The sequence below is a fragment of the Aliivibrio sp. S4MY1 genome (assembly GCF_028765545.1).
In the GTDB taxonomy this organism is placed as follows: domain Bacteria; phylum Pseudomonadota; class Gammaproteobacteria; order Enterobacterales; family Vibrionaceae; genus Aliivibrio.
Genome location: NZ_JARACP010000004.1, coordinates 173,014 through 276,915, shown reverse-complemented (window position 1 = coordinate 276,915; position 103,902 = coordinate 173,014). Strand labels below are relative to the sequence as shown.

Below are 103,902 nucleotides of genomic sequence, written 5' to 3'. Positions count from 1 at the left end.
CGATCGTGTTCCTTCCTAGTTATGATTCGCCCTACCGAACAGTGATAAGGCGCGCCAGAATTTGCTATTTTATGCGTCAATTGCTCTTGACGCAAGGGTATTGAGTATTTTATCCGCGTTCAGCGATGATTCTATCGGCAACATTCTTAGAAACTTCACCATATTCGGCGAATTCCATAGAGTAAGACGCTCGACCTTGAGTCGCAGAACGCAAAGATGTTGCATAACCGAACATTTCAGAAAGTGGAACTTGAGCGCGGATTATTTTTAATCCAGCAACGCCGTCGTCCATACCTTCAATCATGCCGCGGCGACGGTTTAAGTCACCAACAACATCACCCATCCAGTCTTCTGGAGTGGTTACTTCAACTTTCATCATTGGTTCAAGAATAACAGGCTGTGCTTCAAGCGCACCTTTCTTGAATGCCATTGAACCCGCGATCTTGAACGCCATTTCATTGGAGTCAACATCGTGGTATGAGCCATCAAACAGCGTCGCTTTAACGTCGAGTACAGGATAACCTGCTAACACGCCGTTATTCATTTGCTCTTCGATACCTTTCGCTACTGAGCTGATGTATTCACGAGGAACAGCACCACCAACAATTTCGTCTACAAAAACGAAACCAGCATCTGGTTCTGATGGTTCGATTTTCAGCCATACATGACCGTATTGACCGCGACCACCAGATTGACGTACGAATTTACCTTCCACTTCCGCGCTACCACGGATAGTTTCACGGTATGCCACTTGAGGCTTACCAACGTTACATTCAACACTGAATTCACGCTTCATACGGTCAACAATAATATCTAAGTGTAGCTCACCCATGCCAGAAATCAGTGTTTGACCTGATTCAACATCAGTTTCTACTTTAAAAGATGGATCCTCTGCCGCTAGCTTACCTAGTGCGATGCCCATTTTTTCTTGGTCTGCAAGTGTTCTTGGTTCTACTGCAATTTGAATTACCGGTTCTGGGAATTCCATACGCTCAAGAATCACTTTTGCATTTTGATCACACAGAGTGTCACCTGTTGTTACGTCTTTTAAGCCAATCGCTGCTGCAATATCGCCCGCACGTATTTCTTTCACTTCTTCACGCTTATTAGCATGAAGCTGAACAATACGACCAAAACGTTCACGCTTTTGTTTTACTGAGTTATAAACACCGTCACCAGTACTAACAACACCAGAATAAACACGCATAAAGGTTAGTGAGCCAACAAATGGGTCTGTCGCAATTTTAAATGCTAACGCTGAGAATGGTTCATTGTCGTCAGCGTGACGCTCAACTTCATTATCATCCTCATCTACACCTTTGATTGCAGGAACATCAATCGGTGCAGGTAAGTATTCAATCACAGCATCTAGTACTGCTTGAACACCTTTGTTTTTGAATGCAGAACCACAAGTTGCTAATACGATCTCGTTATTTAGTGTACGAGTACGTAGTGCTCCTTTAATCTCTTCTTCTGATAGCTCTTCACCTTCAAGGTATTTGTCCATCAGTTCTTCAGAGGCTTCAGCTGCTGCTTCAACTAGATTTTGACGCCATTCATCTGCAAGTTCAAGCATATCAGCAGGGATCTCTTCATAAGAGAAGGTCATACCTTGATCGGCTTCATTCCAGTTAATGGTCTTCATCTTGATAAGGTCAATAACACCTCTGAAATCATCTTCTGAACCAATATTTAATTGGATAGGAACAGGATTTGCACCAAGACGGTTTTTAATTTGGTCTACAACACGTAAGAAATCTGCACCTGCACGGTCCATCTTATTAACAAACACGATACGAGGAACGCCGTATTTGTTCGCTTGACGCCATACAGTTTCAGATTGAGGTTCAACACCTGATGATCCGCAGAACACAACAACAGCGCCATCAAGCACACGCAAAGAACGCTCTACTTCGATAGTGAAGTCAACGTGTCCAGGAGTATCGATGATGTTAATGCGGTGATCTTGGAATTGTGCATCCATACCACGCCAGAAAGTCGTAGTCGCTGCAGAGGTAATTGTGATACCACGCTCTTGCTCTTGCTCCATCCAATCCATGGTAGCAGCACCATCGTGAACTTCGCCGATTTTATGAGAAAGGCCAGTATAGAACAGAATACGCTCAGTAGTTGTAGTTTTACCTGCATCTACGTGAGCACAGATACCGATATTACGGTAGTGCTCAATAGGTGTATTTCGAGCCACGGTTGTATCCTCTTATCTTAGGGATTATTGCTATTTCCCAACGCATATGCATTGAAATAGCGATAATGGCTAAGTGTATTACTAAATGGGAAAGAAAGAAGTAAGGTGCAGCAAGGACTGCTGCACCTTCGGTATTACCAGCGGTAATGAGCGAATGCTTTGTTAGCATCAGCCATACGGTGAACGTCTTCACGTTTCTTAACCGCAGTACCTTTGTTCTCAGACGCGTCTAACATTTCGTTAGCAAGACGCTGAGCCATAGATTTTTCACCACGCTTACGCGCAGCATCAACCATCCAACGCATAGCAAGTGCGTTACGGCGAACCGGACGTACTTCTACAGGAACTTGGTAAGTTGAACCACCCACACGGCGAGATTTAACTTCCACCGATGGACGAACATTTTCAAGAGCTTCTTCGAATACAGCTAAGTGATCTTTACCAGATTTCTCAGCCATTAATTCTAGTGCACCGTAAACGATTTTTTCAGCAGTTGATTTCTTACCGTCAACCATTACGATGTTTACAAATTTTGCCAACAGCTCAGATTTGAACTTAGGATCTGGAAGGATCTTACGTTGGCCTATTACGCGACGACGTGGCATGGAATTTCTCCGTTGTTGTCTTCAGGTTATCCAAAACTTTTCAGTTTCTTCAAATTACAAATATTTAGTGTTTGGCCTTACTTAACGGATTCCATTAAGACTTAGGACGTTTCACACCGTACTTAGAACGACCTTTCTTACGGTCGTTTACGCCTGCACAGTCAAGTGCACCACGAACAGTGTGGTAACGCACACCTGGTAAATCTTTAACACGACCACCACGGATAAGAACAACTGAGTGCTCTTGAAGGTTGTGACCTTCACCGCCGATGTATGAAGTAACTTCAAAGCCGTTAGTTAGACGAACACGACATACTTTACGTAAAGCTGAGTTCGGTTTTTTTGGAGTAGTAGTATATACGCGAGTACATACACCACGTTTTTGTGGACACGCTTCTAGCGCAGGCACGTTGCTTTTAACAACTTGCTTTGCACGTGGCTTGCGTACCAACTGGTTAATAGTTGCCATTAAAATAGCTCCTGATTAGAGGTTCGAAAACTTTTGAAAAATCTATATCCCTATGGAAATAGGGACGCGAAATTCTAAGGCTGAACGTGATATGTGTCAAGAAATATACAGCACTATTAATAAACAATTTAAAAATAATTTTGCTCTCTTGCTCATAGCACCGAATTACCAAGTCACCACAGGGGAATATTCTTGGGTAAGAGAGACAAAAGATAAATAGTTAACTAATTGAATATTATCACCAATTAAGCTTTTCAAACCTCTTGCCTCCATGTCTTCTTGTAAAAAATAGCATTGCTTAAGAGGCAAGATCATTAAATGATCTTTATGATCCAACATGCCTGCATAAACGCAGTCTTGTGTTAATAAAAACACATCTTGCTCTACATTTACCGGTAATTCTTTACGATAAAGTGCTTGTAAATTATCTGTATTAGTTAAGATATGCAGCATAATTTAAAACACCATTACTTGAGCGCATTGCGCTAACTTCTCATTAATCTGTTGATTTGGAATAACATCAACATCAATATTTAGATTACTTGGCTTTAATCCACGATTTGATAACGCGGTTTGACACACAAAGATTTCTTCTAGATCGCACAACGCTAACATTTTAAATCCAGAGATATAATCACGAGATAATATTTGTTCTGGTTGCTGATTTTCAAGCAGTTGCAATACACCATCGCCAATAAAGAAAATATGAATGTCTTCACTGTATGCTGACGCTGCAAGAATGGCATCTAACCCCTCTCTGCCTTTTGCCGTAGTGTGCGGTGAACTTTGGAATACAAATCCAATTCGATTCATTACTAACCTACTCTGTTGAACGTGAAGAATTAAAATTGAATAACGCGATCAAACGTTAATAACGCTGTTGCTAATCCACCTAATCCAGCCTGTTTAAACCCAGAAGCCAAATTATGCTGCTCGACTTTATTTTGTTCCGCTTCTTCGTAACCAATTACACCACGACGCAATGCTGCTGCAACACACGTTTCTAACTCGACATTATGTGCTTTAGCCAGAGCTTGCCACGCCTTAGTAATATCGAATTCATCATTAGCAGGTAAAATCAAAGAGGAAGCGTTAAGCACACCATCTTGGTAAAAAAAGACTTTTTCTAAAATCTCACCTTGCTCGATCAAGGCTTGTGCAAACTGAAAGGCCTGTCTAGAAGCTTGAGTTCCGTACGCTGAGCCATTAACGACTAATCCATAACGTAAACTCACTTCTCGCCATCCTCTGTTTTTCTCTGACGAATATAAAGATAAACGGTATGTTTTGAGATATTTAATTGATCAGCAACACGGTTAATCGCATCTTTAATATCAAAAATACCTTTGTCATATAAATCCATAACAATCTGTTTATTCTTCGCGTTATTACCGACTTCTTTATCGGCATTAATTTCATCAATGGTGCGCTTTACCGTTTGATCGACTAACTCATCAACATCACTGGCAAAGTTTACGCTTGAAGCGGCTTCATTCGCTTCCTCACTCGGCATGAAAGAATGCAATACTTGCGAGAAAGGCGCATCAAGGTTGATATTAATACAAAGCAAACCAATAATTCGATCATCTCCATTACGGATGGCAACCGTAATCGACTTCATTAATACACCACCCTTAGCACGAGTGAAGTAAGAGCGAGAAAAATTACGCTTAGAACGCTCAATATCTTTAAGCATTTGTAGCGCTAAATCAGTGATAGGTGAACCCACTTTACGGCCTGTATTTTCTCCGTTAGCAATTCGAATCGCAGATTTATTGATGTCTTCAAGTGAATGCAGAACGATTTCGCAATAACTACCAATTAAACTCGCAATGCCATCAACAACGGCTTCGTAAGAGCGCAGAATATGATGATCAAATTCAGTAAATGACACCACCTCAGATAGACTCTCTTCTGCGATATTTTCAATATTCATAATCTACCAACGTAAAATGGTCGGCTTAACATTGCTTGTTAAGACTTACGACTTAAAATAATTACATCAAGTTTATCAGAATATTTGCATGAAAATAAAAAACCCCAGCAAGTGCCGGGGCTAATTCAGTGATCTAAAACAAAGTTTAGATTATTTAATTCTAGAGATAATTATTTTGCTGGTTTTGCAGCATCTTTAATCTCAAGTAACTCAACATCAAATACCAATGTAGAGTTTGCAGGGATCGCTTGATTACCTTGTGCGCCGTAACCTAACTCAGCAGGAATAACAAACTTGTACTTAGAACCAACATTCATAAGCTGAACACCTTCAGTCCAACCTGGGATTACCGCATTCAGAGGGAATGTCGCTGGCTGGTTACGATCGTAAGAACTATCAAACTTAGTACCGTCGATTAGAGTGCCTGAGTAGTGAACCACTACCGTATCAGTATCTTTAGGTTTAGGACCTTCAGCCGGTGTAATTACTTGATATAGAAGACCTGAATCCGTCTTCATTACACCCTCTTCTTTTGCAAATTTTTCTTGATAGTCAGTGCCGGCTTTTAAGTTTGCTTCAGACTCAGCTGCCATTTTTTGTTGTGCAATTTCAGCAACACGCTGATCTAGGTTTTGAAGCGCTACCTGAATTTCTTCGTCTGTTAGGCGTTCTTTGCCATTAAACACATCAGTAACACCAGCAAGTACATCTGCTTTCTTAAGGTCTAAACCAAGTTCTGTTTGTTTTTCTAAGTTCGAGTTTAGGTATTTAGCCAGTGATGCACCGATTGCATAACCTGCTTTTTCATCATCAGATGCAAACGTTGATGCAGTTACACCTTCTGCTGACGCTTCAATTTTTGCAGGTAAGGTAGTTGCTTCTGCTTTTGGTGCTTCTTCTTTTTGACAACCAACAACAAATGCAACAGTTGCAGCAAGTAACGATACTTTAAAGATAGATTTCATTTCAAAACTCCGATTATTTGAGGTCTTGCCTCAATTTCTTATTCAATTCTTTAGATAAAGGTGAGAAATATACTTCAGCACAATATACTAGTAGTTATAGACACATTACAAACGAGTAGTTCAATTTGATGCGCGCTATATCTCAATACATAGCAATTTTTGTCATTACGCTGACATTATCAGGCTGTTTCTTTAGCAATTCAGACCAACAGCGCTGGGAAGTTGCCACCCAAGGTACGACAAGTTTCGCGTTAAGTCGCGACGCTCGTTTCGGGCTGTTCTTCGTAAAAAAAGGCTCTAATGCCATTAATACTGACAGTGAAACGAAAAGCGGATTACACTTTTGGGACTTAGTTGACAATAAAGAGCTTACCTATTTTGGCGCTCAAGATCAGCACGATTCAACGGTTTCTCATATTACCATTTCCGATAATTCTCGTTTTGCGGTTACCGCAACACAAACCAATTTTGCGGTTTGGGATTTAGGAATGGGAATTTCTGAAGGATTATGGTCTATCTCTGATGGCATTATTCGAGATATTGACATTGCGAGTAATGGTCAACAAATCTTGCTTGGCTTATCCAATGGCAAGGCTATCTATATCGATTTAGCGACTGGCCGCCGTTTGGAGTTCCTCGCTCATAGAGAAAAGGTCAATTCTGTTGCTCTCTCAGCCAATGGGAAATTTGCTTTATCAGGTGGTAATGACCATTTTGCTTATTTTTGGGATACGACAATAGGTCAGATATTACATACCTTTGAGCATGAGAAACGCGTAAGTCGTATCGCACTACAACGGGATGGCAGATATGCCTTAACCGCAGATGGTGGAAATGAAGCCTTTATCTGGAATTTAAAAACGGGTGAGAAAATATCTAAGCTACGTACCTTTGCGCGTCAACAAGTGTTCTCTAGTGCTCGTTTCAGTGACGATGGCCATTATTTAATGACAGGCTCTCCCTCTGGTAGTGTCATGTTATGGGACACTTTATCAGGTAAGAAGCAAGAACAATGGCGCTCTGAACCATTAAAAGATGCACGCCCACCAACAGCGGTAGTGTATGATGTCGCCATTGATAAAAAACAACGAGTCATTTCTGCTACCTCAGCCGGAATAGCTCAAGCTTGGTTGATAGAATAATGACTACAGATATTAAAGAATTAGAAGATAAGATCAGTGATTTAGAGTACAAAATGGCATTCCAAGAGCAAACCATTGATGAGTTAAACGATGCCTTATCACAACAACAATTACTGATCACGAATATGCAAGTTCAAATGAAGTTCATGGTCGGTAAGATGAAGACGATGGATTCATCGAATATGGCGGATGCGTCAGAAGAGACACCACCACCGCATTACTAGAAACTAGAAACTAGAGGCTATACGCTTTGCTAACTAGACCGCTTCGCTCCTATAAAAGCAAAAGCACAGATATTGATAGTAATATTCACAACTATAAGCGTACACGCTCTTATAGTTTCTAGTAAAAAAAGACCACAGGCTCAATACCTGTGGTCTTCTCAATTCTTAAGGACGAAGACCGCCCTTTAGCATAGCGTCTTTAAGCGCAGCGATCTGAATCCTGCTCTTAAGATTACTTAGCGCAGTTGCCTTTACCACAACATACGTGCTCTTCTTCGTGCTCATGATCGTGAGAATGGCCTTCGCCACCACAACAACCGCCTTCGTGATCATGATCGTGACCACCACAGCCGCCTTCTTGGTGAATGTGACCGTGAGCCGCTTCTTCTTCAGTCGCTTCACGTAGTGCTACTACTTCAACATCAAAGTCTAGCGTTTGGCCAGCAAGCATGTGGTTACCATCAACAACCACTTCGTCGCCATCAACTTCAGTTACTTCAACAGGGATTGGGCCTTGGTCTGTATCAGCAAGGAAACGCATGCCAACTTCGATTTGATCAACACCTTGGAATACGTCAGCAGGAACACGTTGAATCATCTCATCCATGTGCTCGCCGTAAGCTTCTTCTGGAGCAACAGTGATGCTGAATTTATCGCCAGCAACTTTGCCTTCAAGTGCTTTTTCAAGACCAACAATCAGATTGTCGTGGCCGTGTAAGTAATCAAGAGGAGCTTCAACTGTTGATTGGTCAACAACTACGCCTTCTTCCGTTTTTACTTGGTAAGCAAGGCTAACTACAACGTTCTTTTCAATTTTCATTTTAACTCCGGATGCACTTGGCATTAATGGATGGTATTCATTTTCAGCTAAGATACCGTTATTCAGGTTTAAAAACACCAATAACTTCATCTTGCGCGTGTTTGGTTTGTTCTATCGACTTGGGTGCTTTACGATCCACATGGCCGCACTCCACACATTCGACATATTCAATATTACTTTCTTGCCACCAACGTAGCGTATCAGTCGTACTGCATGATGGGCAAACCGCACCTGCAATAAATCGTTTTTTCACGGTTATTATCCTTGTGCTAATGGTACCAATCTTAGTCAACGTTGGTATTAATCCCAATCATTCTGATTTGATCGTTCGCTTTCCATCTCTAAACCAAAAATCTCTTCCAACTCTATTCGAGCCGCTTTCGCTTTAGAAGCTAGCGCCTTGTCGTCTGAGTGCAATGGTAACAATTCTTTTAGCATAGCAACATCTAACTTTTTAAAATGAGATTCGGCGCGCTTTGCTTGATAAGAGTGCATACCCAAAGATGTGAGGGTTTGTCGGCCTAAATCAAGGGCTCCATAAAAAGTTTCTCGTGAAAAGTGATCCACCCCTTCATTTAACAACTCATACGCTTCAACTCGACTTCGCGCTCGCGCTAAGATTTTCAAATGAGGGAAATGCTGTTTACACAACGCCACAATCTCCATCACTTTTTGCGGATCGGTCTTACAAATCACAATCGCTTCGGCTTTTTCAGCACCCGCCGCTCGTAATAACTCCACTTGCGTGGCATCGCCGTAATACACCTTATAGCCAAACTTTCTTAATAGTCGTATTTGGCTTGGGTCACTCTCTAAAATGGTCAATTTAATTTTATTCGCAAACAGTAAACGTCCAACAATCTGTCCAAAACGACCAAAGCCCGCAATAATCACTTTTGGCTGAGTCGCATGAGTAAAATCCGATTGCGGTATTTCGTCTTCGTTATTCAGTGTTCTCGTAAACCATTTATCTTGAGCGATGAGTAATAATGGCGTCGTCATCATCGACAAGCTCACCACAACTAATAGAAATGCCGTCAATTCTCTACTTAATAACCCTTCCATTTGCGCTGCCGTAAATAACACAAATGCAAACTCACCACCTTGACTTAAAATCATCGCCATCTGACTGCGGGCTTTCGCTTGGGTACCAAATAATCGAGCTAGGCCATAAAGTAGAAAACCTTTTGATGACACCAATATCATCACAGCAACCAGTATCTCAAATGGGTATTGCAGTAATAAGCCTAAGTTAACCGACATCCCTACAGCAATAAAGAACAGCCCAAGTAATAAACCTTTAAAGGGTTCAATCGCCACTTCTAATTCATGACGAAATTCACTTTCCGCCAATAATACCCCAGCAAGAAAAGCCCCAAGCGCCATCGATAATCCCAACTGTTTCATCGCAGCAGAAACGCCAATGACCAATAATAAGGCAGCTACGGTAAATAACTCTCTAGCACCACTTTTTACAACGTAGCTAAATAGTGGTCTTAATAAGAAATGGCCTAACGTAAAAATACCGATAACACCAGCCAGTATCCACAAGCCATCCATCCAATTACCACTCGCCCCTCCTGCTAACACAGGCAACACAGCAAGCATCGGGATCACCGCAATATCTTGGAATAACAATACTGCAAAGCCCGATTGACCACTTTCTGATGCCGATAATTTTCTCTCTTCAATCACTCGCAAAGCTATCGCGGTAGAAGACAAGGCTAAGCCCATGCCTATCACCACACTCACCTGCCAAGCCAGACCGTAAAACATCATCGCGGCGGTAATAACACAAGAGGTAAGCACCACTTGGCTACCACCCAAACCAATAATGGGTTTTCGCATCTTCCATAATTTATTTGGGTTTAACTCTAAGCCAATCAAAAAGAGCAGCAACACCACGCCAAATTCTGAAAAGTGCAAAATCGCATCCACATCAGAAATTAACTGTAACCCCCACGGGCCAATGGCAATACCTGCTAACAGATACCCCAACACCGCACCCAAACCAAATCGCTGCGCTAAAGGGACCGTCACCACGGCAGCAGCTAAGAAAATCGAACTCGTATGTAACCACTCTCCTGCCATTAGATATCTCCTTTGGGGTTTTGTAACCACGCACGATAATCATCAATAAACTGCTGACGCTTTTCTACTGTGATTCTTCGAGCCCAATATTGAACAGATGGCGTCAACCATTCCATTTGACACAAGGCGGCGGTTATCTTAAAAGGAATTAAAATCTCATCCATCGTATGTTGATTATAACCCGTCTCAGAAAACGCCTCTTCAATGCCTCCTGCGGTAATCACACTGCGCCACTGTTTTCCTTTTAAAGCACTGCCATTGCCATAAGCAAACCCTTTCCCTAATACGCAATCCATCCACTCTTTTAGTAAAGCTGGACATGAGTAAAGATACAGCGGGTGCTGGAATACAATAATGTCATGTTGGGCAAGAAGCTCATGCTCATAAATAACATCAATAAAAAATTCAGGGTAATGCGCATAGAGATCATGCACGGTGACATGGGATAAATCATGATAAGCGGATAGGATCGCCTTATTGGCAACCGAGTGTTCTGGATCAGGATGAGCGAGGATCACTAATATTCTAGGTAACTGAGTCATAAATTCCTTTTTAGACGTCTCTTCTTATTATTTTAAATGGGGCTTTTACTCCATCATACAGACTATTTCTATATCGACAATCTTCACGCTTACGCCTACTATGCTCCTCGTATTCACTATTTTTCCAACAAAGAGAAGCACACCACAGCATGATTACGTTTTCAGACATTCAATTACTTCGTGGCGGAAAGCCCTTATTAGAACAAGCCTCTGCCACCATTCACCCTGGTGACAAAGTCGGGTTAGTTGGAAAAAATGGCTGTGGTAAATCCACTCTTTTTGCTCTCATCAAGGGCGAGTTAAGTGTTGATGCCGGTTCGAACCGTGTTCCTCATAACTGGGAAATGGCGTGGGTAGCTCAAGAAACACCAGCTTTAGAGCGCAAAGCGATTGATTACGTTATCGATGGTGATCGTGAGTTTCGTGGTTTAGAAGCACAACTAGCAAAAGCCGAAGAAGCAGACAACGGCACCCTAGTGGCTGAACTGCACGGAAAAATAGAAACCGTTGGTGGCTATACCATTAACTCTCGTGCGGCAGAGTTATTAAACGGTTTAGGCTTTTCACAACAACAGATGGAATGGAATCTAACTCAATTCTCTGGTGGTTGGCGTATGCGTTTAAACTTAGCGCAAGCCCTAATTTGTCGCTCAGATTTACTGCTACTCGATGAGCCTACCAACCACTTAGATTTAGACGCTGTAATGTGGCTAGAGCGTTGGCTACAAAACTACCCTGGCACCTTAATGTTGATTTCTCATGACCGTGATTTTCTTGATCCTGTTATCAACCGTATTATTCATGTTGAGAACCAACAATTAAATGAATACACAGGTAACTACTCGTCATTTGAAGTGCAACGTGCTGAGAAACTGGTACTGCAACAAGCTAAATACCAAAAGCAACAAAAGAACATGTCGCATATGCAGTCATACATTGACCGCTTCCGTTATAAAGCGTCAAAAGCGCGCCAAGCACAAAGCCGTATTAAAGCGTTAGAGAAAATGGAAAAAGTGCTACCAGCACAGTTAGACAACCCATTCAGCTTTAACTTTAGAGAGCCAGATGCACTACCAAACCCAATTCTAATGATGGATGAAGTGAGTGCAGGCTATGAAAACAACACCATTCTAGAGCAAATTCGTTTAAACCTAGTTCCGGGTAGTCGTATTGGTCTATTGGGTCGAAATGGTGCTGGTAAATCAACACTAATCAAATTACTGTCTGGCGAGTTAGCCCCACAAAGTGGCGTTTTCAACTACTCTCAAGGCGTGAAAATTGGTTACTTTGCACAGCACCAATTAGAAACACTGCACGTAGAGGAAACCCCTCTGCAACACCTTATGCAAATTGCCCCAAATCACACCGAACAACAACTGCGAGATTACTTAGGCAGCTTTGGTTTCCAAGGTGAAAAAGCATTAGAGAAGATTGGTCCGTTCTCTGGTGGTGAGAAAGCACGTTTAGTATTAGCACTTGTTGTATGGCAAAAACCAAACATGTTGCTACTCGATGAACCGACCAACCACCTTGATTTGGATATGCGTCAAGCCTTAACCATGGCACTACAAACCTTTGAAGGCGCAATGGTTATCGTCAGCCACGACAGATACCTACTTCGTGCAACCACAGATGATCTGTACTTAGTTCATGATCGCCAAGTCATCCCTTTTGATGGTGACTTAACCGATTACTATAAGTGGCTAACAGAGCAAAACAAAAACGAGCGCAAAGAGCAACTTCAACAAGATAAACAAGACAGCCCAAGCACTTCAACCAGCTTAAGCGCCGCTGATAAAAAAGAGCAGAAACGTAAAGAAGCGGAGTTCAGAAAGCAAATTGCACCATTGCGTAAAGAAGTAACTAAGCTTGAAACTCGAATGGATAAGCTCAATGAAGCATTAAGCAAAGCAGAAGAAGAGCTTGGTGACGTTTCATTATATGAAGCTGAAAACAAAAAACGCTTAACCGAAGTATTAGCTATTCAAGCCTCTGCAAAATCAGAGCTTGAAGAAGTCGAGATGGAATGGATGGATCTTCAAGAGCAAATTGAAGAAAAAGAGAATGCCGCTCAGCTGTAATACGTCTATCAGTACATCACAAAAGGCTTTACTTACCAGTGAAGCCTTTTGGTTTTTCTCGCTCTCTCACTACAAGAAACAGGGCGTACAACAAGCCGCATTAGAACTGCAAGATAAGCATCATGGTAACGTTAATCTTGCTTTGCTACTTACTTGGCTCGATTCATTTAATATCTACTTTTCACCCTCTCACTTTTCGTGTCTTGAAGTGTCGCTTAGCCAAAGTGACGAACTGCTTCAAACCTATCGGCAGTTAAGAAAAAAAATCAAAAACGCTCAAGATCCAACCCTCTATCAAGACGCATTACGGTTTGAACTTCAAATAGAAAAACAACAACAAAACGATCTCATCAGCGCGTTACTACGTATTCCATTACAAATAAAAACAACAGAGAAGTCACAGAGCTTATTAAGTGAGTATTGCTCAAGATTAAACGCAAGCTCCCTGCTTCTTTCGCTAGAAACTAACATCACGACTGAGTAACTAAAGATGATAGACAATTTCACACCAGCACAGGGCTTATCCAACGCTCATATTCAAACGCTTCTGCCACGATTGATACGCAGAAACCCACTGTTTAATGCCTATTGGCAGCGTCTTGAATTACCCGATGGGGATTTTGTTGATCTTGCATGGAGTGAAAACCCAAACAAAGCGGGGAATAAACCACTCTTCATCTTGTTTCATGGGTTAGAAGGCAGTTTCGAAAGCCCATACGCAAATGGGTTACTCGCGGCCGCTAAACAACAAGGCTGGCTTGGTGTCATGATGCACTTTCGAGGATGCAGTGATGTACCAAACCGTTTAGCCAGAGCCTATCATTCTGGTGAAACCGAAGACGCACGCTTCTTTATCCAAATGCTTGATACCCGCTTCCCTGAACGAACCAAAGTCGCAACAGGGATCTCTCTTGGTGGTAATATGTTGGTTAATTATCTCGCCAAATATCGCACTAACACCTTACTCAATGCCGCGACGGTTATCTCAGCCCCACTTGATTTAAGTGCTTGCTCGGAGCGTATTCAGCAAGGATTTTCACGAATTTATCAGAGCTACTTATTACGCTCATTGAAAACCAATAGCATAAAAAAAATCAATGGCAGCCGAAAGGCGATTGTTGGCTTAAATAAAGAGATGATCGCAGCCATTCCTGATTTACTGCAATTTGATAATTTACTCACCGCCCCAATGCACGGCTATGAAAATGCACAAGACTATTACCAACAATGCAGCGGTTTACAGTTTTTAGAAAACATCGATATCCCAACTCGGATCATTCACTCTAAAGACGATCCATTCATGACAGAAGCCGTGATCCCTACTCATCCTTTGCCTAACTGTGTACACTATCAACTGACAGAGCATGGTGGCCACGTTGGTTTTATTACTGGTTCATTAACCAAACCAAACTTCTGGTTAGAGACGACGGTAAATCAGTGGTTCCAACACGTTCTATAATTTCAACGCCACTCATGGCTATTCATTAAACGGATGAGATAAGCAGTATGATCATTCCTTGGCAAGACATTGCACCAGACACACTAGAAAATTTGATCTCCGAATTTGTACTTCGTGAAGGGACGGATTACGGTGAAATTGAGATAAGCCATCAAGAGAAAGTAGACCAAATAAAAGTATTGCTAAAAAATGGTGAAGCGATGGTGGTTTTTTCAGAATTACATGAAACGGTCGATATTCAAACCAAAGCCCGTTTTAATCCTAATCTCACCAATCATGAATTTGAATAATCATTTTCAATCAATCACAAATTTCAAACGATAACGTATCATTTAATGCAACCCTGTTATAACATCTTGGCTATTAGGCTTTGATGCCAAGAATCACAGACAGGGTTTGTCATGTCCGCAAAACATCCAATTATCGCCGTTACCGGTTCATCCGGAGCAGGCACTACAACGACTTCTGAAGCCTTTCGTAAAATGTTCAACATGATGAATATCAAAGCATCATGGCTTGAAGGAGATAGCTTTCATCGATTTACCCGTCCTGAAATGGATGTTGAGATCCGTAAAGCCAAAGAACAAGGTAAGCACATCAGCTACTTTGGGCCTCAAGCGAATGACTTTCCGGCTCTAGAACAATTCTTCCGCCAATATGGTTTAGATGGCACAGGACAATATCGCCGCTATCTTCACACCTTTGATGAAGCCGTTCCTTTTAATCAAATGCCAGGCACTTTTACTCCATGGCAAGATCTTCCAGATAATACCGATGTGCTTTTTTATGAAGGATTGCATGGTGGTGTCATGGATGGCGATATTGATGTTTCTCAACACGTCGATTTATTAATTGGCATGGTGCCGATTGTAAACTTGGAATGGATTCAAAAATTCGTTCGAGACACTCGTGATCGTGGACATTCACGAGAAGCGGTGATGGATTCAATTGTTCGCTCAATGGACGATTATCTCAACTACATCACGCCACAGTTTTCTCGTACGCATATTAACTTTCAGCGCGTTCCTACAGTTGATACTTCAAACCCACTCAACGCCAAAGGCATTCCAAGTTTAGATGAAAGTTTTGTGGTGATCCGTTTTCGAGGTATTCGCAATGTAGATTTCCCTTATCTACTTGCCATGATTGATGGATCTTTCATGTCTCGCCATAACACGCTTGTGGTTCCTGGTGGAAAGATGAGTTTTGCAATGGAATTAATCATTCGTCCTCTATTACAGCAACTCATTGATACAGGGAAAATCGGCTAACTTACCTACCCCTTATTTCCTTTTTCTCTTCAAATTTGGGGTTCTTCCAAAAATAGTGAATAATAGAGGTTCTATTCACTATTTTTGCGATGCTATGAAAAATTCTCCTTTTGCTATTTGGCTCAGTGCTGCTCGTCCAAAAACCTTACCGCTTGCGCTTGCTTCTATTATGACAGGCTCTGCATTAGCGTATTGGAACAACCACGCCTCAGCTACCATCACTCTCATGGCATTTGTTACTGCAACCTTATTACAAATCTTATCTAACCTTGCTAATGATTATGGTGATGCCGTAAAAGGCACCGATAATGATGATCGCCTTGGTCCACAACGCGCTATGCAGTCAGGTCTTGTTACTCAAGAGACGATGAAAAAAGCGATTGGTATTAATATTGTACTCACCATTATTAGTGGCCTAGTTTTAGTCTTTTCTTCGCTACATCAAGCCATGGATATCATTGGCTTTATTGCACTTGGTTTGCTTGCGATAGGCGCCGCTATTGCCTACACCATGGGTGATAAACCTTATGGCTACCGTGGTTTGGGTGATATTTCAGTATTCATTTTCTTTGGTTTATTGGGTGTTGCTGGTACTTATTATCTGCACACTGGTCATCTCTCTTCAGCTCTTTTCTTACCTGCTATCGCTTGTGGTTTATTAGCGGTCGCTGTATTAAACATCAATAACCTGCGTGACATTGAGAACGACGAAGCGTGTGGAAAAATGACCTTAGTGGTTCGTATGGGCGGTGACTGGGGACGTAAATATCACGCGGTATTAATGGCGTTAGCTTTTCTCTGCCTAGCCATTTTTAGTGCCACACAAATTCACTCACTGGTAGGTTGGTTATTTTTATTGGCAGGCCCATTCGCGCTTTATCATGTAATTTCCGTACTGCGCGCGCCTAATGGCGAAGCCATCCGACCAATGATGGGAACCGTGGTGCAATGTGCGTTATTCACTAATATCTTCTTCTCTATTGGCCTATATTTATCGATATAACGTGAACTTCAATATATTGAATGAGGTCTAGTGTCATAAAGTTCGCATAACTTGTTACCCATCATAGTAATGACTTATTAAGCACGTATATTAAGTCATTACTAAAAGCTATTAACACCAACCAAAAGGTAGGCATCATCATGGAATATAACACTTCAGCCCTTTGCGACATTTATTTAGACCTTGTAGATGTTGTTGAACCTATGTTTAGTCACTTTGGTGCAAAAACCTCTTTCTCTGGTCAAATTACGACCATCAAATGTTTTGAAGATAATGGTTTAATTAGCCGCGTTCTCGATGAAAAAGGCGAAGGCCGAGTGCTATTAGTCGATGGTGGCGGTTCATTACGTCGTGCATTGATCGATGCCGACTTAGCAGCAAAAGCCGCTCACAATGGTTGGGAAGGCTTGGTTATCTACGGTTGTATTCGTGAAGTGGATTATTTGGAAGAGATCAATATTGGTATTCAAGCCCTAGCCTCTATCCCTGTTGGTGCTGCAAAACAGAACATTGGTGAAGTGGATGTGGCTGTTAACTTTGGGAGTGTTACTTTCTTACCTGAAGATCATCTGTATGCAGATTCGACTGGGATTATTATTTCTCAAGAGCCGTTAGAAGAGATGGGTGAGGAAGAAGTGTAGAGCAGACAGCTTCGCCTTGAGAGCGCTTCGCTTAAAGCGCAACAAGTTGCTTAAGAGGCTAGAAAAGCGGAGTTCAGATCGCTGCGCTTGCAGAATTCAGAGGTGATCGCTTTAACTACCACAATCACCCCTGAACCCTGCAAGGGAGCTTGCGACCGATCTGAAACCTGAACTCTCTAAAACAAAAAAACCGCAGGTGCTTTCACACCTACGGTTTCAAATTCTTTCGCGAACCAATTCTCAATTTTTGATAAGTAAATCTTTCATCTTTAAAGCGGAGGCGCGGAGCTTATGATAATAAGTGAGCACCGACAACACAGAAGATGGAAGAGTTACAACTCAAAAAATAGAATTACTCTACTTCGTCCATCTTACCTAATAGACCACGGATACGAGCTTCAAATTGCGCTTGCTCATCACGTGCACGCTGAGCTTCTTGCTCAACTTCAGAACGACCGTTGTTTGCTTGCTCAAGATCTTGAGTTAGCGTTGCGTTCGTTTCTTTTAATTCTTCAACTTCCATTTGTAGCAGTGCGATTGTATCTACTGCCATCTGAACTTTAGCTTCTAGTTGTTCTAATATTTCTAAAGACATTCCTGCCACCTTAACTGTATTCGTCATTGAATATGCAGCGAATTAATCACTCACTACAAACATATTTTCTATTCTACTCAGCAAATGCAATTCTGCCATAGTGTTATTGCTGAAAATGCATCATTTGAACAAAAAAACGGCACATTTTACCAACATCTGACGTTATTTCTTAAGATTAAAACGAACTTCATACTAAAACTAGATTTTTCAATTCATTATTTGAGTTAAAGCACTGCTTCTCTTCTATAAATCAAACGGATGAATTCTAAAAAATCCGAATCTTTACTCGAAAAGCAAACGTTTCCCTTTTTGTTGTGATAAAATCCCCGCGATTTTTAAATTCATCGATTTATTCGGAGCATATATGAAACGCGATTTAGCAATGGCTTTTTCTCGAGTTACTGAAGGTGCCGCATTAGCGGGTTACAAATGGCTTGGCCGCGGTGATAAGAACGCGGCTGACGGTGCTGCCGTTGAAGTAATGCGTACACTTCTGAACAAGACTGACATCAGTGGTGAAATTGTTATTGGTGAAGGTGAAATCGATGATGCGCCTATGCTATACATCGGTGAAAAAGTAGGTACAGGTGGCGATGCGGTTGATATTGCGGTTGACCCAATTGAAGGTACTCGCATGACTGCGATGGGCCAATCAAACGCACTTGCTGTATTAGCTGCTGGCGAAAAAGGCAGCTTCTTAAAAGCACCTGATATGTACATGGAAAAGTTAGTTGTTGGTCCTGGTGCAAAAGGCGCTATCGATTTAGCACTTCCTCTAGAAGAGAACCTAGTAAACATTGCAAAAGCATTAGGTAAACCATTAGATACTTTAGTGGTTACTACTCTAGCTAAACCTCGCCACGACGAGGTTATCGCAAACATGCAGAAGATGGGCGTTCGTGTATTCGCTGTGCCAGATGGTGACGTTGCCGCTTCTATTTTAACTTGTATGCCTGATAGCGAAGTTGACGTAATGTACTGCATCGGTGGCGCACCTGAAGGTGTGGTTTCTGCTGCGGTTATTCGTGCGTTAGATGGTGACATGCAAGCGCGTCTTCTTCCTCGTCATGAAGTAAAAGGCGATACTGAAGAAAACCGTATTCACGGTGAAGAAGAGCTAAAACGCTGTGCAGAAATGGGCGTTAAAGCGAACGTTATCTTAAAGATGAGCGATATGGCTCGTAGTGATGATGTCGTTTTCGCAGCAACGGGCATCACTAAAGGTGACCTATTAGAAGGCATCACTCGCCAAGGTAATATAGCGACAACTGAAACACTGCTTATCCGTGGTCGTTGTCGTACGATTCGTCGTATTAAGTCGATTCACTACTTAGAGCGTAAAGACAAAGAAGTTAGAGATATTATTCTTTAATTAAAAGCGGGAAGAACGGTCCTATGGGCCTAGTTCCTGTGAAGTAAATTTGAAACCGTGGATGTGAAAGCATCTGCGGTTTTTTTTGTTTTAGAGAATTCAGGTTTCAGATCGGTCGCAAGCTCCCTTGCAGGGTTCAGGGGTGATCGTTGTGAGACTAGGTGCTATACACGCACTAGCTAGACAGTTTCGATTCTATAAGAGCAAATGCGAGTAAAAGATTCTGATGTATTCGTTGTAGTTACAGTAACCAAAGAACGGTTATTCAGATAAACCAAGATTCATCATTAACAACCCCTCCTAGCCTCCCCTTATATCAACATCACTAATCTCAAAAGTATATCTATCAAGGGGAGGAACTGTATTTCGTTCGCTGTGGTTACAACGCTCACCTCTGAACCCTTTAAGCGAAGCGATCTGAACCCTGCTCTTAATTCTCACAAACGAGACACCCCTTCAATCTCCCCCATCCCACCTTCTCAAAATCACAAAACGCCAACTAAGCTGAACTCATGGATACCAAAGCAAGGAGTCAGCCAATGCCGCATTCATATCATCACATCGACATTCCCTCATTCGATGAGCTCAAAGCATTAGCAGAGAAATCCCCTGAGCAATTGGAAGCCTTACGACATCAACTTAGTATGGAGTTTATTGAGAGCTTGCCGGAAGACCATCAAGGGCCATTGCTCGCACAACAAAGCCACATTGAACGTATTATAAAGAAAGGTAATAACCCTAATCACATCAATATATTGTTAGGGAAAGAACTTGGTAAGCAGTTTGTACGTTTTGCTAATTCATTAAACAAACCCATTAATGAGCATCAAGCCGCAGACATTATTCAATTTCCGAATGCCAATAATCACTCATCAAATAATACGAAGCATTAAAGAGAGTTTGTTTTATTTTCTATCCTACTTTTTGAAAACTCTCTTGCTCCATATCTCTCACATTGATGGTTAAGCTATCAATGTGGTTGGCTTGCTCAGCTAAAACATCCATTAATCCGCGACTTAATTCTCGCTTCTGCTCTGGCGTTCTTCCCGATAATAACTCTACCGTTATATGGATAAAATCAGCACTGTTGCCTTTATCACCCACCAACCAGGAATGAACGCGGATCGCTCGGGACTTTACATCATTAATTGAAAATAACTCTGACTCTATCGCGACCTGATGCAAATCTTCTAGTAGACCCTGCATATTTAAACGGTCTTCTGCCGAGTTTGAATATTCCATGATTAAGTGCGGCATTATTAACTTCCTTTTCATACTACGTAAATGAATGACTATTTTTCCATCATTCAGTGAAAGCGAATAAGTTACAATCTCCTCAATAGAAAAGTGCCTAATGAATCACAGTTAGGAACAATCAAAAATCTTCTCAATTCAGTTAATAATCTTTCGCACTTCGAAATAAAAGCGCTAAAATTATGCATAAAAATGATTTTAGACACTAAATCTGTCGTAAAATCTGTTATATTTTTACGCAAGTTTTTTACATTAATTTGAATTGGAGAGAATCCTATGCGTCATCCTGTAGTTATGGGTAACTGGAAACTAAACGGCAGCAAAGAAATGGTTGTTGATCTACTAAACGGTCTTAATGCTGAACTTGAAGGCGTTACAGGCGTAGACGTTGCAGTTGCTCCACCAGCACTTTTCGTTGACCTTGCTGAGCGTACACTTACTGAAGCTGGCAGCGCAATCATCCTAGGTGCTCAAAACACTGACCTAAACAACAGCGGTGCATTCACTGGCGACATGTCTCCAGCTATGCTTAAAGAGTTCGGTGCGACTCATATCATCATCGGTCACTCTGAGCGTCGTGAATACCACGCTGAATCTGACGAGTTTGTTGCTAAGAAATTCGCATTCCTAAAAGAAAACGGTCTAACTCCTGTTCTTTGCATCGGTGAATCTGAAGCACAAAACGAAGCTGGCGAAACGGTTGCAGTATGTGCACGTCAACTTGACGCTGTTATCAATACTCAAGGTGTTGAAGCTCTTGAAGGCGCGATCATCGCTTACGAACCAATCTGGGCTATCGGTACAGGTAAAGCAGCTACAGCTGAAGATGCACAACGCATCCACGCTCAAATCCGTGCTCACATCGCTGAGAAATCTGAAGAAGTTGCTAAGAACGTTGTTATCCAATACGGCGGTTCTGTTAAACCTGAAAATGCTGCAGCTTACTTCGCACAACCAGACATCGATGGTGCTCTAGTTGGCGGCGCAGCGCTTGACGCGAAAAGCTTTGCAGCTATCGCTAAAGCAGCAGCTGAAGCAAAAGCTTAATTTTTTAAATTCTCGTTTTAGAATTTAAATTGTAAAAAGGTCAACTTCGGTTGGCCTTTTTTGTATCTATTGATTGAGAAACTATACGCTGCGCTAACTAGAACGCTTCGCTCTAGAGACTATAAAAGCAGATATAGTTATTGTGGTAATAAAAGTTATCAAACTCAACGCTTTTGCTTTTATAGGAACGAAGTGATCTAGTCTCTAGTTAGCACAGCGTATAGCCTCTAGTCTCAAAGCATAAAAAAACCGAGGCACTTACGAATAAGTTAACCTCGGCTCTCAATTTGAACGCTTGTCTATTTAGACAATAGGCTCAGGGGATGATTACATCATGCCGCCCATTCCACCCATGCCGCCCATATCTGGCATAGAAGAACCTGAATCTTGTGGCTTATCAGTGATCATAGCTTCAGTTGTGATCATAAGACCCGCAACAGATGCAGCGAACTGAAGTGCAGAACGAGTTACTTTAGTTGGGTCAAGAATACCCATCTCGATCATGTCGCCGTACTCGCCAGTTGCTGCGTTGTAACCGTAGTTACCTTCACCAGCACGAACGTTGTTAGCAACAACTGAATCTTCTTCACCCGCATTCTTAGTGATTTGACGGATAGGCGCTTCCATTGCACGAAGTGCTACACGGATACCTACGTTTTGCTCTTCGTTGTCGCCTTCAAGACCAGCAACTTTAGATGCAGCGCGGATAAGTGCAACACCACCACCAGCAACAACACCCTCTTCAACCGCAGCGCGAGTTGCGTGAAGTGCATCTTCAACACGGTCTTTCTTCTCTTTCATCTCAACTTCAGTAGCAGCACCGACTTTGATTACTGCAACACCGCCAGCCAGTTTAGCTACACGCTCTTGAAGTTTTTCTTTATCGTAGTCAGATGTTGCGTCTTCGATTTGTTGACGAATTTGAGTAACACGACCAGAGATAATTGCCTCTTCACCAGCACCATCAATGATAGTCGTTGTTTCTTTAGTGATAGTTACACGCTTCGCTTGACCAAGATCTTCAAGAACTACTTTTTCAAGCTCTAGACCAATCTCTTCTGAAATTACAGAACCCGCAGTAAGAACCGCGATGTCTTGTAACATAGCTTTACGACGGTCACCAAAACCAGGAGCCTTAACAGCAGCAACTTTAACGATACCACGCATGTTGTTCACAACTAGAGTAGCAAGCGCTTCGCCTTCAACATCTTCAGCGATGATAAGAAGAGGACGAGATGCTTTAGCTACTGCTTCAAGAGCTGGAAGCAATTCACGGATATTTGATACTTTTTTATCAACAAGCAAGATGAATGGGCTATCTAGATCAACAGAACCCGCTTCTTGGTTGTTTACGAAATATGGAGATAGGTAACCGCGGTCAAACTGCATACCTTCAACAACGTCTAATTCGTCTTGAAGTGCTTGACCTTCTTCAACAGTGATAACACCGTCACGACCTACTTTTTCCATTGCTTCAGCAATAAGATTACCAACAGTAGAGTCAGAGTTTGCAGAAATAGTACCTACTTGCGCGATAGCTTTTGTATCAGCACATGGAACAGACAGCTCTTTAAGAGCTTCAACTGCAGCAACAACTGCTTTGTCGATACCACGCTTAAGATCCATTGGGTTCATACCCGCAGCAACGGCTTTTAGGCCTTCAGCAATGATAGCTTGAGCAAGAACTGTCGCAGTTGTTGTGCCGTCGCCCGCCGCGTCATTCGCTTGCGAAGCCACTTCTTTAACCATTTGTGCACCCATGTTTTGGAACTTGTCTTCAAGCTCGATTTCACGTGCAACAGAAACACCATCTTTAGTGATCGTTGGTGCGCCAAATGATTTATCTAAAACAACGTTACGGCCTTTAGGACCTAAAGTTACTTTAACCGCGTCAGCCAGAACGTTTACACCTTCTAGCATTTTGATTCGTGCGTCATTACCAAATTTAACGTCTTTAGCAGCCATCTTTATTTTCCTTTTTAAATTCTTTTCTTAATATCGTTTATTATTCAACAATCGCTAGGATGTTAAATTCAGACATGATCAGTACTTCTTTTCCTTCGATCTTCTCTGCTTTGATATTACCTTCTGCAAAGATAACTGAATCGCCAACTTTTACGTCTAATGGTTGTACAGAACCATTCTCAAGAATGCGGCCTTTGCCAACAGCTAGAACAGTACCACGCGTTGATTTTTCAGCCGCTGAGCCAGTTAGCACGATGCCACCTGCAGATTTTGATTCAACTTCTTGGCGTTCAACGATCACACGGTCATGTAAAGGACGGATATTCATTGGGCGTCTCCTGATAATTTTCCATTTAAGAATAAAGTGCCATGATTTGGCTTTGGTTTATTAATGGGGTTTTTAGGGGGGGATTGCAAGGGCTTTGGCGCTAATTTTTTAAAGGAAAGAGCAGAGTTCAGATCGGTCGCTGGCTCCCTTGCAGAATTCAGAGGTGATCGCTGAAATCTGCAAGCGAAGCGCCCTTTAATCTCAAGCAACTTGTTGCGCCTCTGCTCTTACTGCTACACTACCCACCCCACCACCACTCGAGAAAACCATGGTAGATAAACACGGGTTACTCACTCAACCTATCAGCGATGTGCTTCGTAAACTCACAACGCCTATGGTTTTTGGTATGGTTGCCATTCTGCTATTCAACTTGGTGGACACCTTCTTTATCTCACTCTTAGGGACTGACGCTCTTGCCGCGGTGAGTTTCACTTTCCCAGTTACCTTTGCGGTCAACTGCATTACCATGGGCATTGGGGTTGGTTTATCTGCCTCTATTGGGCGCTTGCTCGGACAAGGTAACAGCAAGCACGCTGCTCAATTAACGACACATGGATTAATCTTAGCCGTCATTCTTATTCTCATTGCTTGTAGCATCGGTTTTTTTACCATAGATCCCCTATTTCAATTATTAGGTGCAGAAGACAAACTGCTGCCTCTTATTCATGAATATATGTCTATTTGGTATATCACCATTCCGTTGCTAGTTATTCCAATGTCGAGCAACAGCGCCATTCGTGCCACAGGCGATACCACCACTCCGGCAAAAATCATGATGCTAGCAGGATTAATCAATGGCGTACTCGATCCATTGCTTATCTTTGGTTATGGACCTTTCCCTGAGCTGGGTATTCGAGGCGCTGCGATTGCCAGTGGCATCAGTTGGTTTGGGGCATTATGTGCGTCTTTTTATGTACTCACCCGAAAAGTAAAATTACTTGCACCACCAAAGCCATCAGATATGAAACAAGATTGGCATCAGATATTAAAAATCGGTTCACCAGCTGCGCTATCAAACGCATTAAACCCTATCTCTGGTGCTATTTTAATGATGATGCTTGCCAGCCAAGGTACGGTTGCAGTCGCCTCTTATGGAGCAGCACAACGAGTCGAGTCATTAATGTTGTTGGTGATAATGGCACTTACGTCTTCATTAAGTCCCTTTGTCGCTCAAAACCTTGGAGCTAAACAACCAGAGCGAGTCAAAGAAGCTATCTTCTTAGCGATGAAGTTCTCTGTATTATTCCAACTGTTTCTCTATATTTTAATTGTTCCATTGAGCATTCCGCTCTCTCATCTATTTAGCCAAGATGATGCCGTTCAACATGGCCTGTGGATGTACTTAATTTGTGTGCCCTTCAGTTATGGCTTCCAAGGCATTGTGATGGTGCTTGTTAGCAGCTTAAATGCGATGCAAAAACCGTTACATTCTTTCAGTTGGAGTTTCATGAGGTTGTTTGTGTTTACCCTACCCACAGCGTGGATTGGCAGTCATTTTTACGGAATGGAGGGATTGTTTGTCGGGATTGCGATTGGGAATGTGATGGGGGGGATTAGTGCGTGGCTGTTTGTGAAGCATAGTAAGTTGTTGGAGACTATACGCTTCGCTAACTAGAACGCTTCGCTCTAGAAACTATAAAATCAAAAGCTAGCACGGCGCTGCCCTTGATTTTTGCTTTTGATTTTATAGAAACGAAGTGGTCTAGTTTCTAGTTAGCGCAGCGTATAGTTTCTAGCTCTATATTACCACCCCCTCCTAACCTCCCCTTATATCAACATTACCAATCTCAACAATACATCTATCAAGGGGAGGAACTGTATTGCGTTCGCTATTACCACCACGATCACCTCTGAATTCTACAAGCGTAGCGATCTGAACTCCATGCTCTTAGCTTTTGCTTTTATAGAAGCGAAGCAGTCTAGCCTCTAGTTAGCGCAGCGTATAGTTTCTGGCCCATTTTCAAACTTTGTAGTAAAATTACACAAAGTTATTTATTCGAATTTATTAAGTTATTGACGAGGAACACCTTTATGTCAGCTAAAAAGCCTATGGCTCTAGTTATTCTTGATGGTTACGGTCACCGTGAAACTCAAGCAGATAACGCAATCACAAACGCAAACACGCCAGTTCTTGACGGCCTAATGGCTACTCAACCAAACACCCTAATTTCAGCTTCAGGTATGGACGTTGGTCTACCTGATGGTCAAATGGGTAACTCTGAAGTAGGTCACACAAACATCGGTGCTGGCCGTGTTGTATATCAAGACCTTACTCGCATCACTAAAGCAATCTCTGATGGTGAGTTCCAACAAAACGAAACACTAGTTAACGCTATCGACAAAGCAGTGAAAGCTGACAAAGCGGTTCACATCATGGGTCTTATGTCTCCAGGTGGCGTTCACTCTCATGAAGATCACATCTACGCAGCAGTAGAAATGGCAGCAGCACGTGGCGCAGAGAAAATCTACCTACACTGTTTCCTAGACGGCCGTGATACACCACCACGTTCAGCTGAAAACTCTCTGAAAAACTTCCAAGAGCTATTTGCTAAACTAGGCAAAGGCCGTGTTGCTTCTCTAATTGGTCGTTACTACGCAATGGACCGTGACAACAACTGGGATCGCGTACAAAAATCTTACGATTTAATGACAGAAGCAAAAGCAGAATTCACTTTTGCAACAGCTGTTGAAGGTCTTGAAGCTGCTTACGCTCGTGAAGAGAACGATGAGTTTGTACAAGCAACTGAAATCAAAGCAGAAGGCGAAGAATCAGCAGCTATCGTTGATGGCGATGCAGTTATCTTCATGAACTACCGTGCTGACCGTGCTCGTGAAATCACACGTGCATTCGTTCCTGATTTCGATGGTTTTGCTCGTAACGTATTCCCAGCAATCGATTTTGTTATGCTGACTCAATACGCGGCAAATATCCCTCTTCTTTGTGCATTCGCTCCTGCGTCTCTAGAAAACACATACGGTGAGTGGTTATCTAAAGAAGGTAAAACTCAACTACGTATTTCTGAAACTGAAAAATACGCACACGTTACTTTCTTCTTCAATGGCGGCATCGAAGACGAGTTTGAAGGCGAAGAGCGTCAACTAGTTGCTTCTCCAAAAGTAGCAACTTACGACCTACAACCTGAAATGAGTGCACCTGAGCTAACTGAGAAATTAGTTGCTGCTATCAAGTCTGGTAAATACGACGCTATCGTTTGTAACTTCCCTAACTGTGACATGGTTGGCCACACTGGCGTATACGATGCAGCAGTTAAAGCCGTTGAATCTCTAGATGAGTGTATCGGTAAAGTGGTTGACGCAATCAAAGAAGTGGATGGCCAAATGCTAATCACTGCTGACCACGGTAACGCTGAAATGATGATCGACCCTGAAACAGGCGGCGTTCACACAGCTCACACTAACCTTCCAGTTCCTCTTATCTACGTTGGTAGCAAAGCGGTTGAGTTTAAAGAAGGCGGTAAACTGTCTGATCTAGCTCCAACGATGCTAGCACTAACAGATACAGCGATTCCTGCTGAGATGTCTGGTGAAGTTCTTTTTAAATAGAACTATACGCTTTGCTGACTAGAAACTAGACCGCTTCGCTTCTATAAGAGCAAATGCATAATAAAATGCCCACAGGTTTGTCGCCTGTGGGCATTTTTGATTTAGAGGTAATAGAGTTCAGATCGCTTCGCTAGCAGAATTCAGAAGTGTGCGCGGAACTAACAGCACCAAAGAAAGTTCTCCCCCTTAAACGCTATAGCAATGAGATCGATAGCGTTAATACAAGGGGGAGTTAGAGGGGGTTGGTTCATCTATTAAGGGGAGGAACAATATTGTGATCGCTGAATCCACAACGATCACCTCTAAATCCTTTAAGGGAGCTTGCGACCGATCTGAACCCTGCCTTTACTTAATACCCCTTTGGATTATTCGACTGCCAGCGCCACGTATCCGCAGTCATATCATCAAGAGACAGTTTTGCTTCCCACTTCAGCTCTTCACGCGCTTTAGCAGGATCAGCCCAGCACTCTGCAATATCACCCGCACGGCGTGGCACAATTTGATAAGGTACTTTAGTACCAGACGCTTTCTCAAATGCAGCAACCATTTGAAGTACACTGTTGCCATTCCCGGTACCCAAGTTATAGATATGCAAGCCCGCTTCTTGGCCTTTATATTTTAGTGCAGCTAAGTGACCATCTGCTAAATCCACCACATGGATATAATCACGAACACCTGTACCATCCACGGTTGGGTAGTCGTCACCAAACACAGATAAAAACTCACGACGACCAACAGCCACTTGAGAGATAAATGGCATTAAGTTATTTGGAATACCTTGCGGATCTTCACCCATGGTACCTGATTTATGAGAGCCTACAGGATTGAAGTAGCGAAGCAGCGTCACACTCATCTTAGGATGTGCTTTTTGAATATCGGTTAGACACTCTTCAACCATCAACTTGCTGCGACCATAAGGGTTTGTAGCTGATGTTGGGAAATCTTCACGGATTGGAGTAGAAGCAGGATCACCATAAACCGTTGCTGATGAACTAAAGACAATACTGTTCACACCCGCTTTACGCATCGCTTCAACCAAAACCAAAGTACCCGATACATTATTATCGTAATACATAATTGGCTTTTCAACCGACTCACCTACCGCTTTTAACCCAGCAAAGTGGATTACGCTATCAATTTGGTTTTCAGCAAAGATGGTCGCTAAGATTTGAGGATCACGAATATCACCCTCATAGAATTTAGGTTTAACACCAACCAAGGCTTCAATGCGATCAAGCACCACTTCTTTACTGTTGTATAAATTATCTAGAATGATCGGCGTTAGACCCGCTTCAATCATTTGTACACATGTGTGGCTACCGATGTAACCCATTCCGCCAGTGACTAATATGTTCATTATGTATCCTAATTATTATGTTCAGAAGCGAGTACTGTCGGCTTCTAAATTCAAGATATTGCAAATCAGTGAAATAGAGTTCAGATCGCTTCGCTAGCAGAATTCAGAGGTGATCGCTGCAACAACGCTCACCTCTGAACTCTGCAAGGGAGCTTGCGACCGATCTGAATTCTGCTCTTAATACTTCCCCTCAACCACTTGAATAAACTCAGCAACGTTCTCTTTCGGCAATACATTAATTCCCGCCGCCGCCTCACGACCACCGCCGGTTTCAAACGAGCTACAGATCTCACCCGCACCTTGCTTATTGTTCAGTGGCGCACGTAGTGACACCATATAAGTGCCATCGGCATTTTGCGTTAACACCGCATGCGCAGAATCAGGAGATTGGTTTGCTAACAAGTTACCATAAACGCCGCTAATACGACGTGCCCATGCCTCATTTGGTAATTCAAATAACCCTAATTTCTCACTTTTGTGCTGCGCTTCAATCGCTAGCGCACTATCCATATCCAATTTATACGCCACTTGCAGTTGATAAAAAGGAGAGGCCTTATCGGCAATAACATCAAATGGTGAGGTGTATTTTAACAACATTTGATACAACTCGGCTGGATCAAAATGCAGATCATCCAACTTTGTCCCATAGCCATTATAGTTGATTAACGTACCCAACTCTTTAAGCTGTTTTTTTTGCTCAACAGATAAGCCCGCAACGTCTGCCAGGTCATCTGCTTTAGCAATTAAGTTATCTCCATAAGCCGCGGTAATCGCCCACTCATGGAACTGACCATTTAATAGATTATCAATAATTAATGCGGTGCAGGTATTAGCATCTAAATCGATATGAACAGATAGATTCTCGTGTTCAGGAATGTCACCCGCACGATGGTGATCCGCATAAAACACTTTAGCACCAGACTCCAAAGCAAGCTCTAGAGCCACCATGTTCTTTTCCATTGAGATGTCTAATACGGTTAGGTTATCACCCGCTTTAGTATCAACTTTAGCCACTAAGTTGATGTCACGTTTAACGCCGGTGATTAAGGTTGATTCTTGAGGAGTAGCCAGACGAAGCTGAAGAAGTGCGATGATGCCATCAGCGTCACCGTTGAAGATGTCGTAGTTCATGTTTCAATCCTTTTGAAGAACCAGAAATGCTGCCTTATGGTCCTACGGTCCTGATTGGGAGTCAAGGTTAGGTTTAATTCTTTAAAACAAAAAAGCGGACACAACCAATTAGTCATGTCCGCTCTTGCTTTTAAGTCTTTACTCGCCCCTATAGGACGAAGTCCGTCCTCGCCTCTCGCAGCGAAGCACCTTGATTTTAGTCACTACCAAATAAATCGCGAGTATAAACCTTACTCTCAACGTCTGATAACTCTTCCATCATACGGTTTGAAACAATCACATCTGACACTTGCTTAAACTCAGCCAAATCTTCAATCACACGAGAATTAAAGAAATCCGCCTCTTTTAATACTGGCTCATAAACGACAACTTCAATGCCTTTGGCTTTCAAGCGCTTCATAATGCCTTGAATCGAAGAAGCTCGGAAATTATCAGAACCCGCTTTCATGATTAAACGATAAATACCCACCACTTTTGGATTGCGCTTCATGATAGATTCAGCAACAAAATCTTTACGGGTACGGTTAGCATCCACAATCGCACCAATAATGTTATTTGGTACTTCTTGATAGTTAGCTAATAACTGCTTAGTGTCTTTTGGTAGACAGTAACCACCGTAACCAAATGATGGGTTATTGTAGTGACTACCAATACGAGGATCTAAACCCACCCCTTCAATAATTTGGCGAGCATCTAAGCCGTGCGCTTCAGCGTAAGAGTCCAACTCATTAAAGTAAGCCACACGCATTGCAAGGTAAGTGTTAGAGAACAACTTAACCGCTTCAGCTTCAGTTGAATTCGTCAGTAATACTTCAATGTTCTCTTTTATAGCCCCTTCAACCAATAAATCAGCAAACACTTGAGCGCGATCAGACTGCTCACCAACAATAATGCGTGATGGGTGTAAGTTATCAAAAAGAGCGCGACCTTCACGTAAAAACTCAGGAGAGAAGATAATATTATCACAGCTCAACTCTTGTTTAATTCGCTCGGTATACCCGACAGGAACGGTAGATTTAATTACCATTACTGCATTTGGGTTAATTGCCATTACCTCTTTAATCACCGCTTCAACTGAGCCTGTATTAAAATAGTTCGTAACAGGATCATAATCAGTTGGTGTTGCAATCACCACATACTCAGCGTTTTTATAAGCCAACTCTTTATCAAGCGTAGCTGTCAGATTTAGCTCTTTATTCACTAAGAAGTCTTCAATCTCTACATCTGAAATAGGCGATTTTTTGTTATTAATCAACTCAACCTTTTCAGCCATAATATCAACTGCAATCACTTCATTATGTTGCGCTAACAACACTGCATTCGATAGACCAACATAGCCTGTACCGGCAATGGCTATTTTCATTATTGTTATCCTTGAGGGACAATTTATCTTAAGGGATTATTAGGGAGTAGAGCAAAAGCAAGCTCAGTACTAACTGTTAATCATTCTCGCATCTCAAAGCGAAGCGTTCTGCTTTTACGCTCTTACTAAAGCCCTCGCCACTCATGTATCTTAGCACTCACCTTCCACACATTACTCAACAACAATGCGTAGACACCAAAGCAACCAATAAACAAGTAGAACATCACATACTCAGGAATATTCACCATCTCGCCGTAGATACCAAATGCAGCATAAGCTGTTGCAATACCGCAAATAATTAGCAACGTTTGAAGTGAACTAAAACCTAAGCGCTGAAAGATATGATGCAAATGCTCTCTATCGGGTTTAAATGGTGAGTCACCGCGACGTACACGACGGATCATAATAGCAGCCATATCCATTAACGGTACTGCAATTAACCATAGCGCTGTCACAGGACGGAGCGGCGCTTTTGTACCATTCTGACTTGCAAGTAATAAAAACCAAATAACTGTAAAGCCAATAAGCATGCTACCAGCATCACCCATAAAAACTTTATAACGACGAGTGAACACACCTAAGTTAAGCAATACATATGGAAGGATAATAACGATTAATACTAAACATAAATAGGCTAGGTTTGATTGTCCATCAATATAAAGGATTGAACCAAGGCCAGCAAACGTAACAATAGATAAGCCACCGAGAAGTCCGTCAATACCATCAACCATATTAAAAGCATTAATGGCACCAATCACAGCTAAAACAGTAATCACATACCCCAACCCAATAGTTGATAAGTTCATTTGACCAAAACCAAACATATTACCGAGTTGATGTAACTGGATATCCGCAATCATCATCATAGCAACAGATAGGCTAGCCTGAATAAGCAAACGTACTTTAAAACTAAGATCAATTTTATCATCAATTGCACCAACTAATGTCAATATAAAAATTGATGATAAATAAAGCCTATAACTAGGTAATAAATCGGAGTTTGATATTAAAAAGTGCATAAAAGCAATGCAGATTGATATCCCCCCGACAAGCGGAATAGCACCAGTATGATGTTTACGCTCATTGGGTTTATCAACAAGATTGATTCTTTGGGCAACCTTTCTCATCATGAATAGAATGGAAAGAGAGATAAAGAAAGTGAAGCCAAGTTCGAGTAATGAATGAGGCATGGAAGTCCTAGAAAAAATAGTACATTCTATTTAGTATCACCTATAATCTAATATGGATACTTAAACTATATATTTTCACCGAAATAAAATATCATAAACTTCTTTTATATAAAAGAACAAGCCTGAAGTTTATGCTTCAACCTCTTAAAAATTAAGCTTAGTATACTACTTACTGGAGTGTACTATTTATAAATACGTGTTCTCATATTGTTGTGAAATTTTTGTCCATGTATAACGCTTCTGAGCTATATCTTGCATAAATCCCCCCCTATCCGTTAGTTCAACCACATCACTATTTTTATTTAGTATTTCCACTAAATCATCACAATCTTTAAAGTACATTGCTTTATCTTCAGTGCTATAACGATTAAAACTGCAATCAAATGCAATAATGGGGATACCAAAATGCATCATTTCCACTAATGAAGGGTTTGTACCACCAGCTGAGTGGCCATGTATATACACAGAACAGCCACGACGAAGCTTATAGAGCGTTTCAAGATCGTAGATGGGATCTAATAACTCGATGTTTGCAAATTTAGAGTATATGCTTTTCATCCTACAGCCAAATTCACTTGCGTTCCAATTACCCACAAATTTAATTTTATATTCAGTTTTTGAGTAAGACTCAAGAATCATGTGGACATTATTTTCAGGTTCTATACGACACAGTCCTAAAGCATAGGCTTCTTGATCTTCTAATGAAAAATCCTGGAACCCTATCACTGCATGATCACCACCATAAGCAATTGTTTCTGACGCTACCCCATATTCTTCTTTTACATAATCAGTAATGGCTTGATTATCTGTAACTACAACATCTGAATATTTTACAGCCACCAATTCTGATAATTTAAGAAATCGTTTTGCCCATTTCCCCCATTTTTCGCGCTTCCACTCTAAACCATCAATATTAGTGACAATTTTTGATTTTGAAAATAGTCTAAAAACAGGAAGAAATATACAGCCAGAAACGCCCAAAATTAGCGTCACATCAGGTTTTAATCTCCAGGCTTTTATCATAGATAAAATGTCATAAGGAATACTTTGAGGGCCATTAGCTTTCAATGGTAAGTAAAACAGTTTAGCCTTATTATGTTCGCTTAATTTTTCAGTATAGTGTTTTGATGAGCAAAAAATTGAATACTGCGTTTCACAATCTCTATTTAACGTTAAATTTTCAACAAGAGATTCGAAGCCACCATAACTTGCAGGAATACCAACAGTGCCAATAACTACCACTTGTTTCATAGCAGGTTCATAACTCCATTCAATGAAGGTGCTACCATATCTTTATGAGATAATGATGGTGCATAATGATGGGTATTCACAGGCCACTCAATACCAAGAGCATCATCATTCCAAGCGATTGATATCTCAGCGCTAGGATTGTAATAATCCGTACATTTATAAACAAACTCCGCCTCTTCACTCGTCACATAAAAACCATGTGCAAAACCTTCTGGTACCCAAAGTTGGCGCTTATTCTCTGCCGACAAATACTCACCAACCCATTGACCAAACGTCGGTGAATTTTTTCTAATATCTACAGCTACATCAAACACTTCACCAGACACCACACGCACTAGTTTACCTTGCGTATTTTCCGTTTGGTAATGTAAACCACGCAAAATCCCTTTCTTCGATTTTGAATGATTATCTTGCACAAATTGGGTCGGCTTACCTGTTACAAGCTCTTCAAATTGCTTTTGATTCCAGGTCTCCATAAAGAAACCACGCTCATCACCAAAAATACTAGGCTCTATAATTTTCACATCAGGTATTCGAGTATCGATTACTTTCATTATCTTAACCTTTATATGCTTGGATATTGTTTAATGCCGCTGCCCAATCACTCGCCTTAATCGCAAAGCTCTTTGTGATTTTATCGGTACTTAATCGAGAATTACTTGGTCGCTTTGCTGGTGTTGGGTATTGGTCAGTTGTAATACTTGTTAAGCTCGGCTTATTTAAAATAACGGTTTGTTTAACCGCTGTATCAAAAATAGTTTCAGCAAATTCAAACCAACTCACATGAGGTAAACCTGAATAATGATAAACACCGTACTCAACATCACCACCTTCTGTGATTCGCTTTGCTATTTGAATTAATACATGAGCAATATCACCCGCGTATGTCGGACCACCAAATTGGTCTCCTACGATGCTGAGCTCATTCCGTGTAGCGCCTAGACGTAGCATGGTCTTCACAAAATTATTACCATTTTCACCAAAAACCCAAGCGGTACGAAGAATAATGTGTTTATCGCACGCATTGGCAACCGCAATTTCACCCGCTAATTTACTCTCGCCGTAAACACCCTGTGGGTTTGTCGTATCGGTTTCTTGATACTCGCTCACTTTGTTGCCTTCAAAGACATAATCCGTTGAAATATGCAGGATTGCAGCGCCAGTACGTTGTGCGGCTTGCGCTAAATAATTAGGTCCATCACGATTAATCGCATAAGAAAGTTCAACTTCCTCTTCCGCTTTATCTACCGCAGTATGAGCTGCAGCATTAATGATGATATTTGGCTGAAATTCAACCACGGCGGCATTTACCGCCTCTTGATTTGTAATATCAAGATTCTCTTTATCAAGTGCTAATACGGTTGTATTTTCATTACCAGCAAGCTGTTGAGTTAAACAATGTCCAACCTGTCCGTGACAACCTGTAATCAATACTCGCATTAGCTCGCGACCTTCTTCTTATTTTCATTCACTAAACGCGTTAGATACTGACCGTATTCATTTTTCATCATCGGTTTTGCAAGAGTTAATACTTGCTCGTCGCTTAACCAATTATTACGCCAAGCAATCTCTTCTAAACACGCGACTTTAAGGCCTTGTACATTTTCAATCGTTTGTACAAACGAAGAAGCTTCATGCAAACTCTCATGTGTGCCTGTATCTAACCATGCAAAGCCACGACCGAGTAATTCAACGTTCAGTGAGCCATCGTTAAGGTACATTTCATTTAGCGTAGTTATTTCAAGCTCACCACGATGCGAAGGTTTGACTTGTTTTGCCATTTCTACCACTCGATTATCATAGAAATATAAGCCTGTTACCGCATAATTTGATTTCGGTGTTTCAGGCTTTTCTTCAATCGAGACCGCTTTCATCTTTTCATCAAATTCAACCACACCAAAACGCTCAGGGTCTTTTACTTGATAACCAAACACCGTTGCTACCCCTTGAGAAGTCAACTCACATGCTCGACTTAATTGCTGACTAAATGATTGACCATAGAAAATATTATCACCAAGCACTAAACATACACTGTCATCACCAATGAATTCTTCACCTATAATAAACGCTTGCGCTAACCCATCAGGACTTGGTTGAATGGCATATTCAAGGTTAATACCAAAATCAGAGCCATCGCCCAATAAGCGTTTAAAACCGGCATTATCTTCAGGCGTTGTAATGATTAGAATATCTTTAATACCCGCAAGCATTAAAGTAGATATTGGATAAAACACCATTGGCTTATCGTAAATAGGCAAAAGCTGTTTTGATACGCCACGAGTTAGTGGGTATAAACGCGTACCAGAGCCACCAGCAAGTACAATACCTTTCATTATTTAGCCGCCTTTTCAATTTCTATAGACTTTGAAGATACGCCTAAACGCTCTCCGGCATAAGAGCCATCTAGCACGCGAGACCACCATTGTTTGTTATCTAAATACCATTCAACGGTTTTACGAATGCCTGATTCAAATGTTTCTTCTGGTTTCCAGCCTAGCTCACGCTCAATTTTCGATGCATCAATGGCGTAGCGAACATCGTGCCCAGGGCGGTCTGTTACATAGGTAATTAAATCAAGATAATGATTAACACCTTCTGGTTTATTAGGAACTAACTCTTCAAGTAATGAACAAATAGTTTTAACAACGTCAATGTTTGCTTTTTCGTTATGGCCACCAATATTGTAGGTTTCACCTACTACACCTTCCATCACCACTTTATATAAAGCACGTGCGTGGTCTTCAACAAATAACCAATCACGAATTTGCATACCATTTCCGTAAACCGGTAATGATTTACCATCGAGTGCATTTAAAATCATCAATGGAATGAGCTTTTCAGGGAAGTGATACGGACCATAATTATTTGAGCAGTTCGTTACCATCGTTGGTAATCCATAGGTACGCAGCCAAGCGCGCACCAAATGGTCAGAAGAGGCTTTTGATGCAGAATATGGTGAAGATGGCTCATACGATGTTGTTTCAGTAAACAAGTCATCCGTTCCTTCTAAGTCTCCATATACTTCATCAGTTGATATATGATGGAAACGAAAGGCTTGTTTTTTATCATCAGCTAAAGTGTTCCAATAAGAGCGTGTCGCTTCAAGTAAAGTATAAGTGCCTACAATATTGGTTTCGATAAAAGCAGCGGGGCCATCAATAGAGCGATCAACATGAGACTCAGCGGCTAGGTGCATTACCGCATCTGGCTTATGATCTAAAAATACTCGGTCTAATTCAGCTCTATCACAAATATCAACTTGTTCAAACGCATAGCGCTCATGAGAACTCACATCAGATAGTGATTCTAAATTACCCGCATAAGTCAATTTATCTAGGTTAATAACGCTATCTTGTGTATTACTGATAATGTGACGAACCACTGCTGAACCGATAAAGCCTGCGCCGCCAGTGACTAATATTTTCATTTAAAGTTTCCCCTACTAGCTTATTGATCTCGTTTTAAAAGAGATTTTGCTAACTCTTTAACTCCTAGTAAATCCAAAGTTCGTATAACATGTGGCCGCAATTTCCGGATTGGGAAGGTAACTTTATAATACGTCAACCGTGATAATACTTTCTGAAACTCTTGTTTTGATTCTGACTTATCTATCTCTGTGATTGCTCCTTTTTCGCAAATAAAACAAACACTAGTATTTGCAATTTGTTGGGACTTGATAATATTGAAGCCATATTTATTCAACAGTTTCTCTAATGTATACCCTGTAAAATAGTAAAGATGGTATAAAATAAAATACTCACCTACCAATTTAGCATAAGGTGTTTTCATATTAGGAACTTCAATGTATAACCTACCGTTATCTGACAATAAATTATGGATAGAGTAAAGCGCATCTCCAGGATTTTGCAGATGCTCTAATACATGGACTATAGAAATAAAATCAAACTTTCCTTCTTTTCCAAGGTAATATGTACCTATATCTTGATTAGAAATATTGTCTTCCGAAGCAATGCCTTCTTTTATTATATGCTTCCTATAATTATCATTCATTTCTATACCATGGATAATTGGCTTATCATCACAAAGAGTAGCAATATTCTGTAATAACGTTCCGCTGCTGCATCCAATATCCAAGATATTCCTAGAGTCCTTACTAAAGTAAGGGCGCAGAACCTTGAGTATTCTATCGGCCCTTAGTTGTTCATAACTAATAACATTTTTATCTACTGTATTTTGATTTGAATATTGATCTCTATATTTACTAGCATAGAATAAATCCAACTCTCCCTTTGTCGGAATTGGAGAAAGTTGGCAAAAAGAACATTGCTTGCATATCAATACATCATGATTGCCATTATCAATTTTACAGTACATATGCCAATCAGAAGAGTCACATATTAGACAGGTAAGTTTTTCGTTCATAGTGGTTAAAAAAACCTTTTAAAATTAAGAGTTACTTTATAAAAACAAAGTGTTAAAAAGCTGACCTGATTAAAATAACAGCTTTTTTTATACAATAGATTCAATATCCGTAATGAATTTTGAGACTTACGTAAAACATAACGTATTGAAAACCTGTGGGCCCCTTCAACATTCGAAGAATGCTGTCGATACGAAATAGTTGCTGAAGGGATGTAGCCTATCTTACCATACCTCGAAACATTTACAGCAATCCAATGGTCATGCAGCATCTCAGGGAGAGCAAACGGTAAAGATACACTAATGGCCATTCTATTTATAATAACAGTGCAGCCAGTGACAACATTAAGAGTTAACAACTTACGCCAGTCCTTTGCAACTTGGCAGTCCAGACTTTGAAACTCCCAAAAAGATTCGCAGAATACATTTCCAGAGTTATCCATCAACCTAAGATCAGAAAAGACTAAGATTGGTATTGAAGCATCTTCTTGCTCTAATTGCTTTATTTTCCTTAGAGAAATCTCAATCTTTTCAGGATCCCAAATATCATCTTGATCACACAGCATAACGTATTCTGCCGTACTCGCTCTAATCAAGGCCATGAAACTACCGGCAGCCTTCAGATTACCTTTATCCGCTGTAGACAAAAAAAACAGTTCCGGATATCGAAAAATATATTCTTCAATAATCGATATAGTTGCATCACTAGAACCATCATCACGGATGGTAACAAAAAAATCATTGCAGCTTTGGGAGACTAAAGAGTCAAGCTGTTCTTGAAGATAGGCTTCGCCATTATATGTTGATAATAATACTTCTACTGTCATACTCCCCCCCACCAAATATTGAATTGTAAGATACTCTTAACCAACCAAAAATATAAAGAAATAACAAAAAGAGCTTGTACATAAACATTATTTCTTAGGTTGAAAATTTTAAATAATTGGAATGTTAACAAAACAGATACAGGAATAAAATAAAACGTAAAACGATCGACCAAAAAAGCATCAATTCTAAATATTGTCATTATGCTAGGAATAGTCAAAAACACCAAAAATAATCGAACTTGCTTATCATTCAATCGTTCAAAAACGGATAAGAAAATGATAATAATAATCAAATATAAATAATAGATGTGCTTCAAAGTAAATACATTACTCTTATTCCAAGTTAAATACCAATATAAGCGAGCGAAAGACCAATGGTTTTCCTTAAAATGAAATACAATCTGCGCCAAACTCATATCAAGCATATAAAAAACAGCGCAGCATGCTATATATATAAATATATAGCATTTACTACGCATAAAAAACACCAACATGAATGATAATAAAAGAATAACTGCACTAGTATGAGTAAACGTAGCTAGAATGACGAACAACAGATACTTTATATAACGCTTTTCTATAAGATAGCTCAGGGCTAAAGTCCCAAATGCAATGGCAATGCCCTGTCTAAATATATTAACATTAATATTTACAAACAAGAAACTAACAGTAAAGGTTGCAAATACAACTAAGAAATCTTTCCTCTCTAATCTATAAAAAGCATATAGGATAGTAATACAAATTAACATCGAAATAGCAAAAAAGAAAAGAGCTTCCCCTCCCCCTAAAAAACCCACAACAGATGCGATTATTTTAATCATAGGGGACATATCTTGCGATAACGCAGCGGAATTATCAATTAATAAAACATAATTCCCAGCATCACTACCAATATCAGCTGTACGAAAAGAAAAGAAAATACAGTATAGTATTATTACCCCCCCCCCCACACAGCCATTTATTACTAGAATCTTGAGCATAAAAATTAATTGCTAATAATAAAACAAACAGAAAGAAATTTAATATTGAATAATAAATTAAGAAATTGTAGTTATCACTAATCACTGCATACTACACTCTCTATAAATTGTAATCTTCTATTTTCATTGTATTGTGAAGATATCAGCCACTTCTGTTCATCAGGAATAACAAAATCTTTATAATTATCAATAAATTGCTCTAAACTTTCAATATCAAGGCCGTAACGAGTATCAACAATTTTCATCCAGTGAGGTTGTTTTTCATCAATATACGCTGAGTCTTTACAACCTAATATAACAGGAAAACCACCTGCAATATATTCTCTGACCTTAAGAGAATTTGATTCATACATATCATTTCGATACATAGCTAAAGAACCGATACAGACACAGCATTCCTTCATAATGTTTTGATATTCTTTTCTTCCTAAATATCCATGATAATGTAGGTTATGCCCCCCCCGCCCCTCAATACCAATTATATGAAAATCAATTTGAGTTAAATTAGATGCTAGCTCTTCTATAAAGTCAACTCCATGCCATGGCTGATTTGGTGTACCAATAAAAAAAACACCCTTTCGATTATATCCAGGTCTTTTTATTGTAGTAAAATCATCGATATTAATACTATTAGAAATAGCTATAGACTGCTTGTTATATTTTGAAATATTTTTATTCAAAGACAATTCTTTAGTAACCGAAACAATTCCTTTGACATTATTAAAAATGGCGCCTCTAAATAAAATATAAATCATATAGCGAATAAAAGATTTAACTGTTTTTTCTTTTTTAAATAAAACATAAAATTCAGACAAGTCATTTGTATTAATTTCAGTAACTACACTGTACTTACATAGTAAAGTTCGAATAGTTTGACTATAGGTATCATAACGGAAATAAACCACATCTGGATTAAAATCAGCAACATCATTTAAAAGTGCTTTATTTGAATACAAGCGAGACTTAATATACGAATTACCCACATCATATTGATTTGCTTTAAGAATACTGTCACCTTTTGATGGCACTTGACAAAATACTTTGACATTATGCCCTTGCTTACCCCACTCACTCACCTGTGTGAGTATCTTTAAAGTAACACCATCATTCCTTGTTATATCATGAGATAGTAAATATGCAATATTCATTATTTACTCCCCCCCCCCCTTTTTTACGTTAGACTTAACTATATTCTAAAAATATAAACGAGTAACTTTGTAAGTTGGAAAAGCAACATGTCTAAGTGTTATTTATCCATAGTAATTCAGAACGGAGCGCTATGTACTAGCGAAGATTCAAATATGCACTAAATAAAACATCAAAAACATACGCGCAAAAAAAACACACTCTCGTTACAATTAATCATTAAAACCAATATCTACTTGTTTTTCTTTTTCTAATAAGAAAAACATTGTATATGACATTCTGGTTTTTAGCCATTTTAATCGATATATGTAATTACCAATTAAAGGGATTTTTCTAAATTGATTAAATAAAGGTGTACCTTCTGTTGGAATAAAATCAACCACTTTAAATCCGCAAGATGCACATAATGTAATAAAGTGCTGAATATCCCATGAGTTAATATGGTCCATACCTTTATTATAGTTATTAATTTTTTGCTGTGAACGTTTGATAATTCTTTCTTTAGACATAAAAAACTGTTCTAAAAATAAATTAAAATTACAACCGTTAGGAAGACCTATAACAAGTTTACCTTCATCTTTAAGCATCTTATTTATATTATTTAAGTATGTACCTGGATTATGAACATGTTCAATAACTTGAGAGCTAAATATTAAATCATACTCTAAACTAGGGAATTTAAAGTTTTTTAAATGAACATAGTTAATATTAGCATGATAATTCACCTTGGAAGCCAAATCTAAAGAATCCTGACATAAATCAACAGCATCTACACTAGCCCCATACTTTGTCACGAAAAGAGAGCTTACTCCACCCCAGCCACACCCATAATCTAATACCTTGGAATCTTTTAATAATTCAGGGAATATTTCTTGCATTTGATAATGTCGGCCATACTTATCAGAAAAAACTTTCTCATAGTGTTTTACTAAATCTACTTCATTCATAAGAAATCCTAACTTTAAAAACGAACCCATATATAATTGATATTTACCCTTGAATGTTAATTAAATACCATTAAATTTAACAACACTGAGGTGTATAATATATTCATAAAAATAAATACTATACTATACTATACATTTATATCCATAAAAAAATTACCCATAACAATAATAAATACTGTAGCGTAACTAATTAAAACCCACCATCCTCTCTTCTCTAAATAATATTTATTTGTGTATATCTGTAAAATAGAAGAATAAACAAACAAACCCAAAAAACTTGCCAAAGCTGCACCTATTATGCCTAATATAGGAATTAATAATATATTCAACACCAAGTTAATCATTGAAGAAAACATACTAGCTATTGGATAAATCCATATTTTTTTATGGAAATTAATTACCAATGTTGGTATTTTATACAACCCACCCATCATGAAACCAAACATTATATAAGGTATAACTTTTGAAGACTCATAGTAATTAGGATTAGATATAACCACTAATATAACGTCACTAAAGTAAGAAATACATATTGTGATAACAAATACAAATACAAAGTACTTTTTAAAAAAAATATGAATTGTTTTTAATGATGATTCATAATCAGTTTTTAGTTTTTTATACACATCAGGAAGAATAGCTTGATAAATAGCTTCGTATAAAATAGCTAGTCCTTGCCCAAGCATAAATGCAAATGAATATATACCTAACGCATTTTCTCCAATATAATACTTTATTAAGAATCGGTCCATATAGAGAAAAACCATACTTTGCACTGCTAATAACAAAGTAGGCATCGATAATAATAATGTAGATTTCAGCATGCTCATTTGAAAAGATCGTGAAATAGAAACAATTCCAATCCGATTCGCAACAATATAGTTATACAATAACGAGAGCATTGATGCTAATGTCTGGCCTAATAGCCGTCCCAAAAGCCCTAAACTTGAGCATGCTATAAAAATCACCGATAATCCATGATTAAGAGTTGTCTGTAAAATCGACTGCTTCAATAGAATTGTTGATTTTTGCTCATTATAAAGTATACGAGTAAAGAAGGTTAAAAATACAGAGAATATTGCAGCAATAATAGTAAGAATAAACATGTCTTCAGTTTCAGGGTAGATCAAGATTGAAATTTTTTCAGATAAAAACATACCTAAAATCAAGACCACACTACAAATAGTAACTAGAAACCAGAATACCGTTGATATATAAACTTTCCTTTCTTTATCTTTATAATCAAAATATAAACGACTAACACTACTTTGAACATCTAAGGAACATATTGTTATAAAGTATTTAAACACAATCAAATACAATGAGAGAATCCCAAATTGCTCAGGAGTAAAAACATGCGTATAATATTTCATCATTAGAAATGTGGCTACTGATGCAATTATAGAACCAGTAAAATATTTTGACGCATGTTTGATTATTGTTTTTATTAGATTCAATTTATTAAACCATTAATTTGATGGGTTTAAATATCAACCGATTGCAATATTTCCTTTCGTGTAATTCATAATCAATACGTTTTAAATTACCTATTTTCCAGTTTCTCAGAGCTAAATATAACTCACCTTCATCCGTTGCATAGTTAACCAATCCATCACTTGCTAAATCTCTATAGTTTTCTATACCTAACATATTAACTTGAAGGACTGGTTTTCTCATTATCAAAGCTTCGTGTAATACATTTGAAAAAACTGAAATAATTAGAGAACTACTCATTATTTCTTCTTCAATTGATACCTCTGGGCTAACGATCGTAATATTATCACATTGATACTCAGCACATATTTGTGCGTATTCATCATTGAGTCTTGTACGAATTTTTATCGTTACATCTAAATTATCTAAAACAAACTTCTTCAAAGTGAACATCATTCTTCTTGTATGCTCTTCATTAAATGGAGATGAGTATAAACCATCTATAGAAAAGTATTCACCTACAACCAAGATACTCTTATCATTTATATTTTCTGGCTTAGTTTCATTAGACATAGAACTAAATAGTACATTACCTGTTATAATCTTATCTGCTGAGTTATTATATATAACACTTTGAGCTAAACGGTTTTTGTGGTCATTACTCCAAAAAGAATAAATATTAGTTCCGTACGAAATATAATGAACTTTATATTTAAAGTTTACTCCATGTGGTATACAAGTTGTTCTTACTCCAAATTCATCATTTAAAACCTTAGTTACATAGTCGATACAAGGGTATGCATCAAAAAGCCCTAGAATATTTTCCAATGAATCAAACTTAATGGTTAAACTTTCAAAACATAATACTTGTATTTCTAGTTCAGATAAATGATGGATTAAAAGTTTTTTTAACGCGATAGGTGTACTAGTATTTAATATTGATTTACGATTTTGTCTAAATCTTTTAAACGATTTAATCATAAGTTCATGACAAACAAACTTATAATTTATAAAATAATCCTGATCATAACAAATATTCTTATAACTATTTTTCCCTGTTAGAAATGGATATGTTATGCAGTTATTGAGGTACGGTTTAGCATACTCAAAAGATATTTTACCGTCATATAAAAAAAATATCTTTTGAGTCGTATAGCTTTTGACTCTAAATCGATTAAGGCAAAAAATAGAGAGTTTTACTAATTTACCAAAAACATGTTTGATTATGCTTTTCTTTGATTTAACACTTTCAATTTTGACACCGTCAAGATCTACCTTAAGTAAATCAATAATATCTTCAAGTAAATCTCGTCTCCCTGTCTTAATTAAGATATTTTTATTTTTACTTTTATAGTATTTAACTACTTCTAATAATCTACAGCATTCAAAAAGGTCTTTATCTGCTAATTTTAGTAAGCTAATATATAGGCTAGGTTCCGTCGAACCACTAAATTTATCAAACATTACTTTATTTAGTTTTCGACATACTTTATGTGAACTCATAAAGTATTTTGATAAATCAACCGAAATATTATCTGAATCTTTCTGAATAATTTCTACTCGTTGTTTATACCCCTTAGCATCAAAAAGTTCTAGAATTACAATATCATTCATTATCATCGATCTCCCAATAATTTAATTTCTTCTATTAGATCAGAAAATAGATGTTTCATACTCCATTTATCACGAGAATTCTGCACATTCATCTTTAAGTCATCAACGAGTTCTAATCTATTTGAATAATAGCCTAACTTTTGTCTCAATTCCGAATACTTCCCCTCCTTTGCTATATAGCCAAAATTATTATCATTAACAATACTTCTTGCTTCTCCATCTGGAAGAAATCCAAATATAGGAAGGCCGATATTTATATATTCATATATTTTTGATGGTACACAAACAGAAAAGTATGGATTAGAAAGAGATACAAAACCCGCATTATGATTTTTCATTATACGTTGATATAATTCATCTCTAGTCACAGGTTTTTTGATATAAATATTATCATGCTCCCGCTTAAACGGGTCACTATTAGAGTAAACTGTTAAGCTTGTTTTCTTTAATCCTGAAAATACATCAGGATAGTAATTTGGACCTTGATATTTATTCAACGTCCCAGCATAGACTATGCTAAGTGAGTTATTGTTATTTGGTAAGTGGGAATAATCTCGATTGCTTTCGTTGCCTAAGAATCCAAAATGATTGTTTATAACTCTTCCTTGAAATTTCTCTTCAATATATTCTTTATATGAATTACAACTCGTAACAACTAAATTGGCGTTATTTAAATATTTAATTAACAAATGGTCACGATTTACGTGAAGAAATGGTGATAAGCTTTTATTATTTACCGTGGTATGAAGAACAGGATCCCTAAAATTAGCAATGTATATACAGTCAGTTTTATCCTTTACTAGACTAGCAACTTTCAAGGAAGCAAGATCTCCCCCTGTTGTAGCAAATACGATATCCTCTTTGTTTACTTTATGACGTAAATAGTTAACGCAATTATTAGCCCAGTCATCCAAGTAATCCTCTGAAAAGCCAAACCTCTGTTTCGTCCAATTTACTCTATCTGAACCTTTACCATTATCGAAAAGTGTCAAGTATTGATTATCAAGTGATATGTTATTTAACGTTTTAGAAAGAGAAATAACTTCTACTTGATAACCATGTTCACAAAATTGCTTTACTGCACCTTCTCGCATTAAGGCGCCACCACTATTAGAGTCGTGAGTATATGTTCTAGTTATATAGTATATCTTACGCTTCATTTTTGAATCTCAAATTATATTTATCAATCCATATCGACGTTGTATAAAGTCGAAAAATCATATTATAATCTACAGGATTATCATTCAAAAAATCATAAATCATCGAATCAATTGCACTTACATTGAAGAATTGATTATATTTTTTAATATTATTTACATGTTCAATAATATCTTTCTTAAGTCCTGTTCTCATATATATCTCTTGAGGTGAAACAAAACCTGCTTTATCTTTTCTATCCAAGACTTTAGGAGCTACAAGCTTATTCTTTCTAGCAATTTCTCTCAGTGGTATCTTAGCAACACCTTCTGATATTTTTAATTCAGGAGAAATGCTAAGAGCTCGCATAACAAGCCTATAATCTAAGAATGGTACTCTAGATTCAATACCTACGGCCATAGAGTTCCTATCATCATACTTGAGATATTCTGGTAACGCCGAACACATTAGATTAAACTTCAATCTATTTTGAAGAGTTCGAGGAGGGAACATCGAACGACTTTTCAATAATGTAACCTTAGGCTTTTTAGGTTTAGATAAAGCTAATGATACTATTTTTATTAATATATTTACTCTACTTAAACCACTGATTATTTTATACTCAGAGATTTCCTTCGAAAACTTAGAAAATTTGAAATTTATTAATAGATCTAAATAATAACAAATGATATGCTCATTATATCCAGAAAAGGTCTCGTCTGCACCCTGACCATTAAAGACAACTTTAATATCTGTATTTTCACTTATATATTTGTACAATTGATATTGATATATTTGAGCCATACTTCTTAACGGACTCTCTTGAATATACACTTGCTGAGCAACACTTTCTGACAATTTATCCACTTCTGGAGTTAAATACTCTACATCAAGACCTAAATATTCTTCAGTTTTTTGTATATATTTCTTCTCACAGAAACGCCCATCATCAAACACCGCTGAAAATAATTTATAATCACTATTGAACTTTTTAGTAACACCAGCAATAACAGAGGAATCTATCCCTCCACTAAGCAGCCCTCCAATTTTGACATCAGCTCTATTTCTTAACTTTATAGAATCATAAATAAGATCGCAAACAGACTCATTTTTATCTTCATATGAGTCAACATCAAAATACTTAAATTCAGTTTTCGCTCGAAGCTTATCGATAATTAAAACAGTGCTTGGTTCAACCTGATACACACTTTCATAAAGTGTGTTCTTATCAAAATCGATATAGTTTTTCTCTAAAAATAGGGCAAGAAAGTCATTATTTATAAATGAGATATCAAGAGCTTTAATTTCTGAAGAAACAAAAAAACTAGTGCCTGTATCCATATAATACAGAGGTTTTACACCGAACCTATCACGAGATAATGTTACTGTTTCACTTCCTCTGTTATAAATACATATCCCCCACATTCCATTGAATCGTCGAAAGCAATCAGTGCCCCATTCAATATATGACTTTAAAACAACTTCTGTATCAGTATCCGTAGAGAATTCATATCCAAGAAGTCTTAATTCTTCGCGAATTTCAATATAATTATATATTTCTCCATTAAATGCTAACGATAAATCACCATCTACAAATGGCTGAAGACCATCTTGGCTATGGTCTATAATGCTTAATCGGACATGAGCTAGAGCATCAGTATATAAGTATTTTAAATTTTCATCGTAAGAAGATAGCCCTTGAGGTGATCTTATTTCATGTTTTTTTTCTTTATTAAAAAAAGATATCCCCTGCCCATCTGGGCCTCTATGTTTAATTCTATCTACACGTCCTAAAAATCCATCTAACTTTGAGGGAGTAATTTTAAAAAACTCGCCGATAATGCCACACATTACCAAATTCCCTTGGTATCAATTACTATTCCAACAGGTTTAGATTGTTCTTTAAATTCTTTATGGTCAACAAGCATAATATGTATATCCGCTTCTCTTGCATCATCTAATGTAACTAACTGACAAGACAACGATTCTGGTAAGTTCGAGATATTAGGCTCCACAGTAAGTATTTTACCCGTATGTATCTTAACAATCTCCTTAACAATATTTAAAGCAGGGCTTTCCCGTAAATCATCAATATCCGGTTTAAATGCTAAGCCATAACAAGCTATTGTAATATCTTTTACCATTTTATCAGCATTCTCTTGTAGGAAGTCCGCAATAGCTATCTTTGTTTTATTAACAACCCAGCCAGGTTTGCTATCGTTTACTTTTCGCGCTGTATGAATCAATTGTGCTTCTTCGGGTGTTTTTGACACTATAAACCAAGGATCAACCGCAATGCAGTGGCCTCCTACACCAGGTCCAGGCTGTAGAATATTCACTCGTGGATGGCGGTTAGCCAGAGAAATTAGTTCCCATACGTCAATATCAAGTCTGTCGCAAATAATCGAAAGTTCATTAGCAAATGCAATTTGCACATCGCGTGAGCTATTTTCTGTTAATTTTGCCATTTCGGCTGTACGAGCATTTGTAATAATACATTCGCCCTCTACAAACGTTTTATAAAGATCAACACTTCGTTCAGAACACTTATTAGTTAACCCACCGATAACACGATCATTTTCAACAAGTTCACGAACAACATGACCTGGTAAAACACGCTCAGGACAGTGTGCAATGTTGATATCAGCATCTTCACCATGAGTTTGTGGAAAAGTGAGGTCGCTACGATCTTGAGCAAGCCAAATCGCCATTTGCTCTGTTGCACCTACTGGTGAGGTAGATTCTAAAATAACCAAATCACCCTTCTTCAATACTGGAGCAATTGCTTTACTTGCAGCTTCGATATAAGAAAGGTCAGGAGCAGGGATATCCCCCTCCTCGCACGGTAAAAATGGTGTTGGCACTGCAATTAAAAAGGCATCAGCAGGTTCTGGTTGAGTCGTTGCTTTTAAATAGCCTCCACTCACAGCTGCATGAACAATCATATCAAGATCTGGCTCTACAATATGTATTTTACCTTGATTTATTGTATCTACAGCATGTTGATTAACATCAATACCTATTACTTTCTTCTTACGCGAAGCAAACATAGCAGCTGTCGGCAAACCAATATAACCTAAACCAACAACTGCAATAGTTTCAAATGACATTCATCTATTCCTAAATAATTATTTACTTAATTCGTCTAAAATTCGTTTACAAGCTTTACCATCACCATATGGATTATGTGCATAACTCATTTCTTTATATGCATTTTCATCGGTAAGTAACTTATTTAATTCAGTTGTAATTATTTCAATATTAGTACCAACTAACTTAACTGTGCCAGCACTTACTGCCTCTGGACGCTCTGTCGTATCTCGCATCACTAACACTGGTTTTCCTAGTGAAGGTGCTTCTTCTTGAATACCTCCAGAGTCAGTTAAAATAATATCTGCACGCATCATTAAATAAATAAATGGTAAATATTGCTGCGGCTCAATCAACTTAATATTTTCAATCCCAGACAAGATACGATTTACAGGTTCACGGACATTAGGGTTTAAATGCATGGGATAAACAATCTGCACCTCAGGGTGTGCTTGTGCAGTTTGAGCTAATGATTGGCAGATACGTTCAAAGCCACCACCAAAGCTTTCTCGTCGATGACCCGTAACTAAAATTAGTTTTTTACTTTGATCCAACTGTGAAAATTGTGATGTAAGTATTTCTTTTAAAGTTACATCTGTATCAATTTTATTTTTAATCATTAATAGAGCATCAATCACTGTATTACCTGTAATTGTAATATCATCTGAATTAACGCTTTCTCGAAGAAGGTTTTCTTTAGATGTTTCTGTCGGTGCAAAATGATACTTAGTCAAAACACCTGTTAAACGACGATTTGCCTCTTCTGGCCAGGGTGAATAAATATTTCTAGTTCGTAAACCAGCCTCTACATGACCAACTTCAATTTGCTCATAATATGCCGCTAAACTTGCCGCAAATGTTGTTGCTGTATCACCATGAACTAAAACCACATCAGGTTTAAACTCTTGTAATACTGGCTTTAACTCTTGAATTATTAGGGCTGTTAGATCATTTAACGTTTGACCTACTTTCATTAAGTTAAGATCATAATCTGGTGTGATTTCAAAAAGTTCTAACACTTGGTCAAGCATTTCACGGTGTTGAGCAGTAACACAACACTTAGATTCGAACCTTTCGTCACAGGCAAGAGCATGCACTAAAGGTGCCATTTTTATAGCTTCGGGACGAGTACCAAAAACCGTGAGAACTTTTTTTCTAACCATAATAATCTCTATATATTTATTAACCACAGCACACGAACGAAAGTTTTTAAATTCAAAAAAATAACGAAAACTATCACGCCTACTAAAAATTAAATTCTCTTTGAATGAAAAAGATAATCAATTATTGAAATAATTTCACTTAATTGATTGAAACTTATCTAACTCATCCAACTGCTCCCAAGGGTAGTCACTTTGACCAACTTGGCCACGTGATGCAACATCTGCATATAGGAAAGTTTCAGCACTTGGTTTATCCAAATTAAATTTCTTAGTTATCCAATTTGGAGTCAATGAGAAATTATCAATAATAAATTGTGATAACACATCATCATCTACTTTAGTAAATGTACCTTGTGTATCAACAGATACTGATGTTGGTTTTGCTACACCAATAGCATAAGAAAGCTGAACAATACATTTAGTTGCAAGGCCTGCTGCTACTATATGTTTGGCTAACCAACGGCCTGCATATAAACCTGAACGGTCAACTTTTGTGTAATCTTTAGAAGATTGCGCACCACCACCAATAGGGGCATAACCACCAAATGAATCTACGATTAGTTTACGTCCAGTTAAACCCGAATCATGCAGTGAGCTATGATTTACATAGCGACCTGTTGGGTTAATATGAATAATCGTTTCTTGAGGGTTATAAAGTTCTGTTGGTAAACCTGTATCATCAATCAACCCTTGAATTAAAGCACGAACTTCTTCAATTGGCATATTCTCTACTGATGGCGCTGAAACAACGATGGTATGGATTTTTTGAGGTTTACCATTTTCAAAGTTTTCTTTATTACCATAATCCATCGTTACTTGAGTTTTAATATCAACACCAAGTTTATGATCATGGTTTAATGCATAATGGTATACCTTATCACTAAGCATACGAGCGTAAGAAATAGCAGAAGGCATAAAGTCAGCCGTTTCTGCAATAGCGTAGCCAAACATAATACCTTGGTCACCCGCACCAGTTTCACCATTTTCTTGGTCAACACCTTGGTTGATGTCTTGTGATTGTTGGTTTAGTAATACTTGAACATTAATATCATCAGGGTGTAAGCATTGCTCTTTTGTAAAAGCGCCTTTTCCTGTGTAGCCAATCTTAATTAATGCATCTTTTACTATTTTTTCATAATCAGCTTGTGAAAGGTTAGCCGTTGTTTTTACTTCGCCACCAATAATGATATTTTTACCTGCAACGAATACCTCACTCGCAACACGCGATTGTGAATCATGGATGATAAGCGCATCAACAATAGAGTCTGAAATGATATCAGCACACTTATCAGGATGGCCTGGGGCTACTACTTCACTGGTAAATAAGTACATTTTTAGTCCTTTTTTGTAAAATTTTGATACGCTACCGCCCATAGGTTCTAACGCATACCCAAGGCGTATAAACTATTTTAAATTTATTTAATAGAGCTGTATTTTACTCTATTTTTCACATGTGGTGTATCTTACAAAAAAATAAGGTATATAATTTAATTCCTTATCTTTCATGGTTATTCTTTTCTAAGTGCAAATCGAATTAGTACTATAGCAACTCCTAGTATCCCACCAAACAGCATACCTAGCACAATAATTAATGCTCGTTTGGGTTTGATATAGCTAGTTGCTTTCACTGGTTCTTGGATTACATGAAGTAGTTCAGTATTTGCATTTTTCAATATCGCAACTTTATAAAGCTGTTGCGCATACTTTTCTGCAAGCATATTTTTCACTTTTTCTATTTGGTTTTGCTCCAATAGAGCTTTTGTTGATGTTAGCTCAATAGCGGCTTTAACTAACTCTCTCTGCTTATAAGCTTGATTTATATATTGACTAAAAGTCAATATATTTTGATAAGTATCTTCTGCTTTTTGTCCTTGCTGAGATACAGAAATTTGACCACTTCTCTTATCTATCGAAAAAGACAACTTATTAAAATTAGAGCTACTACTATTTGCCAATTCTCCAACAGCTTCCTTCATCGACTTTCCGCTAATAAAAGGGAATTCAGCATTAGCTTTATGTACTAACTCCAAACCGACGATATAACCATTGTCTTCAATAAATCCATACGGGTCTGCATTAACAACTAACACTGCTTTTGATTCATAAATATTTGGTGATTGAATTGCAAATATTGTTGCACCGACTGCAAACAAGAGCGTTACACCAATAATCCATAACTTCCCCGCCCATAAGACTAAGAATAGTTCTTTTAAGTCAATTTCATCATTCTGAAATGATGATGCCATAGGATGTTGCTGAAACTGCTGTGGTATTTGATCGTTCATTTCGTTCCAAATTTTATTTTTTGTCCGTAAATTATATAGGAGTGTAAATAACTAGAGGTTATAAAAATAAGAACAAAGTTCAGAGGTACTAACTTTTAGTATATAAATTACAATTAATACTTCCTAACTCTGTAAAGAAGTTTACGACCGTTCTAAATTTTATAATCTATTCTGATAATGCTCTTCCAATTCCAATATCTGCTTTCTTCCCTGCTCTGTCGCCATTGGTCTTACAACATTCAGCATCTGTAACATACCTTGATAGATTACCGCTTCGGTAATTTCATTATCTGATAGTAAAGCGGTTTGATAATTTATCCAACATGATGCAACTAGATGCAGAGTTTTAGTCAGAGCTTGTAGCTCATCATCTTCGAGGGCTATTAAACCAGAATCACGGAAGTTATTCATGATCGCTATTAAGTTATTGTGTAATGCAAGCTGAGCTTTAGTGTATTTTTGCTTTAGTTTCTCATCTCTGCTCAAGATATCAGGCAAATTAGCGTAGAAGAAACGGTAGTTCCACATCAACTCAAAAATCGAATCAAGGTAACTCAACATGAGTTGCACGCTAGGCATATTCGATTGCTCTTCTTCAGCCATCGGCTTAAAGCGAGTTTTCAACTCAATCGCGTAGTTATCAAAAATACTATTAATGATCTCTTCTTTATTGCGGAAATGGTAATAAAGGTTACCAGGGCTGATCTCAAGGTGTGCAGCGATGTGGTTGGTGGTGATATTGCGCTCACCGTTTTGGTTAAAGAGGGTTAAGGCACCGAGGATTATTCTGTCTTTTGTTTTCATGGAAACGTGCGCCTTATGTTAATGGTTTGACTTGAGAGATGTCGAGGTGGAAGTATAACTGAAATGTTAATGGGGATGAAGAGTTCAGATCGCTTCGCTTGCAGAATTCAGAGGTGTTCGCTGTAGTTTTTCTGCATAATTTTTAATTTTGGTATTCCTCTACTATCGATAGAATAAAACCTTAAAGATTATAAAAAGTACAGATAACTCTGCTTACAAAACTCAGAGGTATTCGCTTTAATTCTTCAGCACTGCTTTCTTATTTTTAGACAGCTGAGAGATAATAGCTAAAATCTCTTTAGTTTCATTTATCAATTCTAAGCCTTTCTGTTTTTCTATGTATCCTATTTCTATCCCTATAAATAGCTGTGTTATTAATTCAGCGGCAGAACCTTGAGAATAATTCAAAAATCGTATTTGCTCTTTTACACCGCTTCTTTCTTCCCCCTCAGCAATATTCGATGGTACAGATAACCCAGAGCGTGTTATTTGGTCTCGAAAGCCATAGTCCTTAATACTTGAAGTTGTTTTGTAAATCTCACAAGATAATCGGCAAGCCCTCTTCCAAACTTTTAATTTCTCACAACGCATATATACCCCTAATATCATTTAAATACTTACAACAATCACCTCTGAACTCTGCAAGCGCAGCGATCTGAACTCTATTCCATCTAGCTAGCGCAGCGTATAGTTTCTAGTCTCCAGCACCCTCTCAAACTCCTCGCGCACGTTATCCTCCCCATGCACCACCACTATCTCCTTCCGTCCCTCCTCAATCCCTTCAACAAACGTAATTAAATCAGCTTGATCAGCGTGGGCGGAATAGCCTGACATCGTATGAATTTGTGCGTTTACATTTATGGGTTGATTATCTATCCACACTTTTGATTTTTGGTTTTGGAGATCTCGTCCTAAGGTGCCGTGGGCTTGGTAGCCAGCTAGAATGATGTCGGTACGTTTATCTGGCAGTAAGGCTTCTAGGTAATTCATCACTCGGCCCCCGGCACACATTCCGCTGGCAGCGACAATGATGCAGGGCTCAGCGGTGCTTTTTAGTCGGTTGACTACTTGCATGTGCTCTTTGTGGCTTTCGATAGTGATGCATTGTTCAAAGTTAAGTGGATGACGTTGATTATTGAGTTTAATTTTGGCTTCTTTACTCCACAGTTTTTTGAATCGACGATATTGCTTGGTGACTTTGTTGGCTAATGGGGAATCTAAGATGATTGGGATTTTTGAATCGATTTTGTTGTGATGGATTAAGTGTTCTATATCAAACAGCAGCTCTTGGGTTCGACCTACTGAAAATGCAGGAATGATGATTGCGCCGCCATCTTGCAGTGAGTGTTCTATTATCTGTTGCAATCTTTTGGCTCTGGTTTCTACACTGTCGTGAAGTTTATTACCGTAAGTACTTTCTATTACTAATAAGTCCGCACGTTTTGGTGAAATTGGATCAGGTAATAATGGGGTATTTGATGGGCCGATATCACCAGAGAATACGACAATTTCACTATTGGGGAGTTTAATTTCGACATAAGCGGAGCCGAGGATATGGCCTGCGGGTTGGAAACGGAGGAGCAGGTTTAAAGGTTCAGAGCGCTTAGTTTTCAGGGTAGAGCAAGATCTTTTAGAACTAGAAGGTTTGGCTATAGGGCTAAGTTTAATTTGGTGCCATTGGTTGTAAGGTATGGGTTTTATCTGTTTTCTTATTAGTTCTAATACTCTTGTTCTTTTCCCTTTATTTAAGCCTAATTGTAATTTTAAGCCATCATCTAACATTAATGGGACTAACTCGGCTGTTGCTGGTGTGCAGTATATAGGTTGCTTGAAGCCTTTTGCTAATAACCAAGGTAATCGGCCAATGTGGTCGATGTGGGTATGGGTGAGAATTAATGCTTTTAGGTGTGATATAGGGAATTCGATGTCGAGCTTTTTGTCATTGTCTTTAGCGTCTTTTCCTTGGAATAATCCACAGTCGATTAATATGCCATGATTGTTACCGTTGTTATTAATATTGAGTTCGTGGCAAGAACCGGTGACGCCGAGCTTTCCGCCGTGGTGTTTTAGGTTTATTTCAAGGTTGGTGGCTTGGGTTGAGTTTTTTGGGTGTGTTGGCATTAGATCTCCTTTTTAAATAAACTATACGCTTTACTAACTATATTCACTGCGTGACTAGGTACTATAAAAGCCAGTAATACTGATTAATCAAATACATCGCTAACCCATATATTCCAGATCTTCACTTTTATAGCTCAATTTCTATTCATTAAGCATTCGATATTTAATCAATTCGCTTCATTCATTGTACTTACAACTTGCTTTTCGGTTCATATCTCATGAAGAACTCACAGTGTATGATCTTATAGTTTCTAGTTAGCAAAGCGTATAGTCTCTATTAATGACCACTCACTAATACCTTGTCGCAAAATTACCGCTGCCTTTTACTCCTTTCTTTGTTACAATCTCACCAATTATCTTATTTAATCGTGGTATCAAAATGATCATTGTAACTGGCGGCGCTGGCATGATTGGCAGCAACATTGTTAAGTCTTTAAACGACAACGGCTTTAACGATATCTTAGTGGTTGATAACCTGAAAGATGGTAAAAAATTCAAGAACCTAGTTGATCTTGATATCACTGATTACATGGATAAAGAAGATTTCATTACGCAAATTATGGCGGGTGATGACTTTGGCCCTATCGAGGCTATTTTCCACGAAGGTGCTTGCTCTGCTACCACTGAGTGGGATGGCAAATACATCATGATGAACAACTATGAATACTCAAAAGAAGTGCTTCATTTTTGTATCGAACGTGAAATTCCATTCTTATACGCTTCATCTGCTGCTACCTATGGCGACACTGATACCTTCATTGAAGAGCGTGAATACGAAGGCGCATTAAACGTCTACGGCTATTCTAAACAACAGTTTGATAACTACGTTCGTCGCCTATGGGCTGATGCTGAAGTACACAATGAAACGCTATCTCAAATTACCGGTTTCCGTTACTTCAATGTGTATGGCCCTCGTGAGCAACACAAAGGCTCTATGGCTTCTGTCGCTTTCCATTTAAATAATCAAATGAATGCTGGCGAAGATCCTAAGTTATTTGAAGGTAGCGACGAGTTTAAACGTGATTTCGTTTACGTGGGTGATGTGGCTGCAGTTAATCTTTGGTTCTTAGAAAATGGTGTTTCTGGTATTTACAACTGTGGTACTGGCCGTGCTGAACCGTTCCGCGCGGTTGCTGATGCTGTGATTAAACACCACGGTAAAGGCGAAGTTCAAAGTATTCCATTCCCTGAGCATTTAAAAGGCGCTTACCAAGAGTTTACGCAAGCGGATTTAACTAAGCTGCGTGCTGCGGGTTGCGATGTTAAATTTAAGTCAGTGGCTGATGGTGTTGCTGAGTATATGGCACTGGTTAATAAGTAACGCTCTGAGAAGTAAAAATGATACGCTTTGCTAACTAGAGACTAGACCGCTTTGCTTCTATAAGAGCTAGGTTTCAGAAAGATCGTAAATTAAGTACAAGAGCGCTACTACTGCTCTTGTACTTCTAGTTTCTAGTTTCTAGTTTCTAGTTTCTAGTTTCTAGTTTCTAACATTATTTTGGTATATGGGTGATATGAAAGTATTTGTTGTCAGTTTAAAACGTTCGGTCGATCGTCGTGAGCGTATTCAAAAACAATTAGATGATGCTGGTATTGAGTTTGAGTTTATTGATGCTATCGATGCATCAATCCCTAACTTTACTCATAGCGAGCGTCGTAATGATCCACTAACTAAAAAACGTTTCGGTTATACATTACTTGACTCTGAAATAGCTTGCTTTGCTAGTCATTATACTGCTTGGGAAATATGCAAAAAACTTAATCAAACTATTTTAATTCTAGAAGATAATATTGATATAATTCCTGAACTCTCTATTTATCTAACTTCACTGCAAGATAATTGTAAGAAATACCGGTTTATAAAGTTATTTGCTTATTTCCCTAAAGCATATAAAACTATTGAAAAGCTCAACTCAAATATATCTATTATTCGTTACCTTAGAAGAACATGTGGAACACAAGGTTACTGTATTACGCCAGAAACTGCGCACAAATTTATTTCTAATGCTAATCAGTTCATAGAACCTGTCGACGATTATATGGAGAAGCCATATTTACATAGCGTTACCGCTTACTGTATGTCACCAGATTTAGTCTCCAGAGCTAAAATAGCATCAACCATTGGAAGTAAGCGAAAAGACAAAACCGGGGTTACCTTACTAGATAAATGCTACATTGAGTCGTTTCGTCTTTATGAGCAAATTAAAGATTACATGATTAAAGCACCCTATTAAGTTAAGCGGATAATTAAATGAAAATACTAATCATTGGCCCATCATGGGTTGGCGATATGGTGATGTCTCAAGCACTGTATATCACGCTTAAACAATTACATCCTGGCGCCACTATTGATGTGATGGCACCAGCTTGGTGCAAACCTATTCTAGAGCGTATGCCTGAAGTAAACCAAGCGATTGAAATGCCTCTTGGTCATGGTGATATTGACCTACTTGGCCGCCGCCGTTTAGGTAAACAACTTAAAACCAATAATTATACGCATGCTTATATTTGTCCTAACTCAGCAAAGTCAGCTCTTATTCCTTGGTTTGCAGGGATCCCTATTCGCACTGGTTGGAAAGGCGAGATGCGTTATGGCCTGCTTAACGATTTACGACTAAATAAAAAATCATTTCAATATATGGTTGAGCGCTATGTGGCATTGGCTCATCCAAAAGCAGAAATGCTTAACTCAAGCTCATTAGGTGGGCTAGATAATTTACCTCGACCTAAACTTGCTATTGATACCAAAATGCAGCAATCAACGCTTAGTAAGTTTTCTTTATCTACAGAAAAACCAGTGCTTGGTTTGTGTCCTGGGGCGGAGTTTGGCCCAGCAAAACAGTGGCCTGTCGAGCATTATGCAGCAGTAGCTAATGAGATGATTAACCAAGGTCACCAAGTTTGGTTATTTGGCTCTGCTAAAGATAAAGAAACCACTGAGACTATTAAGTCTTTGGTTGATTCTACTAATCAAACATCCGTATTTAATCTTGCTGGTGATACAAGCCTAATTGAAGCAGTTGATCTGCTTGCTGCTTGTAACATAGTTGTTAGTAATGACTCTGGTTTAATGCACGTTGCTGCGGCTGTGGGCTGTCATGTGGTTGGCATTTATGGTTCAACGTCACCAAAATACACACCACCATTAGCTAAGAAAGTCGATATTTTGAGTACAGATATTGAATGTCGCCCATGCTTTAAGCGTGAGTGTCCTCTTGGGCATTTGAAGTGTTTGAAAGAATTAGAACCTACAATAGTTTTAAATAAACTAATACAGTGAATACAGTGAATAAGGATATATTTATTAGATGCATTTTTTGCATTCCATTTATTTGGTGCTTTAGCGGCTTATTTTTATATGCTGATGCGAATAAAGAATTAGCATTATTAACTTTTGTTGTGTTTTTGTTCTCTATATTTAACTTAGGCCCTAAACAGATATTACAACAAATTAATGAGCGTAGAATCACTTGGTTATTTATAACTATGAGCATTATTGCTATAGTAGGAAAATTAACTAACGGGTATAGTTCTAGTGAACTTAGAGTTTTACTTTCTTTGACATTACTTTCTATCATCACCCCTAAAAACTCTTTACAATACTTGAAAAAAAACCTGTCTAGCCTATCAGTATTAGGCTGTTTAGTCTCATTTATTTACTGCTATTATGAAGCAATAACTTTAGGTACACCTCGCCCATCATGGGGCATCAACCCTATACCATATACAACATTTACTGCTTCTGTTGTGATAATGTGCTTATGGTTTTCTTTTCATGAGCATAGAAAAAAAAATCAGATACTATTATGCATTGCAAGCTTAATCGGGGCGTCCGCTATTCTGATTAGTCAAACTAGAGGAACACTACTTGCGCTAATTCTTGCATTTATATACTTAATTATATTTTCTTCTATTAAGAAAGATTTAATATTTAAGCTATTAATACCCATAATTATCATTGGCTTTACTTTTGGTTATTTCAATAATAATAAAATAGAACAACGTTACCTACAAACAAAACATGAATATACCCAAATAATGAATGGTAATTTAAACACATCTATAGGCTACCGCCTTCAAATGTGGCAAGCAGGCTATGAACTTTCTAAATCACCTACATTCTTAGGATTAGGTTCTAATCATATAGAAAAAAAACAAGAACTATATGAAGAAGGTAAAATATCATTAGGGAGCGTTAAGTGGACACATTATCACAATCAATACATTACTACTTTTATTAAAAATGGAATTATAGGTTTCCTATTATTATTATCACTAATCTCTATTCCTATTATCTATCATAAAAAACTTGTTAATTCGCGTAATGCAGACTCACATATAGGTATACTAGCTTTAATTGTGTTCCTTACCGCATCACTGACTGATATCCCATTTAGCCAACCGGTTACACTTGCATTTTATGGCATACTTATGATGATTATAACTCTAGGGGATGAGGCTACAGATATTGATTAGATTTAGTTATTCAATCATTTTAACTCTCATCTCTCCATTCCTTCTCTGTTCTCTTTATAAGAAAAAAGAGGGAAAGCCTGCTTTTGGTCGTCGATGGAAAGAGCATTTTGGTTGTACGCCATCACTCAATACAACGCAGGCTCCAATATGGATTCATGCGGTATCAGTTGGTGAAGCCATTGCTGCTGCTCCTATTATTAAAGCATTAAAGAAGCAAAACCCTGAACAACCAATTCTTGTCACGACGACAACAAGTACTGGCGCTGAGCAAATTGAAAAGTTAGGTAATTTGGTTGAGCACAGATACATGCCGATTGATTTTTGCTTTGCGGTTCGTGGGTTTTTAAAAGCGACTAAACCTGAAAAGATGCTAATTATGGAAACAGAACTGTGGCCAAATACGCTGCATACTGTTGCCAAATTTGGCATTCCTATTTCAGTATTAAATGCTCGCCTTTCTGAAAAGTCCTACTTAGGGTATAAAAAAGTACAACCAATATTTAATTTACTAGCTAAGCATTTAACTCATGTGTGTTGCCAGTATCAAGATGATGCTGATCGCTTTATTGCACTTGGTATAAATAAAGATCGAGTTCATGTTACTGGCTCTGTAAAATTTGATATAGAAATCACTGAAGGCGTTATTGAATCAGGGAAGCAACTTCGCTATACATTAGGTTCTGAACGTCCAGTCTGGATTGCAGCAAGCACTCACAAAGGTGAAGATGAACAAGTATTAGTAGCTCATCAGGAGTTACTAAAAAGTATTCCTGATACTTTGCTTATTTTGGTGCCTCGTCATCCTGAGCGTTTTAACTCTGTGTTCGAATTGTGTGAAGAATCAGGCCTTAAAGCCATAAAACGTACATCGAACTCATCAATTAGTTCAGATATTCAGGTTTACCTTGGTGACACCATGGGGGAGATGCTGACATTGATTGGCGCTTCAGATGTTTGCTTTATAGGTGGCAGCTTATTAGGTAATAAAGTGGGTGGACATAACTTACTTGAACCTGCTGCGTTGGCTAAACCCTCAATTACTGGGCCTAGCTATTATAATTTTTTAGAGATAACTGAAACCTTAATCAAAGAAGAAGCAACGAAAATGGTCACTTCTTCTGAAGAACTGTCGAGCCTATTAAAACAATTAATAACTCAACCAGAGTATGCAGAGATAATGGGAAAAAATGCACAAGACTTTATTTCAAAAAATTCTGGAGCAGTAATAAAAACCTTAAATCTGCTTTAATACCAAACTCAGAAAGTTTAATTTACCTATGGGTTAGCTCTCTAAGCTAGCCCACTCTTCTTCACCCCAATGAATATTTCGTTTACTTACTTCTTTAATGAATGAACGCTTTAGTCTATCCCAATTGCTTTTCTTCCAGTCATCGCCTTTCTGCTGATAACATTTATCAAAATCAATAATCCAAACTTTATCGTTATCATCAATCAAAATATTGTGGATATTTAAATCAGTATGGTTCACTTGAACAGCATGCATCTTACGAATTTCATTACCAATCTTTTGGTAGATATCTTTTGGTAGTGACTTTTCTTGCAAGATAGAAACAAGATCTTGTGCGTTTGGGATCTTTTGACTTAATAAATCTGCTTGGTAGCAAAACGAGCGTTTTGTAGCTCGTGCTGCTATCGGCTTTGGTACGTTTACACCAGCTTCAATTAGCGTGTTTAATAACTGAAATTCTTGGTAGCTGCGTGTTTTTTCCCAACCAGTAAAAATGTAGTGGTCTTTGATTAGTTTTCCAAACAAACCACCACGGCGATAGTGACGTAAAGCTGCATCCATTTTATCTAACGCCACAAACCATGTTGTGCCTCGCCCTCGAGCTGAACCAATCACTTTATTTTGCTGCTGCCAATATTCAGGATCGCAGCACTGTTCTGGTGAGTCAGTTAAGATTGAGTCGTCATACCAAATAGTTTGTTTTTTTGTTTGGATTTTTTGCATGTTACAGGTACTCCAATATTAAACATTAGAGACTATACGCTGCGCTAACTAGAACGCTTCGCTTCTAGAAACTATAAGGGCAAAAGCTAAGTATTCTTATAGTTTCTAGTCTCTTTCTCACTCTTTGCTATTTTACATTTATGAGCGTTAATAGCATAATTCTAACTCATTCTTTCTGGGTAAACATCTCTATGGCTTTATTCACTTCTGCCCCTAACTCACTCTGTATTCTACGCTTATCAGCGATTGGTGATGTGTGCCATGCTGTTGCTGCCGTTCAGGCAATTCAAAAAGAGTGGCCTACAACCAAAATAACTTGGATTGTGGGAAAAATAGAAGCGCAATTAATTCATGATTTGCCTGGTATTACCGTGATCCCATTTGATAAAAAGTTGGGATTAGCCGGAATGAAAGCAATTTGGGCTCAATTAAGAGATCAGAAATTTGATGCCTTAATTCATATGCAATTGGCACTGCGTGCGAGTATGTTAACCCTTGGTATAAAAGCCAAATATAAAGTAGGGTTTAACCGTAAGCGCGCGAAAGAAGGGCAATGGCTTTTTACTAATAGAAAAATTGAAGATACAGCATCGGCACATGTTCTCGACAGTTTTTACTCTTTTGTTGAGTATTTAGGTGTACCAAAGAAGAAACCGACTTGGAATATTCCATTATCTGATGCGGATTTCTCTTTTGTTTATGAAAACATCTCAGCAGACAAACCTTATGTGGTTATTTCCCCAGCGGCGAGTAAAGATGAACGTAATTGGCTAACAGAGCGTTATGCTCAGCTAGCTGATTGGTTAAATGAACATGGCTATAAAGTAGTGTTATGTGGATCGCCAAGCGAGCGTGAAAAACAGCTTGGTGAGAATATTGAATCTTTAACGCAATTACCTATTATTAATCTAATTGGTAAAACCTCGCTAAAACAATTAACTGCAGTATTAAATGAAGCACAAGTTGTGATTGCTCCTGATTCAGGCCCTGCTCATATTGCGACAACACAAAGTACTCCCGTTATTGGCTTATATGGCCACAGTAATCCTAAACGTACAGGGCCATACAATAGCTTACCCTATGTGGTGAGTGTTTATGAACAACACGTAACGGCACAACATAATAAACCGATATCAGAACTCAAATGGAGTACACGGGTCAAAGGGGATCATGTTATGCAAGATATTAGTCTTGATATGGTCACTGATGCATTTGAGCGTTTAACCATGAATCTCAATAACACCGCCAAAGAGAATATATAATGACAACACCAACAACCTCTCCAACCTTAGCGGTTGCGCTTATTGTTAAAAACGAAGAAAAACATTTAAAAGCCTGCCTTGAAAGTATTTCAGACTGGGTTGATGAAATCGTTATCATGGATTCTGGCAGCACCGATTCAACTGAGACTATTGCTCGTGAGTTTACCGACAAATTTATTGTTAATGATAAATGGCCTGGCTTTGGCCCTCAACGTCAATTAGCACAGCAACACATTACTTCTGATTATGTATTATGGCTAGATGCCGATGAGCGTGTAACACCTGAATTAAAAGCCGACATCCAAAAAGCAGTGGCATCGAATAACCCTAATACTGCCTATAAGGTAAACCGACTAAGTGATGCGTTTGGTAAATTTATTTATCACTCTGGTTGGTCTCCGGATTGGGTTGTGCGTTTATATAAAACCTCAGAAACACAATATAACTCCGCGTTGGTACATGAAAAAGTAGAAATACCTAATAAGCTAAAAGTTGAAAAGTTAGATGGTCGCTTACTTCATTACACTTATGACAACATGCACCACTATATCAATAAAACCACAGGCTATTTAAAAGCATGGGCGGATGAACGTGAAGGCAGAAAAAAATCGGGCCTTGGCACTGCACTGCTTCATGCGTTTGCTTGTTTTATTAAAATGTACATCGTCAAACTTGGCTTTTTAGACGGCAAGCATGGTTTTATTCTGGCTTGGCTTGCTACTCACTCTACTTTTGTTAAATACATCGATCTGTATCTTCGTGAAGAGGCTAAGAAAAAATGAAAACAACCTTAATTATTACTACTTATAACTGGAAAGAAGCCTTAAAATCAGTATTAGACAGTGTATTGCGTCAAACTGAATTACCTGACGAAGTCGTCATTGCTGATGATGGGTCTCGACAAGATACTATTGATATGGTGGCAGAATACCAATTCCTATTTCCAGTACCTTTAATTCATAGCTGGCATGAAGATAATGGTTTCCAGCTTTCTATGAGCCGTAATAAAGCAATAGCTAAGGCGAGTGGTGACTACCTAATCATGATTGATGGGGATATTGTTTTACCTCCTTCCTTTGTGCAGTCACATAAACAGTCGGCAAAAAAAGGGTGGTTTGTTCAAGGAGGTCGAGTACTAACTGAAGAGGGTTTTAGCAAAAAAATAATGCATGAGAATGCAGTTCCTACTATTTTTTCTTCTGGTATCCGTAATCGAAAAAACTGCATTACTAGCCCGTTTCTGTCTCGTATTTTTTCATATGAAAGAAACAATGATAAAGCAACTCGTGGCTGTAATATGGCTTTTTGGCGTGATGACGTTATTGAGGTAAATGGTTTTAACCAAGAGTTTGTTGGTTGGGGACGTGAAGATAGTGAGTTTGTTTTACGTATGCTCAATTCGAAAAAACGCCGCTTATACTTAAAGTTTGCGGGTGTGGGTTACCACCTTTATCATAAAGAAAATTCACGTGCCTCTTTATCTGAAAACGATGCTATTTTAGAACGCACCATTAAAGAAAAGCTCACTCGTTGTGATCAAGGCATCGATCAGTATTTAAAGGCAATCCATGACTAACCGAGTAATTTATCCAGGGACTTTTGACCCTGTCACTCATGGCCATTCAGATATTATTGCTCGTGCTGCAAAAATGTTTGACCATGTCGTTGTTGGCGTCGCTTTTAGTCCAAGCAAAAAAACCTTATTTAGCCTAGAAGAGCGAGTCGATATGCTTACTCAAGCCACTGCACATTTAAGTAATGTCTCAATAGTTGGTTTTTCAGGTTTATTGGTTAACTTAGCCAAAGAACAACAAACAAATATCCTAGTTCGTGGTCTGCGAACTACAATGGATTTTGAGTATGAGCTTGGACTAACAACCATGTATAAAAAACTCATGCCTACATTAGAAACGGTCTTTTTAACTCCACCAGAAGAGCACGGTTTTTTATCTTCGACTATCGTAAGAGAAACCGCAATCCACGGTGGGAAAATCGATCTGTTTGTTCATCCTTATGTTGCTAAGGCTATCTATAGCAAGGTGAATCATGAAAAACAGTAAGTTTTTTTATTATCTCAGTAATGCCCTGCGTTATTTACTTCCTGCATTTATCTCTCGCATGCAACGCTCTAGTATTCTAAAGCAAAAAGAACATTACAACACTGACGAGTTAATGCAGCGAGTTAACTATTACAATAAGATGGCTACGACTTTTAATCTGCTGGATTCTCCTTCTGTCACCAGTATTGAAAAATTTAAGAAAACCAAAGGCTGGACTTACTTTTTTGATATTCATTCTGTTGTGCGTTACTTCCCTGCTTCTCATAACTTTTCGTACCTTAATGGCGATATATGCACCGTTCCTGAACAACCTAGCTTTTTAAAAAGTCGACCAATTAATAGTAATAACCAAAACTCAGTGATTTTGAAGCTAAATAAAATACGTCACTTTAAGTTTGTGAATGACACTAAGCCATACGCTGAGAAAAAGAATATGGCAGCATGGCGTGGAGTGGGTTACCAGCCTCATCGGCTTGTCGTTATTAAACAATTTTATAGTCATCCTATGTGCAATATTGGTCAAACCAAACCCTACAATGGTGATGTATGGGAAAAAGACTTTATGAGCGTAGAAGAACAATTAGATTATAAGTTCTTACTCGCCATTGAAGGTAATGATGTTGCGACCAATTTAAAATGGGCTATGTCATCCAACTCTGTTGTTATTATGTCTAAACCTAAATATGAAACTTGGTTTATGGAGGGTCGTCTTGAAGCGGATAAGCACTATGTTGAAGTAAAAGATGACTACTCTGATCTTATTGAGAAGATGGAATATTATTTAGCTCACGAAAAAGAAGCGCTTGAAATCATTAAAAATGCAAATTTATGGACTGAGCAATTTAAAGATAAAAAAAGAGAGAAGTTACTCTCTCTTATGGTAGCGGATAAGTACTTTCATCTTTCACAGCACGATTAATCAATATAAATTTTAATCAGTACTTAACGACGTTCTGAAAACTTTTATAACGTTTTTTACTAAGATTGGTTAAAATATAACGTTGATAACCATCTCTAAAGAAGGAAGAAAATGCAGTATATCTACTTTTCTTTCTTCTACTTAGTTCACTTTCAAACGTACCATCCTTACTGCCTTGTTGTACAATTGGTGGGTCCATCCAAAATGTGTTGTATTGAAGCGTTTCTCTCATCTTAGTTTGAAAAGTATCGCTTGGCATTGCTGTTGTATTTGATTCAAAGAATTTCACAAACTTCTTCGCTACATCGAGATGGATGATATAACCACCACAACGTTTTGTATGAGATGCAAGATAACAAAGCTTTTGTTTTTTCTTATAATATAACGGCACTGAACGATTACTTTGCTCTATATTAACAATATAATTTCGCTCATTAGCCATCTCTTTTTCGATTTTCTTTAACTGCTCTAGAGCGTTATTTGTTAAAAAAGCATCATCCTCAAACACAAGTGCAGTTTCAATATTACGCGTTACCATCTCCTCATAAACACGAATATGCTTATAAGCACACGATTTTTCGGCTAAATTATTATTATTAGAAAAATATTTATTTAATATTTCTGGCGTTAAATCTTTAATATCTCCATCTAACATATACTCATATTGATGAAAGCCTTTTTCTGGTAAATGGCGATCTATGTGTTCTCGCCTCTCTTCATAACCTTCACTAACGTGAATAATAAAAATATTCTCTAAAAAACTCATTACTCATCTCACAACAAAAATTGGCATCTACCTCAATTATGCTACAGCCGAATCCAAATTAAGAGTTGTTTTGACAATTTTCACACCAAAATGTATTTCTCTGCCCTATTTTTTCTTCTTGTATGAGAGATTGGCAGGTTAAGCACGGTTTATTGGCTCTACCATAGACTTGCAATTCTTGTGCAAAGTAGCCGGGTTTACCATCAACTTGGTTAAAGTCTTTTAGGGTTGTTCCACCTTGTTTAATCGCCGTTTCTAGTACTTTTTTAATTTCAAAGACTAGTCGTTCAATTTGGACTTGCGTCAATGTACCTACTGATGTTTTGGGATGTATCTTTGCCATAAACAAAGATTCACTAGCATAGATATTTCCAACCCCAACTACGACAGCGTTGTTCATAATAAACTGTTTTACCACGAGTTTTTTATTCTTTGCTTTTTCTGCGAAATAACCCGCAGTAAATACATCAGTTAAAGGCTCTGGGCCAAGTTTGGCAAGCACGTCATGCTCTACACCAACTTCACTATATAACCAAGCACCAAACTTACGCGGATCGTTGTAACGAAGAAGTTTGCCGTTATCTAATATAAGATCGACATGATCATGTTTTACTGGAGGGATCGTCTCATCAAGTATTCGTAAACTTCCTGACATGCCAAGGTGAATAATGGCTGTGCCTTTGGGGGTGTCTATCATTAAGTATTTAGCGCGACGGCGGATAGATTGAATTCTTTGCCCTATGAGTTTTTGTAGTTCTTTTGGGATCGGCCAGCGTAGTTTATCTGTTCTGACAGTGATCGTTTTGATGGTTTGGCCTTGTAGGTAGGGGGTGATGCCTAGTCGACTGGTTTCTACTTCTGGTAGTTCTGGCATTTTTTGATCCTTTGTAAAATAAGCTTTCAGATCGGTCGCAAGCTTCCTTGCAGGGTTCAGAGGTGAACATTGTGATTTCAGCGTATGATATTTGAAACTAGCAACCCCTCCCAGCCTCCCCTTATATTGATATTATCAACCAAGTGGCTATGTCGATAAAGGGGAGGAGCTAGAAGCGAGCACACCTGAATCCAGCAAGCGCAGCGTATAGTCTCTACTACCTAAACAAATACCCTTCTTCAGAACTCACCGCTATCCATTCCCCCAGCCAATTCTGCATCATCCAAAAATTTGGGGCTTGATAGATCGTCACACGCTGTGGCTCTTCTTGATTTTCTAGCCACACTTCTACCGTGCTTGGTGCTGGTAATTTGGTTTTGAGTACTTTCACTGATGCTTCATTTAGTACGGTGCCTTCAAGAGTAAACCAACGTTCAATAAGTTTGCTATCTTGATCTGACGTATCTGAAACAACATCATAACCTGCAAAATGCATTTTTTGAATGGCATTAGCACCTTCAAATAAAGGCTGTACACCTGTTACTGTTTCTACTTGTTGTTCTGGTTCAAGTAGATAGGTTTTGATCAGCTGTGGGGCTTGTAGTACGCCAATAAAGAGTAATACAAAGATGATCAACATGTTGTTGTATTTGCGGCGTGATGGTTTTTTCATTTTAAATCCTTTTTTAAAAGCAGAGTTCAGATCGGTCGCAAGCTCCCTTAAAGGGTTCAGAGGTGATCGTTGTAATTTCAGCGTATTATATTTGAAACTAGAGACTATACGCTTCGCTAACTAGAAACTATAAAAGAAAAAGCAAGTACCTCTGAAATCTGCAAGCGTAGCGATCTGAATTCTAGCTCTTTCCCTGATTTTAACGCAAAAAAAAACCCAGCAACAAGGCTGGGTTTTCAATATTATCAAAGTTGCAATCAGTAATCGAATTACTTGATTTTAGCTTCTTTGTAAAGAACGTGCTGACGTACAACAGGATCAAATTTTTTGATCTCCATTTTGCCAGGCATGTTACGTTTGTTCTTATCTGTTGTGTAGAAGTGACCAGTGTTAGCAGTTGATACTAACTTGATTTTCTCACGTGCGCCTTTAGCCATTTTTCAGATTCCTCTTAAACGTTCTCGCCACGAGCACGCATATCTGCAAGAACGGTATCAATACCTTTCTTATCAATGATACGCATACCTTTAGCGGTAAGACGAAGTTTAACGAAGCGTTTTTCGCTTTCTACCCAGAAACGATGAGTTTGTAGGTTCGGCAGAAAACGACGCTTGGTGGCATTTTTTGCGTGTGAGCGGTTGTTACCAACTGCAGGACGCTTACCAGTTACTTGGCATACTCGGGACATTGCTGTCTTCTCCAAATCGTTTCAGCTCGATATCACCTTGGTGGCAAAAAACCACTAGATATTTCAAATGAAATAACTAATTCAAGGCTATCAAAGGTCGCGCATTATACTAACTGAATGCGCATTGCTCAAGACCCAAAGGGATCCTTTTTACTGTTTTTTGTGTTTTTTTTATTCAATCGGTAAAAAAAACACTCAAATCCAGCCTCTTTCGGCAAAAGAGACTATTTCTCCATCACCGATCACAAAATGATCAAGGACTCGGATATCTACCAATTCTACCGCATCTGAAATACGTTTTGTAATTCTTCTGTCAGCTTGACTTGGCTCGGCGACGCCGGAAGGGTGATTATGCGCTAAAATGATGGCGGCTGCATTATAATCTATCGATCTTTTTACAACTTCTCTCGGATATACTGCTGCCGCATCGATTGTTCCTTCAAATAACACCTCTCCTTTTAGCACCCGATGTTGATTATCTAAGAACAAAACATAAAACGCTTCTCTATGTCGGTCTCTTAACATTTTCGTTAGATAACGTTTTGTATGCTCAGGACTGGTGAGCGCATCTTCTTTCTCCATGGTTTCAAATAAATAGCGCTCCGTCATCTCCACAACGGCTTGCAGCTGAGCAAACTTTGCCGTGCCCAAACCTTTATGACTGCAAAACTCCCCTTCATTAGAACTGAGCAACTTTCTTAGTGAACCAAACTCTTTTAATAGTTTGTCAGCTAATTCAATCGCATTCATCCCCCGAATGCCGGTGCAAAGAAAAATGGCCAGTAACTCGGCATCCGTTAATGACTTTGGCCCTAGAGCAAGTAGTTTCTCTCTTGGACGAGATTCCTCTGGTAGATTCATTAAAGACATAAATAACTCGTTCGGTGAATACTATTTATACAGCCTACGCACAATAAATAACGACTGCCTTTTTGATTGAACGCCCTTCGACTTGGTTCAAAGCTTGATTGCAATTATGTTTTTGCTCATTTACTTACATCCAGAGATTGAAGTGCATCACTCTGAAAAAAAATTATGCTATGGTTAGCGCATTACGATGAATCACTTATTAAGGTTATTAGTGTCATGGCATCTCTCTCAGGAAAACGCATTCTTCTTGGTATCAGCGGCGGCATTGCAGCGTATAAATGTGCAGAGCTAACTCGTCGGCTTATTGAGCGAGGCGCAGAAGTACGTGTTGTCATGACAACGGCGGCTAAAGAGTTTATTACCCCATTAACAATGCAAGCGGTCTCTGGTCACCCAGTCGCAGACAGTTTATTGGACCCTGCGGCTGAAGCATCAATGGGGCACATTGAGTTAGCTAAATGGGCCGATATCGTATTACTTGCTCCAGCTACGGCAGATTTAATTGCTCGTATGGCAGCGGGAATGGGTAATGATTTATTAAGCACATTAGTATTAGCGACCGATTCTCCGATTGCGGTATCTCCTGCGATGAACCAACAAATGTACGCTAATATCGCCACACAAGAGAACATTGCGACATTAACTCGTCGTGGTATGCGTATTTGGGGACCGGCAGCTGGCCAACAAGCGTGTGGTGATGTGGGTATGGGTCGTATGCTTGAGCCGATGGAGCTAGTTCATTTATGTGAAGACTTCTTTCAAAAGGATGAAGATAAGCCGCTTTATGGTCACTCTCTGTTAATTACGGCAGGACCGACTCGTGAAGCGCTTGATCCGGTTCGCTATATCTCAAACCACAGTTCAGGAAAAATGGGGTTTGCGATTGCACAAGCAGCAGCGCAATTAGGTGCTGATGTGACGTTAGTAAGCGGCCCTGTGAACCTTGCGACACCCGATAACGTGAAACGCATTGATATTGAAAGTGCCGAGCAAATGCACTCAGCGGTAATGAATAATGCGGCGTCTCACTCTATTTTTGTTGCCTGTGCTGCGGTGGCTGATTTCAGACCAAGTCAAATGGCAACTCAAAAAATGAAGAAAACTGCCGATGAAGATGGCATGACTATCTCTATGGTGAAAAATCCTGATATCGTGGCTTCTGTGGCTGCTATGATTGAGCAGCGCCCATTTACGGTTGGCTTTGCTGCAGAAACACAAGATGTAGAGAAGTATGCTCGTGGTAAATTGGAGCGTAAAAATCTAGATATGATCTGCGCGAACGATGTATCAATTCAAGGACAAGGCTTTAATAGTAATGACAATGCCCTTCATCTATATTGGAAAGGCGGCGATAAAGCTTTACCGTTGAGTTCGAAGACAGAGTTGGGTAAGGCGATTATGTTGGAAATAGTTGAAAGACTAGAGGCTATACGCTGCGCTAACTAGAGACTATAAAAGCAGAATTCAGATCGGTCGCAAGCTCCCTTGCAGAGTTCAGAAATGATCGCTGTAATAGCAACGTTCTCCTCTGAACTCTGCAAGCGAAGCGATCTGAACTCTTATAACAACAGCTCTTAAAAATAAAAAAGACAAAGGAACCACAATGACGACAACAAAAAAAACAAATCGTCGTGATGAAATATTACAAGCGCTAGCAGAAATGCTGGAATCTAACGAAGGTGCTTCACGCATTACTACCGCTAAACTTGCCAAACAAGTGGGTGTCTCTGAAGCAGCGTTATATCGTCACTTTCCAAGCAAAGCAAAAATGTTTGAAGGCTTGATTGAGTTTATTGAAGACTCTTTATTTTCTCGTATTAATCGAATTATTGAAGACGAAAAAGATACATTAAAACGTATTGAACTATTATTAAAACTGCTACTGGCATTTGCAGAGCGTAATCCGGGGTTAACTCGTATTATGACGGGTCATGCTTTAATGTTTGAAAATGAGCGGCTTCGTGAGCGTATCAGTCAGTTATTTGAACGTATTGAACTGCAGTTTAAACAGATCCTTCGTGAACGTATGCTGCGTGAAGGTAAAGCGTTTCCTGTTGATGAAGCCATTTTAGCAGCACAACTTGTTGGTCAAGTTGAAGGCAGCTTCTGTCGTTTTGTGCGTTCAGATTTTAAATACCAACCAACCGCTAATTTTAATGAATATTGGGCGCTGCTTAGTGCTCAAATTCGATAGTTTGATTTAAATAGGTTTACGATGTCAAAGTACCCAGCTCCGCAATTTTCTACCGCCCTACTTCACCCTAAATACTGGGGTGTTTGGTTTGGGTTTGGTTTATTGTTCGCTACCGTTACTCTTCTTCCTTATAAGGCAACCAATAAACTTGGTCGAGCGATTGGATTATTAGGCTTAAAGTTAGGTAAATCCCGAACTCATGTGGCACGCCGAAATTTAGAACTCGCTTTCCCAGAAATGGCATCGTCAGAGCGTGAAGCCATTGTTATTGAGAATTTTAAAAACTCAGGATTAGCCATTTTTGAAACGGCAATTGCATGGGTCTGGCCAAATTGGCGTATTGAAAAGCATTTTAGTTTTGAGAATAAACAACACATGCTTGATCTTGAAGCACAAGGACGAGGCGTACTTGTTGTCTGTGTACACGCATTAAACCTTGAGTTAACTGCACGTGCCTTCTCTCTATTTGCACCGGGTTATGGTGTTTATCGTCCACACACTAACCCAGCGTATGATTTCATTCAATACTGGGGCCGTACTCGTTTTGGTCATCATATGGTGGACAGAAAAGACGTAAAAGGCATGCTGCGTGTATTACGAAAAGGCGAGCGTTTATGGTATTTACCTGATCACGACTACAACCGTAAAAACTCCGTATTTGTGCCTTTCTTTGCAGTACCAGACGCTTGCACTACGGTTGGCTCTGACATTTTAATCAGCGCAAGTAAATGTGCTGTCGTTACTGCTTCTGGATTTAGAACTTACAATAATTATCACCTACAAATTGATAATGACATTAGTGAGCAATTTCCGAAGAAAGATCCCGTTGGCGTCGCAACAGTAATGAACCAAGCAGTAGAACGTGTCATTTTACGTGGTATCCCACAATGGATGTGGCTACATAAGCGTTTTAAAACCATGGAAGATCCAAGCATTAAGAAAGGCATTCGCTACGATTAGCACAGAAAGCATATGCCTTTCAAGGAAGAGAAATGAAAACCAATTTAATTACTCGTGAGGGATTCAATAAGCTACAAGATGAACTCACGTTTCTATGGAAGGAAGAGCGCCCTGAAGTCACTAAAAAGGTGACCTGGGCGGCAAGCCTTGGTGATCGCAGTGAAAATGCGGATTATCAATACAATAAAAAACGCCTGCGTGAAATAGACCGTCGTGTGCGCTATTTGCGTAAGCGTTTAGACCAAGTAAAAGTGGTCGACTACTCTCCTCAACAAGATGGAAAAATCTTTTTCGGTGCGTTCGTTGAAATTGAAAACGAACAAGGCGATACCCTTTCTTTTCGCATTGTCGGCCCAGATGAAATTTTTGGTCGTCACGATTACATCTCGATTGATTCCCCTATGGCGCGAGCGCTGATCAAGAAAGAAGTCGATGAAGAGGCAGTAGTAAAGACGCCTGAAGGGAATAAAGAGTGGTTTGTGAATTCGATTAGGTACTAGGAGCAAGAACGAGGAAGAGCAGAATTCAGATCGGTCGCAAGCTCCCTTGCAGAGTTCAGAAGTAATCGTTGAATTTAAAGCGATCACCTCTGAATTCTGCCAGCGAAGCGATCTGAACTCTGTATCTCTTGAGACCTGAAACCTAGTTAAAACAAACAGCCTAATCACACGCTTTTAATTAATTAAAAAGAATCAAAAATGATAATAAATATAATTGCCAAAGAACTTAACGTTCGCCCTCAACAAGTTGCAGCAGCCGTTCAATTGATTGACGAAGGCAGCACCATTCCATTTATTGCGCGTTACCGTAAAGAAGTCACTGAAGGCTTGGATGATACTCAACTTCGTACCCTTGATACGCGTTTAACTTACTTGCGTGAATTAGATGATCGTCGTCAATCAATTTTAAAATCGATCAAAGAACAAGACAAACTGACGCCTGAATTAGAGCGTGAGATTTTAGATGCCGACAGTAAAACCCGTCTTGAAGACTTGTACTTACCTTTCAAACGTAAGCGCCGAACTAAAGGTCAAATCGCCATTGAAGCCGGTATTGAACCGCTAGCAGATTTACTGTGGACACAGCCTGAAAATAATCCAGAAGATGTCGCTCAATCGTACATTGATGCCGATAACGGATTTGCAGATACCAAAGCGGTATTGGATGGTGCTCGTGCCATCTTGATGGAGCGTATGGCTGAAGATGCAAACCTTCTTGAAAAAGTACGTAACTACTTAACCACAAATGCGGAATTAAGCTCTAAAATGGTCGATGGCCAAGAGCACGCTGGTGAAAAGTTTAAAGATTACTTTGAGCATAATGAAAAGCTAACACGTGTTCCTTCTCACCGTGCACTTGCAATGCTTCGTGGCCGTAACGAAGGTTTCTTACAGCTATCAATTAACGCTGACCCAAATCAAGAAGAAGGCGTTCGAGGCTCTTACTGTGAAATCATCATCGCTAATCATTATGGTATTACCCTAGGTTCTCAACCTGCCGATTTGTGGCGTAAGCAAGTGATCAGCTGGGCATGGCGCATTAAGATTTTAATGCACATGGAAACCGAGTTAATGGGCGCATTAAAAGAGCGTTCTGAAAACGAAGCGATTGATGTTTTTGCTACTAACCTTAAAGACTTATTAATGGCGGCACCTGCTGGTCTTAAAACCACATTAGGTTTAGATCCGGGTTTACGTACTGGTACTAAAGTTGCCGTTGTAGATGCAACAGGTAAGGTATTAGCAACAGATACTATCTACCCTAACCAACCTCACAACCAAATAGCTAAATCTGCACACACAATTGAAACGTTAATTAAAAAACATAACGTGGATTTGATTGCGATTGGTAATGGTACCGCTTCACGTGAAACCGATGCGTTTGTTGGTAACCTACTTAAAGATGCAGGCCTATCAACGGCGAAAATCATCGTAAGTGAAGCAGGTGCATCTGTCTATTCTGCTTCTGAATTGGCAGCAAAAGAGTTCCCAGATTTAGATGTATCGATCCGTGGCGCGGTATCTATCGCTCGTCGCTTGCAAGATCCACTGGCAGAGCTAGTAAAAATCGATCCTAAAGCGATTGGTGTTGGTCAATATCAACACGATGTTAGCCAAAGCCAACTAGCGAAAAAATTAGATGCGGTTATTGAAGACTGTGTAAATGCCGTAGGTGTTGATGTAAATACGGCGTCTTCTGCATTATTAACGCGAGTTGCTGGCTTATCAACGACGATCGCACAAAATATTGTTGATTACCGCGATGAAAATGGCCGTTTTGAAAATCGTACAACACTGAAAAAAGTCGCTCGTTTAGGGCCTAAAGCGTTTGAACAGTGTGCTGGCTTCTTACGTGTAATGAATGGTAAAAATCCACTGGATGCATCAGCCGTTCACCCTGAAGCTTACCCTGTTGTAAAATCAATTGCAGAGAAAAACGGTAAAGCGATTGATGCGATTATTGGTAACACTGAATTCTTACGCTCAGTTGCTGCTAACGATTACATTAGTGCGGATTTTGGTTTACCAACGGTAACGGACATTATCTCTGAGCTTGACAAGCCAGGCCGAGATCCGCGTCCTGAGTTTAAAACGGCAACCTTTGCAGATGGCGTAAATACGGTGTCGGATCTTGAGCTAGGTATGGTTCTAGAAGGTGTGGTGTCTAACGTAGCCAACTTTGGTGCCTTTGTTGATATTGGTGTTCATCAAGATGGTTTAGTTCATATCTCTGCACTGAGCGATACTTTTATTTCTGACCCGCGTGAAGTGGTTAAAGCTGGCGATATCGTTAAAGTGAAGGTTATGGAAATAGATGTGCAACGTAAGCGTATTGCCCTTTCTATGCGCTTGAATGATCAGCCAGGTGAAGATAACCGCCCTCAATGTCAGTCAAATAAAACACCGCAACGTAATGAACGTTCTCATGCTGCAAGACCTTCATCTTCGGCAAGACAGCAGCGTCAAAGCAATGATGTTGGTAATGCTGCGATGGGCGGTGCGTTTGCAGCGGCGTTTGCGAAGGCGAAGAAGTAAGAGCAGGACGCAACAAGTTGCTGAAGGGCGCTGCGCTTAAGGCGGACTTCATCCTTGAGACGCTACGCTTGAGAAGAGCAAGATCTAGAGTTCAGATCGCTACGCTTGCAGAATTCAGAGGCACTTGCTTTTAGCTTTTAGCTTTTAGCTTTTAGCTCCTCCCCCTTAGTAAGGGGGAGGCTGGGAGGGGGTCAAGAACTAACAGCGTATGATCAAGGTAGATTTGTATTCAATTCGACCGGTATCGCAACAACCCCTCCCTAACCCTCCCCTTATTAAGAGGAGGGAACAGTATGATGATCGCTGTAATCACAACGATCACTTCTGAAATCTGCAAGGGAGCTTGCGACCGAACTGAACTCTGCTCTTAAAGCACTGCCAATATATCCGACGGGTTATTCGGCACTACCGCTTTATCATAATGAAAACTGATCACACTGCGTCTGCGAACCATTCTCCCCATCTCAGCCAATTTATCTAATAGTTCTTTAGGTAGATTGAAACGCATGGTGTACCCCGTACCCTCACCTTGCGCATACGTATCTAACGACAACAATCGAGCAAGTTTTGCTAAATCATCATCGACATCATACAAGGTGCCGATATGAGGTTTTTTTTCTTTCTCTTCAAGCACATCATAACCGGGGTGGTCTGATGGTTCCCACGCATCACGCTTATGTTGTTTATCGTCGCCTTTAATCGCTTTTTCAGACGTCGTCTCACTCATCTTTGTCGTTGCTACAACAGGCTTTTTAACACGATTTTCACGTGCTACTTGTTCTGTTGGCAAATTAACAGAAGGTGCAATAAGCGGCACGCTAATACTGTTAGTTGAAAAGTTCATAAAACGTTTCCTTATCGAAAAACTAGGCGTAATAAACTGATACCAATTCCATTAATTATCTGATCATTTAATTAGTTACATTGGTATAAAAATCATATCGCTATTGTTGCTGTAAAAAATAGCGCAGCTCAGCGATAAACTCATCACTGTGCGAAATAAATGGTGCGTGTGAGGCTTGCTCAAATACCACCTTACTTGAATTAGGGAGCAAGGTATCCATATCTTGAGCAACTTTAATGGGTACTAAACCATCTAAACGACCGTACATTCGACATACTGGCATCGTTAATTGAGATAGACGTTCTCTTAGATCTATATCGGCCAAAATCGCCAAACCTGTAGCTAAAGCCACTTGATTTGGTGATGGTCTTGAAAACACCGCACGTTTTATCTGTTTTATGTCTTGTTTAGCATTTGGACTTCCCATCGCTTGCAATGCCATAAAGCGCTCAACCGTTAGAGTAAAGTCATCTTTAAGCTGCTCTGTAAACTGAGATAACACCACAGGTTTAATTCCTCTCCATCCTTTTTCAGCAGAGAATCGTGGCGAGCTTGCTACGGTAATTAATTGGCTTACTCGATCAGGTGCCGTTAACGCCGCTTGAGTTGCAATTAAACCACCAAGAGACCATCCAAGCCACGCGGCTTTTTTTGGTGCTTGAGTTAATACTTGTTCCACCATCTCATCAAAATCAGCACTGCCAAGCTCGGCACTGTGCCCATAACCTGATAAATCTACTGTATGAACTCGATATTGCGAGCGCAATTTCTCTACCGTAGGTTGCCATACCGCTCCGTTCATTCCCCATCCGTGAATGAGAACCAGATCGGAACCTTCGCCTTCCGTTTGCCAATAAAGAGAACTTGTCATCTACACTGCCTATTCGTGTTCAAAAATAATGGATGGTTAAGTGTTCATCAGGTTACTTCGAAGGTCAATGCAAAAATTAGGCACGAGTCATTGCGACTATTGCCGTTTGGCTATGCCTGCTTCAGAAACAATTTGGTGTCAAAAGTGTATCGCCTTAATTCCTAAAGTTCCCCGTTGTCGACAATGTGGCTTGCAAACCGAACATGACACAGAGGTGTGCGGTGAGTGCTTAACCCATCCACCACAATGGGATCGCTTGTTTTGTATTAGTGATTATACTGATCCTTTACGTGAGTACGTTGGTCGCCTTAAATACGCTCAACATTTTTGGTTAGCTCAAGATTTAGGGGTACTACTGAGTAAACAGATCTCTGATCCTGCTCCGCTTATTCTCCCAGTTCCCCTACATTGGAAGCGTTTTTGGTGGCGCTCTTATAATCAAAGTGACCATCTTGGTTGGACTCTTGCACAACAGTTTAACTTGAACGACATGACTTCTCACTGTGACAACAAAATACTAAAACGCATTAAGGCAACTCGGCCCCAACAAGGACTCTCAAGATCGTTTCGACAAACCAACCTGCTGGGTGCATTTAAAGTGGCTAAACCGATTACTGAAAAGCATGTCGCTATTGTTGATGATGTGGTAACAACAGGAGCTACGATTGATCTGCTGTGTGTAGAGTTGAGAAAAGCGGGGGTTGAGAGAATTGATGTTTATACGATTTGTCGAACAGGGCGGAGTTAGGGGCTAGGGACTATACGCTGCGCTAACTAGAGACTATAGAAGCCGGTATGACTGGTGGTGATATTTTAGGTTTCAGGACGCTTTGCTTGCAGGATTCAGGGGTGCTCGCTTTTGATCTTCCTGAGTCCTGAACCCTCGCTTTGCTCTTATAGAAGCGAAGCGGTCTAGTTAGCGCAGCGTATAGCTTCTAGTTTCCTCATCCACTGCAATCACAACGATCTCCTCTGAATTCTGCAAGGGAGCTTGCGACCGATCTGAGCTCTGCTCTTAAAAACTTTAGCAAACGATTGCTTTTCATTTATTTATCTATAGAATACCGTCCCAATTGATTAACAACTCATTTTAATCAACCAACCCCAATAGAGATAGGTTCTGATTAACAGCAATCACAGATTGACGCCTACTCACTTCAAACTCCCATTCAGCGAGCTTTGAAGACAACGTTATACTATTAGGAATATCGGCCATGACCGTTAAAAACAACACCACAAAACCATCTGAACTGATTTATCAATTAGATGAGCGTCCACCGCTACCGCAAACTTTATTTGCTGCACTTCAGCATTTATTGGCAATGTTCGTCGCGATTATTACTCCATCTCTGATCATCTGTCAGACGCTTGGTGTCCCAGCAGCAGAAACCAATACCATCATTAGTATGTCTCTGTTTGCTTCTGGTATTTCTTCTTTTATTCAAATTAAAACCTTTGGTCCAATTGGCTCTGGCCTTCTTTCTGTTCAAGGTACTAGCTTCAACTTCTTAGGCCCAATCATTGGTGCAGGTCTGGCGCTTAAAGCTGGTGGTGCTGATGTTCCGACTATGATGGCTGCGATTTTCGGCACTATCTTAGTGGCTTCGACTGCTGAAATTTTTCTTTCTCGTGTTCTTGAGTACGCACAAAAAATTATAACGCCATTAGTATCTGGTATCGTTGTGACATTAATTGGTTTAACACTTATTCAAGTCGGCCTAGTTTCTATGGGTGGCGGTTACTCTGCAATGGGTGAAGGTACATTTGGTAGCCTTGATAAACTTGCCCTTGCTGGTACGGTTCTACTTATCATTGTGGTTCTAAACCGCTCAACGAATCCTTACCTACGTATGGCATCTATCGTGATTGCAATGACGGTAGGTACCATTGCAGCATGGGCAATGGGTATGCTTAATACCGATATGGCTCACGACGCTGAACTTATCGCGCTGCCAATTCCAATGCAATATGGCTTAAGCTTTGATTGGTCTCTGTTTATTCCTCTGGTTCTGATCTTCTTAATTACCGCGCTAGAAGCGATTGGCGATATTACTGCAACGTCTGAAGTATCAGGCCAACCAGTAAAAGGTCCTGTATACATCAAACGTATCAAAGGTGGCGTATTAGCTGATGGCCTTAACTCTGCTATTGCTGCCGTGTTTAACAGTTTTCCTAACTCAACCTTCAGCCAAAACAACGGCGTGATTTTATTAACGGGCGTTGCAAGCCGTTACGTTGGTTATTTTATTGCGGGTATGTTGGTTATTCTTGGCCTATTCCCTGGTGTTGCAAGCATGGTGCAAATCATTCCTGAGCCAGTACTTGGTGGTGCGACGATTGTGATGTTCGGTACTATTGCTGCGGCGGGTGTGCGTATTATCTCTCGTGTTGAGCTAGACCGTCGTGCAATCCTAATCATGGCAATGTCTTTCTCTATGGGTCTTGGTTTAGCGCAAAAACCTGAGATCCTTCAGTTCATGCCTGAGATGATTAAAAACATCTTCTCATCAGGTGTAACTGCAGGTGGTGTGACGGCGATTCTTCTTAATATTATCCTTCCAAGTAATGAAGTGTTTGAAGAAGAAAAAGAAGAAGCTAAGATCTAAAAGCGAGTAAAAACAAAAAAGACCGCAGATGATTATCGTCTGCGGTCTTTTTTGTTTTTACTTGCTTTCGATCTTCCTCGTCACTGCTCTACCCCAGCGGTAATTCAACCTGCACTTTCAAGCCACCTTCTCGACGGTTCGATAAACTTACCGCACCTTGGTGTTGACCGACAATTCGCTTAACAATCGCCAAACCCAAACCAGTTCCCTCACTGCCTCGCGCTGTATCACCACGAGTAAATGGTTCAAATACCGACTCTAGTTGGGCTTCATCAATACCCGAGCCGTTATCTTCAATAATCACCCAAGCGGTTTTATGATCAGCAGAAACACGAGTCGATACCGAAATCCAATCGCCACCATAACGGATCGCATTCACCACTAAATTAGTCACTACTCGTTTAATGGCTATCGCATTACCGTGAAGAGATTTAGGGATCTCAACTAGATTGGTTTTAATTTCACGCTCATAGCCCCCTTCGGCCAAAATCACTTCATTCACTATGGTATTCAAGTCAACATCAACAAAATCTTGCTTTGCTACTGGCTTAAGATAATCCATAAACTGCCCAATGATCTCATTACACTCTTCGGTATCTTTAATCATACTTTCAGCTAAGTAATCATCTTGAGGTGACATCATTTCGGTTGCTAAACGAATGCGTGTTAATGGGGTACGAATATCATGGCTCACCCCCGCCATTAATAATGCTCTGTCTTGCTCCAGCTGCTGGATCCCTTTTGACATTTGGTTAAAAGCACGAGTTACCGCTTGAATTTCTGATGCTCCCTTTTCTGGTAATGGTTCTGGGATCTCACCTTTACCTACTTTACGAGCAGCGGTTTGCAGAGCCATTAATGGCCGATTTTGAATTTTAATAAATGCCCACCCACCCAAAATTACTAATAAGGCGATAAATAGACTATTTCTGAATAACGGTGCAAAGTCTTCTTCTTGTAACTCCGAAAGCGGTATTCGCATATAAAACTCTGGCATTGCTTCTGTTTTCATCCAGAGAACATAGCTTTCAGCCCCTAGTATCAAACGTACTTCTGTTGGGGACTCTAGCTCCTGAGTCATCTCTTCACTTAAAAATTCAACTGGGCTTGCTTGATAATATTCTCTCATTTCAGGATCATGCTCATCATGAATACTGACACCAAGCTGCTCTAGTAATTGACGGCGTAATGGTTGGTCTAGTTGAATATTTGTTCCATTTTTCAATGTGACATCTTCAGCCAACATTAAACGCACTTCATAAGCCAAAATGCGGTTGAACTGCTGCAAACTAGGTAGTAAAGCGTAATTAAATACAGCGAGATAAGAGAATACCTGACTAGCGATAAGAAGGGATGCAAGGAGTAAAAGAGTTCTGGCGAAGGTACTTTTCATGATCTTCTCTAATTGACGATAAATTTGAAGATAACTAGAAACTATACGCTGCGCTTGCTAGATCGCTTCGCTCCTATAAGAGCAAGAAACACTAATAGTACGTGTATTTATCACCATATCAGTTATATATGCTCTTATAGTTTCTAGTTAGCGAAGCGTATCGTTTCTAGTACGCAATAATCTCTTACGCTTCTGCCCCATCAGGAACAAATACATAACCTAATCCCCACACCGTTTGGATATAACGGGGGCGACTTGGATCTTCCTCAATCATGCGACGAAGACGAGAAATTTGAACATCAATAGAACGTTCCATTGCTGAATATTCACGACCACGCGCCATGTTCATCAACTTATCACGCGACATTGGCTCACGCATGTTCGTCACAAGTGATTTAAGTACTGCAAATTCGCCTGATGTTAATGGCATCGGCTCTTCGTTGCGGAACATCTCACGCGTACCTAAGTTTAGACGGAACTCACCAAACTCAACCATTTTGTCTTCTGCGCTTGGCGCACCTGGCGCTTCAATTACTTGACGACGCAGAACCGCACGAATGCGCGCTAATAGTTCACGTGGATTAAATGGTTTTGGCAGGTAATCATCTGCACCCACTTCTAAACCAACGATACGATCGATTTCATCGCCTTTTGCCGTCAACATTAAAATCGGCAACATATTATTCGCGCTGCGTAAACGACGGCAAATAGATAGGCCATCTTCACCTGGCAACATTAAGTCCAATACCATTAGGTGGAATGTTTCACGAGCCAATAAGCGATCCATTTGTTCACTATTGGCTACGCTACGTACTTGAAAGCCTTGCTCTGATAAATAACGCTCCAATAAAGAACGAAGGCGAGCGTCATCATCAACGACTAAAATCTTATGGTTTTCTTGCATGGGCTTAACCTCAATATATGTCTTATTTCAGTTTACTCGTAACTTTAAGCAATAGAAGTGCTATTTCATAAAAAATGAGAGGTGAAATTGTTACTTTTTATGTAACAGCTTCAAATTTTACGTATAAAATAAAGTATTAAGGTAGCTTTACATGTCATATTGACTATTTAGTTAATAAAAGCATGAGCATGATAGATTAGTGAGTAAATATGTTAGTCGGATATAAACGAGCACAATGCAAAAAGGTTCTGGTTATCAACCGTAAAGGTGGTGCTGGGAAATCAACCTTTGCGATTGCAATGGCATCTTTCTACGCTCATCAAAATGTGAAAACTGAAATTATCGATCTCGACCCTCAGGGTACTAGTCACTTTTGGGGAAGCAAAAACGATGGGGTTAGAACAACCAAATTTTTGCCTTCTTCTAATGTACCTTTTTCTTTAGCTTTGCGATTAGAAGCAGATACTCGAATTACGGTAATTGATTCGCCTTCTAACTTTAGTCAATTTGAGATGGAGAAATACATTTCAATGGTGGATAAAATTGTCTTTCCGGTACAACCCTCACCCATTGATGTCCACTCTATGCTGGGGTTTATTAAAGACTTAATTAAATCACCAGCTTTTAAACAAAACAAAGTGGAGCTTGCGTTTGTGATCACTCGTTGTAAAGAAAGCAAACAAGGCACCGAGTTCGTTCATAAAGTACTACAACACATGAAATACCCGTTATTAGGAACCATGTCAGAAAGTCAGGCATATCAAAATATGTTTTCTGAAAAGAACAGTTTTTTGATTCATCACCCTGATTTAGATAAACCACTATGGCAAAACATGAAACAGTGGCTAGATGTTGATATGACACCACCACAAACACCAAATCCTGAAATAAAAAAAGTGGCTGAGCCGAAGCCAACCACTTATCGTTCTTTATTGAAAAGGCGCTATTAGTGCCTTATGTTTGGTGTTTTAAATTAGATACCAAACTCTGCACGGTACGCTTTTACCGCTTCAAGTTGCTCAGCGTTACCGCCTTTCTCTTCTAAGAATGAGATCAAGTCAGTTAAGCTTACGATTGAGATAATTGAACAACCAAAATCACGTTCAACTTCTTGAATCGCAGATAACTCACCTTTGCCTTTTTCTTGACGATCAATCGCAACAAGAACGCCAGCCAGATCAGCACCATTTGCTTGGATGATTTCCATTGATTCACGGATTGCGGTACCAGCCGTAATCACGTCATCCACTAGCATGATACGACCTTCAAGAGCGCTGCCGACTAGGTTGCCACCTTCACCGTGATCTTTTGCTTCTTTACGATTAAAGCAGTATGGCTTATCTGTGTCATGGTGATCTGCTAACGCTACTGCTGTGGTTGTAGCGATTGGGATACCTTTATACGCTGGGCCGAATAATACATCGTAATCAATACCTGAATCAGCCAATGCTGCCGCGTAAAAACGACCTAAACGCGCTAGATCACGACCAGTATTAAATAAGCCAGCGTTGAAAAAATATGGGCTTGTGCGGCCTGACTTTAAAGTAAACTCACCAAATTTTAGTACTTCTTTCTCAAGGGCAAATTCAATAAACTCACGCTGGTATGCTTTCATTTTCATTCTCTCTTTTTTGGTATTGTGATATTTAAAATAAAAAACTATACGCTACGCTAACTATATTGCTTCGCACTAGAGACTATAAGAGCGAACATTGAAGTCTTAAACATCAGCACTCATATAACGCAGTGCTTTGCTCTTATAGTTTCTAGCTAGCGTAGCGTATAGTTTCTGGCTCTTCTTTATTTATACATAAAAAAATAGCCCCTGAATCAGGAGCCATTAAAAATCAATTATTCGGCCAACGCCGCTTTCTGCTTCTCAATAATATCATTGATGCCCTGTTGCGCCAGAGCCAGCATGTCTAACAATTCTTGGTGAGAGAACGGCGCTTCTTCTGCCGTGCCCTGCACCTCAATCATTTTACCATCTTCCATCATTACGACGTTCATATCAGTATCGGCTGCTGAGTCTTCTAAATACTCAAGGTCACAAATCGCTTCGCCGTTATAAATACCTACAGAAACCGCAGCAACATGGCCTTTCATTGGATTCGTCTTTAACTTACCCGATGCAATCATGTGATTGATAGCATCTGCTAATGCAACACTTGCGCCTGTGATAGAGGCAGTACGAGTACCACCGTCAGCTTGAATAACGTCACAGTCAACAGTGATCATTTGCTCACCTAGTGCTTCTAGGTCAACGGCTGCACGTAGGCTACGAGCGATCAAACGTTGGATTTCCATCGTACGACCACCTTGCTTACCACTTGCCGCTTCACGACGGTTACGAGTGTGTGTTGCGCGAGGTAGCATGCCGTATTCAGCCGTTACCCAGCCTTTACCTTTACCTTTTAACCAGCGAGGAACATTTTCTTCAACACTTGCAGTACAAATTACTTTCGTATTACCAAATTCAACTAATACTGAACCTTCTGCGTGTGCAGTAAAGTTACGAGTAAGTGTAATTGGACGGACTTGCTGAGCTGTTCTTCCGCTAGGACGCATGGCAGATACCTTGATTATGACAAATTGTCGGCGATTATACCGAACTCGTATAATAAAGCATAGCTCCCGTTTCTCTAGTTACTCACTATTGCGCTTATCTGTTATAGTATCGCGATATTTTATTCATCATCCTTCCTATTGATGATTTGAGGACGCTTACATGATCTACAGTATGACGGCTTATGCACGCCGCGAAGTAAAAGGCGATTGGGGAACTGCTGTGTGGGAGATCCGCTCAGTAAACCAACGCTATTTAGAAACCTATTTCCGTATGCCAGAACAGTTCCGTGGTTTAGAACCTGTTCTTCGTGAGCGTTTCCGTAAGCGTCTTGCTCGCGGTAAAGTTGAATGCCACCTACGTTTTGAATCAAACAACGCAGCAAGCAGCGAACTAAAAATTAATGAAGATTTAGCTCGCCAAGTAATTAAAGCGGCGCAGTGGGTAAAAACAGAATCTGGCGAAGGCGGCATTAACCCTTTCCAAGTTCTGCAATGGCAAGGAGTGATGGAAGTGCCTGAGCAAGATTTCGATTCAATCAATAAAGAACTATTGGCTGAATTTGAACTGGCTGTAAATGATTTCGTTGAAGCGCGTGCAAGCGAAGGCGAAAACATGAAAGCACTGATCGTCCAACGTTTAGATGCGATCACTGAAGAAGCCGCGAAAGTTCGAGCTCGCATGCCTGAGATTTTAGAATGGCAACGTAACCGTCTTCTAACTAAATTTGAAGATGCGAAAATTGAATTAGATTCTTCTCGTGTTGAACAAGAGCTTATCCTTCTTGCTCAAAAATCTGACGTAGCTGAAGAGCTAGACCGTTTAGATTCACACGTAAAAGAAACCACTAATGTAATGAAGAAAGGCGGTGCTTGCGGCCGTAAACTTGATTTTATGATGCAAGAATTTAACCGTGAAGCAAATACGCTGGCGTCTAAATCTATCAGCACAGACATCACCGCATCGGGGGTTGAGTTAAAAGTACTGATCGAACAAATGCGTGAGCAAATTCAAAATATTGAATAATCTTTATTACAAGACTCATTATCAATGATTAACATCAAAAGCCTCTGAAAACAGAGGCTTTTTTTGTTTAAAAATAAACATGTTGATACATGCTAGGAAAATATATGGCTACTGATACACCATCATCAATAAACATTTTGTTTGCTGATGTGATTCACAATATATCTCACTCTTCAACGATACATAATATCCCAAGTCCTGAAACATTTACTCTATTGATTACGACACCACTCGGTCGCCAACAAATCGAAGATTATATTAATATATTATGCAGGAAGGCTTACACGGAGCAAGCTAGCGTTTCTGATGCCGATCTTCATTTGTGGCTTTTACCGGCTATTAACGCCTTAATAACCTGCAATAGCGACCAGTTTCCCTCAGTATATAAAGCATTAACAACCCTAACGGTAACTAATAACACGTTCTTTATTACTCAAAAAGCCCTCATCTATTGGCGTGGAGCCATTGATTGCTGGCATTACTTATTGTTAATGATCAGCCATCATTCAGATGGACTACCAGATCAAATAAAACAGTTACTAAAACAACAACTCTCCATTGGAGACAACTCGACTTATTACCATACTCATCGTAATGAATATGCGAAAAGTGCGCATGTCCCTTATTTTATGCATGCGTTTCTTGTCGACAAGCTGTTCACGCAAGGCCAAGGCTATGTTGCCACTTGCCAACGCTTTTCCGACTTACCAAACCGCGCGAGCAGAGTAAAATACCTTAAAGATAAAATTTATGAATTAAAGCAGCAATTAACATCAATCTCGAATACCTTGAGTCAAATGGAGACGCTAAGTCATACCTTGCCTCACCCTGAGTTGACTCAATTATCAATTATTTTAGACCTATTGTGCCCACAACCCACTACGATGGATGATGAAAGCCAAGAGAAGTGGAGAGGAAATTATAACGAACTTCAACAACAGTGCCTCAATATGGCCATTACCATGTTAAATGAGCCTAAATTTGCTAGCAATTTACTAAAAGAAGATCTCTTAATTCACCATAATATTAAGACAGCAATAAGTGCTCACCCTCTTGAATGCACAACAGAACAACACGTTTTATTTCCATTAAGTGATCGCAATATTCAGCAACTTGCACATCAAACGGTTCGATATACGAATACATCATTTAGCGATGCAGAAAAAGCAGAACGAGAATGGGTAATTCAACAGGCATACAGGCTATTTGAAAAAGATGATAGTCACCTAAAATCTGGCAATATTTGGTTATCCGATACGGTACAGTTTTTTGATTTTCATAAAGAAGCATCTCAAACATTGGCTTTTAGTCAGATCACTCAATTAGTACTAGAACATGCTCAATGCTATTTTAATAACCCGCGTTTTCTCGCTTACTCACCCAATGCTGAGTGGCAAGTCGCATTACGTAATGTAGATTGGCCAGCTCACCCGTCAACAGTAACCGGATACGGTGTATTCCCTAATGGCGCTAAAAACATATCACAACGCCCTAATGAACAGAAAAAAGGCGTACAAGTTAACGTCAATGATTATCTCGGCATTACATACCATGTAAAGAATCCTGACGATTATCCAACTGACAACGTAAATGTCATCAATCAAGTTGATGTATTTAATGAATTTGGTGAGTGCATTTTTTCAGACAAATGGTCGGATTTAATGGTGCCAAATAAAACCAATTTTGTGCTTTATGTTATGGAGCCAGCAGAATGCTATCGTGGTGTTTGGCGCTTTCGTAGTTGGTATGGAGAGCAGTGCTTATTGCAACAGAGTTTCTTTGTCAATCCAACCCATCCTGTCGCTACACACTAAACGATTCATTACTCATCAAAGTACGCCTAAGAGATAATAATATGGAATATTTTCCAAAGAACATAACCATTGAAGTTGAGCTAAATAACCCTCACTCTATTCGCGCCGCACTACACCGTTACCAACAATTACTGTATACAAAAGAAGCATTTAAAGATGCCGACTTTTCTACTTTTTTTAATGTGGAATTTGTATCAATTAAAGACAATCAATTACCTGAGCCATTACAGTTAGCCGATGCTGGGTCATGCCGACCCGTTCTGGATGAATGCTTTCAGATCAATGAAGAGCGTTATGTGCCTTCATCACACGTATTCTCTTTCGGTGATGGTTCCTACGTTTCTGAGGTTTTATTTTTTGCCCATGCTCTACAATTTAATGAACTAAAAAACGATATTATCGAGACCGCTAAAGCCATGGTTCATTACGCTCGTTGCGTTAATGATACTTCTGATATGTGGGTTGATGACATGCATGTTTTTGGGCTAGAAGCACTCTACCTTCTTGCTCGTATTCACCCTGATTGCTCTTGGTTACTCGCACAATTGCACATTCCTTATTGGGATTTTGAGCATGTCATCCACTCTGGTGATTACTTATCCTCTCTCCTCTCTCATCTTGGTTGGACAAAGGACACCATTAACGCCTATGTATGGTGTGACTCTACCGAATTACGCTATGCTTTTTATGCAGAGATAGATTGTGGTATGCCTTATAGTGAAAGTCATCCTTCACTTGCGAAACACCTACAACAACACCCTGATGATTATCATTATTTCCAGCACGCATTAATTCAACGCTTCAAGGAAATGCCGTTATTGGCTTACTCGAAAATAGAGGAGGACGAGGACAAAGACATTTCAGTTGTCGCTCCTTTTTTCCTTACGATGCAAATCCGGTGGGATGAGAGTGAGGATGAAGACCAACTTCCTCTGCAAGAGTGGTTTATTAATGGCACATTAGAAAATGAAATCCATACGCTAGAAGCTCGACTACATGCCATGGTTTACACACCTCTCATTGTAATGTCCGAAAAAAACCAACAGTCAGAAGCGATCCATCGCGCTTATGATGACAATGATCACTATGTGAAAGGAAAAGCAATCCAAGATATGAAAGCGTTCTTTGTTGACGGTTTCAATAATGGTGCTGATCTTTGGGATTATATTCAACATGGCAATAATCTTAATGTACTTAACGACATAGAACCGGTTGATATAGCCAAACTCATCAAGGATAAAAACCTTGCATTAAAACAACAAACGGATTGGCATCTCGGTAGTATGGATGCATTTGATGAGCGCTTACATCGCATCCTCGGGGAATTTTGTATCGATTTATTCGATGAGTCAGAACGCAGTGACAACACCACCCACCACTCTCAAGGTGGATTAACACTATCGCTCACTGTACGTCTTGATTCTAACGTGTTGGAGAAAGAGCCGCATTCCGATCCAAAAGCATTACTGCTACGTACTCTTGACGTTTTCCAACGCCTAATGGATGTCGACGAACTTCACGATAATACCCGTGACATGCTGGTTGATGAGTACAATGTCATCTCTCATGAAGCCTTTGATTTGCGCTACACAAATCTCGAAGAAAATGACGAGAACGATCTCGATATTCTTCGTAGTAAACAAATCAACATGTTCAATGCGTTAATTGAGGATATTTATAATCACGACGTTGAAGCGAATCATTTACGATCCTTTGATCGTCTTGTTTCGCTTGATCGCCCATCCGTGATGGCGTGTGACTGGAACGCTGATAGTTTGGTGTGCCACGCTCTTGCTGCCCATCAAATTCGCAATGATTTTAATGCGAATCAATATGATGAGTTAACCCAATATTTGATCGACTTTATCTCAGAATCGTTCATCTCATCTTGGTTAAGAGCGCTCTTTCAACGCTGTCACCTTGCCTCATCTCCTAATTATGACAATCACGGAAATCAAATTAAAAAAGGGCTTTCTAAGGAAGAGGTTGCACTTATAACCCAGCATTTTACAGAATTACCGCCAATAGATGGCAATGAAAAAAGCGCTCAGTTATTGATTTCAACCTTGCTCAAACAACACCTAAAAGCAGACGAAGATCGTCTCATTAGTCAGGAGCAACCTTATTATAAACTATTTTCATTTCGAAAAGGGCAACCTGCGTGTATTGCTGTTTATTTTTTATCACAGCGTATACCTTTAAAAATCAAAATATTAGTAAATAGACTTCTCAATTTCTATGTAGAAGTCGCACCACAACGTACGTTAAATCACATCATCAAAACAGAAACCCCAAATGCAAGTGCGGATTTTGGTGACATCATAAAACGTATTGATTTTTTTGATCATTTAATAAAAATTGGCATCCCTGCTTCTGCATCATTAGCCTATCAAGCCGTCAATCCGACAGAAGAGGATTATGATCCATCCATGATATCCATCTACAGTGAGATAAATAGTGATGATAATTCCATGTTCGGCTCTATTAATAAGAGAAAGGCTCAAGAGTTAGAAGTTGGGTTGCAACGTGTAAAACAAAAATCACGCTTAGGGTTTTATCATCGAGTACAACAAAAATACCCTGAGTTCACAGACCTTTGTCAGCCTGATATTGATGATGTATTGACGCGTTTTTCTTATGTCAGCATTGATCCATCGAAGGCAAGATTAGACAAGACAACACGCCAAGAAAAAGCCAATGCCTTCCATCAACACTTAACGGCATACCTTTCTGGTGACGTCTCATTAGAAGATATGCAGGCCTATTACCATTTACACTGCGATCAGGACTTAAACACGGGTTCTGATTATCGCGGTTACGCTGGGATCGAGGATGTTATATGGAAATTGGATACCTTAAAACGCGATCGTCTGGTGCAATTTTTAATACACCATTCGATTTCTGGAGTGGAATTCATCGCAAATAGTTATGCAAAAGACCATGACGATGGATATTCAGATGAACAGCAACAACTACTATTAGATTATTTATTAGAACAAAATACCCCTATCGCACGGTTAATTGAATACAGCTTAACAAGCCATGAAGATGTGTTTGAAAGGTATCTTTTATCTCTTGCTCACAGCAAGGTGCTATTTGTAGAAATGAACAACTTGCATACAAAAGATAAATTGCAGTTGCTTGATGTATTAGATAGCTATACGAATACGGAAGAAATGATTGCGCATTATTTACATGACCAATCCCCTCAGGTTGTCAAAAAAGCACAACGCCTCCTGAGTTAATAAACATGAAAAAAGCCTCATAGATACCCTCTGTGAGGCTTTTTAATTGGCTGCACCGCGTTAAAACGACTTAATCAAAACTACTCATCATAATGTTTGTTTTCGTTTATTTCATATGGCCAATAATGATGCCCAACACGGATCAATAATGTCGCTGCAGCAAGGATAAAGGCCGCTAGCGCCAACCAAACCACTAATACCGCATCAATCTCTTTCATACCTAAAGTGATATAACGAGCAATAGCCATCATGGCGATATAGATAGGGTAACGCACTGGGATTTTTCCGTTCATCACAAACTGCTGCACCATCGCGAGCACTTCAAGATAGATAAACATCAATAAAATATCAGTTAGCTGGATCTGTCTTACAGAAAACACATGGATAAATTCATTCACCATGGCAAATAAGGTCGCTAATGTGATCGCAACCAACAGAACCGCCTCTAAAATATGAAATACTTTTAAGAAGGGCTTACTAAATGATTTGGGTAAATGAGAAGGCATAAGGAGTTATCCACCGTTATTGCTATAATAAATATGATAATTAATTGGTTGCACTCTAATGATAGTGCCAAGCCAAGTTAACACAAAATTATTATTTCAATTAGCGTATTTATTTCATTCAAATTAATTCTTGATTGTGCTATTCTTCGCCACCCAATTTTCTATGCTTCGCATCCATCTTTATTTTACCTTTTAAAGTGTAACTTAAAGAGAAATGCCATAACTCCCAAGAGAATCTATCATGAGTAAAGGTACACTTTATATTGTGTCAGCGCCAAGTGGTGCTGGTAAGTCGAGTTTGATCACGGCACTGTTAGAAAGCAACCCAACTTATGCAATGAAAGTCTCTGTGTCTCATACTACTCGTGGTATGCGTCCAGGAGAAACTGATGGTGTTCATTATCACTTTATTCAGAAAGAGCATTTTGAAGAGTTGATTGGAAAAAATGAATTCTTAGAATACGCGGAAGTGTTTGGTAATTATTACGGAACCTCTCGTGTATGGATCGAAGAAACGCTTGATAAAGGCATTGATGTATTCTTGGACATTGACTGGCAAGGTGCTCGTCAAATCCGTGAACAAATGCCTTTAGCAAAAAGTGTGTTCATTTTACCTCCATCAAATGGAGAACTTGAACGACGCCTAAATGCACGTGGTCAAGACAGCGACGCTGTTATTGCTAAGCGCATGAGCGAAGCAAAGTCAGAAATATCTCACTATGATGAATACGATTATGTGATTATTAATGATGACTTTGATACTGCACAAATGGACTTCCGCGCCATTATCCGTGCAGAGCGTTTAAAGCAAGACAAACAAACTATGAAATACAAAGGCATGTTAGACGCGCTATTAGCTGACTAATTTCTTCGTATTTCTATTAGTATCTCGTAACCCTAGCTAGAAACTTATACTAGTTACTTGTATACTTTCTCAACATATAACTATTTTTGTTAATAAATTGGAGTCCTCATGGCACGTGTAACCGTTCAAGACGCAGTTGAAAAAATCGGCAACCGTTTCGACCTTGTTTTAGTTTCATCTCGTCGCGCACGTCAAATGCAAACTGGTGGTAAAGATGCGCTAGTGCCTGAAGAGAACGATAAAACTACTGTTATCGCTCTTCGTGAAATTGAAGAAGGCCTGATCACTAAAGAATTACTTGATGCTCGTGAACGTCAAGAGCAACAAGAGCAAGATGCCGCTGAATTAGCAGCAGTAAGCTCAATCACACACAATCGTTAATCTCTATAATCTTTTATAGATTATAAATTACAGCAAACCTGACGGGGCGAAATTTGGATTTATTCGATAGCCTGAAAGATGTTGCCAAAGATTACCTGCCAGAGCCTCACATTGAGGCTCTTCGTCGATCTTACCTGGTAGCAAAAGAGGCCCATGAAGGGCAGACTCGCTCAAGTGGCGAACCTTACATCATTCACCCAGTAGCTGTGGCTCGTATTCTTGCAGAAATGCGACTCGACCATAAAACGCTAATGGCTGCACTGCTTCACGATGTTATTGAAGACACTGAAGTTAGCAAGGAAGAGCTAGCAGAACAATTTGGCGATACCGTTGCTGAATTAGTGGATGGCGTTTCTAAGCTGGACAAACTCAAGTTCCGCGATAAAAAAGAAGCGCAGGCTGAAAACTTCCGAAAAATGGTCATGGCGATGGTGCAAGACATCCGCGTTATTTTGATCAAACTTGCTGACCGTACCCACAACATGCGTACATTAGGTGCATTACGCCCTGATAAACGTCGTCGCATTGCTCGTGAAACCTTAGAAATATTCTCTCCTTTGGCGCATCGCCTTGGTATCCACAACATTAAAACTGAACTTGAAGAGTTAGGTTTTGAAGCCCTTTACCCAAATCGCTATCGCGTATTAAAAGAAGTGGTAAAGTCAGCTCGTGGTAACCGTAAAGAAATGATCCAAAAAATCCACTCTGAAATTGAAGGCCGTATTGCTGAAGCTGGCATTAAAGGTCGTGTGATTGGTAGAGAAAAAAATCTGTTCGCTATTTACAATAAAATGAAAAATAAAGAGCAGCGTTTCCATACCATTATGGATATCTACGCGTTTCGAGTGATTACAGACAATGTCGATACGTGTTATCGCGCACTAGGTCAGGTTCATAGTATTTATAAACCTCGTCCTGGTCGTATTAAAGATTATATTGCTGTACCAAAAGCCAATGGTTACCAATCTCTTCACACCTCAATGGTTGGCCCTCACGGCGTCCCTGTTGAAGTGCAGATCCGTACTGAAGATATGGAGCAGATGGCAAACAAAGGTGTTGCTGCACATTGGTCGTACAAAGAAGGCGACAACTCTAGCACTACCGCTCAAATCCGAGCTCAGCGTTGGATGCAAAGCTTACTTGAACTGCAACAAAGTGCAGGTAGCTCATTTGAATTTATTGAAAACGTAAAATCGGATCTATTCCCGAATGAAATTTACGTCTTCACGCCAAAAGGCCGCATTTTTGAACTGCCTGTTGGCGCAACCGCGGTTGATTTTGCCTACGCTGTTCACTCTGATGTTGGTAACAGCTGTGTTGGTTCACGCGTTAACCGCCAGCCTTACCCTCTAAGTAAACCACTAAAGAGCGGCCAAACGGTTGAGATCATCAGTGCTCCAGGTGCGCGTCCAAATGCGGCTTGGTTAAACTATGTTGTTACCTCAAAAGCACGTACTAAGATCCGTCAAGTACTGAAAACCATGCGTAAAGAAGACTCTGTGATTTTAGGTCGCCGTCTACTTAACCATGCGCTGGGCCACAATGTCTCTCTGGATGATATTTCACAAGATAACATTACGCATGTTCTGTCTGATCTTAAGCTTGCAGACACTGAGGATTTACTGGCGGCCATTGGTCTTGGTGAGTTAATGAGTATTGTGGTTGCTCGTCGTCTACTTGGCGATGCGGATGAACTAACAGAGCAAGACTCATCAAACATTGAAACCAGTACTGGTAAAAAATTACCTATCCGTGGTGCTGATGGTATTTTGCTGACCTTCGCTAATTGTTGTCGTCCGATCCCTGGCGATCACATCATTGCTCATGTAAGCCCTGGCCGTGGTCTTGTGGTTCACATGGAAGAGTGTGCGAACGTTCGTGGTTATCAAAAAGAACTTGATAAGTACATGGGGGTTGAATGGGCTGATGAATTCGATCAAGAGTTTGCTACTGCTCTGGATATTGATATCCAAAACCACCAAGGTGCATTAGCCGATTTAGCCAATGTAATTGCAGGTACGGGCTCAAACATCCGTGGTATTAGTACCGAAGAGAAAGATGGCCGTTTATATACAATTACGGTTGAATTAACGGCTAAAGATCGTACGCACTTAGCGGAGATCATGCGTCGTATTCGTGTTATGCCACATGCGCTTAAAGTTCGTAGACATAAGAACTAGAAACTATACGCTACGCTAACTAGAGACTATAAGTGCCGATATAGTTGGCGTGGTGAGTTATTAGTTTTCAGGAAAAGCAAAAGCAGACCTCGGTTTGCTTTTGCTCTTATAGAAGCGAAGCGGTCTAGTTTCTAGTCAGCGCAGCGTATAGCTAGCTTCCCCTTACTTATCCCTAGTCCCTTTCACCTATCCCAAGAATTAAAATCATGAACTTAGAACGCTATCAACGAATTACTTCAGTATTAAAAGCTCGTCAAACTGATCTTACTCTGTGCTTAGAAGAAACCCATAAATCCAATAACGTTTCTGCCATTGTTCGTACCGCTGATGCAACCGGCATCCATAAGATTCATGCGGTATGGCCAACAGAGCAAATGCAAATGCTTGGACATACGTCCGCGGGTGCTCGTAATTGGGTTGATGTTGAAACTCATAAGAGTATTGAGGACGCTGTTGCGGTATTAAAAGCACAAGGCATGCAAATTTTAGCAACTAACTTATCTGATACGGCGGTAGATTTTCGTGAGGTTGATTACACCAAGCCAACAGCTATCATTTTAGGCAGCGAAAAAACAGGGATCAGTAAAGAAGCTTTAGCTCTTGCAGATCAGGATATTATTATTCCTATGGTCGGTATGGTGCAATCTCTGAATGTTTCTGTTGCTAGTGCATTGGTTTTATATGAAGCACAACGTCAACGCGATTTAGCCGGTATGTATGACCGTGAAGAGAGTATGTTACCTAAAGAATACATCAATAAGGTGCTGTTTGAACGTGGTCACCCTGTACTTGCGAAAGTAGCCAAACGTAAAGGTCTTGAATTACCACAGCTTGATGAAACTGGGCAGATCGTTGCAGATGAAGCGTGGTGGGCAAGAATGCAGGCGGCTGATTAAGAGCGAGAGCTTAGTAAAGCTAGAGACTATACGCTTCGCTAACTAGAAACTATAAAAGCAAGAGAGGTCCCTCTGAACTCTGCAAGCGTAGCGATCTGAATTCTGCTCTTGCTGTTGCTCTTATAGAAGCGAAGCGGTCTAGTTAGTAACACGTATAGTTTCTAGTCCCTCATCAACATAAACGTCCCAATAAACTCGGCCGCAGGTTGATTCCCATTACATAAATCAACTTTCACTTTCACTCTGGCTCGTTTACCTGATTTCAAGCGGTCAAAATCCCCTTGCAAACAGTTGAGTGACGTTATGCCCTTTGGGTTTTCAGTGATCGGTTGGCGATAACGAATATGACTATCAACCAACATAATACTGCTGGAATCTAAGCCTCGTTCTTTTAACAGTAGCCATACCATCCCCCAAGCAGTCAGGGTGCCCATGGTAAAAATACTGCCTGCAAACATCGTATTATGAGGGTTTAGATTCGCATTTAAAATCGCACTGACTTCAAAGCGATAACCTGTATATTGGGTGATTTTTATGCCCATTTTATCACTGATTGGAATTTCATTTTCCCAACGTTTTTGAAGCTCTGCGCACCAATCTGGACGTCGAAGTACATCAGCCAGAGGATCTAAATGTTTAAGCATTTGTTGGTGACGAATTGGGCCTCTCTCATCACTCAGTTCACCTTGGTTAGTAAATCCATTTCTCACATAGAAAGGAATTGCATCTTCACGAGCATTACATACCAGACGTTTAGCGTTTTCTTGGCGCGCATAAGACTCCAGAGCCACTAAAATCAATGCGCCTATACCTTTGCCTCGACAATGTGCTGCAACGGCCATATAGCGAATTTGGCCATCATTATCAGGCGTTAAATATAAACGCCCTACTGCGACAGGTTGATCACGACCATCTAAAATCATTCGATGTTGGCTCATGTCATCATACGCATCACGCTCAGAACCTTCAGGCTGACGCCAGGGCTCACGCAATACTTGCCAACGAAAATGGTAATACGCTTTTAATTCCGCGTCTGTGGTTGGTGTGATCAATCGAAACATATAAATCCTTTTATTGTTGTTAGGAGCGAGGAAGAGCTAAGGGTTCAGGGTGAGCGTGGTGATTGCAGCGGTCACAATACTGTTCCCTCCCCTTAATAAGGGGAGGGCTAGGGAGGGGTCATTGCGATACAGGTAGAATTAAATACGAATCTACCTTGATTATACGCTGTTAGTTCTTGACCCCCTCCCAACCTCCCCCTTACTAAGGGGGAAGAGCAAAACAGCAAGCGAATATAAACTCTCAGCGTTACTCCTCGAACCTCGCCCTTGCCCTTAAACCTGCAACCAGAACGTCACTGGCCCATCATTCACTAGCGAGACCTTCATGTCCGCAGCAAAACGCCCTCTCTGAGTATGTAACTTCCCTTCACATAAGTCAGAGAAGTAGTCATATAAGCGCTCTGCATCCACAGGATGCGCCCCTTTTGAAAATCCTGGACGAGTGCCCTTCTTTGTATCTGCAGGCAGCGTAAATTGCGATACAACCAATACGCTACCATTTACTTGTTGCACATTTAAGTTCATCTTACCGTCTTGATCTTCAAAAATTCGGTAAGTTAATACTCTTTCCATTAGACGCTTAGCTTTTGCTTCATCATCTTCTTTTTCAACGCCTAATAAAATTAATAGACCTTGATTAATTTCACCGGTAATTTCGCCATCTACTTTTACAGCAGCTTCACTTACTCTCTGGATCAGTGCTATCACTTTCTATCAACCCTTGTTGTTCTGTTAATGCTTTAATGTCTGATTCCAATATATTGGTGCTTACCTTACCAGCTCTCCATCCCTCAAACTCGCCGAGACTTGCTGTAATTTCAGCGCCAATTAAGACAATAATCCAACATAAATAAACCCAAACAAATAAAATTGGTACCGCTGCCAACGCGCCATAAATCACTTGGTATGATGGAAATTGTGTTATGTATTGCGCAAACCCCACTTTACTAAACTCAAATAAGCAACCTGCAGACATAGCCCCAACAAGCGCATGCGTTATTCGAACTTTTTTGTTTGGTACTAGTAAATACAAACCAACAAATGCTGAGAACGACAATATGATAGGCAACCAACCCAATAAAGTCCGGTAAAAACTCGACACTATTTCATCATCCATGATCTTCAGTGAAGTCACATATGAGGTTGCTGCTAAACTTGCCCCAACCAATAAAGGGCCTAAAGTTAAAATCATCCAATACAAAGAAAATGAATACATTGGACGACGCTTTTTCTTTACTCGCCAAATATAATTCAAACTTTTATCGATAGCAGAAATCAGCATTACCGAAGCAACAAATAAAAACCCTGAGCCGACTGCCGTCATCTTCCCAGTATTAGAAATAAACTCCTTTAAACTGGCTTCAACTGCATCACTGGCTGCCGGTACAAAATTCTGAATCACGAATGCCTGTATTGTGTCACCTGCGCCAGAGAATACTGGAAATTGCGACAATACAGATAATAAAACGGTAATTAACGGCACCAAAGACAATAACGTAATGTAGGCCATATAGCCTGCACTGACGGTTAGTCTGTCATGAATAATTCGTTGCTTTAAGAAAAGTAGATATGACCAGCTAATCCTTAGCTTATGTTTGATTTTTTCTTCCATCGATTTACTCTTTAAAATATCAATCTCTATACATCATAACAGATAAAAAAAATCCCCTTGCAGTCAACTGCAAAGGGATTTTAAATTTTATTCGATTTGTGATTTAACTAAAGCTAAATCCGAATCAATAATTACTTAGGTGCACGACCAGCACGTTTACGATCGTTCTCTGTAAGATGACGCTTACGGATACGGATGCTTACTGGTGTTACTTCTACTAGCTCGTCATCATCGATGAATTCTAGAGCTTGCTCAAGTGTGTATTTGATAGCAGGAGAAAGCGTTTGAGCTTCATCAGTACCAGATGCACGTACGTTAGTCAGTTGCTTACCACGTAGACAGTTGATAGTCAGGTCGTTAGCACGGTTATGAATACCGATGATTTGACCTTCATATACTTCATCACCGTGCTCTGCAAATAAACGGCCACGATCTTGAAGGTTGAATAGAGAGTAAGTTACTGCTTTACCCATACCGTTCGAGATTAATACGCCGTTAGCACGTTGACCAATTTCGCCACCTTTGTGTGGACCGTAGTGATCAAACGAGTGGTAAATTAGACCAGAACCAGACGTCATTGTTAGGAATTCAGTTTGGAAACCGATAAGACCACGAGAAGGCATCATGAAGTCCATACGAATACGGCCTTTACCATCAGGAGCCATATCTGTTAGCTCACCCTTACGGATACCGATGTTTTCCATGATTGCACCTTGGTGCTCTTCCATAACATCAATAGTTACTGTTTCAAACGGTTCTGTTAGAACACCGTTTTCATCATGTTTGATGATAACTTCTGGACGAGATACTGCTAGCTCGAAACCTTCACGACGCATGTTTTCGATCAGGATAGATAGGTGAAGTTCACCACGGCCTGATACGCGGAATTTATCTGGATCTGACGCTTGCTCAACACGTAATGCTACGTTGTGAACTAGTTCTTTTTCTAGACGCTCAAGGATGTTACGTGAAGTAACGAACTTACCTTCTTTACCAGCGAAAGGTGAGTTGTTTACTTGGAAAGTCATTGTTACTGTTGGTTCATCAACAGACAGTGGCTTCATCGCTTCAACGTTGTTTACGTCACAGATTGTGTCTGAAATTTTCAGCTCACCAAGACCTGTGATTGCAATGATGTCACCAGCATTTGCAACTTCAACTTCGTGACGGTCAAGACCTAGGTAACCAAGAACAGTACCTACTTTACCGTTACGTTTAGAACCATCAGCGCCTACGATAGTTACTTGTTGGTTTGCTTTTACAGAACCACGAGTAACACGACAAACACCGATAACACCAACATAAGAGTTGTAATCTAGTTGAGAAACTTGCATTTGTAGAGAACCTTCGATATCTACGTTTGGTGCTTCTACGTTATCAACTACTGCTTGGAACAATGGTTCCATGTTTTCGCCAGTCTCGCCTTCTTCCATTGTTGCCCAGCCGTTAAGTGCTGAAGCGTAAACAGTAGTGAAGTCTAGTTGCTCATCAGTTGCGCCTAAGTTGTCGAATAGGTCAAAGATTTGATCCATAACCCAATCAGGACGAGCACCAGGACGGTCAATCTTGTTGATTACAACGATTGGCTTAAGGCCGTGTGAGAATGCTTTTTGTGTAACGAAACGCGTTTGAGGCATTGGGCCGTCAACAGCATCTACGATAAGAAGAACAGAATCAACCATAGACATGATACGCTCAACTTCACCACCGAAATCGGCGTGTCCAGGAGTATCTACGATGTTGATGCGGTAATCGTTCCAGTTAATTGCTGTATTTTTAGCAAGGATCGTAATACCACGCTCTTTCTCGATGTCGTTCGAGTCCATTACGCGTTCTTCAGTCTCACCACGAGATGATTCTAGTGTGCCTGATTGTTGTAATAGCTTATCAACCAAGGTTGTTTTACCGTGGTCAACGTGCGCAATAATTGCGATATTTCTTAGTTTATCAATCTGTGGAGTAGACATGGATTCAAATTCACTCAGAGCATGTAGAGCCACCATTGGCACTACTTGGTTTAAAAACGGTCAATAATTTAACAGATTTTAGCGCAAAACCCACGAAATATGTGATTAAAGACACAATTATTTTTAAATTAATTTAATACAGCCCCAAAAAACGCTGTAAAAACGACCAATTCCGACGAGATTTAAGCAACCAACCTAATGACTTTATTATCTTTACCAAAAAACTAAAGAGTTTAATTATCAATAACTTAACAAGGCAATTGTTATTGGTAATTTAATTTTATGTTGGAATTAGATTGACAAATTTTCCATTTCACTGCTGAATAGCGGATAGAAGTAATTAATGACAATTTATTTTTATCTGCTCCTTCCTATTGCAACGCACAATAATGGTGCAATCAGGGATCAAATTAGTGCAGTTAAAAATGGTTTTTAGTAAATAAAAAACGCAAGTCATTAATAATAAAGGATTATTACTTTTGGCACAGTTCTAGCTATATAGCAAATAACAGCTTAGCTGGCCGATATTTATATTATAACACTGGAGGTTATCCTACATGTCAGTAGAAAACGTATTAGCTCTAATTCAAGAGAACGAAGTAAAATTTATTGATTTACGCTTTACCGATACAAAAGGTAAAGAGCAACATATCTCAATTCCTTCTCATCAAGTTGACGCCGACTTCTTTGAAGAAGGTAAAATGTTTGATGGTTCTTCAGTTGCAGGCTGGAAAGGCATTAACGAATCTGACATGGTAATGATGCCAGATGCAGCAAGTGCGGTTCTTGACCCGTTCACTGCAGACCCAACATTAAATGTTCGTTGTGACATTCTTGAACCAACAACAATGCAAGGTTACGATCGTGATCCTCGCTCTATCGCAAAACGCTCTGAAGACTACCTACGCTCAACGGGTCTTGCTGATACCGTTTTAGTTGGTCCCGAACCAGAATTCTTCTTATTTGATGATGTTCGCTTTAACACTGATATGTCTGGCTCTTTCTTTAAGATTGATGATATTGAAGCAGCATGGAACTCAGGTACAGAATACGAAGGCGGCAACAAAGGTCACCGCCCTGGCGTTAAAGGCGGTTACTTCCCAGTAGCTCCTGTTGATTCATCTCAAGATATCCGTTCTGCTATGTGTTTAATCATGGAAGAAATGGGTCTTGTTGTTGAAGCACACCACCATGAAGTAGCAACTGCGGGTCAAAATGAGATCGCAACACGCTTCAACACGCTAACAAACAAAGCAGATGAAACTCAAATCTATAAGTATGTTGTTCATAACGTAGCTCACGCTTACGGTAAAACAGCGACTTTCATGCCAAAACCTCTTGTTGGTGACAACGGTTCAGGTATGCACGTTCATATGTCATTGAACAAAGATGGGCAAAACTTATTTGCTGGCGATAAGTACGGTGGCCTATCTGAAATGGCTATCTTCTTCATTGGCGGTATCATTAAACACGCTCGTGCTATCAACGCATTTGCTAACCCAACGACTAACTCATACAAGCGTCTTGTCCCTGGTTTTGAAGCACCTGTTATGCTTGCATACTCTGCACGTAACCGTTCTGCTTCTATTCGTATCCCTGTGGTACCAAGCCCGAAAGCACGTCGTATCGAAGTTCGTTTTGGTGACCCAGCAGCTAACCCATACTTAAGTTACTCTGCAATGCTGATGGCAGGTCTTGACGGCATTAAGAACAAGATCAATCCAGGCGAAGCAATGGATAAAGATCTGTACGACCTTCCAGCAGAAGAGGCGGCAGAAATTCCAAAAGTTGCAGAATCTCTAGATATCGCATTACAAGCTCTAGATTCAGATCGTGAATTCTTAACAGCTGGCGGCGTATTCTCTAATGACTTCATTGATTCTTACATCAAACTTAAGTCTCAAGATGTTGAAGCAATCAACACAGCGGTTCACCCACTTGAGTTTGAAATGTATTACTCAGTTTAATTCTGACGCAACAGTTTGAAATCAAGTTGCTATTTTTAGGCTCGCTTCACAAGCGAGCCTTTTTTATGTTGGCAATTTCTCTTTTAACAGTAATTCTAATAGGCTCACACTTACCCAGATTTCATTTCTGCAGTATCGTTATGACATCAATATCATGGTGACATTATGCGTTATATTTTTTTCATCCTTTTTAGCTTACTTTCCACATCCGTTTTCGCTAATACGGTTTACACTTGGGAAGACAGCAAGGGCGTTCGCCATTTTAGTGATAGCGCACCTCTTAGTAAGGGGCCTGTAACAACGATCTCTTTATCACCCACAACTAGCGTTGAAACCTCTCCTGCAGTGCCTGAACATTCGAAAAAAACAGCACCCACAACCAAGCCAATGAAAAAGAAACTCAAGCCACTCGCTATCTCAGTGACTAACTTACAACAAGAAGAAACAATCCGCAGTTCTCGAGGTCATATCACCGTATTAACTGAACTCACACGTAAGCTCAGTATTAATGAAAAATTACAGTTACTGCTCGATGGTGCGCCTTATGGTCCACCACAAACATCCACAGAGTGGAAACTAAAAAACATAAATAGAGGAACTCACCTCATTACCGTTATTGCTCTGAAAGACGGCAAGAGAATTGCATCAT

The 103,902-nt window shown here is 39.6% G+C and carries 100 protein-coding genes (1 of these 100 only partly in view); 41 read left to right on the top strand and 59 right to left on the bottom strand.

Annotation, left to right across the window (positions count from 1 at the left end):
* Window positions 1-109: 109 nt before the first annotated feature.
* The 8 genes from fusA to fkpA all read right to left on the bottom strand — a co-directional run bounded on the left by fusA (window position 110) and on the right by fkpA (window position 6,181).
* Window positions 110-2,206, bottom strand: a complete 2,097-nt coding sequence (gene fusA / locus PVK71_RS06795; RefSeq protein WP_274419127.1) for an elongation factor G — start codon at window positions 2,204-2,206, stop codon at window positions 110-112.
* A gap of 134 nt (window positions 2,207-2,340) precedes the next feature.
* Window positions 2,341-2,811 (bottom strand): 30S ribosomal protein S7, encoded by a 471-nt coding sequence (gene rpsG, locus PVK71_RS06790; RefSeq protein WP_130046145.1) that lies wholly within the window; start codon window positions 2,809-2,811, stop codon window positions 2,341-2,343.
* 94 nt (window positions 2,812-2,905) lie between these two features.
* Window positions 2,906-3,280 (bottom strand): 30S ribosomal protein S12, encoded by a 375-nt coding sequence (rpsL, locus tag PVK71_RS06785; RefSeq protein WP_005417208.1) that lies wholly within the window; start codon window positions 3,278-3,280, stop codon window positions 2,906-2,908.
* Between the two features lie 165 nt (window positions 3,281-3,445).
* The gene (tusB, locus tag PVK71_RS06780; RefSeq protein ID WP_274419126.1) at window positions 3,446-3,733 is read right to left on the bottom strand and encodes a sulfurtransferase complex subunit TusB; all 288 of its coding nucleotides are present in this window, start codon (window positions 3,731-3,733) and stop codon (window positions 3,446-3,448) included.
* Window positions 3,734-3,736: 3 nt separating this feature from the next.
* The gene (gene tusC, locus PVK71_RS06775; protein WP_274419125.1) at window positions 3,737-4,093 is read right to left on the bottom strand and encodes a sulfurtransferase complex subunit TusC; all 357 of its coding nucleotides are present in this window, start codon (window positions 4,091-4,093) and stop codon (window positions 3,737-3,739) included.
* A gap of 29 nt (window positions 4,094-4,122) precedes the next feature.
* The gene (gene tusD, locus PVK71_RS06770) at window positions 4,123-4,515 is read right to left on the bottom strand and encodes a sulfurtransferase complex subunit TusD (protein WP_130049055.1); all 393 of its coding nucleotides are present in this window, start codon (window positions 4,513-4,515) and stop codon (window positions 4,123-4,125) included.
* Window positions 4,512-5,216 (bottom strand): helix-turn-helix transcriptional regulator, encoded by a 705-nt coding sequence (locus tag PVK71_RS06765; RefSeq protein ID WP_130046149.1) that lies wholly within the window; start codon window positions 5,214-5,216, stop codon window positions 4,512-4,514. Before PVK71_RS06765 ends, tusD begins: the two co-directional genes overlap by 4 nt.
* 170 nt (window positions 5,217-5,386) lie before the next feature.
* Window positions 5,387-6,181, bottom strand: a complete 795-nt coding sequence (gene fkpA / locus PVK71_RS06760; RefSeq protein ID WP_274419124.1) for an FKBP-type peptidyl-prolyl cis-trans isomerase — start codon at window positions 6,179-6,181, stop codon at window positions 5,387-5,389.
* Window positions 6,182-6,309: 128 nt separating this feature from the next.
* Between fkpA and PVK71_RS06755 the strand changes: the two genes are divergently transcribed.
* Window positions 6,310-7,323 carry a WD40 repeat domain-containing protein gene (locus PVK71_RS06755; RefSeq protein WP_274419123.1) on the top strand — a complete coding sequence of 338 codons (1,014 nt, stop codon included), beginning with the start codon at window positions 6,310-6,312 and terminating at the stop codon, window positions 7,321-7,323.
* Entirely contained in the window at window positions 7,323-7,547 is a 225-nt protein-coding gene (locus tag PVK71_RS06750; RefSeq protein WP_130046152.1) for a SlyX family protein, read from the top strand. The genes PVK71_RS06755 and PVK71_RS06750 overlap by 1 nt, the downstream gene beginning before the upstream one ends.
* A gap of 232 nt (window positions 7,548-7,779) precedes the next feature.
* Here the strand turns inward: PVK71_RS06750 and slyD are convergent, their stop codons facing one another.
* From slyD to kefG, 4 genes are read right to left on the bottom strand one after another with little or no spacing between them, the layout of a single operon-like run.
* The gene (slyD, locus tag PVK71_RS06745; protein WP_274419122.1) at window positions 7,780-8,367 is read right to left on the bottom strand and encodes a peptidylprolyl isomerase; all 588 of its coding nucleotides are present in this window, start codon (window positions 8,365-8,367) and stop codon (window positions 7,780-7,782) included.
* Window positions 8,368-8,425: 58 nt separating this feature from the next.
* Entirely contained in the window at window positions 8,426-8,626 is a 201-nt protein-coding gene (locus PVK71_RS06740; RefSeq protein WP_443111717.1) for a YheV family putative zinc ribbon protein, read from the bottom strand.
* A gap of 41 nt (window positions 8,627-8,667) precedes the next feature.
* Window positions 8,668-10,458 carry a glutathione-regulated potassium-efflux system protein KefB gene (kefB, locus tag PVK71_RS06735; protein ID WP_274419120.1) on the bottom strand — a complete coding sequence of 597 codons (1,791 nt, stop codon included), beginning with the start codon at window positions 10,456-10,458 and terminating at the stop codon, window positions 8,668-8,670.
* Window positions 10,458-11,000 (bottom strand): glutathione-regulated potassium-efflux system ancillary protein KefG, encoded by a 543-nt coding sequence (gene kefG / locus PVK71_RS06730; RefSeq protein ID WP_274419119.1) that lies wholly within the window; start codon window positions 10,998-11,000, stop codon window positions 10,458-10,460. The genes kefB and kefG overlap by 1 nt, the downstream gene beginning before the upstream one ends.
* A 149-nt stretch (window positions 11,001-11,149) precedes the next feature.
* Between kefG and PVK71_RS06725 the strand changes: the two genes are divergently transcribed.
* The 7 genes from PVK71_RS06725 (at window position 11,150) to rraA (ending at window position 17,455) form a co-directional block, all read left to right on the top strand.
* On the top strand, window positions 11,150-13,081 hold the full coding sequence (locus tag PVK71_RS06725) for an ABC transporter ATP-binding protein (RefSeq protein WP_274419118.1): 1,932 nt from the start codon (window positions 11,150-11,152) through the stop codon (window positions 13,079-13,081).
* On the top strand, window positions 13,065-13,565 hold the full coding sequence (locus PVK71_RS06720; RefSeq protein ID WP_274419117.1) for a TIGR02444 family protein: 501 nt from the start codon (window positions 13,065-13,067) through the stop codon (window positions 13,563-13,565). The genes PVK71_RS06725 and PVK71_RS06720 overlap by 17 nt, the downstream gene beginning before the upstream one ends.
* Window positions 13,566-13,571: 6 nt before the next feature.
* Window positions 13,572-14,540, top strand: coding sequence for a hydrolase (locus PVK71_RS06715; protein WP_274419116.1), 969 nt, complete (start codon window positions 13,572-13,574; stop codon window positions 14,538-14,540).
* 47 nt (window positions 14,541-14,587) lie between these two features.
* Window positions 14,588-14,830: a YheU family protein gene (locus PVK71_RS06710; RefSeq protein ID WP_130046160.1), complete on the top strand. Its 243-nt coding sequence runs from the start codon at window positions 14,588-14,590 to the stop codon at window positions 14,828-14,830.
* A gap of 111 nt (window positions 14,831-14,941) precedes the next feature.
* Window positions 14,942-15,811 (top strand): phosphoribulokinase, encoded by an 870-nt coding sequence (locus PVK71_RS06705; protein WP_130046161.1) that lies wholly within the window; start codon window positions 14,942-14,944, stop codon window positions 15,809-15,811.
* A 94-nt stretch (window positions 15,812-15,905) separates the two neighbouring features.
* On the top strand, window positions 15,906-16,814 hold the full coding sequence (locus tag PVK71_RS06700) for a 1,4-dihydroxy-2-naphthoate polyprenyltransferase (protein WP_274419115.1): 909 nt from the start codon (window positions 15,906-15,908) through the stop codon (window positions 16,812-16,814).
* A 140-nt stretch (window positions 16,815-16,954) separates the two neighbouring features.
* Complete coding sequence (gene rraA / locus PVK71_RS06695; protein ID WP_130049066.1) at window positions 16,955-17,455, top strand: ribonuclease E activity regulator RraA; 501 nt, start codon at window positions 16,955-16,957, stop codon at window positions 17,453-17,455.
* Window positions 17,456-17,807: 352 nt separating this feature from the next.
* Here the strand turns inward: rraA and zapB are convergent, their stop codons facing one another.
* Entirely contained in the window at window positions 17,808-18,050 is a 243-nt protein-coding gene (gene zapB, locus PVK71_RS06690) for a cell division protein ZapB (RefSeq protein WP_130046164.1), read from the bottom strand.
* A 364-nt stretch (window positions 18,051-18,414) separates the two neighbouring features.
* Here zapB and glpX point away from each other — a divergent pair, with 364 nt between their 5' ends.
* On the top strand, window positions 18,415-19,422 hold the full coding sequence (glpX, locus tag PVK71_RS06685; protein WP_274419114.1) for a class II fructose-bisphosphatase: 1,008 nt from the start codon (window positions 18,415-18,417) through the stop codon (window positions 19,420-19,422).
* 539 nt (window positions 19,423-19,961) lie between these two features.
* Window positions 19,962-20,315, top strand: coding sequence for a DUF3135 domain-containing protein (locus PVK71_RS06680; RefSeq protein ID WP_274419113.1), 354 nt, complete (start codon window positions 19,962-19,964; stop codon window positions 20,313-20,315).
* A gap of 19 nt (window positions 20,316-20,334) precedes the next feature.
* Here the strand turns inward: PVK71_RS06680 and PVK71_RS06675 are convergent, their stop codons facing one another.
* On the bottom strand, window positions 20,335-20,679 hold the full coding sequence (locus PVK71_RS06675; RefSeq protein ID WP_130046167.1) for a 5-carboxymethyl-2-hydroxymuconate Delta-isomerase: 345 nt from the start codon (window positions 20,677-20,679) through the stop codon (window positions 20,335-20,337).
* A gap of 273 nt (window positions 20,680-20,952) precedes the next feature.
* Between PVK71_RS06675 and tpiA the strand changes: the two genes are divergently transcribed.
* Window positions 20,953-21,723 (top strand): triose-phosphate isomerase, encoded by a 771-nt coding sequence (gene tpiA / locus PVK71_RS06670; protein WP_274419112.1) that lies wholly within the window; start codon window positions 20,953-20,955, stop codon window positions 21,721-21,723.
* A 327-nt stretch (window positions 21,724-22,050) separates the two neighbouring features.
* Here tpiA and groL read toward each other — a convergent pair whose 3' ends face one another.
* Window positions 22,051-23,688: a chaperonin GroEL gene (groL, locus tag PVK71_RS06665; RefSeq protein ID WP_274419111.1), complete on the bottom strand. Its 1,638-nt coding sequence runs from the start codon at window positions 23,686-23,688 to the stop codon at window positions 22,051-22,053.
* 40 nt (window positions 23,689-23,728) lie between these two features.
* Window positions 23,729-24,016 (bottom strand): co-chaperone GroES, encoded by a 288-nt coding sequence (locus PVK71_RS06660; RefSeq protein ID WP_060993308.1) that lies wholly within the window; start codon window positions 24,014-24,016, stop codon window positions 23,729-23,731.
* 268 nt (window positions 24,017-24,284) lie between these two features.
* Between PVK71_RS06660 and PVK71_RS06655 the strand changes: the two genes are divergently transcribed.
* On the top strand, window positions 24,285-25,631 hold the full coding sequence (locus PVK71_RS06655; protein ID WP_274419110.1) for an MATE family efflux transporter: 1,347 nt from the start codon (window positions 24,285-24,287) through the stop codon (window positions 25,629-25,631).
* 416 nt (window positions 25,632-26,047) lie between these two features.
* A complete protein-coding gene (gpmM, locus tag PVK71_RS06650) occupies window positions 26,048-27,580 on the top strand; it encodes a 2,3-bisphosphoglycerate-independent phosphoglycerate mutase (RefSeq protein WP_274419109.1) in 1,533 nt (510 codons plus the stop codon).
* Window positions 27,581-27,929: 349 nt separating this feature from the next.
* Here the strand turns inward: gpmM and galE are convergent, their stop codons facing one another.
* The 25 genes from galE to PVK71_RS06525 form a co-directional block, all read right to left on the bottom strand.
* On the bottom strand, window positions 27,930-28,937 hold the full coding sequence (gene galE / locus PVK71_RS06645; protein WP_274419108.1) for a UDP-glucose 4-epimerase GalE: 1,008 nt from the start codon (window positions 28,935-28,937) through the stop codon (window positions 27,930-27,932).
* A 177-nt stretch (window positions 28,938-29,114) separates the two neighbouring features.
* Window positions 29,115-30,068 (bottom strand): DHHA1 domain-containing protein, encoded by a 954-nt coding sequence (locus tag PVK71_RS06640; protein ID WP_274419107.1) that lies wholly within the window; start codon window positions 30,066-30,068, stop codon window positions 29,115-29,117.
* Between the two features lie 196 nt (window positions 30,069-30,264).
* A complete protein-coding gene (locus tag PVK71_RS06635) occupies window positions 30,265-31,431 on the bottom strand; it encodes a nucleotide sugar dehydrogenase (RefSeq protein WP_274419106.1) in 1,167 nt (388 codons plus the stop codon).
* Window positions 31,432-31,556: 125 nt separating this feature from the next.
* Window positions 31,557-32,621 (bottom strand): UDP-N-acetylglucosamine--undecaprenyl-phosphate N-acetylglucosaminephosphotransferase, encoded by a 1,065-nt coding sequence (wecA, locus tag PVK71_RS06630; RefSeq protein WP_274419105.1) that lies wholly within the window; start codon window positions 32,619-32,621, stop codon window positions 31,557-31,559.
* Between the two features lie 186 nt (window positions 32,622-32,807).
* Complete coding sequence (locus PVK71_RS06625; RefSeq protein ID WP_274419104.1) at window positions 32,808-33,872, bottom strand: DUF1972 domain-containing protein; 1,065 nt, start codon at window positions 33,870-33,872, stop codon at window positions 32,808-32,810.
* On the bottom strand, window positions 33,869-34,426 hold the full coding sequence (gene rfbC / locus PVK71_RS06620) for a dTDP-4-dehydrorhamnose 3,5-epimerase (protein WP_274419103.1): 558 nt from the start codon (window positions 34,424-34,426) through the stop codon (window positions 33,869-33,871). Before rfbC ends, PVK71_RS06625 begins: the two co-directional genes overlap by 4 nt.
* Window positions 34,427-34,430: 4 nt before the next feature.
* Entirely contained in the window at window positions 34,431-35,312 is an 882-nt protein-coding gene (gene rfbD / locus PVK71_RS06615; protein ID WP_274419102.1) for a dTDP-4-dehydrorhamnose reductase, read from the bottom strand.
* Window positions 35,312-36,205: a glucose-1-phosphate thymidylyltransferase RfbA gene (gene rfbA / locus PVK71_RS06610; protein ID WP_274419101.1), complete on the bottom strand. Its 894-nt coding sequence runs from the start codon at window positions 36,203-36,205 to the stop codon at window positions 35,312-35,314. The genes rfbD and rfbA overlap by 1 nt, the downstream gene beginning before the upstream one ends.
* Window positions 36,205-37,299 carry a dTDP-glucose 4,6-dehydratase gene (gene rffG / locus PVK71_RS06605; RefSeq protein ID WP_274419100.1) on the bottom strand — a complete coding sequence of 365 codons (1,095 nt, stop codon included), beginning with the start codon at window positions 37,297-37,299 and terminating at the stop codon, window positions 36,205-36,207. The genes rfbA and rffG overlap by 1 nt, the downstream gene beginning before the upstream one ends.
* Window positions 37,300-37,319: 20 nt before the next feature.
* A complete protein-coding gene (locus PVK71_RS06600) occupies window positions 37,320-38,255 on the bottom strand; it encodes a class I SAM-dependent methyltransferase (protein WP_274419099.1) in 936 nt (311 codons plus the stop codon).
* A 5-nt stretch (window positions 38,256-38,260) separates the two neighbouring features.
* Window positions 38,261-39,079, bottom strand: coding sequence for a glycosyltransferase family 2 protein (locus PVK71_RS06595; RefSeq protein ID WP_274419098.1), 819 nt, complete (start codon window positions 39,077-39,079; stop codon window positions 38,261-38,263).
* Window positions 39,076-40,059, bottom strand: a complete 984-nt coding sequence (locus PVK71_RS06590; protein WP_274419097.1) for an EpsG family protein — start codon at window positions 40,057-40,059, stop codon at window positions 39,076-39,078. Before PVK71_RS06590 ends, PVK71_RS06595 begins: the two co-directional genes overlap by 4 nt.
* A 77-nt stretch (window positions 40,060-40,136) precedes the next feature.
* Window positions 40,137-41,207 (bottom strand): hypothetical protein, encoded by a 1,071-nt coding sequence (locus PVK71_RS06585; protein ID WP_274419096.1) that lies wholly within the window; start codon window positions 41,205-41,207, stop codon window positions 40,137-40,139.
* A 210-nt stretch (window positions 41,208-41,417) separates the two neighbouring features.
* Window positions 41,418-42,152, bottom strand: coding sequence for a class I SAM-dependent methyltransferase (locus tag PVK71_RS06580; RefSeq protein ID WP_274419095.1), 735 nt, complete (start codon window positions 42,150-42,152; stop codon window positions 41,418-41,420).
* A gap of 128 nt (window positions 42,153-42,280) precedes the next feature.
* Entirely contained in the window at window positions 42,281-43,609 is a 1,329-nt protein-coding gene (locus PVK71_RS06575; protein ID WP_274419094.1) for a lipopolysaccharide biosynthesis protein, read from the bottom strand.
* A 4-nt stretch (window positions 43,610-43,613) separates the two neighbouring features.
* A complete protein-coding gene (locus PVK71_RS06570; RefSeq protein ID WP_274419093.1) occupies window positions 43,614-45,200 on the bottom strand; it encodes a hypothetical protein in 1,587 nt (528 codons plus the stop codon).
* 2 nt (window positions 45,201-45,202) lie between these two features.
* Window positions 45,203-46,360, bottom strand: coding sequence for a hypothetical protein (locus PVK71_RS06565; RefSeq protein ID WP_274419092.1), 1,158 nt, complete (start codon window positions 46,358-46,360; stop codon window positions 45,203-45,205).
* Window positions 46,350-48,188, bottom strand: a complete 1,839-nt coding sequence (asnB, locus tag PVK71_RS06560) for an asparagine synthase (glutamine-hydrolyzing) (protein WP_274419091.1) — start codon at window positions 48,186-48,188, stop codon at window positions 46,350-46,352. Before asnB ends, PVK71_RS06565 begins: the two co-directional genes overlap by 11 nt.
* Window positions 48,188-49,447 carry a UDP-N-acetyl-D-mannosamine dehydrogenase gene (gene wecC / locus PVK71_RS06555; RefSeq protein WP_274419090.1) on the bottom strand — a complete coding sequence of 420 codons (1,260 nt, stop codon included), beginning with the start codon at window positions 49,445-49,447 and terminating at the stop codon, window positions 48,188-48,190. Before wecC ends, asnB begins: the two co-directional genes overlap by 1 nt.
* A gap of 18 nt (window positions 49,448-49,465) precedes the next feature.
* Entirely contained in the window at window positions 49,466-50,590 is a 1,125-nt protein-coding gene (gene wecB / locus PVK71_RS06550) for a non-hydrolyzing UDP-N-acetylglucosamine 2-epimerase (RefSeq protein ID WP_274419089.1), read from the bottom strand.
* A 135-nt stretch (window positions 50,591-50,725) separates the two neighbouring features.
* On the bottom strand, window positions 50,726-51,922 hold the full coding sequence (gene metK / locus PVK71_RS06545) for a methionine adenosyltransferase (protein ID WP_274419088.1): 1,197 nt from the start codon (window positions 51,920-51,922) through the stop codon (window positions 50,726-50,728).
* A gap of 176 nt (window positions 51,923-52,098) precedes the next feature.
* Window positions 52,099-52,875, bottom strand: a complete 777-nt coding sequence (locus tag PVK71_RS06540; RefSeq protein ID WP_274419087.1) for a Wzz/FepE/Etk N-terminal domain-containing protein — start codon at window positions 52,873-52,875, stop codon at window positions 52,099-52,101.
* Window positions 52,876-53,034: 159 nt separating this feature from the next.
* On the bottom strand, window positions 53,035-53,679 hold the full coding sequence (locus PVK71_RS06535) for a TetR/AcrR family transcriptional regulator (RefSeq protein WP_274419086.1): 645 nt from the start codon (window positions 53,677-53,679) through the stop codon (window positions 53,035-53,037).
* Window positions 53,680-53,916: 237 nt separating this feature from the next.
* Window positions 53,917-54,270 (bottom strand): four helix bundle protein, encoded by a 354-nt coding sequence (locus PVK71_RS06530; protein ID WP_274419085.1) that lies wholly within the window; start codon window positions 54,268-54,270, stop codon window positions 53,917-53,919.
* A gap of 84 nt (window positions 54,271-54,354) precedes the next feature.
* Window positions 54,355-55,800: an MBL fold metallo-hydrolase RNA specificity domain-containing protein gene (locus PVK71_RS06525; RefSeq protein ID WP_274419084.1), complete on the bottom strand. Its 1,446-nt coding sequence runs from the start codon at window positions 55,798-55,800 to the stop codon at window positions 54,355-54,357.
* Window positions 55,801-56,179: 379 nt separating this feature from the next.
* On the opposite strand from PVK71_RS06525, the gene rfaD reads away from it, so the two are divergent.
* The 5 genes from rfaD (at window position 56,180) to waaA (ending at window position 61,525) form a co-directional block, all read left to right on the top strand.
* A complete protein-coding gene (rfaD, locus tag PVK71_RS06520) occupies window positions 56,180-57,121 on the top strand; it encodes an ADP-glyceromanno-heptose 6-epimerase (protein ID WP_274419083.1) in 942 nt (313 codons plus the stop codon).
* A 193-nt stretch (window positions 57,122-57,314) separates the two neighbouring features.
* Entirely contained in the window at window positions 57,315-58,034 is a 720-nt protein-coding gene (locus tag PVK71_RS06515; RefSeq protein WP_274419082.1) for a glycosyltransferase family 25 protein, read from the top strand.
* 17 nt (window positions 58,035-58,051) lie between these two features.
* Window positions 58,052-59,080, top strand: coding sequence for a lipopolysaccharide heptosyltransferase II (waaF, locus tag PVK71_RS06510; RefSeq protein WP_274419081.1), 1,029 nt, complete (start codon window positions 58,052-58,054; stop codon window positions 59,078-59,080).
* 5 nt (window positions 59,081-59,085) lie between these two features.
* Window positions 59,086-60,276 carry an O-antigen ligase family protein gene (locus tag PVK71_RS06505; protein WP_274419080.1) on the top strand — a complete coding sequence of 397 codons (1,191 nt, stop codon included), beginning with the start codon at window positions 59,086-59,088 and terminating at the stop codon, window positions 60,274-60,276.
* The gene (gene waaA, locus PVK71_RS06500) at window positions 60,266-61,525 is read left to right on the top strand and encodes a lipid IV(A) 3-deoxy-D-manno-octulosonic acid transferase (protein WP_274419129.1); all 1,260 of its coding nucleotides are present in this window, start codon (window positions 60,266-60,268) and stop codon (window positions 61,523-61,525) included. Before PVK71_RS06505 ends, waaA begins: the two co-directional genes overlap by 11 nt.
* 33 nt (window positions 61,526-61,558) lie before the next feature.
* Here the strand turns inward: waaA and PVK71_RS06495 are convergent, their stop codons facing one another.
* Window positions 61,559-62,248, bottom strand: a complete 690-nt coding sequence (locus PVK71_RS06495; protein WP_274419078.1) for a 3-deoxy-D-manno-octulosonic acid kinase — start codon at window positions 62,246-62,248, stop codon at window positions 61,559-61,561.
* 191 nt (window positions 62,249-62,439) lie between these two features.
* Between PVK71_RS06495 and PVK71_RS06490 the strand changes: the two genes are divergently transcribed.
* Genes PVK71_RS06490 through PVK71_RS06470 form a run of 5 tightly spaced genes read left to right on the top strand, consistent with a single transcriptional unit; the run spans window position 62,440 to window position 66,489 of the window.
* Window positions 62,440-63,510 (top strand): glycosyltransferase family 9 protein, encoded by a 1,071-nt coding sequence (locus PVK71_RS06490; RefSeq protein ID WP_274419077.1) that lies wholly within the window; start codon window positions 62,440-62,442, stop codon window positions 63,508-63,510.
* The gene (locus PVK71_RS06485; RefSeq protein ID WP_274419076.1) at window positions 63,510-64,292 is read left to right on the top strand and encodes a glycosyltransferase family 2 protein; all 783 of its coding nucleotides are present in this window, start codon (window positions 63,510-63,512) and stop codon (window positions 64,290-64,292) included. The genes PVK71_RS06490 and PVK71_RS06485 overlap by 1 nt, the downstream gene beginning before the upstream one ends.
* On the top strand, window positions 64,289-65,086 hold the full coding sequence (locus tag PVK71_RS06480) for a glycosyltransferase family 2 protein (protein WP_274419075.1): 798 nt from the start codon (window positions 64,289-64,291) through the stop codon (window positions 65,084-65,086). The genes PVK71_RS06485 and PVK71_RS06480 overlap by 4 nt, the downstream gene beginning before the upstream one ends.
* Window positions 65,079-65,570: a pantetheine-phosphate adenylyltransferase gene (gene coaD, locus PVK71_RS06475; RefSeq protein ID WP_274419074.1), complete on the top strand. Its 492-nt coding sequence runs from the start codon at window positions 65,079-65,081 to the stop codon at window positions 65,568-65,570. Before PVK71_RS06480 ends, coaD begins: the two co-directional genes overlap by 8 nt.
* Window positions 65,557-66,489 (top strand): glycosyl transferase family 90, encoded by a 933-nt coding sequence (locus tag PVK71_RS06470; RefSeq protein ID WP_274419073.1) that lies wholly within the window; start codon window positions 65,557-65,559, stop codon window positions 66,487-66,489. The genes coaD and PVK71_RS06470 overlap by 14 nt, the downstream gene beginning before the upstream one ends.
* 16 nt (window positions 66,490-66,505) lie before the next feature.
* On the opposite strand, the gene PVK71_RS06465 is transcribed toward PVK71_RS06470, so the two are convergent.
* The 6 genes from PVK71_RS06465 to radC form a co-directional block, all read right to left on the bottom strand.
* Window positions 66,506-67,255 carry a glycosyltransferase family 25 protein gene (locus tag PVK71_RS06465; protein ID WP_274419072.1) on the bottom strand — a complete coding sequence of 250 codons (750 nt, stop codon included), beginning with the start codon at window positions 67,253-67,255 and terminating at the stop codon, window positions 66,506-66,508.
* A 58-nt stretch (window positions 67,256-67,313) separates the two neighbouring features.
* The gene (gene mutM, locus PVK71_RS06460) at window positions 67,314-68,129 is read right to left on the bottom strand and encodes a bifunctional DNA-formamidopyrimidine glycosylase/DNA-(apurinic or apyrimidinic site) lyase (protein WP_274419071.1); all 816 of its coding nucleotides are present in this window, start codon (window positions 68,127-68,129) and stop codon (window positions 67,314-67,316) included.
* Window positions 68,130-68,346: 217 nt separating this feature from the next.
* Window positions 68,347-68,802: a hypothetical protein gene (locus tag PVK71_RS06455; RefSeq protein WP_274419070.1), complete on the bottom strand. Its 456-nt coding sequence runs from the start codon at window positions 68,800-68,802 to the stop codon at window positions 68,347-68,349.
* A gap of 269 nt (window positions 68,803-69,071) precedes the next feature.
* Entirely contained in the window at window positions 69,072-69,239 is a 168-nt protein-coding gene (gene rpmG / locus PVK71_RS06450) for a 50S ribosomal protein L33 (protein WP_012549068.1), read from the bottom strand.
* A gap of 14 nt (window positions 69,240-69,253) precedes the next feature.
* Window positions 69,254-69,490, bottom strand: coding sequence for a 50S ribosomal protein L28 (gene rpmB, locus PVK71_RS06445; RefSeq protein WP_130045066.1), 237 nt, complete (start codon window positions 69,488-69,490; stop codon window positions 69,254-69,256).
* A 195-nt stretch (window positions 69,491-69,685) separates the two neighbouring features.
* Window positions 69,686-70,360: a RadC family protein gene (gene radC / locus PVK71_RS06440; RefSeq protein ID WP_274419067.1), complete on the bottom strand. Its 675-nt coding sequence runs from the start codon at window positions 70,358-70,360 to the stop codon at window positions 69,686-69,688.
* Window positions 70,361-70,576: 216 nt separating this feature from the next.
* Between radC and coaBC the strand changes: the two genes are divergently transcribed.
* The 5 genes from coaBC (at window position 70,577) to PVK71_RS06415 (ending at window position 76,549) form a co-directional block, all read left to right on the top strand.
* On the top strand, window positions 70,577-71,806 hold the full coding sequence (gene coaBC / locus PVK71_RS06435; RefSeq protein ID WP_274419066.1) for a bifunctional phosphopantothenoylcysteine decarboxylase/phosphopantothenate--cysteine ligase CoaBC: 1,230 nt from the start codon (window positions 70,577-70,579) through the stop codon (window positions 71,804-71,806).
* Window positions 71,807-71,963: 157 nt separating this feature from the next.
* Window positions 71,964-72,554, top strand: a complete 591-nt coding sequence (gene slmA / locus PVK71_RS06430) for a nucleoid occlusion factor SlmA (protein WP_130045071.1) — start codon at window positions 71,964-71,966, stop codon at window positions 72,552-72,554.
* Window positions 72,555-72,575: 21 nt separating this feature from the next.
* Complete coding sequence (locus tag PVK71_RS06425; protein ID WP_274419065.1) at window positions 72,576-73,514, top strand: Kdo(2)-lipid IV(A) acyltransferase; 939 nt, start codon at window positions 72,576-72,578, stop codon at window positions 73,512-73,514.
* 32 nt (window positions 73,515-73,546) lie between these two features.
* Complete coding sequence (greB, locus tag PVK71_RS06420; protein ID WP_130087341.1) at window positions 73,547-74,014, top strand: transcription elongation factor GreB; 468 nt, start codon at window positions 73,547-73,549, stop codon at window positions 74,012-74,014.
* Between the two features lie 198 nt (window positions 74,015-74,212).
* Window positions 74,213-76,549 (top strand): Tex family protein, encoded by a 2,337-nt coding sequence (locus PVK71_RS06415; RefSeq protein WP_274419064.1) that lies wholly within the window; start codon window positions 74,213-74,215, stop codon window positions 76,547-76,549.
* 367 nt (window positions 76,550-76,916) lie between these two features.
* Here the strand turns inward: PVK71_RS06415 and PVK71_RS06410 are convergent, their stop codons facing one another.
* Together PVK71_RS06410 and bioH are read right to left on the bottom strand one after the other, a co-directional pair.
* On the bottom strand, window positions 76,917-77,393 hold the full coding sequence (locus PVK71_RS06410; RefSeq protein WP_274419063.1) for an ATP-dependent Lon protease: 477 nt from the start codon (window positions 77,391-77,393) through the stop codon (window positions 76,917-76,919).
* Window positions 77,394-77,493: 100 nt separating this feature from the next.
* On the bottom strand, window positions 77,494-78,264 hold the full coding sequence (gene bioH, locus PVK71_RS06405; RefSeq protein ID WP_274419062.1) for a pimeloyl-ACP methyl ester esterase BioH: 771 nt from the start codon (window positions 78,262-78,264) through the stop codon (window positions 77,494-77,496).
* 67 nt (window positions 78,265-78,331) lie between these two features.
* Here bioH and PVK71_RS06400 point away from each other — a divergent pair, with 67 nt between their 5' ends.
* Window positions 78,332-79,012, top strand: a complete 681-nt coding sequence (locus tag PVK71_RS06400) for a ComF family protein (protein WP_274419061.1) — start codon at window positions 78,332-78,334, stop codon at window positions 79,010-79,012.
* Window positions 79,013-79,478: 466 nt separating this feature from the next.
* The gene (locus PVK71_RS06395) at window positions 79,479-80,870 is read left to right on the top strand and encodes a uracil-xanthine permease family protein (protein WP_274419060.1); all 1,392 of its coding nucleotides are present in this window, start codon (window positions 79,479-79,481) and stop codon (window positions 80,868-80,870) included.
* An 88-nt stretch (window positions 80,871-80,958) separates the two neighbouring features.
* Here PVK71_RS06395 and envZ read toward each other — a convergent pair whose 3' ends face one another.
* Together envZ and ompR are read right to left on the bottom strand one after the other, a co-directional pair.
* Window positions 80,959-82,263: a two-component system sensor histidine kinase EnvZ gene (envZ, locus tag PVK71_RS06390; protein ID WP_274419059.1), complete on the bottom strand. Its 1,305-nt coding sequence runs from the start codon at window positions 82,261-82,263 to the stop codon at window positions 80,959-80,961.
* Between the two features lie 184 nt (window positions 82,264-82,447).
* Window positions 82,448-83,167 (bottom strand): osmolarity response regulator transcription factor OmpR, encoded by a 720-nt coding sequence (gene ompR / locus PVK71_RS06385; RefSeq protein WP_130047964.1) that lies wholly within the window; start codon window positions 83,165-83,167, stop codon window positions 82,448-82,450.
* Window positions 83,168-83,376: 209 nt separating this feature from the next.
* Here ompR and PVK71_RS06380 point away from each other — a divergent pair, with 209 nt between their 5' ends.
* Complete coding sequence (locus PVK71_RS06380) at window positions 83,377-84,117, top strand: ParA family protein (protein ID WP_274419057.1); 741 nt, start codon at window positions 83,377-83,379, stop codon at window positions 84,115-84,117.
* 23 nt (window positions 84,118-84,140) lie between these two features.
* Here the strand turns inward: PVK71_RS06380 and pyrE are convergent, their stop codons facing one another.
* Window positions 84,141-84,782 carry an orotate phosphoribosyltransferase gene (gene pyrE / locus PVK71_RS06375; RefSeq protein ID WP_130045090.1) on the bottom strand — a complete coding sequence of 214 codons (642 nt, stop codon included), beginning with the start codon at window positions 84,780-84,782 and terminating at the stop codon, window positions 84,141-84,143.
* A 236-nt stretch (window positions 84,783-85,018) separates the two neighbouring features.
* On the bottom strand, window positions 85,019-85,735 hold the full coding sequence (gene rph, locus PVK71_RS06370) for a ribonuclease PH (protein WP_061004968.1): 717 nt from the start codon (window positions 85,733-85,735) through the stop codon (window positions 85,019-85,021).
* Between the two features lie 160 nt (window positions 85,736-85,895).
* On the opposite strand from rph, the gene PVK71_RS06365 reads away from it, so the two are divergent.
* The 3 genes from PVK71_RS06365 (at window position 85,896) to PVK71_RS06355 (ending at window position 91,818) form a co-directional block, all read left to right on the top strand.
* A complete protein-coding gene (locus tag PVK71_RS06365) occupies window positions 85,896-86,759 on the top strand; it encodes a YicC/YloC family endoribonuclease (protein ID WP_274419055.1) in 864 nt (287 codons plus the stop codon).
* Window positions 86,760-86,863: 104 nt separating this feature from the next.
* Window positions 86,864-88,573, top strand: coding sequence for a hypothetical protein (locus PVK71_RS06360; RefSeq protein ID WP_274419054.1), 1,710 nt, complete (start codon window positions 86,864-86,866; stop codon window positions 88,571-88,573).
* Window positions 88,574-88,614: 41 nt separating this feature from the next.
* Entirely contained in the window at window positions 88,615-91,818 is a 3,204-nt protein-coding gene (locus tag PVK71_RS06355) for a hypothetical protein (RefSeq protein ID WP_274421776.1), read from the top strand.
* An 80-nt stretch (window positions 91,819-91,898) separates the two neighbouring features.
* On the opposite strand, the gene PVK71_RS06350 is transcribed toward PVK71_RS06355, so the two are convergent.
* The gene (locus PVK71_RS06350; protein ID WP_130047967.1) at window positions 91,899-92,324 is read right to left on the bottom strand and encodes a phosphate-starvation-inducible protein PsiE; all 426 of its coding nucleotides are present in this window, start codon (window positions 92,322-92,324) and stop codon (window positions 91,899-91,901) included.
* Window positions 92,325-92,565: 241 nt separating this feature from the next.
* On the opposite strand from PVK71_RS06350, the gene gmk reads away from it, so the two are divergent.
* From gmk to trmH, 4 genes are all read left to right on the top strand, one after another.
* Window positions 92,566-93,189 carry a guanylate kinase gene (gmk, locus tag PVK71_RS06345; RefSeq protein WP_130047968.1) on the top strand — a complete coding sequence of 208 codons (624 nt, stop codon included), beginning with the start codon at window positions 92,566-92,568 and terminating at the stop codon, window positions 93,187-93,189.
* Between the two features lie 108 nt (window positions 93,190-93,297).
* The gene (rpoZ, locus tag PVK71_RS06340) at window positions 93,298-93,570 is read left to right on the top strand and encodes a DNA-directed RNA polymerase subunit omega (RefSeq protein ID WP_060993374.1); all 273 of its coding nucleotides are present in this window, start codon (window positions 93,298-93,300) and stop codon (window positions 93,568-93,570) included.
* A gap of 53 nt (window positions 93,571-93,623) precedes the next feature.
* The gene (gene spoT, locus PVK71_RS06335; RefSeq protein WP_274419049.1) at window positions 93,624-95,750 is read left to right on the top strand and encodes a bifunctional GTP diphosphokinase/guanosine-3',5'-bis pyrophosphate 3'-pyrophosphohydrolase; all 2,127 of its coding nucleotides are present in this window, start codon (window positions 93,624-93,626) and stop codon (window positions 95,748-95,750) included.
* A 206-nt stretch (window positions 95,751-95,956) separates the two neighbouring features.
* A complete protein-coding gene (gene trmH, locus PVK71_RS06330; RefSeq protein ID WP_274419048.1) occupies window positions 95,957-96,646 on the top strand; it encodes a tRNA (guanosine(18)-2'-O)-methyltransferase TrmH in 690 nt (229 codons plus the stop codon).
* A gap of 161 nt (window positions 96,647-96,807) precedes the next feature.
* Here trmH and PVK71_RS06325 read toward each other — a convergent pair whose 3' ends face one another.
* The 4 genes from PVK71_RS06325 to typA all read right to left on the bottom strand — a co-directional run bounded on the left by PVK71_RS06325 (window position 96,808) and on the right by typA (window position 101,286).
* The gene (locus tag PVK71_RS06325) at window positions 96,808-97,707 is read right to left on the bottom strand and encodes a bifunctional GNAT family N-acetyltransferase/hotdog fold thioesterase (protein ID WP_274419046.1); all 900 of its coding nucleotides are present in this window, start codon (window positions 97,705-97,707) and stop codon (window positions 96,808-96,810) included.
* 273 nt (window positions 97,708-97,980) lie between these two features.
* Window positions 97,981-98,415 carry a D-aminoacyl-tRNA deacylase gene (dtd, locus tag PVK71_RS06320; protein WP_130045104.1) on the bottom strand — a complete coding sequence of 145 codons (435 nt, stop codon included), beginning with the start codon at window positions 98,413-98,415 and terminating at the stop codon, window positions 97,981-97,983.
* Window positions 98,387-99,319 carry a virulence factor BrkB family protein gene (locus PVK71_RS06315; protein ID WP_130045106.1) on the bottom strand — a complete coding sequence of 311 codons (933 nt, stop codon included), beginning with the start codon at window positions 99,317-99,319 and terminating at the stop codon, window positions 98,387-98,389. Before PVK71_RS06315 ends, dtd begins: the two co-directional genes overlap by 29 nt.
* A gap of 131 nt (window positions 99,320-99,450) precedes the next feature.
* Window positions 99,451-101,286, bottom strand: coding sequence for a translational GTPase TypA (gene typA, locus PVK71_RS06310; protein WP_130045107.1), 1,836 nt, complete (start codon window positions 101,284-101,286; stop codon window positions 99,451-99,453).
* A 557-nt stretch (window positions 101,287-101,843) separates the two neighbouring features.
* Between typA and glnA the strand changes: the two genes are divergently transcribed.
* Window positions 101,844-103,253, top strand: a complete 1,410-nt coding sequence (glnA, locus tag PVK71_RS06305; RefSeq protein WP_274419044.1) for a glutamate--ammonia ligase — start codon at window positions 101,844-101,846, stop codon at window positions 103,251-103,253.
* A gap of 165 nt (window positions 103,254-103,418) precedes the next feature.
* Window positions 103,419-103,902: the 5' portion of a DUF4124 domain-containing protein gene (locus PVK71_RS06300; RefSeq protein ID WP_274419043.1), read on the top strand. 44 nt of this gene lie beyond the right edge of the window; only the first 484 of its 528 coding nucleotides appear in the window; it begins with the start codon at window positions 103,419-103,421; its stop codon lies off the right edge, out of view.

What these genes read in the sequence shown, in the direction of transcription:
- rpsG (WP_130046145.1), bottom strand. Translation starts at nt 2,811, where the DNA reads ATGCCACGTCGTCGCGTAATAGGCCAACGTAAGATCCTTCCAGATCCT.
- rpsL (WP_005417208.1), bottom strand. Translation starts at nt 3,280, where the DNA reads ATGGCAACTATTAACCAGTTGGTACGCAAGCCACGTGCAAAGCAAGTT.
- tusB (WP_274419126.1), bottom strand. Translation starts at nt 3,733, where the DNA reads ATGCTGCATATCTTAACTAATACAGATAATTTACAAGCACTTTATCGT.
- tusC (WP_274419125.1), bottom strand. Translation starts at nt 4,093, where the DNA reads ATGAATCGAATTGGATTTGTATTCCAAAGTTCACCGCACACTACGGCA.
- PVK71_RS06765 (WP_130046149.1), bottom strand. Translation starts at nt 5,216, where the DNA reads ATGAATATTGAAAATATCGCAGAAGAGAGTCTATCTGAGGTGGTGTCA.
- fkpA (WP_274419124.1), bottom strand. Translation starts at nt 6,181, where the DNA reads ATGAAATCTATCTTTAAAGTATCGTTACTTGCTGCAACTGTTGCATTT.
- PVK71_RS06755 (WP_274419123.1), top strand. Translation starts at nt 6,310, where the DNA reads ATGCGCGCTATATCTCAATACATAGCAATTTTTGTCATTACGCTGACA.
- PVK71_RS06750 (WP_130046152.1), top strand. Translation starts at nt 7,323, where the DNA reads ATGACTACAGATATTAAAGAATTAGAAGATAAGATCAGTGATTTAGAG.
- slyD (WP_274419122.1), bottom strand. Translation starts at nt 8,367, where the DNA reads ATGAAAATTGAAAAGAACGTTGTAGTTAGCCTTGCTTACCAAGTAAAA.
- kefB (WP_274419120.1), bottom strand. Translation starts at nt 10,458, where the DNA reads ATGGCAGGAGAGTGGTTACATACGAGTTCGATTTTCTTAGCTGCTGCC.
- kefG (WP_274419119.1), bottom strand. Translation starts at nt 11,000, where the DNA reads ATGACTCAGTTACCTAGAATATTAGTGATCCTCGCTCATCCTGATCCA.
- PVK71_RS06725 (WP_274419118.1), top strand. Translation starts at nt 11,150, where the DNA reads ATGATTACGTTTTCAGACATTCAATTACTTCGTGGCGGAAAGCCCTTA.
- PVK71_RS06720 (WP_274419117.1), top strand. Translation starts at nt 13,065, where the DNA reads ATGCCGCTCAGCTGTAATACGTCTATCAGTACATCACAAAAGGCTTTA.
- PVK71_RS06715 (WP_274419116.1), top strand. Translation starts at nt 13,572, where the DNA reads ATGATAGACAATTTCACACCAGCACAGGGCTTATCCAACGCTCATATT.
- PVK71_RS06710 (WP_130046160.1), top strand. Translation starts at nt 14,588, where the DNA reads ATGATCATTCCTTGGCAAGACATTGCACCAGACACACTAGAAAATTTG.
- PVK71_RS06705 (WP_130046161.1), top strand. Translation starts at nt 14,942, where the DNA reads ATGTCCGCAAAACATCCAATTATCGCCGTTACCGGTTCATCCGGAGCA.
- PVK71_RS06700 (WP_274419115.1), top strand. Translation starts at nt 15,906, where the DNA reads ATGAAAAATTCTCCTTTTGCTATTTGGCTCAGTGCTGCTCGTCCAAAA.
- rraA (WP_130049066.1), top strand. Translation starts at nt 16,955, where the DNA reads ATGGAATATAACACTTCAGCCCTTTGCGACATTTATTTAGACCTTGTA.
- zapB (WP_130046164.1), bottom strand. Translation starts at nt 18,050, where the DNA reads ATGTCTTTAGAAATATTAGAACAACTAGAAGCTAAAGTTCAGATGGCA.
- glpX (WP_274419114.1), top strand. Translation starts at nt 18,415, where the DNA reads ATGAAACGCGATTTAGCAATGGCTTTTTCTCGAGTTACTGAAGGTGCC.
- PVK71_RS06680 (WP_274419113.1), top strand. Translation starts at nt 19,962, where the DNA reads ATGCCGCATTCATATCATCACATCGACATTCCCTCATTCGATGAGCTC.
- PVK71_RS06675 (WP_130046167.1), bottom strand. Translation starts at nt 20,679, where the DNA reads ATGCCGCACTTAATCATGGAATATTCAAACTCGGCAGAAGACCGTTTA.
- tpiA (WP_274419112.1), top strand. Translation starts at nt 20,953, where the DNA reads ATGCGTCATCCTGTAGTTATGGGTAACTGGAAACTAAACGGCAGCAAA.
- groL (WP_274419111.1), bottom strand. Translation starts at nt 23,688, where the DNA reads ATGGCTGCTAAAGACGTTAAATTTGGTAATGACGCACGAATCAAAATG.
- PVK71_RS06660 (WP_060993308.1), bottom strand. Translation starts at nt 24,016, where the DNA reads ATGAATATCCGTCCTTTACATGACCGTGTGATCGTTGAACGCCAAGAA.
- PVK71_RS06655 (WP_274419110.1), top strand. Translation starts at nt 24,285, where the DNA reads ATGGTAGATAAACACGGGTTACTCACTCAACCTATCAGCGATGTGCTT.
- gpmM (WP_274419109.1), top strand. Translation starts at nt 26,048, where the DNA reads ATGTCAGCTAAAAAGCCTATGGCTCTAGTTATTCTTGATGGTTACGGT.
- galE (WP_274419108.1), bottom strand. Translation starts at nt 28,937, where the DNA reads ATGAACATATTAGTCACTGGCGGAATGGGTTACATCGGTAGCCACACA.
- PVK71_RS06640 (WP_274419107.1), bottom strand. Translation starts at nt 30,068, where the DNA reads ATGAACTACGACATCTTCAACGGTGACGCTGATGGCATCATCGCACTT.
- PVK71_RS06635 (WP_274419106.1), bottom strand. Translation starts at nt 31,431, where the DNA reads ATGAAAATAGCCATTGCCGGTACAGGCTATGTTGGTCTATCGAATGCA.
- wecA (WP_274419105.1), bottom strand. Translation starts at nt 32,621, where the DNA reads ATGCCTCATTCATTACTCGAACTTGGCTTCACTTTCTTTATCTCTCTT.
- PVK71_RS06625 (WP_274419104.1), bottom strand. Translation starts at nt 33,872, where the DNA reads ATGAAACAAGTGGTAGTTATTGGCACTGTTGGTATTCCTGCAAGTTAT.
- rfbC (WP_274419103.1), bottom strand. Translation starts at nt 34,426, where the DNA reads ATGAAAGTAATCGATACTCGAATACCTGATGTGAAAATTATAGAGCCT.
- rfbD (WP_274419102.1), bottom strand. Translation starts at nt 35,312, where the DNA reads ATGCGAGTATTGATTACAGGTTGTCACGGACAGGTTGGACATTGTTTA.
- rfbA (WP_274419101.1), bottom strand. Translation starts at nt 36,205, where the DNA reads ATGAAAGGTATTGTACTTGCTGGTGGCTCTGGTACGCGTTTATACCCA.
- rffG (WP_274419100.1), bottom strand. Translation starts at nt 37,299, where the DNA reads ATGAAAATATTAGTCACTGGCGGCGCAGGCTTTATCGGTTCAGCAGTG.
- PVK71_RS06600 (WP_274419099.1), bottom strand. Translation starts at nt 38,255, where the DNA reads ATGAACGAAAAACTTACCTGTCTAATATGTGACTCTTCTGATTGGCAT.
- PVK71_RS06595 (WP_274419098.1), bottom strand. Translation starts at nt 39,079, where the DNA reads ATGACAGTAGAAGTATTATTATCAACATATAATGGCGAAGCCTATCTT.
- PVK71_RS06590 (WP_274419097.1), bottom strand. Translation starts at nt 40,059, where the DNA reads ATGCTCAAGATTCTAGTAATAAATGGCTGTGTGGGGGGGGGGGTAATA.
- PVK71_RS06585 (WP_274419096.1), bottom strand. Translation starts at nt 41,207, where the DNA reads ATGAATATTGCATATTTACTATCTCATGATATAACAAGGAATGATGGT.
- PVK71_RS06580 (WP_274419095.1), bottom strand. Translation starts at nt 42,152, where the DNA reads ATGAATGAAGTAGATTTAGTAAAACACTATGAGAAAGTTTTTTCTGAT.
- PVK71_RS06570 (WP_274419093.1), bottom strand. Translation starts at nt 45,200, where the DNA reads ATGAATGATATTGTAATTCTAGAACTTTTTGATGCTAAGGGGTATAAA.
- PVK71_RS06565 (WP_274419092.1), bottom strand. Translation starts at nt 46,360, where the DNA reads ATGAAGCGTAAGATATACTATATAACTAGAACATATACTCACGACTCT.
- asnB (WP_274419091.1), bottom strand. Translation starts at nt 48,188, where the DNA reads ATGTGTGGCATTATCGGCGAGTTTTTTAAAATTACTCCCTCAAAGTTA.
- wecC (WP_274419090.1), bottom strand. Translation starts at nt 49,447, where the DNA reads ATGTCATTTGAAACTATTGCAGTTGTTGGTTTAGGTTATATTGGTTTG.
- wecB (WP_274419089.1), bottom strand. Translation starts at nt 50,590, where the DNA reads ATGGTTAGAAAAAAAGTTCTCACGGTTTTTGGTACTCGTCCCGAAGCT.
- metK (WP_274419088.1), bottom strand. Translation starts at nt 51,922, where the DNA reads ATGTACTTATTTACCAGTGAAGTAGTAGCCCCAGGCCATCCTGATAAG.
- PVK71_RS06540 (WP_274419087.1), bottom strand. Translation starts at nt 52,875, where the DNA reads ATGAACGATCAAATACCACAGCAGTTTCAGCAACATCCTATGGCATCA.
- PVK71_RS06535 (WP_274419086.1), bottom strand. Translation starts at nt 53,679, where the DNA reads ATGAAAACAAAAGACAGAATAATCCTCGGTGCCTTAACCCTCTTTAAC.
- PVK71_RS06530 (WP_274419085.1), bottom strand. Translation starts at nt 54,270, where the DNA reads ATGCGTTGTGAGAAATTAAAAGTTTGGAAGAGGGCTTGCCGATTATCT.
- PVK71_RS06525 (WP_274419084.1), bottom strand. Translation starts at nt 55,800, where the DNA reads ATGCCAACACACCCAAAAAACTCAACCCAAGCCACCAACCTTGAAATA.
- rfaD (WP_274419083.1), top strand. Translation starts at nt 56,180, where the DNA reads ATGATCATTGTAACTGGCGGCGCTGGCATGATTGGCAGCAACATTGTT.
- PVK71_RS06515 (WP_274419082.1), top strand. Translation starts at nt 57,315, where the DNA reads ATGAAAGTATTTGTTGTCAGTTTAAAACGTTCGGTCGATCGTCGTGAG.
- waaF (WP_274419081.1), top strand. Translation starts at nt 58,052, where the DNA reads ATGAAAATACTAATCATTGGCCCATCATGGGTTGGCGATATGGTGATG.
- PVK71_RS06495 (WP_274419078.1), bottom strand. Translation starts at nt 62,248, where the DNA reads ATGCAAAAAATCCAAACAAAAAAACAAACTATTTGGTATGACGACTCA.
- PVK71_RS06490 (WP_274419077.1), top strand. Translation starts at nt 62,440, where the DNA reads ATGGCTTTATTCACTTCTGCCCCTAACTCACTCTGTATTCTACGCTTA.
- PVK71_RS06485 (WP_274419076.1), top strand. Translation starts at nt 63,510, where the DNA reads ATGACAACACCAACAACCTCTCCAACCTTAGCGGTTGCGCTTATTGTT.
- PVK71_RS06480 (WP_274419075.1), top strand. Translation starts at nt 64,289, where the DNA reads ATGAAAACAACCTTAATTATTACTACTTATAACTGGAAAGAAGCCTTA.
- coaD (WP_274419074.1), top strand. Translation starts at nt 65,079, where the DNA reads ATGACTAACCGAGTAATTTATCCAGGGACTTTTGACCCTGTCACTCAT.
- PVK71_RS06470 (WP_274419073.1), top strand. Translation starts at nt 65,557, where the DNA reads ATGAAAAACAGTAAGTTTTTTTATTATCTCAGTAATGCCCTGCGTTAT.
- PVK71_RS06465 (WP_274419072.1), bottom strand. Translation starts at nt 67,255, where the DNA reads ATGAGTTTTTTAGAGAATATTTTTATTATTCACGTTAGTGAAGGTTAT.
- mutM (WP_274419071.1), bottom strand. Translation starts at nt 68,129, where the DNA reads ATGCCAGAACTACCAGAAGTAGAAACCAGTCGACTAGGCATCACCCCC.
- PVK71_RS06455 (WP_274419070.1), bottom strand. Translation starts at nt 68,802, where the DNA reads ATGAAAAAACCATCACGCCGCAAATACAACAACATGTTGATCATCTTT.
- rpmG (WP_012549068.1), bottom strand. Translation starts at nt 69,239, where the DNA reads ATGGCTAAAGGCGCACGTGAGAAAATCAAGTTAGTATCAACTGCTAAC.
- rpmB (WP_130045066.1), bottom strand. Translation starts at nt 69,490, where the DNA reads ATGTCCCGAGTATGCCAAGTAACTGGTAAGCGTCCTGCAGTTGGTAAC.
- radC (WP_274419067.1), bottom strand. Translation starts at nt 70,360, where the DNA reads ATGTCTTTAATGAATCTACCAGAGGAATCTCGTCCAAGAGAGAAACTA.
- coaBC (WP_274419066.1), top strand. Translation starts at nt 70,577, where the DNA reads ATGGCATCTCTCTCAGGAAAACGCATTCTTCTTGGTATCAGCGGCGGC.
- slmA (WP_130045071.1), top strand. Translation starts at nt 71,964, where the DNA reads ATGACGACAACAAAAAAAACAAATCGTCGTGATGAAATATTACAAGCG.
- PVK71_RS06425 (WP_274419065.1), top strand. Translation starts at nt 72,576, where the DNA reads ATGTCAAAGTACCCAGCTCCGCAATTTTCTACCGCCCTACTTCACCCT.
- greB (WP_130087341.1), top strand. Translation starts at nt 73,547, where the DNA reads ATGAAAACCAATTTAATTACTCGTGAGGGATTCAATAAGCTACAAGAT.
- PVK71_RS06415 (WP_274419064.1), top strand. Translation starts at nt 74,213, where the DNA reads ATGATAATAAATATAATTGCCAAAGAACTTAACGTTCGCCCTCAACAA.
- PVK71_RS06410 (WP_274419063.1), bottom strand. Translation starts at nt 77,393, where the DNA reads ATGAACTTTTCAACTAACAGTATTAGCGTGCCGCTTATTGCACCTTCT.
- bioH (WP_274419062.1), bottom strand. Translation starts at nt 78,264, where the DNA reads ATGACAAGTTCTCTTTATTGGCAAACGGAAGGCGAAGGTTCCGATCTG.
- PVK71_RS06400 (WP_274419061.1), top strand. Translation starts at nt 78,332, where the DNA reads ATGCAAAAATTAGGCACGAGTCATTGCGACTATTGCCGTTTGGCTATG.
- PVK71_RS06395 (WP_274419060.1), top strand. Translation starts at nt 79,479, where the DNA reads ATGACCGTTAAAAACAACACCACAAAACCATCTGAACTGATTTATCAA.
- envZ (WP_274419059.1), bottom strand. Translation starts at nt 82,263, where the DNA reads ATGAAAAGTACCTTCGCCAGAACTCTTTTACTCCTTGCATCCCTTCTT.
- ompR (WP_130047964.1), bottom strand. Translation starts at nt 83,167, where the DNA reads ATGCAAGAAAACCATAAGATTTTAGTCGTTGATGATGACGCTCGCCTT.
- PVK71_RS06380 (WP_274419057.1), top strand. Translation starts at nt 83,377, where the DNA reads ATGTTAGTCGGATATAAACGAGCACAATGCAAAAAGGTTCTGGTTATC.
- pyrE (WP_130045090.1), bottom strand. Translation starts at nt 84,782, where the DNA reads ATGAAAGCATACCAGCGTGAGTTTATTGAATTTGCCCTTGAGAAAGAA.
- rph (WP_061004968.1), bottom strand. Translation starts at nt 85,735, where the DNA reads ATGCGTCCTAGCGGAAGAACAGCTCAGCAAGTCCGTCCAATTACACTT.
- PVK71_RS06365 (WP_274419055.1), top strand. Translation starts at nt 85,896, where the DNA reads ATGATCTACAGTATGACGGCTTATGCACGCCGCGAAGTAAAAGGCGAT.
- PVK71_RS06360 (WP_274419054.1), top strand. Translation starts at nt 86,864, where the DNA reads ATGGCTACTGATACACCATCATCAATAAACATTTTGTTTGCTGATGTG.
- PVK71_RS06355 (WP_274421776.1), top strand. Translation starts at nt 88,615, where the DNA reads ATGGAATATTTTCCAAAGAACATAACCATTGAAGTTGAGCTAAATAAC.
- PVK71_RS06350 (WP_130047967.1), bottom strand. Translation starts at nt 92,324, where the DNA reads ATGCCTTCTCATTTACCCAAATCATTTAGTAAGCCCTTCTTAAAAGTA.
- gmk (WP_130047968.1), top strand. Translation starts at nt 92,566, where the DNA reads ATGAGTAAAGGTACACTTTATATTGTGTCAGCGCCAAGTGGTGCTGGT.
- rpoZ (WP_060993374.1), top strand. Translation starts at nt 93,298, where the DNA reads ATGGCACGTGTAACCGTTCAAGACGCAGTTGAAAAAATCGGCAACCGT.
- trmH (WP_274419048.1), top strand. Translation starts at nt 95,957, where the DNA reads ATGAACTTAGAACGCTATCAACGAATTACTTCAGTATTAAAAGCTCGT.
- PVK71_RS06325 (WP_274419046.1), bottom strand. Translation starts at nt 97,707, where the DNA reads ATGTTTCGATTGATCACACCAACCACAGACGCGGAATTAAAAGCGTAT.
- PVK71_RS06315 (WP_130045106.1), bottom strand. Translation starts at nt 99,319, where the DNA reads ATGGAAGAAAAAATCAAACATAAGCTAAGGATTAGCTGGTCATATCTA.
- typA (WP_130045107.1), bottom strand. Translation starts at nt 101,286, where the DNA reads ATGTCTACTCCACAGATTGATAAACTAAGAAATATCGCAATTATTGCG.
- glnA (WP_274419044.1), top strand. Translation starts at nt 101,844, where the DNA reads ATGTCAGTAGAAAACGTATTAGCTCTAATTCAAGAGAACGAAGTAAAA.